The organism is Dyella sp. SYSU CM1112 (genome assembly GCF_058216415.1).
Genome location: NZ_JBZEGI010000004.1, coordinates 57,672 through 173,014, shown reverse-complemented (window position 1 = coordinate 173,014; position 115,343 = coordinate 57,672). Strand labels below are relative to the sequence as shown.

Annotated in this window: 86 protein-coding genes and 4 pseudogenes (2 of these 90 cut by a window edge); 44 read left to right on the top strand and 46 right to left on the bottom strand. The window is 58.2% G+C overall.

Features of this window, described 5'->3' with window-relative positions; all coding sequences use genetic code 11:
• On the top strand, nt 1-1,578 hold the 3' portion of the coding sequence (gene rpoD / locus AC4HNJ_RS08120) for an RNA polymerase sigma factor RpoD (RefSeq protein WP_490479195.1). The gene continues 282 nt to the left of window position 1, outside the view; the window shows 1,578 of its 1,860 coding nt (coding positions 283-1,860); the start codon falls outside the window, past its left edge; it ends in the stop codon at nt 1,576-1,578.
• Nucleotides 1,579-1,839: 261 nt separating this feature from the next.
• Here rpoD and AC4HNJ_RS08115 read toward each other — a convergent pair whose 3' ends face one another.
• Nucleotides 1,840-2,211: a SnoaL-like domain-containing protein gene (locus tag AC4HNJ_RS08115; protein WP_490479050.1), complete on the bottom strand. Its 372-nt coding sequence runs from the start codon at nt 2,209-2,211 to the stop codon at nt 1,840-1,842.
• Nucleotides 2,212-2,841: 630 nt separating this feature from the next.
• Between AC4HNJ_RS08115 and AC4HNJ_RS08110 the strand changes: the two genes are divergently transcribed.
• On the top strand, nt 2,842-4,059 hold the full coding sequence (locus AC4HNJ_RS08110) for a tyrosine-type recombinase/integrase (RefSeq protein ID WP_490479049.1): 1,218 nt from the start codon (nt 2,842-2,844) through the stop codon (nt 4,057-4,059).
• Between the two features lie 17 nt (nt 4,060-4,076).
• Here AC4HNJ_RS08110 and AC4HNJ_RS08105 read toward each other — a convergent pair whose 3' ends face one another.
• Nucleotides 4,077-4,310: a hypothetical protein gene (locus AC4HNJ_RS08105; RefSeq protein ID WP_490479048.1), complete on the bottom strand. Its 234-nt coding sequence runs from the start codon at nt 4,308-4,310 to the stop codon at nt 4,077-4,079.
• Between AC4HNJ_RS08105 and AC4HNJ_RS08100 the strand changes: the two genes are divergently transcribed.
• The 3 genes and pseudogenes from AC4HNJ_RS08100 to AC4HNJ_RS08090 all read left to right on the top strand — a co-directional run bounded on the left by AC4HNJ_RS08100 (nt 4,309) and on the right by AC4HNJ_RS08090 (nt 6,344).
• Nucleotides 4,309-4,677, top strand: a complete 369-nt coding sequence (locus AC4HNJ_RS08100; protein WP_490479047.1) for a hypothetical protein — start codon at nt 4,309-4,311, stop codon at nt 4,675-4,677. The genes AC4HNJ_RS08105 and AC4HNJ_RS08100 overlap by 2 nt on opposite strands.
• 90 nt (nt 4,678-4,767) lie before the next feature.
• Nucleotides 4,768-5,256, top strand: coding sequence for a JAB domain-containing protein (locus AC4HNJ_RS08095; RefSeq protein ID WP_490479046.1), 489 nt, complete (start codon nt 4,768-4,770; stop codon nt 5,254-5,256).
• Between the two features lie 129 nt (nt 5,257-5,385).
• A pseudogene (locus AC4HNJ_RS08090) lies at nt 5,386-6,344 on the top strand (DUF932 domain-containing protein).
• A 159-nt stretch (nt 6,345-6,503) separates the two neighbouring features.
• On the opposite strand, the gene AC4HNJ_RS08085 reads toward AC4HNJ_RS08090, so the two are convergent.
• Nucleotides 6,504-6,833 carry a helix-turn-helix domain-containing protein gene (locus tag AC4HNJ_RS08085; protein ID WP_490479045.1) on the bottom strand — a complete coding sequence of 110 codons (330 nt, stop codon included), beginning with the start codon at nt 6,831-6,833 and terminating at the stop codon, nt 6,504-6,506.
• A gap of 183 nt (nt 6,834-7,016) precedes the next feature.
• Between AC4HNJ_RS08085 and AC4HNJ_RS08080 the strand changes: the two genes are divergently transcribed.
• Nucleotides 7,017-7,799, top strand: coding sequence for a hypothetical protein (locus tag AC4HNJ_RS08080; RefSeq protein ID WP_490479044.1), 783 nt, complete (start codon nt 7,017-7,019; stop codon nt 7,797-7,799).
• Nucleotides 7,800-7,850: 51 nt separating this feature from the next.
• The gene (locus AC4HNJ_RS08075) at nt 7,851-9,017 is read left to right on the top strand and encodes a hypothetical protein (protein WP_490479043.1); all 1,167 of its coding nucleotides are present in this window, start codon (nt 7,851-7,853) and stop codon (nt 9,015-9,017) included.
• Between the two features lie 207 nt (nt 9,018-9,224).
• On the opposite strand, the gene tnpA is transcribed toward AC4HNJ_RS08075, so the two are convergent.
• The 10 genes from tnpA to mads1 form a co-directional block, all read right to left on the bottom strand.
• Nucleotides 9,225-9,575, bottom strand: coding sequence for an IS66 family insertion sequence element accessory protein TnpA (gene tnpA, locus AC4HNJ_RS08070; protein ID WP_490479042.1), 351 nt, complete (start codon nt 9,573-9,575; stop codon nt 9,225-9,227).
• A 304-nt stretch (nt 9,576-9,879) separates the two neighbouring features.
• The gene (locus AC4HNJ_RS08065) at nt 9,880-10,602 is read right to left on the bottom strand and encodes a hypothetical protein (protein WP_490479041.1); all 723 of its coding nucleotides are present in this window, start codon (nt 10,600-10,602) and stop codon (nt 9,880-9,882) included.
• A 7-nt stretch (nt 10,603-10,609) separates the two neighbouring features.
• Nucleotides 10,610-12,646 carry a BREX-3 system phosphatase PglZ gene (gene pglZ / locus AC4HNJ_RS08060; protein ID WP_490479040.1) on the bottom strand — a complete coding sequence of 679 codons (2,037 nt, stop codon included), beginning with the start codon at nt 12,644-12,646 and terminating at the stop codon, nt 10,610-10,612.
• Nucleotides 12,643-15,489, bottom strand: a complete 2,847-nt coding sequence (locus AC4HNJ_RS08055) for a helicase-related protein (protein WP_490479039.1) — start codon at nt 15,487-15,489, stop codon at nt 12,643-12,645. The genes pglZ and AC4HNJ_RS08055 overlap by 4 nt, the downstream gene beginning before the upstream one ends.
• Nucleotides 15,490-15,492: 3 nt before the next feature.
• Nucleotides 15,493-18,261, bottom strand: coding sequence for a DNA methyltransferase (locus tag AC4HNJ_RS08050; protein ID WP_490479194.1), 2,769 nt, complete (start codon nt 18,259-18,261; stop codon nt 15,493-15,495).
• Nucleotides 18,262-18,278: 17 nt separating this feature from the next.
• Nucleotides 18,279-20,168 carry an ATP-binding protein gene (locus AC4HNJ_RS08045; RefSeq protein ID WP_490479038.1) on the bottom strand — a complete coding sequence of 630 codons (1,890 nt, stop codon included), beginning with the start codon at nt 20,166-20,168 and terminating at the stop codon, nt 18,279-18,281.
• Nucleotides 20,158-22,041 carry an RNA/DNA-binding domain-containing protein gene (locus AC4HNJ_RS08040; protein ID WP_490479037.1) on the bottom strand — a complete coding sequence of 628 codons (1,884 nt, stop codon included), beginning with the start codon at nt 22,039-22,041 and terminating at the stop codon, nt 20,158-20,160. The genes AC4HNJ_RS08045 and AC4HNJ_RS08040 overlap by 11 nt, the downstream gene beginning before the upstream one ends.
• Before the next feature lie 35 nt (nt 22,042-22,076).
• Nucleotides 22,077-25,823, bottom strand: a complete 3,747-nt coding sequence (locus AC4HNJ_RS08035) for a DUF6079 family protein (RefSeq protein ID WP_490479036.1) — start codon at nt 25,821-25,823, stop codon at nt 22,077-22,079.
• 11 nt (nt 25,824-25,834) lie between these two features.
• Entirely contained in the window at nt 25,835-26,317 is a 483-nt protein-coding gene (brxF, locus tag AC4HNJ_RS08030; protein WP_490479193.1) for a BREX-3 system P-loop-containing protein BrxF, read from the bottom strand.
• Between the two features lie 14 nt (nt 26,318-26,331).
• Nucleotides 26,332-26,547, bottom strand: a complete 216-nt coding sequence (gene mads1, locus AC4HNJ_RS08025) for a methylation-associated defense system helix-turn-helix domain-containing protein MAD1 (protein WP_490479035.1) — start codon at nt 26,545-26,547, stop codon at nt 26,332-26,334.
• A 393-nt stretch (nt 26,548-26,940) separates the two neighbouring features.
• Here mads1 and AC4HNJ_RS08020 point away from each other — a divergent pair, with 393 nt between their 5' ends.
• Together AC4HNJ_RS08020 and AC4HNJ_RS08015 are read left to right on the top strand one after the other, a co-directional pair.
• Nucleotides 26,941-28,116 (top strand): phospholipase D-like domain-containing protein, encoded by a 1,176-nt coding sequence (locus tag AC4HNJ_RS08020; RefSeq protein WP_490479034.1) that lies wholly within the window; start codon nt 26,941-26,943, stop codon nt 28,114-28,116.
• Nucleotides 28,117-28,631: 515 nt separating this feature from the next.
• Nucleotides 28,632-29,393: a MobA/MobL family protein gene (locus AC4HNJ_RS08015; RefSeq protein ID WP_490479033.1), complete on the top strand. Its 762-nt coding sequence runs from the start codon at nt 28,632-28,634 to the stop codon at nt 29,391-29,393.
• 300 nt (nt 29,394-29,693) lie between these two features.
• Here AC4HNJ_RS08015 and AC4HNJ_RS08010 read toward each other — a convergent pair whose 3' ends face one another.
• The 3 genes from AC4HNJ_RS08010 to AC4HNJ_RS08000 form a co-directional block, all read right to left on the bottom strand.
• A complete protein-coding gene (locus AC4HNJ_RS08010) occupies nt 29,694-31,250 on the bottom strand; it encodes a DUF3987 domain-containing protein (protein ID WP_490479032.1) in 1,557 nt (518 codons plus the stop codon).
• A complete protein-coding gene (locus tag AC4HNJ_RS08005) occupies nt 31,247-31,621 on the bottom strand; it encodes a hypothetical protein (RefSeq protein ID WP_490479031.1) in 375 nt (124 codons plus the stop codon). The genes AC4HNJ_RS08010 and AC4HNJ_RS08005 overlap by 4 nt, the downstream gene beginning before the upstream one ends.
• A gap of 194 nt (nt 31,622-31,815) precedes the next feature.
• Nucleotides 31,816-32,034 carry a hypothetical protein gene (locus tag AC4HNJ_RS08000; protein ID WP_490479030.1) on the bottom strand — a complete coding sequence of 73 codons (219 nt, stop codon included), beginning with the start codon at nt 32,032-32,034 and terminating at the stop codon, nt 31,816-31,818.
• Nucleotides 32,035-32,429: 395 nt separating this feature from the next.
• Here AC4HNJ_RS08000 and AC4HNJ_RS07995 point away from each other — a divergent pair, with 395 nt between their 5' ends.
• The 6 genes and pseudogenes from AC4HNJ_RS07995 (at nt 32,430) to AC4HNJ_RS07970 (ending at nt 37,360) form a co-directional block, all read left to right on the top strand.
• Nucleotides 32,430-33,161: a hypothetical protein gene (locus AC4HNJ_RS07995; protein ID WP_490479029.1), complete on the top strand. Its 732-nt coding sequence runs from the start codon at nt 32,430-32,432 to the stop codon at nt 33,159-33,161.
• A 520-nt stretch (nt 33,162-33,681) separates the two neighbouring features.
• A complete protein-coding gene (locus AC4HNJ_RS07990; RefSeq protein WP_490479028.1) occupies nt 33,682-34,281 on the top strand; it encodes a hypothetical protein in 600 nt (199 codons plus the stop codon).
• Between the two features lie 227 nt (nt 34,282-34,508).
• Nucleotides 34,509-34,871: pseudogene (locus AC4HNJ_RS07985) on the top strand (IS3 family transposase); the annotation flags it as partial.
• 85 nt (nt 34,872-34,956) lie between these two features.
• The gene (locus tag AC4HNJ_RS07980; protein WP_490479027.1) at nt 34,957-35,352 is read left to right on the top strand and encodes a hypothetical protein; all 396 of its coding nucleotides are present in this window, start codon (nt 34,957-34,959) and stop codon (nt 35,350-35,352) included.
• A gap of 68 nt (nt 35,353-35,420) precedes the next feature.
• Nucleotides 35,421-36,110, top strand: a complete 690-nt coding sequence (locus AC4HNJ_RS07975) for a hypothetical protein (protein ID WP_490479026.1) — start codon at nt 35,421-35,423, stop codon at nt 36,108-36,110.
• 404 nt (nt 36,111-36,514) lie between these two features.
• Nucleotides 36,515-37,360, top strand: a complete 846-nt coding sequence (locus AC4HNJ_RS07970) for a hypothetical protein (RefSeq protein WP_490479025.1) — start codon at nt 36,515-36,517, stop codon at nt 37,358-37,360.
• A 396-nt stretch (nt 37,361-37,756) separates the two neighbouring features.
• Here the strand turns inward: AC4HNJ_RS07970 and rtcA are convergent, their stop codons facing one another.
• The 3 genes from rtcA to AC4HNJ_RS07955 all read right to left on the bottom strand — a co-directional run bounded on the left by rtcA (nt 37,757) and on the right by AC4HNJ_RS07955 (nt 42,281).
• Nucleotides 37,757-38,767 carry an RNA 3'-terminal phosphate cyclase gene (gene rtcA / locus AC4HNJ_RS07965; RefSeq protein WP_490479024.1) on the bottom strand — a complete coding sequence of 337 codons (1,011 nt, stop codon included), beginning with the start codon at nt 38,765-38,767 and terminating at the stop codon, nt 37,757-37,759.
• A 62-nt stretch (nt 38,768-38,829) separates the two neighbouring features.
• Entirely contained in the window at nt 38,830-40,086 is a 1,257-nt protein-coding gene (locus tag AC4HNJ_RS07960) for an RtcB family protein (protein ID WP_490479023.1), read from the bottom strand.
• A gap of 641 nt (nt 40,087-40,727) precedes the next feature.
• A complete protein-coding gene (locus AC4HNJ_RS07955) occupies nt 40,728-42,281 on the bottom strand; it encodes a vWA domain-containing protein (RefSeq protein ID WP_490479022.1) in 1,554 nt (517 codons plus the stop codon).
• Nucleotides 42,282-42,451: 170 nt separating this feature from the next.
• Here AC4HNJ_RS07955 and rtcR point away from each other — a divergent pair, with 170 nt between their 5' ends.
• A complete protein-coding gene (gene rtcR, locus AC4HNJ_RS07950) occupies nt 42,452-44,047 on the top strand; it encodes an RNA repair transcriptional activator RtcR (RefSeq protein ID WP_490479021.1) in 1,596 nt (531 codons plus the stop codon).
• A gap of 25 nt (nt 44,048-44,072) precedes the next feature.
• Here rtcR and AC4HNJ_RS07945 read toward each other — a convergent pair whose 3' ends face one another.
• The 7 genes from AC4HNJ_RS07945 to AC4HNJ_RS07915 all read right to left on the bottom strand — a co-directional run bounded on the left by AC4HNJ_RS07945 (nt 44,073) and on the right by AC4HNJ_RS07915 (nt 50,041).
• Nucleotides 44,073-44,861: a nucleotidyltransferase domain-containing protein gene (locus AC4HNJ_RS07945; RefSeq protein WP_490479020.1), complete on the bottom strand. Its 789-nt coding sequence runs from the start codon at nt 44,859-44,861 to the stop codon at nt 44,073-44,075.
• Between the two features lie 148 nt (nt 44,862-45,009).
• Complete coding sequence (locus tag AC4HNJ_RS07940) at nt 45,010-45,285, bottom strand: hypothetical protein (protein ID WP_490479019.1); 276 nt, start codon at nt 45,283-45,285, stop codon at nt 45,010-45,012.
• Nucleotides 45,286-45,301: 16 nt separating this feature from the next.
• Nucleotides 45,302-46,186, bottom strand: a complete 885-nt coding sequence (locus tag AC4HNJ_RS07935; protein ID WP_490479018.1) for an alpha/beta hydrolase — start codon at nt 46,184-46,186, stop codon at nt 45,302-45,304.
• A 117-nt stretch (nt 46,187-46,303) separates the two neighbouring features.
• Entirely contained in the window at nt 46,304-47,260 is a 957-nt protein-coding gene (locus AC4HNJ_RS07930) for a hypothetical protein (protein WP_490479017.1), read from the bottom strand.
• A gap of 935 nt (nt 47,261-48,195) precedes the next feature.
• Nucleotides 48,196-48,687, bottom strand: a complete 492-nt coding sequence (locus tag AC4HNJ_RS07925; RefSeq protein ID WP_490479016.1) for a YfbM family protein — start codon at nt 48,685-48,687, stop codon at nt 48,196-48,198.
• A gap of 57 nt (nt 48,688-48,744) precedes the next feature.
• Nucleotides 48,745-49,071 carry a hypothetical protein gene (locus AC4HNJ_RS07920; RefSeq protein ID WP_490479015.1) on the bottom strand — a complete coding sequence of 109 codons (327 nt, stop codon included), beginning with the start codon at nt 49,069-49,071 and terminating at the stop codon, nt 48,745-48,747.
• A 1-nt stretch (nt 49,072) separates the two neighbouring features.
• Entirely contained in the window at nt 49,073-50,041 is a 969-nt protein-coding gene (locus AC4HNJ_RS07915; RefSeq protein WP_490479014.1) for an RHS repeat-associated core domain-containing protein, read from the bottom strand.
• Between the two features lie 286 nt (nt 50,042-50,327).
• Between AC4HNJ_RS07915 and AC4HNJ_RS07910 the strand changes: the two genes are divergently transcribed.
• Both AC4HNJ_RS07910 and AC4HNJ_RS07905 read left to right on the top strand, forming a co-directional pair.
• The gene (locus tag AC4HNJ_RS07910; RefSeq protein ID WP_490479013.1) at nt 50,328-51,254 is read left to right on the top strand and encodes a hypothetical protein; all 927 of its coding nucleotides are present in this window, start codon (nt 50,328-50,330) and stop codon (nt 51,252-51,254) included.
• Between the two features lie 386 nt (nt 51,255-51,640).
• Nucleotides 51,641-52,675 carry a hypothetical protein gene (locus AC4HNJ_RS07905; protein ID WP_490479012.1) on the top strand — a complete coding sequence of 345 codons (1,035 nt, stop codon included), beginning with the start codon at nt 51,641-51,643 and terminating at the stop codon, nt 52,673-52,675.
• A gap of 260 nt (nt 52,676-52,935) precedes the next feature.
• On the opposite strand, the gene AC4HNJ_RS07900 is transcribed toward AC4HNJ_RS07905, so the two are convergent.
• On the bottom strand, nt 52,936-53,211 hold the full coding sequence (locus AC4HNJ_RS07900; RefSeq protein ID WP_490479011.1) for an XAC0095 family protein: 276 nt from the start codon (nt 53,209-53,211) through the stop codon (nt 52,936-52,938).
• 782 nt (nt 53,212-53,993) lie between these two features.
• Nucleotides 53,994-55,943: an alpha/beta hydrolase family protein gene (locus AC4HNJ_RS07895; protein WP_490479010.1), complete on the bottom strand. Its 1,950-nt coding sequence runs from the start codon at nt 55,941-55,943 to the stop codon at nt 53,994-53,996.
• Nucleotides 55,944-56,228: 285 nt separating this feature from the next.
• Here AC4HNJ_RS07895 and AC4HNJ_RS07890 point away from each other — a divergent pair, with 285 nt between their 5' ends.
• From AC4HNJ_RS07890 to AC4HNJ_RS07875, 4 genes are all read left to right on the top strand, one after another.
• Nucleotides 56,229-57,338, top strand: coding sequence for a sensor histidine kinase (locus AC4HNJ_RS07890; RefSeq protein WP_490479009.1), 1,110 nt, complete (start codon nt 56,229-56,231; stop codon nt 57,336-57,338).
• Complete coding sequence (locus tag AC4HNJ_RS07885) at nt 57,335-58,072, top strand: LytR/AlgR family response regulator transcription factor (protein ID WP_490479008.1); 738 nt, start codon at nt 57,335-57,337, stop codon at nt 58,070-58,072. The genes AC4HNJ_RS07890 and AC4HNJ_RS07885 overlap by 4 nt, the downstream gene beginning before the upstream one ends.
• A 274-nt stretch (nt 58,073-58,346) precedes the next feature.
• Nucleotides 58,347-59,645 carry an ABC transporter permease gene (locus AC4HNJ_RS07880; protein ID WP_490479007.1) on the top strand — a complete coding sequence of 433 codons (1,299 nt, stop codon included), beginning with the start codon at nt 58,347-58,349 and terminating at the stop codon, nt 59,643-59,645.
• Between the two features lies 1 nt (nt 59,646).
• Nucleotides 59,647-60,879, top strand: coding sequence for an ABC transporter permease (locus AC4HNJ_RS07875; protein WP_490479006.1), 1,233 nt, complete (start codon nt 59,647-59,649; stop codon nt 60,877-60,879).
• 50 nt (nt 60,880-60,929) lie between these two features.
• Here AC4HNJ_RS07875 and AC4HNJ_RS07870 read toward each other — a convergent pair whose 3' ends face one another.
• The gene (locus AC4HNJ_RS07870) at nt 60,930-61,571 is read right to left on the bottom strand and encodes a DUF6348 family protein (RefSeq protein WP_490479005.1); all 642 of its coding nucleotides are present in this window, start codon (nt 61,569-61,571) and stop codon (nt 60,930-60,932) included.
• 443 nt (nt 61,572-62,014) lie between these two features.
• Here AC4HNJ_RS07870 and AC4HNJ_RS07865 point away from each other — a divergent pair, with 443 nt between their 5' ends.
• Together AC4HNJ_RS07865 and AC4HNJ_RS07860 are read left to right on the top strand one after the other, a co-directional pair.
• Nucleotides 62,015-62,878, top strand: coding sequence for a Tll0287-like domain-containing protein (locus AC4HNJ_RS07865; protein ID WP_490479004.1), 864 nt, complete (start codon nt 62,015-62,017; stop codon nt 62,876-62,878).
• A 3-nt stretch (nt 62,879-62,881) separates the two neighbouring features.
• Nucleotides 62,882-63,565, top strand: coding sequence for a toll/interleukin-1 receptor domain-containing protein (locus tag AC4HNJ_RS07860; RefSeq protein ID WP_490479003.1), 684 nt, complete (start codon nt 62,882-62,884; stop codon nt 63,563-63,565).
• A gap of 16 nt (nt 63,566-63,581) precedes the next feature.
• Here the strand turns inward: AC4HNJ_RS07860 and AC4HNJ_RS07855 are convergent, their stop codons facing one another.
• Nucleotides 63,582-65,261 carry a hypothetical protein gene (locus AC4HNJ_RS07855; protein ID WP_490479002.1) on the bottom strand — a complete coding sequence of 560 codons (1,680 nt, stop codon included), beginning with the start codon at nt 65,259-65,261 and terminating at the stop codon, nt 63,582-63,584.
• 283 nt (nt 65,262-65,544) lie between these two features.
• Here AC4HNJ_RS07855 and AC4HNJ_RS07850 point away from each other — a divergent pair, with 283 nt between their 5' ends.
• Together AC4HNJ_RS07850 and AC4HNJ_RS07845 are read left to right on the top strand one after the other, a co-directional pair.
• Nucleotides 65,545-67,749, top strand: a complete 2,205-nt coding sequence (locus AC4HNJ_RS07850; protein WP_490479001.1) for a toll/interleukin-1 receptor domain-containing protein — start codon at nt 65,545-65,547, stop codon at nt 67,747-67,749.
• Between the two features lie 69 nt (nt 67,750-67,818).
• Nucleotides 67,819-68,262, top strand: a complete 444-nt coding sequence (locus AC4HNJ_RS07845; RefSeq protein ID WP_490479000.1) for a hypothetical protein — start codon at nt 67,819-67,821, stop codon at nt 68,260-68,262.
• A gap of 117 nt (nt 68,263-68,379) precedes the next feature.
• On the opposite strand, the gene AC4HNJ_RS07840 is transcribed toward AC4HNJ_RS07845, so the two are convergent.
• The 8 genes from AC4HNJ_RS07840 to AC4HNJ_RS07805 form a co-directional block, all read right to left on the bottom strand.
• Nucleotides 68,380-70,362, bottom strand: coding sequence for a hypothetical protein (locus tag AC4HNJ_RS07840; RefSeq protein ID WP_490478999.1), 1,983 nt, complete (start codon nt 70,360-70,362; stop codon nt 68,380-68,382).
• 659 nt (nt 70,363-71,021) lie between these two features.
• Nucleotides 71,022-72,581, bottom strand: coding sequence for a sulfotransferase family protein (locus AC4HNJ_RS07835; protein ID WP_490478998.1), 1,560 nt, complete (start codon nt 72,579-72,581; stop codon nt 71,022-71,024).
• Nucleotides 72,582-72,696: 115 nt separating this feature from the next.
• Nucleotides 72,697-75,822: a TonB-dependent receptor gene (locus tag AC4HNJ_RS07830; protein ID WP_490478997.1), complete on the bottom strand. Its 3,126-nt coding sequence runs from the start codon at nt 75,820-75,822 to the stop codon at nt 72,697-72,699.
• Between the two features lie 771 nt (nt 75,823-76,593).
• The gene (locus tag AC4HNJ_RS07825; RefSeq protein ID WP_490478996.1) at nt 76,594-78,519 is read right to left on the bottom strand and encodes a CocE/NonD family hydrolase; all 1,926 of its coding nucleotides are present in this window, start codon (nt 78,517-78,519) and stop codon (nt 76,594-76,596) included.
• Nucleotides 78,520-79,358: 839 nt separating this feature from the next.
• A complete protein-coding gene (locus tag AC4HNJ_RS07820; protein WP_490478995.1) occupies nt 79,359-81,242 on the bottom strand; it encodes an AI-2E family transporter in 1,884 nt (627 codons plus the stop codon).
• A gap of 399 nt (nt 81,243-81,641) precedes the next feature.
• Complete coding sequence (locus AC4HNJ_RS07815) at nt 81,642-83,315, bottom strand: EAL domain-containing protein (protein ID WP_490478994.1); 1,674 nt, start codon at nt 83,313-83,315, stop codon at nt 81,642-81,644.
• Nucleotides 83,312-83,701, bottom strand: coding sequence for a response regulator (locus AC4HNJ_RS07810; RefSeq protein WP_490478993.1), 390 nt, complete (start codon nt 83,699-83,701; stop codon nt 83,312-83,314). The genes AC4HNJ_RS07815 and AC4HNJ_RS07810 overlap by 4 nt, the downstream gene beginning before the upstream one ends.
• Nucleotides 83,698-86,658, bottom strand: a complete 2,961-nt coding sequence (locus tag AC4HNJ_RS07805) for a response regulator (RefSeq protein WP_490478992.1) — start codon at nt 86,656-86,658, stop codon at nt 83,698-83,700. Before AC4HNJ_RS07805 ends, AC4HNJ_RS07810 begins: the two co-directional genes overlap by 4 nt.
• Before the next feature lie 554 nt (nt 86,659-87,212).
• Between AC4HNJ_RS07805 and AC4HNJ_RS07800 the strand changes: the two genes are divergently transcribed.
• Entirely contained in the window at nt 87,213-88,001 is a 789-nt protein-coding gene (locus AC4HNJ_RS07800; RefSeq protein ID WP_490478991.1) for an AIM24 family protein, read from the top strand.
• 161 nt (nt 88,002-88,162) lie between these two features.
• Here AC4HNJ_RS07800 and AC4HNJ_RS07795 read toward each other — a convergent pair whose 3' ends face one another.
• The 3 genes from AC4HNJ_RS07795 to AC4HNJ_RS07785 are packed head-to-tail and all read right to left on the bottom strand — an operon-like array spanning nt 88,163 to nt 92,380.
• Nucleotides 88,163-89,665: an efflux transporter outer membrane subunit gene (locus tag AC4HNJ_RS07795; protein ID WP_490478990.1), complete on the bottom strand. Its 1,503-nt coding sequence runs from the start codon at nt 89,663-89,665 to the stop codon at nt 88,163-88,165.
• Nucleotides 89,666-89,676: 11 nt separating this feature from the next.
• A complete protein-coding gene (locus AC4HNJ_RS07790) occupies nt 89,677-91,257 on the bottom strand; it encodes an MDR family MFS transporter (RefSeq protein WP_490478989.1) in 1,581 nt (526 codons plus the stop codon).
• On the bottom strand, nt 91,250-92,380 hold the full coding sequence (locus AC4HNJ_RS07785; RefSeq protein ID WP_490478988.1) for an HlyD family secretion protein: 1,131 nt from the start codon (nt 92,378-92,380) through the stop codon (nt 91,250-91,252). Before AC4HNJ_RS07785 ends, AC4HNJ_RS07790 begins: the two co-directional genes overlap by 8 nt.
• 95 nt (nt 92,381-92,475) lie before the next feature.
• Here AC4HNJ_RS07785 and AC4HNJ_RS07780 point away from each other — a divergent pair, with 95 nt between their 5' ends.
• The gene (locus AC4HNJ_RS07780) at nt 92,476-93,192 is read left to right on the top strand and encodes a CerR family C-terminal domain-containing protein (protein ID WP_490478987.1); all 717 of its coding nucleotides are present in this window, start codon (nt 92,476-92,478) and stop codon (nt 93,190-93,192) included.
• A gap of 379 nt (nt 93,193-93,571) precedes the next feature.
• Nucleotides 93,572-94,864 carry a DUF5690 family protein gene (locus tag AC4HNJ_RS07775; protein ID WP_490478986.1) on the top strand — a complete coding sequence of 431 codons (1,293 nt, stop codon included), beginning with the start codon at nt 93,572-93,574 and terminating at the stop codon, nt 94,862-94,864.
• A 5-nt stretch (nt 94,865-94,869) separates the two neighbouring features.
• Here the strand turns inward: AC4HNJ_RS07775 and phnN are convergent, their stop codons facing one another.
• From phnN to phnF, 3 genes are read right to left on the bottom strand one after another with little or no spacing between them, the layout of a single operon-like run.
• Nucleotides 94,870-95,430: a phosphonate metabolism protein/1,5-bisphosphokinase (PRPP-forming) PhnN gene (gene phnN, locus AC4HNJ_RS07770; protein WP_490478985.1), complete on the bottom strand. Its 561-nt coding sequence runs from the start codon at nt 95,428-95,430 to the stop codon at nt 94,870-94,872.
• On the bottom strand, nt 95,427-96,086 hold the full coding sequence (locus tag AC4HNJ_RS07765) for a DUF1045 domain-containing protein (RefSeq protein ID WP_490478984.1): 660 nt from the start codon (nt 96,084-96,086) through the stop codon (nt 95,427-95,429). Before AC4HNJ_RS07765 ends, phnN begins: the two co-directional genes overlap by 4 nt.
• Nucleotides 96,086-96,817, bottom strand: a complete 732-nt coding sequence (gene phnF / locus AC4HNJ_RS07760) for a phosphonate metabolism transcriptional regulator PhnF (RefSeq protein WP_490478983.1) — start codon at nt 96,815-96,817, stop codon at nt 96,086-96,088. Before phnF ends, AC4HNJ_RS07765 begins: the two co-directional genes overlap by 1 nt.
• Before the next feature lie 135 nt (nt 96,818-96,952).
• On the opposite strand from phnF, the gene phnG reads away from it, so the two are divergent.
• The 9 genes from phnG to AC4HNJ_RS07715 all read left to right on the top strand — a co-directional run bounded on the left by phnG (nt 96,953) and on the right by AC4HNJ_RS07715 (nt 107,893).
• A complete protein-coding gene (phnG, locus tag AC4HNJ_RS07755) occupies nt 96,953-97,396 on the top strand; it encodes a phosphonate C-P lyase system protein PhnG (protein WP_490478982.1) in 444 nt (147 codons plus the stop codon).
• The gene (gene phnH, locus AC4HNJ_RS07750) at nt 97,396-97,983 is read left to right on the top strand and encodes a phosphonate C-P lyase system protein PhnH (RefSeq protein WP_490478981.1); all 588 of its coding nucleotides are present in this window, start codon (nt 97,396-97,398) and stop codon (nt 97,981-97,983) included. The genes phnG and phnH overlap by 1 nt, the downstream gene beginning before the upstream one ends.
• Complete coding sequence (locus AC4HNJ_RS07745; protein ID WP_490478980.1) at nt 97,984-99,189, top strand: carbon-phosphorus lyase complex subunit; 1,206 nt, start codon at nt 97,984-97,986, stop codon at nt 99,187-99,189.
• On the top strand, nt 99,186-100,019 hold the full coding sequence (locus AC4HNJ_RS07740; protein ID WP_490478979.1) for an alpha-D-ribose 1-methylphosphonate 5-phosphate C-P-lyase PhnJ: 834 nt from the start codon (nt 99,186-99,188) through the stop codon (nt 100,017-100,019). Before AC4HNJ_RS07745 ends, AC4HNJ_RS07740 begins: the two co-directional genes overlap by 4 nt.
• On the top strand, nt 100,016-100,786 hold the full coding sequence (phnK, locus tag AC4HNJ_RS07735) for a phosphonate C-P lyase system protein PhnK (protein WP_490478978.1): 771 nt from the start codon (nt 100,016-100,018) through the stop codon (nt 100,784-100,786). The genes AC4HNJ_RS07740 and phnK overlap by 4 nt, the downstream gene beginning before the upstream one ends.
• A complete protein-coding gene (gene phnL / locus AC4HNJ_RS07730) occupies nt 100,783-101,484 on the top strand; it encodes a phosphonate C-P lyase system protein PhnL (RefSeq protein WP_490478977.1) in 702 nt (233 codons plus the stop codon). Before phnK ends, phnL begins: the two co-directional genes overlap by 4 nt.
• 41 nt (nt 101,485-101,525) lie before the next feature.
• On the top strand, nt 101,526-102,668 hold the full coding sequence (locus AC4HNJ_RS07725; protein ID WP_490478976.1) for an alpha-D-ribose 1-methylphosphonate 5-triphosphate diphosphatase: 1,143 nt from the start codon (nt 101,526-101,528) through the stop codon (nt 102,666-102,668).
• A 420-nt stretch (nt 102,669-103,088) separates the two neighbouring features.
• On the top strand, nt 103,089-105,788 hold the full coding sequence (locus tag AC4HNJ_RS07720) for a TonB-dependent receptor (RefSeq protein ID WP_490478975.1): 2,700 nt from the start codon (nt 103,089-103,091) through the stop codon (nt 105,786-105,788).
• Between the two features lie 77 nt (nt 105,789-105,865).
• Nucleotides 105,866-107,893, top strand: coding sequence for a tetratricopeptide repeat-containing sulfotransferase family protein (locus tag AC4HNJ_RS07715; RefSeq protein ID WP_490478974.1), 2,028 nt, complete (start codon nt 105,866-105,868; stop codon nt 107,891-107,893).
• A 76-nt stretch (nt 107,894-107,969) separates the two neighbouring features.
• On the opposite strand, the pseudogene AC4HNJ_RS07710 reads toward AC4HNJ_RS07715, so the two are convergent.
• Nucleotides 107,970-108,413: pseudogene (locus AC4HNJ_RS07710) on the bottom strand (O-methyltransferase); the annotation flags it as partial.
• A gap of 1 nt (nt 108,414) precedes the next feature.
• Here AC4HNJ_RS07710 and AC4HNJ_RS07705 point away from each other — a divergent pair.
• Nucleotides 108,415-108,666, top strand: a pseudogene (locus AC4HNJ_RS07705) (TetR/AcrR family transcriptional regulator); the annotation flags it as partial.
• A 153-nt stretch (nt 108,667-108,819) separates the two neighbouring features.
• Here AC4HNJ_RS07705 and AC4HNJ_RS07700 read toward each other — a convergent pair.
• Nucleotides 108,820-109,224, bottom strand: coding sequence for a DUF1801 domain-containing protein (locus AC4HNJ_RS07700; protein WP_490478973.1), 405 nt, complete (start codon nt 109,222-109,224; stop codon nt 108,820-108,822).
• Between the two features lie 127 nt (nt 109,225-109,351).
• Here AC4HNJ_RS07700 and AC4HNJ_RS07695 point away from each other — a divergent pair, with 127 nt between their 5' ends.
• The 5 genes from AC4HNJ_RS07695 to AC4HNJ_RS07675 all read left to right on the top strand — a co-directional run.
• Complete coding sequence (locus AC4HNJ_RS07695; RefSeq protein WP_490478972.1) at nt 109,352-110,602, top strand: SGNH/GDSL hydrolase family protein; 1,251 nt, start codon at nt 109,352-109,354, stop codon at nt 110,600-110,602.
• 363 nt (nt 110,603-110,965) lie between these two features.
• Entirely contained in the window at nt 110,966-113,080 is a 2,115-nt protein-coding gene (locus AC4HNJ_RS07690) for a family 43 glycosylhydrolase (RefSeq protein ID WP_490478971.1), read from the top strand.
• A 343-nt stretch (nt 113,081-113,423) separates the two neighbouring features.
• A complete protein-coding gene (locus tag AC4HNJ_RS07685; protein WP_490478970.1) occupies nt 113,424-114,191 on the top strand; it encodes an SAM-dependent methyltransferase in 768 nt (255 codons plus the stop codon).
• 179 nt (nt 114,192-114,370) lie between these two features.
• Nucleotides 114,371-114,655 carry a hypothetical protein gene (locus tag AC4HNJ_RS07680; RefSeq protein WP_490478969.1) on the top strand — a complete coding sequence of 95 codons (285 nt, stop codon included), beginning with the start codon at nt 114,371-114,373 and terminating at the stop codon, nt 114,653-114,655.
• Nucleotides 114,656-114,735: 80 nt separating this feature from the next.
• Nucleotides 114,736-115,343, top strand: partial view of a sensor domain-containing diguanylate cyclase gene (locus AC4HNJ_RS07675; protein ID WP_490478968.1) — the 5' portion only. It continues 1,102 nt past the right edge of the window; the window shows 608 of its 1,710 coding nt (coding positions 1-608); the start codon lies at nt 114,736-114,738; its stop codon lies beyond the right edge, outside the window.

Sequence of the window (115,343 nt, the reverse complement as noted above, 5' to 3'; positions counted from 1 at the left end):
TCGGAAGTGGGCCGCACCACTGACCCGGTTCGCATGTACATGCGTGAAATGGGTACGGTGGAGCTGCTTACCCGCGAGGGCGAAATCGCCATCGCCAAGCGCATCGAAGAAGGCCTCACCCAGGTGCAGACCGCACTGGCCAGCTTCCCGCTGACCATCGAGATGCTGCTGGAAGAATACGACCAGCACCTGGACGGCAAGCGCCGCCTCAGCGAAATCCTCGCCGGCTTCGCCGACCTTGAGCAGGCCGCCGATGCCGCCCTGGCCGAAGCCGAACTGGCCGAAGCCGAAAACGATGGCGACGTCGAAGAAGAAGAGGAAGAAGAAGCCGCCGGCGACGACGAGGAAGCCGGCCCCAGCGGCCCGGATCCGGAGGAAGTAAAGCGCCGCATGGAACTGCTGCGCGACTACTACGGCAAATTCCAGAAAGCCGCGCCCAAGGCCACCGACGTCACCGACAAGAAAGTCACCAAGCTGCGCGACCAGATGGCTGAGGAATTCCTCAAGCTCAAGCTGCCCTCCGCGCTGATCGACAGCTTCGTGCGCAAGCTGCGCGAAGTGGTGGGCGATATCCGTCATCACGAGCGCGTGCTGATGGAGATCTTCGTCAAGCACGTGAAGATGCCCAAGTCCGACTTCCTCAAGTCCTTCCCCAGCAACGAAGGCAACCTCGCCTGGGCGGAAGAACTGGGCCGCAAACGCCAGAAGTGGTCGCCCAACATCAAGAATTTCCGCGAGCAGATCGATGCCGAGCAGGAAAAGCTGCTCTCCATCGAAAAGAAGCTGTTCCTGCCCCTCACCGACATCAAGGAAATCAACCGCAGCATGTCGGTCGGCGAAGCCAAGGCTCGCCGCGCCAAGAAAGAAATGGTGGAGGCCAACCTGCGCCTGGTGATCTCCATCGCCAAGAAGTACACCAACCGCGGCCTGCAGTTCCTCGACCTCATCCAGGAAGGCAACATCGGCCTGATGAAGGCCGTGGACAAATTCGAATACCGCCGCGGCTACAAGTTCTCCACCTACGCCACCTGGTGGATTCGCCAGGCCATCACCCGTTCGATCGCCGACCAGGCACGCACCATCCGTATTCCGGTGCACATGATCGAAACGATCAACAAGCTCAACCGCATCTCCCGCCAGATGCTGCAGCAGTTCGGGCGTGAGCCGACGCCGGAAGAGCTGTCCAAAGAAATGGAAATGCCGGAAGACAAGATCCGCAAGGTGCTCAAGATCGCCAAAGAACCGATCTCGATGGAAACCCCGATCGGCGACGACGAAGATTCGCATCTCGGCGATTTCATCGAAGACACCAACGCCAGCTCGCCGATCGACTCGGCGACGGAAACGGGTCTCGTCGAAACCGTGCGCGACGTGCTCGCCGGTTTGACGCCGCGGGAAGCGAAGGTGCTGCGCATGCGCTTCGGCATCGACATGAATACCGATCACACGCTGGAAGAAGTCGGCAAACAGTTCGACGTGACGCGCGAACGCATCCGCCAGATCGAAGCCAAGGCGCTACGCAAACTGCGCCATCCCAGCCGTTCGGAACAGCTGCGCTCCTTCCTCGACATCGACTAAGCGAACCGCCCGCAGCCACGCACAAGAGCCCCGCAGCATCGCGGGGCTTTTGTTTTGTGCCCTGCCAGACCTCTTCCAGATAGCCATCACGCGGAGCCACCTGCCCACTCCCTACGTAGGTGCAGCAGCACCTTCCCCGGACTTGATCCAGGGGAGCACCGAGGTGGGCGACACCAACCTCGCAAGAAACGTCAATCACACGACAAGCGATGACACCCATCGTCCCAGGCATCAAACCGCACGAGCGCTCACCAGATAGCCTCAGTGCGCGTCATAAAAAAATTGCTCCTGCACAATCTTGTCGTTCTTCACGTGATACACACAGATCTCACGCATATCCGCACGGCCGCGTCCCTTCATCGTGGCATCCAGATGCATCGCCACGCTAAACCAGCCATCCGCCACCACCGGATCACTGATCTCATTCTTGTGGACCTTTTCCACCGCCTCCTGAAAGTGATGTCCCTTTTCGAGAATCGCCTTCAGACCCTTGGCATTGCCCATCGGCCCGCTCGACATCTCCTGCGGCTCGATGCTCACCGCGTCCTTGGCATAAAGCTCCTGCTGCGCCTGCTCGTACTTACCCTCCCGGCATAAAGCAACCAGACGACTGGCAACAGTTTTTGTGCTCATGGCAGCACCTCCACGGTTGAGGGAGCACTCGATGCTAGACCCGCCGACATTAAGTTCTCGAAAGCCGATCTCTAAGATTTCAGGTGATGCAGCCGTTTCGATGCTGTTATCATCCCGCGTGAGATAGGGCCTATAGCTCAACGGTTAGAGCAGGGGACTCATCGAAAGGTGCCGTCGCGCAGTAATGCGCGAACGGGAACGGGATGAATTCAGGGAACCCGCAGCGACGCCAGTGCGGATCGGCGGCAACCCTGAGCCAAGCCGGCGGTACACCGCCGGAAGGTGCAGAGACTACCTGAGGGCTTCAGCGCCCTTGATAACAGGCTCGAGCGTCCCGCACCCCACCCGCACGTTGCAAAACGTCGGAGGGTGAAGAGATAGTCCGCGCCGAGAGGAAACTTTCGGAACACGCGAATCCCTTGGTTCCAGGTTCGAATCCTGGTGGGCCCACCAAATATCGGTTCGATGGAGTTCGATCGAGACCAAAGTTCTTACAGAAACCCCGCTAAGTGCGGGGTTTTTTGTTCAATGCGGTTCGATGGAGTTCGATTGCATCCGACGAAAATGTGTAGCAGCCTGTGAGTCAGATGGCAGGTATGATCTGCCGTGACTCACACTGGTCTGACTCATATGCTCACAGATACCAAGTTACGCGCTCTAAAGCCCCGTCCGGTTGCGTATCGGGTGGCTGATACCAACGGGCTGTGCATGGAGGTCAGGCCTACGGGCACAAAGGTGTGGCGTTATCGATTCCGCCATGCAGGTAAGGCGAGCATCGTCACGCTCGGCGAATATCCACTCATGTCACTTGCCGAAGCGCGTGCCGAACGCGACAAAGCACGTGCAGTGGTGAAGAGCGGAACGAATCCGGCGCATGTTGCCAAGGCTGAACGCGCTGCACGATTAGAGCAGGCAGGTAATACCTTCGCGTCAGTAGCCATGGAGTTCCTAGCTAAGCGAGAAAAAGAAGGCATGGGGACTGGCAGCGTAGAGCGAGCCCGCCGCCTTATCGAAAAAGATCTTGCGAGTATTGGCAATCTCCCGGTGGCCGAAATATCAGCGCCTGCTTTGTTGGCAGCCCTTCGCAAGATGGAAAAACGCGGCATTGTGGAGTCGGCACATCGAGCGCGTGGACTCACTGGTCAAGTGTTCCGTTACGCCATCGCCACGGGTCGTGCCGAACGTAACCCAGCAGCGGACCTGATTGGTGCATTGGAGCGTCCGCAAACTAAGCACCATGCCAGCATTATCTTGCCATCGAAGATCGGGGAGTTGCTACGTGCTATCTACCGCTACAAAGGAATGCCGGTAACGATCGCTGCGCTCAAGTTGGCACCAATGCTGTTCGTACGACCCGGCGAACTTCGACATGCTGGATGGTCCGAAATCGACTTAGAGAAAGCGGTATGGGACATCCCGGCTGAAAAGATGAAGATGAAACAATCGCACCTTGTTCCGTTGTCCGATCAAGCAGTGTCTATCCTACGTGAACTGTATCCGTTAACGGGTGGCGGCAAGTACGTGTTTCCCGGCGTACGCAGTATGCGTCGGCCGATGAGTGAGAACACCATCAATGCCGCACTGCGTTATATGGGCTTTGATAACGACACCATGACCGGTCATGGTTTCCGGGCGATGGCCCGCACGGTGCTGGACGAAGAACTGGGTTTTCCGGTGGACCATATCGAGCACCAGTTGGCTCATGCAGTTAAGGATGCCAACGGGCGCGCTTACAACCGCACGACCCATTTACCCGCACGGCGCAAGATGATGCAAGCCTGGGCTGACTATTTGGATCAGTTGCGTTTGGGTGCGAAGGTCGTACCTTTCGAACGTCACTCGGCATAAATCGATTCCACGGATTTTCAAATCCACACCACCACGCTGAGCAGAATTTCATCTGCTTCTTCTGTATGGCTGCCATACGGAATCTCTTCTTCAAAGGAGCATTGGTGATGTTTGATAGATCCTGGATCGGTTACCCCTGTCCCTCTTTGGTCGAATGCCTTTTCGTGTTCGTGGCCATTTTTCTCGTGGGAAGCCTTTGGGCATCGTGCATTCGGTGTTACATCGAATACCGCATAAAGGAAGCCGTCCATGCATGACCTAATTTCAGAACATGAATGGAACGATGACATGATGGATATCACGCCGCGTTGCCCAAAGTGCCAGTCGCCACAGATTGAACCACGCAACATAGCAAGGCGGCTGGGCGGTGCTATTGGGGCGATCGCAGGAGTATCCAGCGGCGTGGCCTTGGCGTTGACCGGAGCAGAAATAGGTCTACTGGCTGGCCCGATCGGTGCGGTGCTGGGTGGCGTGGCTGGGGTGATCATCGACGGTATTGTCGGCGGCGCGACGGGTTGTGCAGCGGGTTCCAAGCTCGGTGCTGCTATCGACCAAAATGTTCTGCAAAACCACCACTGCCGCGGCTGCGGACACACCTTCAGCACGAAGTCCTCATAGTTACCTTCCCATCTCATTAACCACTGCACATACATAGAGCCCGGCTTTGCCGGGCTCTATGCGTTTATGCCGCTTTAAAAGGAGCCTTTCATGCTAACCCCTGCGCTTTCATCAATCCCACTACCGGTCGATATCTTCAACGAAACCACACAACAAGCCATCTTGGCCGCGGCCGAAGGCATCCTCAAAGGAAAACTCACACGCCAAGGTCGCATCGTTGATCCCGCCGATGCGGCCGACTACCTCCGCGCCCGGCTGGGTGGCTTGCCTCACGAAGAGTTCCACGTGCTGTGGCTGGACTGCCGCCATCACATCCTGGACTGCCAACGGCTATTCATCGGCACTGTCGATGGCGCCAGTATTTATCCCAGGGAAGTAGTGAGAGCAGCGTTGGATGCGAATGCCAGTGCCGCCATCCTGGCCCATAACCATCCGAGTGGTATCGCAGAACCCAGTGCGGCCGATCAGGCAGTGACCAGGGAACTGCGGGATGCGTTGAAGCTCGTCGGCGTGCGAGTGCTTGACCACATCATCGTTGGGGCCGAATGCGTCAGCATGGCTGGTAGGGGACTCTTGTAGCGTTTAGAAGCGATCCATCCGGCGATCTTCTGCCGTTTCAACAACTTTCTTTTCATCTTAATCACATGCGCATAGAGCCCGGCCTTGGCCGGGCTCTATGCGTTTCAGCACCTAACGAAGGAGTCTGTCATGCATTTAGTTCAATCCATGGCCTACGTCGGGGAAGCCCCCTGGCATAGTCTCGGTCGTCGTCTTATTCCCAACCAGTCGTTAGAGGTATGGGCCCAACAGGCTGGCATGGACTGGCGGATTGAAACCGCCGTGTTCATTTCATTGCCGGCCATCCATTCCCCGGTTCACTCCACAGGTATCCTGATCAGAAGGTGCTGTTTTGATCGGATACCAAAACACCGCTGTCAATCGTGTCGAGTCGTTTCAAGGTAGTGCAACCGGCCGAGATTCTTGAGTTCTACCGCGACCTGACTGAGGTGGGTGGCTACGAGCTTGAGACAGCCGGCGTACTCAAGGGCGGCCGGAAGCTCTGGGCTTTGGCCCGTACCAACCAGAGCGTCACGCTAAAAGGTGGCGATACGGTGAATGGCTACCTGCTGCTAGCCACTGCCTGCGATGGCACCCTGGCGACCACAGCACAGTTCACTTCGGTGCGAGTAGTCTGCAATAACACCTTGGCCGTTGCCTTGGGCAATAGTGCCGGTGCGGTGAGAGTCCCGCATCGACGCGAATTCGACGCACAAGCCGTCAAGCAGCAACTCGGCATAGCTATCGCTCCGTGGTCAGCTTTCGAGGGCTACATCAAGGAACTCGCCAATTGCCGTATAGCTGATAAGACTGTTGAGAGCTTCTTGGCAAAAGTGTTTGCACATTCCGTCAACAAGGAGCAAGCGATCCCCGTGATAAACGAGCACGCTGTCCATAAAGTTCAGGCGCTTTATGGCGGGCAGGGTAAGGGTGCTGAGTTGCCTGCAGCTAAGGGAACGGCGTGGGGGCTGCTTAACAGTGTCACGGAATATGTGGACCACTACCGTCGAGCCGACAGTAATGACCACCGCCGGGACGCGGCTTGGTTTGGGCAAGGTGCTCTTCTTAAGCAGCGAGCGTGGAATGAGGCATTAATGCTGGTCGCGTGATCTATCGCAGCGAGGTGCCGGCATATGTGTCGGCACCTCACCACCGGTTGCCATCCCTTTTTTATTTGGGCTCAACTTAGCGAAGGCTAGTCAGGTTGGCCTTGGCAGCCTGAGAGCGAGCGCGGCAAAAACCGTTAGGGCTTGCTTCCCGTGACGGACTTATTTGCTCTTTTTTGAGGCCATTTGCTGGGCCATGCTCAGAAGCGCTGCACGCTCGCCCTTGGAAAGCTTGGCGAACGCCAGCAGTAAGTTGGCTTGGTCGTCTTCCTCAGCGAAGAGGTAGGCGAGAGGAACATCTAGCGCTTGGGCTAGTGCCGAAGCCGTGTCCATATCGGCACGATTGACCATCTGCTCGTACCGATTGATTCGGGCACTCCCGCTGGCCTTGTCACCAGACACTATCCCCCCTAAAGCGCGTTGCGATAGCCCCCGCAATGCACGGGCAGCTTTCAGGCGTTTCGCAAAGGTGGCGGCAACGGAATCGGTCAAGCAGCAGTGGCTGAAGTGGTACCGACCGCAGCATGGCCCATCTACCTCATTCGTAGTAGTCTCTACTGTAGCAGTAGATATCCGCCTTTGGGAGCGTAAGCCAAGTAGAGCTGGTTTACCCAATCCCAAGAGGCACTTATGGCGCTGTTCGAGCAGCTAACTGTCTGACAAAAAGGGGGTTGCATGGATCTGTGGACGAGGAAAGCACAGCGATCGGGTAAAGCTTTGGGCGGGATTTTTGCCGCAGCGTGTGTGGTCAGCTTGTCGGCCTGCGGGAACAGTGACATTTCCAAACTAAAAGCGCAGGCATTGGACGCCAATCCTTCATTCACCATTGGGCAGGCATTTGATCATCGAAAAGCCTGCGATTCAGTCTCTTGGAAAGAAAGTACGGATGATCGCGGACGCAAGGTCATTGAGTACCGCTGTGACTTTAACGTGGATAAGGCTTACTACGATAAGGCATTGCAGGCGCAAATCGATCAGCTCAATCGCGGAATGCACAGCGAGCAGAAGGGACTGCAGCTACAACTGGACCAGATGGGGCACTCTCTACAAGTCCAAGAACAAGTTACCGAGCAGCTCGAAGCAAACCATCCAGCGCCGGAAATCCAACGAAACATCGACGATCAACAGCCTGCTTATGATGCTGCGGTGGCCAAGTACCAGCAAATGAAGACCAACGAATCGCAGTCAATGGCCGACATCCAGAAGAAGTACGAGGACCTGATTGCTAAGGCCAAGTCAGAGGGAACTATTGCTGGGGCTACCGAGACGTTTCAGTGGACCGTCAACGATGACGGATTCACTCCGATTTATGCCGGGCGAGACATTCAGATGAGCACCGGAAACGTCGTTCACCAGAACTACTCCGAGGCGAACGCAGAGCACGCCATTGCCGCCATGATCCGTAACGATGCCACGGACCTGCATACCTACATGTCCGAAGTGACCTGGCCGTACTGACGACTTGGGTGCCGTGTCCTGTTATCAGGGCATGGCCTATTGGGGTGAATCATGAATAGTTTCACGGACAGCTGGGTAATTTTCAGCAGGCTGAGCGGCGCGCAAAAGTTCGTTCTGTTGCGCATCTTCATCGTGATAAATGCTGCGGCTTACGTTTTGGCGACTCAGCACGATTTCAACAGTGATTGGGTTTATATTGGAACCCTTGTAGTGACCTATGCCTTGGAAAGCGCTTTCATGCTTTGGCTGGGTTTCAAGCGGGGCGTAGGCTTTCACAGGACGGTTCTTGGTTCTAACGAGCAACCTCTGATGCAAAAGAGCGCTGGCTCGGCTTGGTACGCTGCGATCATAGGGTTTTCAGTGGTATTGACGGTTGTAACGGGACTGATAGTCACGAGCATCGATGATGGATCAGGCTTGGCACCCTTACGAGCCACCGCGTTTCTTTTCGTTGAAGCCACGGTAATGGCTTTCGCGTTGCTCCAAGGATTACGGCTTGGCTGGAATGCCATCACGGTCGCGTCAAAGCCAGTGCCTATGGAAGCCAAAGTAAGTGACTTGCAGGCTGGTGTCTTGCCACGGCCTCATACCTCTGTGCCGCCACTGGAAAGTCAAGTTTCCATCAACAAGCCCGCCGTGGACGTCAAACGAGGGCAGATCGCATTAGGCTGCATTTCAGTGATATGTGCTGGCCTGGCGATTTATTTTCATTTTGTTGCTCATGAAATGGGCAAGCCCGATCCGGAGAATGACGCCGCCATCCAAGCAGCGGTACAAGGCCTAGGCGATGGCACGTCGCCAGCGATGGGCGTTGATCCAACGACGAAACAAGACGTTTTACCGTCCAATGATCCCGGCGTTGACGACACACTGGCCAAGGCGGCTCAAATCGCTACTGAGAGCGGCGTCGCGCAGGACTCCGGTACTTTCCCATTTCCGGTGGCAGCAGGCACCCGGTCACCCGACGGCTACCCCATTTATTTGCTGGAGTGCAATGTAGAGGCCAATACCTGTTTTGGTGGCGAGGGGCAGGCTTACGGCACTATCGCCAAAACGGCGGATCAGCTCACCCCGATCCGCAATAGCGATGCGATGCGCTACAAGTGTATCCAGCGGGTTTGTGTCGATACCGCGGGTAACTATGTCGGAGCGATCTCGTCAGTGATGCAAGCCTACTGGGATGCGCACCACGCACCGCTTCACGAGTTCGGTAAGTGAGAGCCTTCGACGGATTAGCTAAAGAGAAAGGGGTGAGCCTACTGGCTCACCCCTTTCTCTTGTGCGGGGTTATTTTTTTTGACCGATCACATGTATGACAGAATCGAAAATCTAGCTTAGGCCACCTCCAATCTTTTTTGCGATTAAGGAAGAGGTGGCTCGCAACGATGCTTGGGTTACTGGCCTTCGTTGTTCGTGGGTGAATCTCTAGCGCTTCTGGAAACGAGCGTGGCTTGCGAAGGACAGTTCGATCTGACGTGGGTTGTGTTGAACCTTGTTCCCTCGCTCGCGTTTATTGCGCCGTTTGCGTATGTAGCGCGTGAGCGCTGGCACGTATTTCGGCACAACGTGTTCAACATGGGCGCTCTGCTCGGGTGTGCGTTGCTCGTATCTACGGCAGTGCCTCTCAGGCGCCTTGATCGACGGCTTGGCCACTACGATGGGCACGGCCGCCGTGGGTGGCGTGGGCTCGGCGCGTCGATGCAGCCAGTAGCCAAAACTGGATAGTGATAAATCGTGCTGCTTGCAGTAGCTGGCTTGGCTAGCCCGCTTTGACACCAGGCATCCAGATGCATTTGCCAATGCGTTTGCTTGTTAGCCATTGACTCGCTCCGATTGAAAGTCGATGGCGATATGAAACAAGATGCATGCGATCGTCGCGAGATGCGGTGGGATGACGCTTACCACTCAGTTACGGATAGCCGTGGTCAAGTAGCGGGAACGGTATCTCTTGAAATGCGAAGCTATTTGGCTTCACATCCGTAGTCTCGTTCTCCATGCCACAAGGTGCATGGCCGAATGGCCAGCCTATGTCTCCTCTGACGCGGAACGAACCACGACGTCGCCCAAAATGGGAGCGTTCTTACAGCGCATCACGCAAACTCACTACCTGACTCCCTGATGCGTCGGCTCTCATGATCAAGCGTTCGCTGTTTGAGACCAGATAGGCGAGTGACTTCGTCAGATTGAACGGGAACAGCACGGGCTGCGATTGCAGGCTTGATATCGTCAGCGGTTTGCCTGTGTCGCGTAAGGCAGCTTCGATCAGCCACGTTATGAGGTTATCATTATCCACGACAGTCGGTGCCCGCCGAATCACGCGCCTTCCCTTTTCAACCCGTTCCACCGCACCCCAGTCAGCCTGACTCTGGATGACCATGTTGGTCATCCGATAGGTGCCTTCACGTTCGCCGTAGGCTTCGCTCATCCGTCGATGAATTTCGGCGGATGCGCAATCACCTTGCAGTAAAGACAAGCGCCCTATCAGTTCGGCCACCTTGCCGAAGAACGGATATGTCGCCACGGCCATCCCCCAGTGTAGTGCGGCGGGCAGCACGTTCGGTGCTGCCTTGAAGATCGCCACGCCGCGATCCGCGTAATCCATCAGTTCGACGCGCGGCTCCAGCCACAACCGGTTCAAAACGGTCTGGGTTTTCGTTCGCGCGGCCACACCCAACCCGGCAGCATCGAGCAGTGCCGCCAAATCTTCGAGCCGCGCCGCTCCAGCACGAACCTTTAGCGCGGTCGTCGCCCATTCGAGTGAGATGAATCGGTCAAAGCCGATTCGGGGAGCTGACGCCATCATTCAAAACTCATCCACCTTCATTGACGCTTAATACCTTAACGAAAGGAACGATCAGTTCCTCGACCGACACGCCACCGTGGACGACTACCTGATCGCCATCGGGAACGAACGCGCTGCGTCCGCCCGCGAATAGAGGTACGAAGTTCGCAGGCAATCCAGCGATATCCAGAGAGATCGTACCCGGATACGCCGCCGCCGAATCGGCGCGCAACGATTCGCTTCGATACACCCGCACGCGCTCGCCGCGCGTTTCTGCGATCACGCCCTGATTGGGCCTGCCGACCCCGACGGCATCCACATTGCCGTGATCCGCTGTGACGTAGATATTGAAACCTTCGCCCAGCAGAAATTCGAACAAGCGCTCAACGAAGCCCGTATCGAGCCAGCGCCCGATCCACAGCGCTACATCTTCCTTGTTTCGTTCCTTGTGCAGCCGCTCGTCCACTTCGTCAATCACCAAGCCAAGCACCTTAGGCTTGCGGTCGGTGATCTCCGCTTGTAGCCCGTCAAGTTGCTCGACTTGGCGCAGCGCACGCCGGTACATCACATCGGAAGTAGCGACCCCGCCTTCGTTCTGCCAGAACGCCTTCCACAAGGTTTCTTCCTTGTTGGTATGGTCTATCGAGTCGTCGAACTCGCGTGGCCGTAACCCGGAGAATAGCGCCTGTCGCGACACTGATGTCACCGTAGGTAACCAGGCGAAAACCGTGTTCTCGTCGAAAGCCAACGGCAGCTTGCGAGCGATCAGATGCTCTCTGATCCGCACCCACTGATCGAAGGCTAAGCCATCGAACAATAGCAATGCGACATTGGCTTCGCCCGCGCTGCGGCGCTGGCGTAAGAAGCGTGGAACGTGATGCACCATCACCGGGCCTTTGGTCGCCGGCTGCAAGATCAAGTCGGCATAGTGGCGGGCCGCCACCCATGCCTGTAATCGTCCGTCCGATAGCGCCTGGATTGCCTTGATGCGATCCCGAATCGCAGTCATACGTTCACCGCCATTCTTCCCTGGCAAATCGTGAACCCGACGCAACATCTCGCCGTAGCGTTTGGCGAAGTCGCTCCACAGCTTGTGCGAGGCATCTGCGTCCGGCACCGCCTCGGCCAGCGCCTCGATGCTCTTTTCCGCCAAAGCGAATTGCGACCACTCGTCCTCGACGATGCCCGCCTTGATCCAACCCGGCACCGATGCCGGGACGCCGGACACGGACAGCGGGCGCAGGCTGCCGTCAAGGAACATCGAATCGATGATGGCGCGCACGTCGGTGTGATCAAAGGGAATCTCGATCCCCGCAATGACCTTATTCATGCCGAACGGCGGTGGATCAGACTCAGCGATGCGCCCGCTTTCCAGTTTCAGCGTTTCCAGATAGCGATGCCAAGCATCCTGTACCACGCGCAACAGCGTGCTCTTGGACGATAGCCATTCCGCCACCGGCTGCCCAACAAACAATCCTCGACCGTGCAGAATGCCCGCCACGTGCTCGGCTAACGGCCCCGGCAAGGCACGGCTGGCGAAATGTAGTCGCAGCACTTCCCGCCAGAAATCTACCGGTGATCGGATGGAGCGCGGTGCTACTTGATAGACATGCTCGAGGATAAAATCCTTCGATTCGCCTTCGCCACGCGCTGATTGCAACTCCGTCTGGTGGGCATCGAACAGCACTGCCAACAATTCCGGCTCGACTTGGCGCACTGCGTTGTACGCCAGCTTGGGTAACAGTTCGGCCAGACTCAGCCGCACCGCAGGGCGAGCGTTACGGAGGATGTCCCACGGCAAACTGTTCGCATTGTTGCTGCGAAGATGCACGATCAACGCCGGTGATGGCGCGGGCTCGTTCGCATCCCACGCGGCGCGGTAACGTTCTTCATATTCCGCACGGAAGCCGAAAGGATCATCGTAGCCCATCACCTCGAAGCCACAGGCACGAAGTTCGGACAAAAGCTTTTCGTCTAGCAGCACGCCATCCGGATCGCAGGCCACCCACAACCGAGAAAGATCCGCTGTGAAATGGCTCAGGATGCGTTTATGCCACGGGTTCATACCGCACCTTCGCCGTTCTTGTTGGCTTTGGACTCAATCCGCACCATCGCCACAGCGTTCAATTCGGGCGCGCTGGCCTCCATTTCTTCCAGCGCGGCCGAGCGCGCCTCGTGCTCGGCCTGCAGACGACGGCGGCGGAACTCGCGCACTGCCGGGAGGCCAATGCGTCCGATGGACTGATAGCGCGCATCGAAAGCGTAGGTCGCGCGATCCCGTTGCTCCTTGATGCGAGTTCGGTGTTCTTCCACAAGCGCGGCAAACAAGGGTTCGCCTTGTGTGTTAGCCACGGCGAACGATGCCTCGAACCAGTACCTCGAATCTTCCACATCCGCCACAGACTGCACGGACACGGCTTCGGTCAGCAGTAAATCCCACAACCGCTTGGCGGTGGGAACGAAGGGGCGGCCTTCGTCATTGATGAAAACAGGTAAGAACCGCTTGCGACTTGCACCTTGCGCGGCGAGGCCAATCTCCCACAACGACCAGATACCGTTCACCGATTCCGGTAGGCCCTGCACGCGGACCACCGGCAAGGGTTGCCCCGCCACGAAGCGAGATACGTCGCCTATGATGGCCCGCGCGCGCGGGTCTTCCATTGTCAGCCATTCCGCCGCTGGGTTTTCGTCCGCCGTACGGGCATCGAAGCACGCTTGGGACGTCTCGCTCCCATCGGCCCAGCGAACGCACCACACGCCTGCCGACCCGCTACCATTCTTGGTAGCCGATCCGCCACGCGCGGCCAGACCATTGACGATGGCGCGCTCAAGCCAGAACTGCGCCGGGTGGTCGCGCCACTTGCGTGCTTGGTCGGCGTCCAGTACGTGCGGTATGACCAGCAGGTCGCTGCGCCGGCTCGATTCCGCGAGCGTTTCGCGCAGCTGCGAAACAACGCTTTCGCATTCTCGTTCAATGGTTTCTGGGTGTTGCAGACTCTGTACAAACAACTCGTCGAATACCGGCTCCACTTCCGCCGAATCCATCACGTCCGCTGCCTTGTCCACGCCGAACTCCTCGGCGATAACGGCGAGCTTTTCCTCCAGCACCTGCCGTACGCGATGTTCCACCGTGTCTTCCAGCACGAAGTTGAGCGCGCGCACGACGTGCTTTTGCCCGATGCGATCCACGCGCCCAATGCGCTGCTCGATGCGCATCGGATTCCAGGGCATGTCGAAATTGACGATCACATGACAGAACTGGAGGTTCAAGCCTTCGCCACCCGCATCGGTAGAGATCAGCACGCGCGCGTCCTTAGCAAACTCTTGCAACGTTCGCGTGCGCATTTCCATGTCCATGCCACCGTTGAGCGTGGCCACCGAAAAACCCCTACTTTCCAGATAATCCGCCAGCATCGCCTGTGTAGGAATGAATTCGGTGAACACCAGCACCTTTAGCGCTGGATCGGCTTCTTCCTGTTGTAGCTTGTAGATCAATTCCAGCAGGCTCTCAGCCTTGGCATCGGTACTTGCAGCTTCAGTGGAACGCGCAAGCGCAAGCAATGTTTCCACTTCCGACTTCTCCAGTTCCAGTCCGTTGGCTTGCAGCGCCAAGTCCACCTGCGCTTCACCGTCCAGATCAGCCCATTCGTCTGCGCTGAGGCTCTCAAAAATGCGGGCCTGCGCCTGCGGCGTGTCCAGCACTGCCAGTCTTTTTTCGAGCGTGGTGCGGATCGCCGCCGTACTGGATGTCACCAGACGCTGCATCAAGATCATCAGGAAGCCGACGTGGCGTTGTTTGGCCGCCATAGCCTGGTTGTAGCCATGGCGCACGTAGTCGGTGATGGCTTCGTACAAATGCTGCTGCGCCGCGTGCCGTGCTTGCCACGCCACAGCGTGCAGGCGCGTGAGCCGGGGCCTAAATAAGGGCTGGCCTTCGGCGTTGATAGACGCGCGCTTTTCGGTGCGGATCACGAAGGGCTGCACGCGCTCACGGCTTACGCTGCTTTGATCCGGGAAGGCGTCCCTATCCAGCAATTGCATCAGGCGCATGAACTGGTCGGTCTTGCCCTGATGCGGCGTGGCCGAGAGCAGCAGCAGATAAGGTGAGGCTTCGGCTAACGCCGCGCCCAGCTTATAGCGCGCCACCTGCTCGGTGCTGCCACCCATGCGGTGAGCTTCGTCAATGATGACTAAATCCCACTCTGCCGATACCAAGTCCTCGAAACGTTCGCGGTTGTAGGCTTGAATCTGCTCCAGGTTCCAGCCGCGTCGCGATTCCAGCGGCTTCACCGAATCCAGAGCGCAAATCACCTGGTTGTGCATCCGCCACGGGTTGTCTTCGGCGCTATCACCACGCCACTGCCGCAAAGCGCCCAACGTGGATGGTTCAACGAAGTGAAACGGCTCGCCGAAGTGTTGGCGCATTTCCGCTTGCCACTGCCGCACCAGCCCTTTAGGTGCCACAACCAAGATACGCTTAGCACGGCCGCGCAATTTCAATTCGCGCAGCACCAAGCCCGCCTCGATGGTTTTACCCAGACCCACTTCGTCGGCCAGAAGATAGCGAATACGATCTTGGCCGACGGCTCGGTTCAGCGCATAAAGCTGATGCGGCAATGGAATGACGCTGGATTGGATAGGGGCTAGCAGCAGATTTTCTTCCAGCGCGTCCTGCAACTTTGCAGCGGCCGTGGCGTGCAGAAGCTGCTCCACGCTGGGTCGCACGCTGTCAATCCCCGCAAGTTCCACTGCGCGCGCTCGCAGCACGGCGTTTTTGGATGGCAGCCACACCCGGTAAACGGCTTCTTCCCACAGCACCAGTCGCTCGACGACGCGGCAAGGCGCGGCTTGCCGCGTGTGCCAGCACCAGTCGCCGATGTCGAGGCTGCCGCTACCCGCTTCCACCATGGCTCAAGCCCCGTGTTCGCTGCGCGTCAATGCCAGGTCGTACAGGGTGAGCAGCTTTTCGTCCTCTTGCAGGGTTTCTTCCGGCAGCTTTTGCGCGATGGTAAGGATCGTCGCGTAGTCTTTTGCGGCCCACGCTGCGCGGAACCCGGCGCGCAGCACTTCCAGCCTTGATTCCTTGATCTTGCGGCCAGTGAACGCCTTGTAGTGGTCGAACTCTTTAAGTAACGCCTTTTCGCGCTTCTTCTCCAAGTCCTGCGCCTTGTTCGGATCGGGGACATACCAGCGATCCTGCGCTTTGGCGATCAGGCGCGGATCGCTTTTTTCAAGGCCGCGCAGATCGTGGTAGTTGGTCGAGAGATACCGGTGAATCTGGCTGGGCACCTCGCTCGTCCCGTCATAGCGCAGGAAATTGGCTTCCAGCAACGCCGAGAGTTCCGGGCGGGTTTCGTGCTTCTTCCAGCCCGCGCCCAGTTGCTTGATGAACTCCGGGTGGATGTCCTGATAGGTGGATGGCCGCGCCTTGAGGAAATCCGCAGCCCAGTCGATGGCACTACGCTCGTCGGAGACGAACAGCTCCATCTGAGGCGCTTGTGCGGTTTGCGCTCGCTTCTTGTCGTATTCGGTCACTTGTTCGGGAAGAAAGATCATGCCGTCGCGTTCGGGGAAGCGGCTTCGGATGCTTATTTGGAACTCGTCATTCGAGAGCGGAACGGGCGCATCGTGGCGCACGAACCACGCGACCATGCGGTCATAGATGCGGCGAGGATCGCGCTCAATGATGAACTCCAGTTCGCCGTTCTTGACTTTGGTGACGGAGAGTTGCCGCAGATGCGTCTGCACGAAGTCCCACGCGGATTCGACCGTCGCGCCACTTTTCGTAAAACGTTCTTCCAGCCCGCCGTTGGGTTTGTAAACGGAGATGACCAAGTCTTGTTTGACGGTGTTGGGCGACATCACTTGCTGGAAGCTGCCTTGCTGCTTGTCCAGTGCCGTGACTTCGGCCACGACAAAGCCGGTCTGCTGCAAGGCGACCTGGATGGCATTCCACACTGCTGCCTTGCTGTTGGAGAACACCACTGTCATCCAACGGCCCGGCTTGAGCACACGGAAATACTCCGAGAAGCAGCTATACATCAGGTGCTGGTATTCAGGGATTCCCTTCTGCCGTACGCGGTCGACGATGGCTTCCGGGTTAGGGTCAGTCTTGACGCCGTGCCAAGACTCAACCAGAAAGTTCAAGTCGGAGTAATAGATGTTTTCGCCGAACGGCGGGTCAGTGAAGATGTAGTCGATGGCGTTGTCGGACAGAGGCAAGCGCGCAGCCGTTCCCGTATTGATTGCCGCGTTACCAGCATCGATTGTGAAATTGCGAAAAGCTTTGATGAGTCGATCAATTTTTCCATCGAGGATGTACCAAGGACTGCACTCTGCGTGCTGCGAGGCGACGTAATAGACGCCACTCAAGTATTGATTCACTTGCGAAAAGTGCGTTGGCGTATATCGCGCAAGAATTGACAAACCCCAGATCGCCTGTTCAACCGTGAACAGCAGGATGTTTCGGGCTCTCGGATTTGGAGTGGCTTTGGCCTTCTCCCAAAGCAGCGCCATTGCTTGCGCCGCGCGCGGAAGAAACATGAAGTGAATCGACGCAGAGTTGGTGGTCTTCATTCGACCCACGCGCGTCATCTGCATATCCGGCAAGCGATCTACCGGCATGTTTTTCGGCAGCGGCAACGCAGCGATCTTTGCGATTCGTTCCAAGTCGGCTTTGTCTGGCTTCTTGGTGTAAGCGGTTTTGCCCAGTTTGTACACGATGAGCGACGGCACGCGCTTCGGACGCTTGTCGGTCTGTCCGGTCGCAGGATCAATGAACGTCTCGAATTGCAGATCCATCTGCTCCTTTTTTGCCTGTGCGCCGCAATGCGGGCAGGTCAGCACCTCTGCGACTTCCTTCGTTTCCTCATCAAGCGCCGCATCGGTGAACACGATCTCGCCCGCGCACGACGGGCAGGCCAGCACTTCGCTCCACACCGTGTAGTCAATTCGCGCCGTGGTCTTGCCATCGCTGTGCAGCGTTTCATACATCCAGCCGATGTCCTGCTCCACGGCCTTGAGCAGTTGCTTGCCCGCCTTGGCGAAGGCATCCACATCGAAGGGAATGTTGTAGTTGGCGCCGATGAATGTGGCGGCGGGCGATAGGTCATTGAGCACCGCGCGGCGCGCGCCCCACTTGGGCATGGCGCGGCCTTCCCTCTTCCACGCCTGCTCCAACTCAAACCGATAGCTGGTAGGTGCCGTTCCGCACCACTGTGCAGCCACGCCCGTCATGCCCGAACCGGAAAAACCGTCCAGCACCACGTCGCCCGGCTGGGTGTAGTGCAGGATGGACGGCACGATGGCCAGGTGCGGCACCTTGGTGTGGTAGCTGTGTGCCTTGTAGATGGCGTCGGTCTTTCCCACGCTCACGTCAATCGCCAGCGGCTCGCGGCTGTATTTCACCGCCGGGTCGTAAGGCTTGCCGTAGTGCGCCACGAACTCCGCCAGCCACGGGTTCGGGCAGGCCGTGTAGTAAGGCGGATCGGACATGGCGAGAATGGCTGCGTCCGTGCCCTGCGGGAAACCTTCTTGCTTGCGGAACGCTGGGTCTTGCAGCTTCTCGGCCAACAGCTTCAGGAAGTGCTCGCGCCGCGCGGCGTCACTGGGGAATGTCTGTCCGAGGCATTCGACAGGGCCGGTTGCTTCGCCGCGCTGGTTGTGTAGCAAGTCGTTCATGGTTACGTCGCTATTGGTCATTGACTTTCCGAAGCATCGGCTACGATTTGGTCTTCGGCATATCTCTTCATTCCACTCCTCAAAATTTCGAGGAATGTGTGGTTTCTGCTTTCGGCATCCGCCACGATGGCATCGAAGGACACGACAAACGTCGGAGTCGGAACTACGGTTCCGTCAGGTCGTTCGGTTCTGAATTCCTGGTAGTACAACTTACCCATGGAGAATAGTGGCGCCCAGTTTTGCTGGCGCAACCGTATCCCCATCGTGTCGCTAATCTGGATGACGGCGTAGTACCAGATTCTCTGGATGTTGGGGCAATGCGCCGCGAGTTTCACCGCACGATCAAGCAGTTGATTAATGGCATATTGGTTTTCTTTTTCATCGTCCGTTTTCTTCTTTATCTCGACGATTACCACGTCCACCGCACCCGTGTTGTCCGGGTCTGCGGAGAAGATCATGGCGATATCCGGCCTGCCCGCGTCATCCTCGCTTTCCCCATCCAACCGTATGGCATTGATGACGGTATCCATCCGCCTCTCGCTGAGGATGGTTCTAAACACCATGAACTTGTCATCGAGCAACCAGGCATTATTCTGGTAAATCTCCGAAGACATGGCATCTTGCGAGAACTCCTCGAACCTCGGAACGATCAGGTTGTGTATTTCAGATTCGGCATTGTCAGCCGTCATTTCCTTCATGCGGCCGATGATCTTGTCGCGGTACAAGATGTATTCGGTCAACGTTCGCGATGACATCTCCAGCGACTTCTCATACGCTGCATCCGTCAATTTCTCGCATTGAAGAACCTCTTTCTGAACTCGGAAAAAGCGTTGCTGGGCGATTGTCAGGGCATCATCACGATCAATCAGACCAACGGTATCTTCCTCGAAGTAGCCCAGCAGATGCGGGAATTGTTCCTCGAATTCTTCCTTGACCTTTTCATTCTTTTCGGTGATCTGGGGAATTTTCTCCGCAAGAATCCTGCCGAGTTCCCGGCGCAATACGCGATAAAGACTTGCCTCCGGCATGCCATCCGGCAACACCAGCTTCTGGCGCGAACTATCGGCATTGGAGTGGAACATCTCCGACTCAAACAGGAAGACACCCATGTAGCCCGGAGGAAATGACGAAGGCGGTATCAGATTCACCGGAATAGTCCGGCCATCAATACTGAAGGCGATAAGCAGGCTCCCCCTCCCTGATACCGACTCGACGTGATAGTGCATGTCAATGGTCGAGATGGCGTCCAGGGAATCATCCTGGATGGTGATCTTGGTCATTGCAGGTAAATCGTCGGGCGTTATCGTTGTCTCGTGCGGTAAGAATTCCTTCTGAGCGTTGCTCTCGGATGTCTTGAGGCTGATCGAAATCTTGAATGCCTTGCCGTCACGCTTGCGCGCGTCAAGCGTTGGCAGGAACTGTTCGATCAAAAGCGGTTTGATGGCATCTGGCTTCAGATCGTCATAGGACTTGACGCGCGCGCCCGCAAAGCCGGTGAACGTCAAAGTCGTTTTGGCTTCCTGTGCCTGCCCAAGCTCTTGGAGTGGCGCGTTGCCATCAAAGCCTTCTTTGAAAGTGAACTTCCGCTGCCATCTGTCCCGCGTGCTGACGACTTCAACGCGATCAAAATAGTTGAGGAACACCAGGCGACCAATGCCCTTGTGGAATTTGTCCCTGGGCTTCAACAAGGTTTTGAAGCGATCAAAATTCTCATCCGTGAATCCATCGCCGTTGTCTGTAACGCTGATCTTCAACGTGGCCGGCTTGTCGTATGCCTGCACATCAATATCAATGGACACCTCCGTGGCGCCGGCATCCAGCGCATTGGCCAGCGCCTCGAAATAAACCAGTGTCAATGATGGATTGGGAAAGAACAGCTTGATGGCACCAGAGGTTTCAATGTCCATTGTCTTCGCCTCTCGGTTGAGCATCAGCCTGTTGTTGTTCGCGCAGCAGCTTGAGCTGCACGCCCGCGTCAGTGAGCACATAGCGTTGCTGCGACGAACGCGGTTTGTCGGGGATGGTCAGGCGCAGCACCCCGCCGGTGAGCAGCGGCTCCAGATGCGTGGCCACGAAGTGTGGGCGCTGGCGGTAGCCAGTGCGGGCCATCAGCTCGGCCAGCGAGCGCGGCACGTCGGCGTGGCCGACAATGCTCCACTGCACGTCCGTCAACCGATCAAGTGACCGATCAAGTCCCGGCTGCCCCGGCGCGACTTGTTCGGTCACTTGTTCGGTGGTGCCTGTTGCCGCCGCTTCTGATCCAGATAGTTGATTTTCCTCACCTATTTCCGCTTGACCGGGCGCGACCGGCAGGAAACGGGCACGCAGGTGCTCGGCCAAACCGAACAAATTGCCGGTTTCGCTCTGAGTCACCAGCAGGGCTTGTACGGTGAGCCGCTGTACAAGCTGACGGGCGTCCGCGCCGGAAAAGCCGGTGAGCGCCTTCACGTCGGTCAAGTCGATCTGGCCCTTGCGGGTGACGTAGGCGAAGACATCGGCCTCCTGTTCAGACAAGTGCACGCCCAGGCTGGCTTGTGCCAGAAGCTGGGCTTCGGTGATGAGCTTTTCCTTGCGCAGGCGTAGGCGGAAGCTCTTCTCGGCCTTGTGGTTCTCGATTTCCGGCGGCAGGTAGCCCAGCTTGCGCCAACCGTCGAAGATAGCGCGCACACCGGTGCCGCCTTGGTCGGACAGGCCGATGCGGCGGAAGGCGTTGACGATGCTGGGGTTACGCACTTCCTTGTCGCCGGGGTCGAGCAGTTGCTCGCGCGAAGCAAAAGCATCACCAGGGTTGAAGAACTCGGTCTGGTCGCGGAAGAGGCGGATGACTGGTACGCGGGTGGTGTCGCCGAAGTCCTGATGGATCAGCAGATTGATCGCAGCTTCACGGAAGGAAATGTAGTCCGGCGGTTCGTCGTCGCGGCGCAGGGTCGCGGCGTCAACGGCAAATGGCCGCTCACTGTGGCGGTAGTAGAACTCGATGATGGCCTGCCACGCCTTGATAAGATTGTCTTCGACGGTGATGCGGTCGGCCCAGCGGACAGCGGAATCGTACTCGGCGCTGGCGTTGGAGTAGAACTGCACGTCCGCCGCCATGCGTGGTAGCACCTGCCGGACGTATTCGCCACTGCCCAACACTAGAATCGCGGCGCGGGTGGGACGCAACACGCCACCTTGTTCGACAAGGAAGCCCCAGTTGCGCAGGAACGCGGTGTCATCGGCGGCGGTGTCTCTGCCGGGGTTGCTGGCGGCGAAGCGCGCGCGATACCAGCGCACGGTGGGTTCATCGAAGCAGCGGCTGATGTCAACGTCCAGTGGTTCGGCGTCGTAGCGGACGTTCGATGCATCGCGGATGAAGCGTAGCAGTTCGTCACCCGTGCAAGTGTCATCGCGGCCACCGCGACGGATGTATGCCTTGTGTGGTGAGCGATCAATGAACACGGGTTTTTCGTTGCGCTTGGCCTCCGGCACGTAGAAAGCCAGAACTGCACCCCCGGGGAGTTGGTGCACCGTGCCATTGATAGGTAAGCGAATGCTGACTTTGTTGACATCCCGCACTTGCCCAAGGAAATCGTTTTGCATCCTGTCAGCATCGGTGACGCCAGTGATGGTAAACGTACCGTTGGTCTGCTTTACGCCGAACACCAGATGCCCGCCCGCTGTGTTAGCAAAGGCGCTGACGGTTTCAAGTGCATTCCTGGGTACAGCCCATGTCGCCTCCTTGAACTCGATGTCGTTCCACTCGATGGATTGAAGCCGCGCGATCAGTTCATCCCTATCCATGTTCACTCCGTCGAAAGTTCGTCGCCTTCATTGCATCACTCGATCACGAAGCGCAGCTTGGTGGCGTCCTTGCCTTTGCTACGATCGCTGATGAGCGCGTCGAAACGCTTGCGCAGCTCTTCAGGCGTGGCAGGTGATCCGCCTTGTAGCAGCGCGTGACGCAGTTCATCGATCTTGACCGTGATCTTCTCCAGCCCGGACAAAGCTTCCTGTACGGCACTGGCAAAATCGGATGTCACTGGCTCCGGCAGCTTGCGCGTAGCAAGGAAAGCATCAATCTGCTTCTTCGCTGCGGGCGACAGCAGGCCAAGGCTGTCCTGAGTGAATGGATCTTCCAGATTTTCCAGCAATGTCTGCTGCCAGTTGGCCTGCAATTGATCCAGATCGTCATCCAACTTGTTCAGGCGACTGGCGGCGGGCAGCAGTTCTAGTTGTTCGGCGGACGGGCGGAATTGGCAGTGTGGGCACACTGGTGTCACGAGTAGCGTAGGCTCGTCCAGTGCAGAGCAGCTTTTCAGGCTGTTGAGCGCGTCCTCGAAGGCAGTGAGCTGGCTGGTAGGCATCAGCGACACGCCTGCCAACACACGCAACGAGAGCAGGCGATCGTCGCGGCGTAACGTGTTGCGCGTTTTCTCCTCGGACACACCCAGCCGAGCCTTGCTGTGGCTGGCGATGTAGGCGGTGATGTAGTCCTTCTTGAGCTTGGTCAGCGTTTGGCGGCCATCGCTAAGAATGGCAGCGGCGCGTTCAGCCGCGCGGTCTTCGCCCAGCTTGTCGAACATGGCTTTGCGCGTGGCCTCGGCCTGCTTCACCCAGTCGTGACCTGGCTGCAGGACCATCTCCGCCTGCGACAGGTACGACGCGGTACCACCGAGTTCACCGACAAGATCCAACAGGCGTTCGACTCCGGCCAGTACGGCCAAATTCTTCCCATGGGTGTCGATATCTTCCTGTGTGACGCGCAGATTCTTGAGCTTACCGACGGTGTTGTAGGGCGACAGCGCTTCGGTGAACTTCTTCAGTGCATCCAACCGCCCATACCAGTCTTTGGCTTCCTCTTCGCGCAGCAGGTTTTGGCCCCAGAAGCCTAGTTTGCCTTGCTGGAGATCAGATCCTGCTTTGAGCACGCGCGGCACGAGTGTGCTGACCTTCTCCTGCAAGGTGACGACCGGCTCAGTGTCCCCTTGGCTGACCTTTTGCGCCAGACCGGACGGCAGGCCGAACAACTCGAACAGCGCGCGCAGCACCGCGAGATTGATTTCCTTGGGCGCTTCGATGTGCTTGAACTGCTTAAGTTCGTCAAGCGAGCGCTCGCCCAGTAGAGCGAGCTTGCCGGAGTCAATCTTGTCCCCGGTAATCGAGAGCACGATATCGCCGGAATACACCAGTACCCCTAGCACGACGACGAGCAGATCGGGCTCCAGCCGATACCTGGTCGGAGAAAAATACTCTACGTCGGTAGCACCGGTTATAAGTTCATTGCGATTGAGCACCTGACCATGGCCCTTGGTCTTGAGGCGGTTCAACACTTCCTGGGCGTAGCGCGAATTGGCCGGATCGATGCGTTCGCCATCCATCACTTCCAGCGCATCGAGCACGGCGATGGCGTCCTTCGTGCGCGTGCCGGCCGCCAGCGCACGCAGCGTGCCGGTGATAAGGGATTTGCGGTTGGCCTCAGTGACCAGCACTGAGAACTTGGGATATTCGGGGGCAATGTCAGCAAAATGCTGAGCCAAGACCAAGCCTGAGACGATATTTACGATGTCGCGGAAATTGATCTTCTCCTCCGACCCCAAACGCGCGCGATCGCGTAGCGACACGCCCTTGGCCCAATCCTGCAGAGTCTTGGCCTTGCCCTGATAGGTAACTTCAAACTCGGTCGACTGCTTTTCTTGCAGCCACTTACTCATGGCGCGCAGGGTGTCCTGTGCCTTGGACTGATAGACAGCCTTCGCACCGCCGCTAGCGGTAGATGCCAAATCCAGCGCTGCGGCGTATTGCGACAGGTGACGCTTGTAGTCTTCGCCCGGCGCTTTCAGGCGAAAGAACACTTCGTCAGGTTGCTGTGAATCGGAAAAGCGAGGTTTGTCGAAGGGTTGGATAAAGTAGATATAAAAGTCGCGCTCGGGCTGCGCTGTCGGTCGGTCATTAGGCGCTCCGAAGAAGAGATAGCCCGAACGTTCGACGCGACGTTCCTGCCACTCGATCTGGTACTCCCAGATCTTGAATCCTGATACATAGTTTGGCTTGTTCGGATCTTCGCTGATGAGTTGCCACAGTGCGTCGTAATAGGCACGGTCAAGCGCATCGTAGGAGAGGGCTTCGGCGCGCTTTTCGATCTGGGCGTCGTAATCGATGTCTTTCTTGAGATCGAGGTAATACTGCTCAGTATCGGGCGCCTTGGAAATGAACTGGCCGTTGACGGTCTTCAAGGTTTCCCGCAAAACGGTCTGCACCATTGAGAGTAGATTTTCAGCGGCTTCGCCGGGCATGTCTGCCACACCGGGTTGGAACAGGCATAGCGAATCGCGTAGTTCAGCGGCGGTGGGACCAATCGGAACGTGTATGTCACCGCCAGTGGTCAGGCGATGCACGGCCAGCCCATTGATGACGCGCAAAGCCATTGGCTTGTAAGCCGGCCGCGCGAATGCTTGCTGGATGCGAGATTCCAATACTTCGGCGACGCGCATTACTTCCTTGATGTTCGGATCGGCACGCAGTACCTGGTTGCTCTTGACTGTATTCCAGAAGCTCTCGTAGGTGATCAATTGCGGACGATCGACAGGCACATCCTGGTCGAGGATGGCATGCATTGCGGCCTCAATGGTCTTGAGCGCACCACGCTTTTCGGTGAAGTGAATTTGCTCGAAGGTCTTGAGGTAGTCCGGATGAACGGGAAACAGACGCACGTACTCGTCCATAAGCTCATTCATCGAGCCATAGAACTTGGCGAACGGTTTGAGGTAATTGCGGATTTTGTCCTGCTGGTCGGCAGACTTCTTGAGCAGGCGCGCTGAGACAACGAAGCTCACGTCCTGACGATCGATCAGGATTTGCGTAAATCGCTCGTTGACACGGCGAATGCTGTCAGCCACATGCTGGAAGCGACCACTGTCGAAGATCGCCTCCTGCACACCTGCGACGAAACGAAATTTCAAATGCTTAGCGACTTCGCCGATCTGACGCAGTATGGCTAGATCGAGCACCAGTTCGTGATCACGGCGTGATTGCAGGTATTCGAGGAATTCATCCACTACGAGCAGCAAGCCCTGGTTCGGGAATTTCTCACCGAACGCAGCCATCATCTCCTCGAATGAGTCCTTGTTGTTCAGTTCCTGGTCGGCGCTCGGAAAAGTGAAATCGACGCCTAGCTTCTTGAGGAGGCGTTCGAGCTGCTGGGTGATGATCTGGCGCAGTGGCACTTCCAGGCCGCCGACTTCGATGCGCAGCACCTTGAAGCACCCAGCAATGGAAGCCACCGCTTCCACGACCTTGGGATGTCGGATCATCGGTGCATACGCCGCGTTCTCGGCCACCAGCGACAGTACCGACATCAAATGCGATTTACCGGTGCCATAGTTGCCAACGATGAGCACGCCTTTGTGATCAACTCCTTCGTCAAAGCCGAGCTGAGGCACCATGAGCTTGGCGATGCGTTCGGCCATGTCGTCGGAGATGACGAATGTCGAGACGAGCTTCTTGGCTTCATCCGGGCGGTCGGCGTCGAGTAGTTGAACAACAGACTCGATCGGCTCGAACTGGATGAGATCCTTGTATTTCATGTATTGATTCCTTATTGGCTCTGTGCCAATTCGAAGACGACAACGCCATCGCGGGTGCAGTCACGGTGTTCGGGATGCCCCATGCCGGCGTACATCAAACGGTCATTACGCATCTCGCCCGGCCATACGGCGACGACACGACGCGAATGCGCTAGCCGCTTGATGATGTCGAGCGGATTGATCTTCAGGCTCGGCTCGAACAGGACTTCGAGGTTGTCGAGCAGCAGTAGCACATCGCCGCACGCGCTATCGGTAATTTCTCGCAGCAGTTCGTTCGTCGAGAAGCTGCGCTCGGAAAGGGGTATGGCCGCCAGACCACGCCCCAGCTTTACTCCGATGTTGAACAGCGGTGTGTTCAACCGTTGCGCCAGCATATGCAAAAGCTTGGTCTTGCCACTGCGGCCAACCAGCAGGATCAGCTTGCTCTGCAGATCGCCAATCTCATCAGCCAACTGCGCGAGCCGCTCGATCGAGGACGAACTGGGACTATCCATCGGGGTGGTGTGAATCAAGACACGTCCCCCTCGGGCTTGGACTGCACTTGGGTATCGATGCGTCTGGTAATCCAGAGATCTAACTCGGTGCGCCGGAAACGCCAGGTGCCACCAAGTTTGAAGGCTGGGAGCTTGCCTTCAGCAGCAAGACGATAGACCGTACGCTTGCCTGCCTTCAGGTAGGCTGCCACCTCGTCTAAAGTCAGGATCTCATCTTCTGGGTTCGCCATCGCCAACACTTGCCGATACTGCACTGAGATTGCCAATACTTGCCGATTTGACCGTAAAAGACCAGTCTTGGCGAGGGCCGGAAGCCCCCTTGGTCGTATCAAATGTGCCGATGGGGGTGGAGCAAGTCGATTACCTTGGCGGGCGCGACCTGGAGGGGAATATCTACTCAACTTATCCGAGCTCACGCATCAACTGGACCCCAGGAATGCCGATGCGATTGTGTTCGAAGCCGACGTCTATTTCTTGGAACTGGGCCACCGCTGTCTGGTTCGTCATCTCACACCAGAGACGTTGCTACCTCCACAGCGGGCAGATTTCGCTGCGCAATGACGTACTGATGCCATGGACTGACACACGCGATCACAAACTAGATCAACTACTAGGGGGCGAACATGAATGTCAGTTTGTTGGTTAATGCAGATGATCAGGAACACGCTGATGTCGTGATTGATTTGCTTGAAAAGGCTGATCACATGGAATGCATGGTTGCCTTTGCAAAAACATCTGCACGCGGCATGCTGAAGACGTTACAGGAAAAGCTTCGCAAGGGGCTAACAGCCCGAATAGCTGTCGGCCTCGACTTTTATCTGACCGAGCCGAAGCTGCTCCGTGAGCTTTTGGTGTTGAGCAACCGTTACCAACTAGATTTCTTCCTCAGCGACTCCGACTGCACCTTCCATCCAAAAATATACGCGTTTGAAGGTAAGAAATGGAAGAATGTCCTTATCGGCTCAGCTAATCTCACCGACGGCGGATTGTCTTCGAACTATGAAGCCTCCGCCTTGATCAACGATGCAGATGGATCAGTAACGGATTCGATAAAGAATCACTTCAATAAGCTTATTGACAACGAAATCATCGTCAAAGGCGAGGAGAGCCGAATTGATGAGTATGCTCGCGAATACGATATCCATGAACTTTTGAGGAAAACACAGAAAAGCCGCGCGGATAAGATAAAAAGACATCATGGCAACGGCGGTTATGTGCTATTGCGCGAAATGCTTAGAATGATGAAGGAAGACGCCACCAAAGACGGGTTCACTGCAAATAAAAAGCGCAGAAGTGCCGATCTGCGTCAAGCCAACGAGGCTCTGAATGACCTGGTTGAAGACAGAAAGATAGTGAAAAACTTGCTACCTCACTATGAGGCATTGATTCGCCACTTTCACTCCAGCGGACTAGATCGTGGAAAGTCCACCATTGCTAAGCGCCCACAGTTATTTTTGAATGCCGTCGCAGACATCACGGCAAAGAAAGGCCTATCACCGCGCCAGGCGTTTGATGTCCTTCATGCTCATTTTAAGGAAATACCAGGTGCCGGAATCAATCTGATAACCGAAATTCTTCACGCCATAGACAATACAAGCTTTTCCATCATGAACCAGAATGCGGTATCAGGCATGGAGCGTGCGGGGATAGTCGGCTACCCCATTCATCCGACCAAAGCAAACGTCAATGGTGAAAGTTATGCTCGGTACTGTCAGCAAGCCAATGTCGTGCGCAAGGCGTTAGGTTTGGCCAATTTCACTGAGCTAGATGCGCTCTTCAACTACGCCTATTGGAGATAGATGGCGGAAGACTGCGTCCACTTCTGGTCAAGAGCCGGTCAACAATCTTGCGTTCAAAACGTGCATTCCAACGTCATTGATTCATTCAAGGTGGCCTTCACCTGCAGTAATTCTTTCAGCCTCCGGCAGTCTGTCAATACGCAAGAAAACACTGCGCATCATAAAAGCAAGCTCGATCGAGCTAAGGCTATCGTGCCCTAAGCGGCATAAGTTCGCATCATTTGTCCACGTTTCCGTAGATACGTCATGCTCACTAATTTTCTACGGATATGTTCCTAACTGTATGGTCAGGATTGACTTGGTGCGTTGGAAAGTCGTAGTTGAGTGTTGATCTCTGAAAGCTAGGCTTGCTTACAGGGACAAAAGCAGACGTCAACTATACGTTTCTCATCCGTCACGTCGAAATCGACTCGTGTTGATCATACAGGCAGCCATCAAGGGGAAACCTTTGGTGGCTTTTTTATGCACGATAAAGGACTTTCACCATGGATCAGATGCATTTTGGCATCGCGTCGTTGAAGCGCGGAACGACGACTGAGCACATTCGTTACATCATGCGCCGGGGTACCTTCGCAGAGCGGGATGATTTTGTTGGGTGGGGATGCGACAACATGCCGGGTTGGGCATGGAACGATCCCGATGGGTTCTTCCTCGCCTCGGACAAATACGAGCGCGCGAACAGCCCAGCATGTATCACCGTGGTCATTGGCTTGCCGAACTGCTTGAACCGCGAACAGAACATGACACTGGCGAAGCGAATCATGGGTGCGATAGCCAAAGGAAGGCCCTACATGTTCGCCGTCCACGAGAACATTTCATCGGTATCAGGGGTGCCATACCCCCACATCCACGGGATGCTTTCCGGGCGGGTCGATGATGGTATCGACCGTTCACCGGAACAGACGTTCAAACGGTTCAATGCGGCTCATCCCGAACTGGGTGGCAACAAGAAGATAGGGTCAGGACTGCGGCCTTCCGAGATATCGAACTCGACCATCGAGATGCGCCGCATCGTTGCGCAAACGATCAACAGCGAGCTTCAGTATCTGGGACTCCGCAAGCGTGTCGACCATCGAACGCTTCGTGAGCAGCGGGTGTATAGGGAGCCAGTGCCATACATGGGGCCTGGTCAGTTGCGCAAACTCAGGCAGCAAGGTATCGAGTATTCCCGCCAGAGGGAAATCACGCCGGATGCTGGTGTGGCATGGGAGCCGGCTGGTCAGTCGCCGAGTCTAATCGCAGGTCGGGGGCCTTCTGAGGCCGTGAGCGTGACTTGATTTCCGGCACACCAATGTGCGGTTTCGGCTTGCTGGCCGCCACTACGGTTACTACGTAGTAGCCGTAGTGGCCTTGGTGCAACGAAAAGGTACAGTTTTGGCGGATGGATGTACCGCACTTAACTTACGCGTGCTGGTCATGGCGTGAAATGTGCCAGATGCCCGAAGGGGCGCGATGAGGTGGACATGGGGAACGTCTTTGGGCGCGGCCTGTTGGCCGTTACTGCTATTTCGGCCAGAATTGCCTGGAAGTGCTAGCCATGAACAACCTTGCAGGTTGTTCATGGCCTGGCCAGGAGGCTACAGGGTGTCGAAGAGTTCCGGGTTGAGCCAGATGCACTGCTTGCCCAGACGTGAGCGGTAGAATTCGATAGAGCCCGCCTGCACCAGAAGGTCAAGGAGCGGGTCAAGCTCCGTGCGTTCTATATTGTGGAATTGCATGACCCAGCGAAGCGGAATCAAATTCTCTTCGCCTTGATCGGTATAGGCTACATGCTTGCGATGGATGTAGCACTTGTCGTGCAGAAAGCTGACAAACTTCTTGAGTTTGTGCTGCATGGGCTCAGTGACCAGGGCCTCTTTGGCCTTTTCAACATACCAGTCTGCAATCTGAATCGCGTTCATGAGTGTTTCCTTGGAAATGAGGGTACCGGGCTGTTCGGAGAAGTGGTGGAAGATAGCCGCGATGCGGGCGACGTTGGACGGGTGCTTGCGGCCAAAATCTTTGAGGAGTCCCCAGTCATCGGGCGATGTCATGCGCTGCTTGTTCGTGCGGAGCATCTCCATGAATATCGTCGTGGCGGCTTCGTCGAATTCGAGCGTGATGGGTTCGAAACTGCCGTCAGTGGGCAGTTGTTCGAGAGCTTCCAGCAAGGCCATCGACCGAGCATTGAAGACGTCCGTCTTGGGAAACGACGGATGCAGAATCGCAGAGAGTGGATCACCGTGATACGGCGGCGCCTTAGAGAACAAGGAACGAGCGAGCCAGCCCGAAGCGCGCGCTTCCTTACCTAGTCGTTTAAGAAAGCGAGCGAGCGCGTCGAGATGGGTCATCACGCAATAGGTAACCAGCGGCTCGTCGGCGATGACCGTGTGGTAACGGCGCTCGTAGGGCACGGTAGCACCCTCGTGCAACTGGTTGTGCATTTCCAGATCATCGTCAGTCATCCTGCCGAAGAACTTGCGACCTTCGTCGGCGGCCACCAGCACAGAGACATGAGTGCCATCCAGTTCGTCCATGAGCTTCGATGGCGAGATGTCACCTTTGACCATGTACACGGGCTTCGCGTCGGAAGAATCGATCTCCATCAGTTCCTTGACTGCCTGTTCGGCAAGGGCCAGTTCTTCCGGAGCGGCTTTCACGCCACGGGCATAGAGCTTGCTGACCTGTGCCAGCAAGGCGCGACGCTTGGTGCGGAACAGTAGATCCTCGGCGCCACGTTCTTTTGCGGCCTTTTTTTGCTTCTTGGTACGTACGCGGCTGATTTGATGCATTGGCGCGAACACCTTGTCCATGACCGGCGACTTGCCCGAACTGTTGTCAGCGCCGGTATAGATAGCAAGACCGATGACGTGCGCTTTGTCGCGATGCGGAGGCTTGACGCGGATCCAACTTTGGCAGGCGGCAGACATAGCGGCCAGAATGGCCGCCATGATGATTTCGTCGGGAGCGTGGATGATCCAGCGCAGTTCCAGGAAGGCCTGATATGCGATCTCCGGAAGTGTGTAGTCGGGACAGGTAAGGTTGTTGGGGGTGCCCCCCAGTAGGTGACATCCAGGTTGGGGATACTGACTCGTCGCGGAGCCAAATGTGGTCGCCGTGAAAGCCGAACGGTAGTTGGGAACGATGAGGCTCATGCGGCTGCCTCCTCACTAGTGTCGATGGCATCCGGTTTGGAGATGGATGCCTCCGCACGGGCCGTCTCCTTCGGCTTCATCGGTTGCCCACACATCACGCAGCAAACGCGTTCGCTACGCTCATTGCGGGCCTCAGATTCCGCCCTGTACAGTTTGCTCAGCGTAGCATGGTGCATGTCCAGATCATTCTGCTTCAGAAGCTCAAGGACTTGCCGCATGGTGTTGCCACGCGCTAAAGCCGCAGCCACCGCTGAATGGATGCGCGCGTAATTGCAGCGGAGAAGAGTTTCCTCATCGGGCTGAAGTGCCTCCAGCTCATGCGTGAGGGCGTCGAGGATGTCATCGGTGGCATAGGAAAAGGTGATTGCCATCGTGGTTACTCCAAATTGGGATGTAAAAGAGGAGAGTCGCTTGCGTGCGACTCGGGCATCAGCATTGAAACGACTAGTCAACAAATTTCAGGCATGACTTCTCCTTGCCCCTGGCAGGTGCAATGCGGGGATCGATGGGTTTCGGATGGGAGTAAAGGTTCCGAGCGAGATGGAACCAGAGGCCGCGTCAGCGGTTAGGCGGTATGGCTCGTATGCGCAAGAATGTAGGCATCGACATCGCGCTCCAATACGTACGGCGTGCGTCCGATGTAATACTTCGGGGGAAAGTCAGGCCGAAAGTATTTCGACCCGAACTTCCAGCCTTCGTGCATCGTGGTGTTCCCGATCTTGAGCCGCGCCCGAAACTCCTTCAGACGCAGAACGCGCGTATCAGGGGGCGGGGATAGATTCATCAAATACCTCCAGGTTGATGGCTGAACATGGAGGTCACGTTATCGATAATTGCGTCGACGAAATATCCCTACTTGCGGGAAACGGTAAAAAGACGCTCGGCATTGCATGGAAATCCACAAAGTCTCAGTGAGATACATGGCCGGCGAAGAGAAATTTCTCGGATAGCTAGCAACGGACCAAGTCGAGCTCGGTCCATAGGCCGAGGACATGGATATGCCTTGAGTCAAGGCATACTTGCAGAGGGACACACCGTTAGGTGTGTCCCTCTGCAGTGAGGCTGCCCGGGATGACTGGAAGGGCGGGGATGTACAATGTCTCGTCTATGGGTTGAATTGCCCATGACCTTGCATGTCAAGTTGACATAATGAACAGCTTCTTGGGGTGATTTGAATCGATGGGTCCCGGCGACTTCAAACCTATTAGGCTCAGAACGAATATCGACAGTAGTTCTGGCGCGATGGCACTTCCATTGAAGTTTTGCTTAGGCAAAGCACGTTCAACGCTAATGCTTCTGCATGAACGGCTGAAGCTCAAAGATTCGTTCAATGATGTCAGGCGCATGGCGGAAGAGTTGGTGGTCAAGCATGAGCGGTCCGCGGCTGACATGGAGGATGTGTACGCATCCACTTCAAGCAAGGTGCATGCTTGGGTGCCGCTTGTGTTAGCAATGGCGTACTTGCGTGAAGCCGAACTTGCTTCCTCGTCTGATGAAGATAAGAGCTGGAACGCTTTGATGGCGGTCTATTTCTTTATCGGTATCAATACGGGGTCGGCGTACGAGTTCGCGCGCAAAGGGATTGCAAAAAAGAAAGATCGTGTCAATGAATTCGTTGAGAAATGCATTCGTCTGCTAGACAAAATTTGTCCAGATGCATTGTGGGCCAGTCTGACGGATGCCTACGATGCATTAGCGGACGAACTATTGATGATGGAAGGAGTGATGCCTGGCACGGATAAGGTCAGCAAGGATCGCCACACGGTACGTAAGAGTAAGCTTGTCAAGAAATTTCAAAGACTGGCTTCGGGTGAGCACAAGTCGGAGCCGTTCCGAGCCAAGCTTGAGCAATGTTGCCGGGAGACATCTAAGCGAGGCAGGAAGCCTTCCTCAACGAAGAAGTCCGGTTGAAGCAATGACATCGGCAGCCGGATACACCTTTGGTGTGCACTAGAATTCTCTACCGTAAGGTGTCATGCGGTTGCACCTCTGGCAGCTATTCGCATGAAGCGCGCAGGCACTCATGTCTGAAAAAGTGAGTCAGAAAGTGAGTTGCGTAACAAATATTCGGAATAAAAATCAAAATATATCAAGTAGTTGATGTGGTTATTTGGATGATGGTGGGACCACATATCTGTCCATCGACATCCATCCTAGCCACGAACCCATAAGTTGTCCGAATGGACAGCTTATGGTTCATTTGCTGTGGACAGCTTATGGTATCCACCAAGCGGCGCCAGTACCTTCCTTCATGACCGGCCGTTTGGCCGAGTACCCCTGTCAGCCGCAGGCAGCCGTTCTGCGCTAAATTGCCCTTATCGGGTTAATCGTGAAAAACGCACGATCGAGCGAAACCCCTAACTCGCTTATTCGACTCGGGCGTTAACTACTTTCGACCCCGAAAAAGCGCTCGTCAAATTTGGGGGAAATCATGGACCTACCTGCTGGTCAATTTGTGTTTCTCAAGGGGGCCGAAGACGCAGTGTCTCCAAAGGAAGGAGGAGCGTTCAACTGGGACGCAGCTGCCTCGCGCGTTCGGGAGCAATTGCACGACGCCCTAAACGCCAAGAATCTTGCCTTTTTGTTTGGTTCGGGATGCTCGTCTCTTGTGCGCGAGGATCGGCAACTCGGCATCGACACCATGTCACCTCTCGCAAAGGATTTTTTGGTCTCGCCCACCGACTTGTCCAACCAACTACCAGGACAATCCACAACACAGACTAACGAGTCAGGCGCGGCGCAAACTATCACCATAGGAAGTGACCCTAAACTTGATGCAGGCCGCGCATCCAATCCTTCTGATGCATTAGCTGCGCACGATGCCCAAGAAGAGAAAAACTTTTTTCCCAGCGCACATGAACGCCAAGTCATGCGAGATGTCTTGGGGATCGACATCGGTGGCTCAGAATTCTCGAATAATTTAGAGCGCTTAATGGAGGCCCTCTACAGTTTACAATTTGTCCTCCGCCGAAGTACCAATGACTCACTCGCACCTGCGAAAGATGTCGTAGCCTCTCTGATAAAAAAGTGACTCGCTTCGTCACCAGTCGTTGTTCTAATGGACCTTTCGCTGAAGGCGACGAAACGGTTACGCATCTCTATCAAGCTTTCTACAGAAAGCTCAGCTATCGAGATCGAGGTCTTCCGCGTCCATGGATTTTCACGACAAATTATGACCTCTTCAGTGAAACCGCAATGGATAGATTGGGGATGCCTTACTGCAATGGCTTTTCAGGTGCGGTTGAGCGCAGATTCAATCCCACTACCTATCGGCGCCACGCCGCCTGCCAGCGTGATCCGTCACGACGCAGCGTGCGTGCCCAGCGCGATGAACAACTGATCCCGCATATCGAGCGGGTGTGGCGAGCCAACCTTTCGGTGTACGGGGCCGACAAGGTCTGGCGACAACTGCATTGTGAAGGCATGCCGGTGGCACGCTGCACCGTCGAGCGCCTGATGCGCCGGCATGGGCTACACGGCGTCATGCGTGGCAAGGTGGTGCGCACGACGGTCAGCAACAGCAAGGCGCCATGTCCGTTGGACAAGGTCAATCGACAATTCAAGGCCGAGCGACCGAACCAGCTCTGGGTCTCGGATTTCACGTATGTCTCCACGTGGCAGAGCGTCACTCCATCCAAGGCGCTCTGTTAGCCTTCTAAATAGAACTTCGCAGGACCACGTTGTTTTACAAACAGGAGGGCAGTTTATGAAAACTTTCAAAGAGTTTTTGATGGAGCAGCGTGACCTAGACCAGCCAGAAGTCGTTATCGTCCAGCTTCCATCAACACTGCTCGAATATAAGGAATACAAAAATATTCCAGGAACCAATCGATCTTATCGAGAGGATCCAGCAAATACCAATACAAAGACACAGCAACATGTCCACGTATATGCCAAGCCTAAAGGCAAAGGAAAGGAAATCTACTCGGCAAATAAGGACGGGAGCGGTCACGATGGAAGCAGCGGGAAGGAAATCCCCAAGCGTCATGCCGACTATTTTAGAGAAAAGGGGTACGACATCAAACCGAGCAACATATTGGAGTTCGTGGAAATAGATAATGCTTCGAACTTCACTTTTTTTATTTTGATCGAAACGCTGTGATCATACGTAATCGACTTATTGCACTAAACAGAGTTTTATACCGCCCTCCACCAAGCAAGGAAGCACTTATGGCTGATCATCTATGGGATGCGATCACTGCTGTAGGTACTGTTGCAGCTGCGGTCTTCACAGCCGTCATGGCTGGACTGACCTACAAGGCGATCAAAGAAGGTCAAGGTCAGCGACAAGAGACCAATGACCACTTCGCGACGACTCGCGAGTTCGATACCCAGCATCATGAGGAGACGTATCGGCCTCTTCTGGTGCTTACGCCGTTCGACATTATGGACCCATTAAACCGGTCTACATTCCTTTCTACGGATCCAACCAAAAAGCTCATGTTCCTTAGGTGTGCTATCAGGAACATCGGTCCGGGACCGGCTCTCAATGTCCGCCTGAGCGTATGGGTTTTTGGTAAAAAGGGTTACGGGCCGAGCCGCGAACTTTCACCCATGTCAGCCGGGGAAACACGTTCCAATCCGAAGGGCAACATACCGTTACCAGTCGGACTCGGCCCCAAGTTCAACGATACCGACTTGGCCTTTGCGGCATCAGCACACTGGTTACTTGTCCTCGAATACGAAGATGTCTTCGGCACCCCGTTCTACACCCTGCATTCGAAAAATCCAGCCGATCCGTGGACTCGGTTTAGGCCCGGTATTCCAACGGATACATCAAAAGACGAGATTGAACGATGGTTGACGGAATTGCAATCACAATATCAAAGCCATCCAACATTGAATCCCTTTCGGGCCTGAAGGGCAATGGCAACTCTACTAACGGTGGCCTTTTGTTACTCGCTGTCAGCTTGCAGCTTGGCTGCTCTAGGTGACAATAACCGCACGACCACATCTGTCTACGAATGCATCGAGGTTGAACACTGTCGTACTTTTGCGATAGACGACTGAAGCGTAGCGTATACCATACCCTCCATTCGAAAAATCCAGCTAATCCGTGGACTCGGTTTACCGGCGGATACATCAAAGGGCGAGATCGAACGATGGTTGACGGAGTTGCGATCACACTATCAAAGCCCCTTCTTTGAATCCCTTTGTGGCATGAAGGGCAGCGGTAGCTTGGTAACAACGACAATTCTCGAGATTCGCTGTCCGGCATATGAGGCGTTTGATCTAGGCGGAAAATATGCGCGACAGCACTCTACATGGAAACATCCAAGCATGGCCAACAAAAAAACTTGCTAAACAACTTGTCGAGCCTACAAAGCCTCGAAACAGCCGTTTGGGCTTCGTTTGTTGAAGCAGAGGAGAAAGCCCGCATTGAAGTGTGGCAGCTTCGGAAGCTATTTCGTATTCGATCCACGATCGCAACCGAATCAAAATATTTTATTCGCAATTGCCCTTACTTTCTTCTGCTGGCGGTGGCGTTCGCCGTCGCATCCGTTTTTTCGCACATCTTTTTCCCAAACCACGACAGAATTGCTTATTGGAGTCTTCTCCTCATCTACGGCGTCTTTCTCGTTTTAGCAATGTTCAATTACGAAAGCTTCCTAAAAGCATTCGTTCAGCACGAACAACCGCACGCAAAACAAACATACAAAGCGTTTGAGCTGAAAAATGCATCGCTTTTGGTTCACTATCTTTTTGAGGGAATTTGGGAAAGAAAGCCGGAGGCCCGTCTGAACAAGACCAACCTCGACAACCTCATTAAGCTGGTCAAATCTTCGCAAGACTATTCAAATATTCAATATGGCTACTATGACTATGCAAAGAAGGGCTTTGTTGCGGTCATTATGACTGCACCATTCACCGCGTGGTCCGCTATTTCGAACGTGATCAACGACACAAAGCCCTATTTGCCCAAAGCCAGGGACTTCTTATCGGGTGAAGATCACTTAGCCAAGGGAATTCAGGTTCTCTGGCTTGTTGCTGCAGTTTGCTACGGCGCATACGTTTTGTACTGGATTTCGTTCGCCGGACCGAGAGCAGAAATGCGAAGGAAGCGCTACGTCTTGGCACTTACAGCTCTGCAGTGTTGCTGGAATGAGTGACCAGTCCAATAGTGCGTACGCTGTTCTAGGTCTTTGAAGAGAAACACAACGCTATATCTCGTCGTTAGGCAAGGGTTCCGACAGTTGGTTGGATTAAATGTTCTGCTTCCGACATAAGATTCAGCAGGGCGATCCTCATCTCGCTCTCCTGGGTCTGAAGAAATTGCCATAGCAGTCATCGAACTACGCGATTTGCACCTTGTGAAAAAGGCGCTCGCAATAGCCGCATCGGTGATGGAGCAACAGACCGGTCCTCTTCAGTCCTCAAACGACAAATTCGATATGAAACTACTTCTCGAGCGCTTGACGACTGAAGCTGAACTTGAGCATTACACACGAGCTGCGTAGATTGCCGTCACACGTGTGCCACCGGAAGACGGCTAAGTTCATTTTGAGTTAGCTGACGTCGACTGTCCATGCTCCGGGCCGCCATTCGACGAAGTCGATGTTAACAGGCAAGAATTTCTCGATAAGCAAGGCGTTCGTGCGCGAATGAGCGGTTGGCGCTGCGGCTGTAAATGAGCCACTTCCTGCCAAGGCGATCGGAAGTAAAAGCTGATCGGCCATGTAAGGTCCTACTGCGACATCCGCTTTGATGTAATGCTGAACCTCTTCGCACACGTGCTCGGCAACCTGTTCCGCGCTCACGCCTCGCTCGCCGAACGCCGTGAAGCATTCGATGATGTGCTCGGATTCGACTCGAATGATTAATGCATTGCCAGGGCCTAATGCGGGTTTGATCTCGTGTATTTTCATCGCGTCATCTGGCAGCGCTAACCGACGCGCGACGACTTTCAGCTCGCGCTCGGCCACGCTTGCGTTGATATTCGATATCAAAGCTTTGGCCGAAATGGAACGCAGGTCGCCGCGCATTATTAGTTGAAGTGGCTTAAGCGTCTGCGTTGGCTGGATGCTTACATCGATCACGCCGCCGCCGGCAGGATAAAAGCCGTGGCGATCGAGGCGAATGTCTGTTTGCACCCCCATTTTCGCGAGAACCGGTACAAATGCATCAATAAGAAAATCCGCGGGTGGCGCAAGCGGATTGTGCGTGCCGCCTTCGAGGCGAATCGACGATGCTTTATTGGCGAGAATCAATGCAGGCAATACAGTCTGCAGCACCAGTGTCGTTGAGCCCGCGGTACCGATAGGAAAATGATAGTCGCCCGCGCGTATTGCCTGCGGTACGAAGGTCAACGTTTGCGAGCCAGGCTCTGCGCCGGTTACCGCAGCGTCGCTGATTTGTCGTGCGGCATCCACCGCCGTCAAATGCTGACGCATAAGACCCGGGCGGCTCCGTTTGGCACGGATGCCCGTCATGGTGAACGGCGTTGCCGTGATCATGCTTAAGCTCAGCGCTGTGCGCAGTAGCTGGCCGCCGCCAGCTGATCCGTCGATCTCGATCATTTCCCTATTTCCCTGAATCCTGCTTCTTTATAAACGGGTGTGCGGGGTAAACCCCGCACACCTTATCCCTTGACGCAAACCACCTGGCGAAGCGTATGCACGATTTCTACCAGATCCTTTTGCGCTTCCATCACGGCTTCGATGGACTTGTACGCTGCCGGTGATTCATCGATCACGTCGCTGTCCTTACGGCACTCGACGTGTGCGGTCGCGTGCTTGTGTTCGTCCAGCGTGATGCGCTTACGCGCCTCAGTACGACTCATCACACGGCCTGCGCCGTGGCTGCAGCTGTGAAAGCTCTCATCGTTGCCGAGGCCACGCACGATAAAGCTCTTCGCACCCATGCTGCCGGGAATAATCCCCAGCTCACCCGCCTTGGCACTTACTGCGCCCTTACGCGTCACCAGTACGTTCTTGCCGTAGTGATATTCGCGGTTGACGTAGTTGTGATGGCAATTCACCGCCTCGGCCCAGGCATCGAACGGCTTGGGAATGATCTTGGCGACCGCGTCAATGACGTGACTCATCATGATGGCGCGGTTGGTGCGCGCAAAACGTTGCGCCCATTCCACGGCAAACACGTAGTCATCGAAGTGTTCACTGCCTTCCGGCAGATACGCGAGATCCTGATCCGGCAGGTTGATCATCCAGCGACGCATGTCTTCCTTGGCGAGCTCGATGTAGCGCGTGCCGATGGCATTACCCACGCCACGCGAGCCGGAGTGGAGCATGAACCACACGCGATCCCCCTCATCCAGACACACCTCGACGAAGTGATTGCCCGTACCCAAGGTCCCCAAGTGGTTAAGGTTATTGGTACGCGCCAGCTTCGGCTGCTTGTCGACGATGCGACGAAAATCCTGATCGAGCTGCGACCAACCTTCGATCGATGCTTCTGGCGGCGTTTCCCACGCACCCTTATCGCGCTTTCCTATCGTGCGGCCGTGCGGGACGGCACGCTCGATGGCGGAACGCATACCTACCAGGTTGTCCGGCAGATCGGTTGCAGTTAGCGTCGTACGGGTGGCGATCATGCCGCAACCGATGTCCACGCCTACCGCCGCCGGCACGATCGCGCCGACGGTAGGCACGACAGAACCCACCGTTGCACCCTTACCCAGGTGCACGTCCGGCATTACCGCTACCCAGCGATGGATAAATGGCAGCCTGGCGATATTGATCAGCTGCTGGTGTGCCGCATCCTCGATCGGCACGCCGTGCGTCCATGCCTTGATCGGCACAGCGCCCGGCTCGTTGATGACTTGGTACTGCGTGCTCACAATCCTTCTCCTGGCTCGAATGGCATTTGATTCGTTCATGCCACTCGTTGTCTATCTAAAAGTGCGGCGACAAGTTTGAGTGAAACTCCTGCTCTACCACTGAGCTACAACGCGGCTTGCGCCATGCTGGCGGGATTCGAACCCGCGACAAGGGACGTGACAGGTCTTGTAGTTCCACTGGCATTCGCCGCAACGCGAAATCGTTCGTATTTAAATGTTCTTACCTAAGCTGCAGCGACAAGTCGTGATGAACGAAGACCCTTGCTCTAACCGCTGAGCTACCACGTCGCCATCGCGACTTGGGCGGGACTTGAACCCGCGACCTAGGATTTCCAGTACGTCCACCTGCATTCGCAACAACTTTCAAACCCAATACGTATAGCTAATACATGAAAAGAGGCGCAGCGACAAAGGTGATGAAACATCTTGCAAGGAGACGTGCCTTGACACGTTATCTATGCAACGGGATTCGAACCCTATCGCCCGAAGGCTTACCATTGATGTAGTTCCATCTGCATTCGCTGCAAAACAAACCTTTATAAACCTGCCCACGGACGAAGCGACAATCCTTGCGGGAGATGGCTGGATTCGAACCAGCTGATCCCAAGTAATCTCTCGCGCATTCCCTTCGTCACGTCCAGGCCCATCCCCGGCGGGCTCTCCCACCGGGGATAAACGTTTCAGAGCGCAATCGCTTCGACACGCTCCACCCAACGACGGGCACCCGTTCCTTCGGATGCCACACTCGCCAGTAGATCGAACACCGCATCCGTAAAGCCACCCACGTGGAGCACATCCATGGACTCCACCGATTGGCTGGTGACGTTCGGCTGAAGGTCGATGCAGACCATGCGCGCCTTCGGGCAACGCTGCTTCAGCTCTGCCCACTGCCGCATGGTTTCCGTACCGCCACTCGCACGCGTATCGACCCAACTTTGGTTGTCCGACACGAGCACCAGCAGATCCACCTCACTACGTTCCTTGTTCAATTCAATCAGCGGTGCGCTGACCTTCGTACCGCCACCCAGCAACGCCACCAATTGCTGCGCCTGCGTCATGACGCTGTCGCGCGGGTTCAACCGGCACTCGCGTATGGCTTCCGCGAACGGAATTACACGCGCATCGGGATTCACCCGCTTCAGGCAAGCGGCAATCAACGCTGCTACCTCGATACAACGCACCGTTGATGTCGCACCCTTGCGAAATCCGGTTACCGGCGATTGCATCGATCCCGACACATCCACCGCTACCACCACCTTTCCAATCACCTTAGGCACATTGCGGGTTGCCATTTCCATGGCGTCCTGCAACGCATCCACGATCGCTGACGGTATAGCGTTCGATGAAGCCCGAAACGCGGTCATCAACTGGTACGGAAATACCTTGGCGCGTTGTATCGCTTCCGCATTACGCAAACGAGCTGCCGTACGTGCGATCAACGCGTCATCCTCGAATACACCGTGACGTGCAAACGCGTTCAAGTTCATACGCGTTGCCTGCCACGAGGCACGGCTGGCGATGTCCTTCCAATGCTGCGCCTTCAACGGCAACGCAGTCAGGTACTGGAACGGAAGATCCGGAACGACATCGCCCTGCTCCTTCTTGAACGCCTCCAGCTCACGCACCTTCAACGGCAGTACGTCCTCCTTGTACGGTTTACCGATCAGCCACGCATACAGCGCTTCACGCTCTGAATCCTTAGGCTTGGGATGCACCATACGGATCACATCCGCCAGCGAAGGCTTCTCACCGATCGCCGCGCTCATTACCGCATCGATCGAAGCGTTCTCCAGCCAACGCTGCACCAATCGCTTCGGCAACGTACCCAGCGACTTGCGTCCCACCACACCGCTGCGCACGATCTGTACGAAGTTGCGCAGCATGCGTCCGTTATCGATCACGCGGTCGAACACCTTGCTGAGCAGCTCGCCGTCTCGGACAGCCAGGTGCGCAAGCAGCAACGCCGGCATGTCCTTCATATAGGCAGTCTTGCGGGCGTACAGCGCGGTTTGCGCGACGTACTGCGGCGATACCGCTTCACACAGACCAAGCACTTCAGCTAGCTGCGTCGCGGCATCGCTGTAGAACGTGCCGTTAAGGCAACCGGTCGCGGCATAAAGCGCGAGGGCTGCTTCCGGTGAACGCTGGTAAGCGGCGCCGCCTGCCTCGTTGAAGGCGTCAGCCTTCGGAACCATGCGGCCGCGCTGACTGGCGAAGAGTTGAGTGTTGGCCATGGGGAATCTCCTTTGTCTTCCCCACTACTGCAGTTGCCGTGCCAACATCGAGTGAAACTCATCAAGATGATGATTTATATGAATTTCTATATTTACCAGCGCGTTTTCAATGCTCGCCAACTTGCGTAATATGGATAGCTATGGATAGCTTTTTATCCTAATATATCGTCATGAAACCCAAAGTCGTCATCGGATTTCTCGGTACACAGCTCGATTCCGGCCGAGGCGCCGGTCGCTGGGAGAAATGGCGTCCTTCGGTGTCGCTGGGCATGCATGAGGACTTCCTCGTCAGCCGCATCGAACTGCTAGCGGATGAACGCCGCTACAAGGATGTCTCGGACCTGGTGTGCGCGGACATTGCGCAGGTCTCACCGGAAACGAAGGTAACGGTGCGCGATACCTATATCGCCGACCCGTGGGATTTCGAGTCGGTCTATTCGGTGCTGCATGAATTCAGTCGCAGCTACCCGTTCGATACGGAGGCCGAGGACTACTACATACACATCACCACGGGCACGCACGTTGCGCAGATCTGTCTGTTCCTGTTGACGGAGAGCCGGCACTTTCCCGCCCATTTGCTGCAGACCTCTCCGCCACGCAAGCAAACAGCGGGCGTGAGCGGAACCTACAGTGTTATCGATCTGGATCTGTCGAAATACGACCGCATTGCCGAGCGCTTCGTTAAGGAGCAACAGGCCGATCAGGCGTATTTGAAGAGCGGCATTGCCACGCGCAACATCGCCTTCAATCGCATGATTGAACAGATTGAAACCGTCGCGATCCGCTCCGCCGCGCCGATCTTGCTTATGGGCCCAACCGGTGCAGGCAAAAGCCAGCTCGCAAAGCGCATTTTTGAACTGAAGAAATTGCGCCACCAGCTCCCCGGCAACTTTGTCGAGGTCAACTGCGCGACCCTTCGTGGCGATGGCGCCATGAGCGCGCTGTTTGGACATGTCAAAGGCGCCTACACGGGTGCCATCAACGAACGCGCTGGCCTGCTTCGATCGGCAAACAAAGGCCTGCTATTCCTCGATGAAATCGGCGAACTCGGCGCGGATGAACAAGCCATGCTGCTGCGCGCGTTGGAGGAGAAGCGATTCCTCCCGGTTGGCAGCGATAAGGAAGTAGAGAGCGACTTCCAGTTGATTGCCGGCACTAATCGAGACCTCGGCCTGCGTGTTGACGAAGGCGGCTTCCGCGACGATCTGTACGCGCGACTCAATCTATGGACATTCCAGCTTCCAGGTCTCGCCGATCGCCCCGAAGACATCGAACCCAACCTTGATTTCGAGCTTGAGCGATTCACGCAGAACAACCAGCGTCGCGTGACGTTCAATCGCGAAGCACGCGACCGCTACCTGGCATTCGCTGCATCCGCCCAGGCGATCTGGAAGGGTAACTTCCGCGATCTCGGTGCCTCGGTAACACGCATGGCGACGCTTTCGGCTTCCGGGCGCATACGCATCGAGACTGTCGATGAAGAGATCGGTCGGCTCAAGCGACTGTGGGGACCGATGGGCGGTCAAGAAGATCATGCGCTAGCGCGATTACTCGGCGATCGATTGCACGACATAGATCGCTTCGATCACGCTCAGCTGCGCGAAGTGATCAGCACGTGCCGCAACGCCAAATCACTCTCCGAGGCCGGACGCATGCTCTTTGCGGCGTCACGCAAACGGCGTTCGACCACGAATGACGCCGACCGGCTACGCAAATACCTAGCTCGGTTCGATTTGACCTGGGAAGAAGTTGCCGAACGCGCTTAGCTGCGCACCACCCTTAGACGATTCGCTAAGCCCACGCCGCTTCAAGGCTGGAGCGAAATACGTCGTTGAGCATAGGGACGGCTAGTGCAGCCTCGGATTTGCTCGGAGACACTCGCTCCAGTCGATCCAATTCCGCTTCGATGAATGCATGTATCGACGGGACCGGCGCGGCCAATCCCATCTCTGGCGCCCCTCGCTTCAATGTAAGCAAACTATCTATGTCCGCAAGCAGCGAGGCTTTATCACCCAACAGATGCAGCAGCTTTTCGAATTCGATGGGAGCTGCAGATTGGTATCGTTCCAACCAACGGAATGCCAACAGTGGACGCAAAACGTAGAAGTATTTTTTCAGCGGCACAAGGTCACCTTTCAGATAGCCGCGAAAATTCTTCTTGGCCATGCTTCGATAGTGATACATGCCACTTTCGCAGGAATAGACCGTGGTCAGAAGCTCACGGACTAAGTGAGCGAAGTTACCTTCCTGCTTGTAGATAATTGGCGATTGAATCCACTCAACGAATGCTGGATTGGATTTCCAAAAGAGTCTCAAGGCCTTTCGCAAATCCCAACCGTTTAGGTCAATATCATCGACGATCGGATATTCAATGACGTCTCTTTGCTCTTCCAGTCCTACCGAAAGGTACCAATCTCTGGGGTGGACATAGATGAATCGAGCGTCGTAGTCGCTGTTGGGAGACTCAAAGCCCCACGCACGACTCCCAGACTCCACAGCTAGCAGGACCCTAACGCCATGCTCCGATTCGGCACGACTTATACGATTCTCAATTTCAGCACGTACAGAAGGTTGAATCATGGGCCTCACACCTGAGTAGAGCAGTCGGCGTTCGCTTAGACGTTTGGTTAGAGCCTGCCATGACGCCTTAATCGAAGCCAGACCGCGGAAATCGCAAACACAAAAGAAGCGAGTTAAACGCCATGAGTATCGCTTTTCAAAGCCGATGCTAGTTATGCTCCGTCGACGCGAATCGCCACAGCATCACAGCTCCCAGAACACCGAGCCCTAAGCAAATGCCGAACATGTAGCCTGCCGGATTCGTAAGGCCTATCGCATCGGCAAGGAAGATAAACGCCACAGCTAGACATGCCAGCGCCAACCAGATCGGCCAAGCCTTGCATATTGTCGCCCCTTCTGAAAGTCGTCTTACGAATTTCAGTACGATCCATGAAGGCGACCACAACGTGCCGAGCAATATGGTGACCAAAATCGCGACGAACATTGGGCTCCTCCCTGATTCAATTCGGGCTCCTGCGTAACCAGATATCGAAAAAGTCGAGCACACGGATCTGATAATCAGTGCCAACATATCCGTAAAGATCAACGTGCCTTGCTCCATGCACCACCCATAACTCCTTAGGTCCTGTCGCCGCACGAAACATCGCGTAGGATTCAGGCAGGGTCGTGTCCCGGTCACGGTCACCTACTATTAATAGCTTAGGTATCGCCAGATGCCCGATGTGATCGATCGGACGCAGCTGGTCGGGATAAATGCCGAGATGCCAATGTAAGGTGGCTAGCAGAAAGGGGGCTAGCCACGGCCCCATAGGCCCAAGGTGTATAGCGAGCCGATCCTCAGTGGCCTGGCGAATCGTTGGATAGACCTGTTCGAGCACAGCAGCATCTGCATCCACATTCGGCTCGGCAAGAATCGTGGCGGCGCCGCCCATCGACGTACCGATGATCCCTACACGCTCGCCGGGTAGTTGTTGATGGAGATACCGCAGCGATGCTTTCACGTCATCTGCTTCGCGATAGCCGAAGGTGATCGCCTTACCAGGACTTTCGCCGGATGCCTGGAAGTCAATCAGTAGCACTGCATAACCTGCCGCATGGAGAAACCGAGCGCGATTGACCATGGCTCGCCGATCCGCACGCACACCGTGCAACAAGAGCACTGCACCTTGACCTTTCGCACCCGCAATAAACCAACCGTGGATAGGCTTACCTGACGCATCGGGAAACACCACTGCTTGAGCAGGAATGTCAGATGGCGGTGCTCCGATGGACGCTTGTGTGGGGCTGACGAGCGTTGAGCCAGCTATCCACGTACCCACAAGTCCAAGAAGCCCCATCAGCACTAGAACGAACAACCACTTCACGAGTCGGGCGTTATGAGCCATTAGATATGTGAACCTACGATCCATGTTTCCGAGATTTACATCGATTATCCGATTCGATATGAGACATTCGGCTGGCGATTTTGTGTCCGCCGCGGGTTGACGGCAGTCATTCCCAGATCAATCATGAAAATGGACGCGTTGTGCATACCACCAGCGCCCCCAGATGATCAGGATCACGGCTGCGAAGACGCAAAAGACGATTGCCGGGACGCGCGCATTGCCAAGGTCATTGCTGGTCAACAGGCCGAACGTCTGGAGAATACCTCCGCCAACGAGCACAACGAAGCCCATTCGCCAGGCAAACATACGCCGCCGGTAGATGCCTAGAGATAATGCCAACATTAAAGCGCCATAGACTGCGACCACATACCGCAATCGCATATCTGCGTAGTGCCTAACGAAGGCCCCTCCCGAGTGGCCCTGATAGGACTGGATGCCGGTGACCGCAGAAACAAAGCTCATGAACCCGCCCAAAAGAAGCACCGCCGAAACAACCAAAATGACGGTCGGAGGCCAGCCCTTTTGAGGCTGGCGTGACATGTCCGTTACTTGGCCTGTTGAAGCCCTCTCTGCCTGCGTGCTCAGCGCATTGCGGATTACAGTGGATAGCCACGTTGGGTCGTTACGGGAGAACCAGCCGCCGAGTCGCACTATCCCAAGCCCGGCGACCAACATGCCGAGTCCCGCAAAGGGCATCGGCGTCGCTTGCGGCGAACGCAAGGCAGCAAATATGCCCAGCACTGCAAAAAGCCCGCAGAACCCGAGCCAGACGGCCATGAAGAGTTTCACAAACCAGTGAAGGGTGAAGCGCCCCCTTAGTACCACCTTGTCACCGCTCAGCTCGAAGCGGCCGACAAAGAATAGCTTGAACGAATTACCCACCATGGGGATGACCCGCTGAAGTGAGACACGATCCTCAGACACTATTCCACTCGCCACTTCTTGCGACACGGTGAAAAGTCCCCAGCGACGCGTAGCTGCCTTCAGGCGTTCAACGGATTCTATTAATCCGAATGAGCTTTCGAACTCGACAGGATCTGATCCTGTCCAAATTTCCTTGATCCATCGGAACATTCGCGCCCCCTATGCGACATGCTAATGCGTGGCAGAACTCTATAGGGGATCTCATTGCTTTGCCACGCGAAAAGCAACCTTGGCGCACAGATTAGGGGAATGTCCGCTCCAGCTTGGCCACGTGTTCGCAATCTCACGCAAGGCATTTCCGCCCAGTATCGTCGCAAATTCAGATCTCACTTTCGGGCAATGGAAGTGTCCGCTCCTGGTTGCGATCTCAGCCGGTCGATACAAAACGCTACGCAAAGCGTTCGGCGAACAAATTTAATTCTTTCTACAGCTGTAGAGGCTGATCCGGCGCTATGGCACCCGTTTCGTAAAGCCGGATGGCAATCGGTGTTCCAGGCTTAAGTAGTAGGCCTCTATCACTGCGCACACTTACTGTTCGCCCATCCGGCAGAACAACTAGTTCTTTCGCGACACTCCCCCAATGAACTCGACCGGACCAGACAACCGCACTGGATTGAACGGTCCCCATCACAACGCGATATGGACCTTCCTCTCTTGGCATCGTAAACATCATATAAATTGATGTAGCGAGAAAAAGAAAAATTAGCACCGATCCGATTGCCGTTCTTATTGGGTGGCTCGCAATGTGGTTAGACACCCGATTGAACCGCGCCGCCGTTGCGCGATCGACTCCCTCTGTACGCACTGTACTCGTCCGCCGCTGCTCAGCCTGACACTCAAGTCCAGCTCACGTTGATTGGCACTTCTGAGTGCGATTACCGCACCTTGGATACCCGCGTAACCTTCGGCAACCAAAAAAGCTCCGTAGGCTGTCGCCATCGAACGATCAAGTCCTTCGAGGTCCGACCACCCGACCAGGGTGTTACCGCTATAGAACTCAAAGCGCTTCATCTTCAGGGTCTCCCCTTGTCGACCAGAGCTAAGGTCAACTACGGGTTGGAAGCGGTCATTCCCATTCGTCGCCATTAGTTGATGAACAACAGCATCGCATCTCCCCTGTCTGCCGCTTCGCGGTAAAATTTCACCAGGTTGACGAAATGACCTAGGACGTAGGATCGACCAAAGTCGCCATCCCGCACCCAAATCTGTGGATAGATCTCTCGTTCGTCTAAGGCCTGAGGATTGAAGCGTTCGATGAACTCTTCCTTCGAAACGTTCGATAGAATGTCGGCGATCTCCTTCACTTGGCCCTGCGCCAAATAACGGGCGGGACCATAACCCGCGTCCCCACCAATCTCAGTACCACCCAGCACCGCCATACCCAAGACCCCGTGCCCGTCCCACTGAGATCCGTTCAGCGTGAAGTGAATCGCATGCCACGCCTTCTCCACGTCCAGCAGATTTGGAGGAACGTCACCGCTCTCTGGATAAAGAAATCCGAGGACATCGTCCGGGTTGCCTATGAGCCGATTCAACGTGGCGCCATCAATGGCAACGAAGTTACCTATCATTGACATACTGCCCCCTGTGCTTAGCTCGAAGCGCATTGCGCCTGTACCGCCAACTATACGTTGTCACTTGCCACGCATGTTGGTGACATTCACCAGCTTGGTGACTGTCAAGATCCTTTTGCACACGCCTAAGTTGCCGTAGCTTCCCCGATGTCCCAAGGTGCCTTGAACAGTCACATGCGACGTTCCTTCAGCGCCTTTTGTTGGAAGTTCGGCCTGTGACATATCTCCCTTTAGACACCATTGCTCATTTAAACCATCAGGAGTGAGGTACGCATATTCAAAATTGTAGAAATACTCTCCGCTGTAGGTATCTACTTTTGTGCCTACGGATGCACAACCAGTCATCGAAAACAAAAGCGCGACTGTCAAAAGTTTTGCGTGTTGCATCTCAGCAACCTCCATTGCCTGCATGCGTACCAGGCGAGCAAGTATTGGTATTTGTGGGTGCTCGAAGGATTTCTTGCATGGTCTGCTGATTTGCCTGTCCACCATTCAGAGAATTCATGATGCCAGATTGGCTAGAATCAGCTTGCTTGATGACGTTGCCATTGACGTCTACACCACCTTTGTATTGGTCACCGGCGCCGCTTACATGACCAAATTCATGCGCTACCGTGGAGGGCGTCGCTGCATATTTTCCGGTAGCTGCAATCGTCACTCGGTCGCCTCCAATTGCATTTGTCTGCGCTCGCCCAGATGCGGTTACGCCCTGTGTATCGGGTACAACCGAAAGAAAGTTTGTGTGTCCGGTTGTGTTCGTTCCGTTCGCCTCAATGGCTTGAGCCGTGACGGTAATAGTCTGCCCATTGAGGACGACTTTTCCGGAGAAATCTTGCTTGAACGATGCGTTTATGCTGGCTGTCGTCATGGGCAAGTGTGATCCGTCGTTCACGCCCACGATGTAGGGGACTGTTAGCGTCACATGCGTTGGATCTGACCAAAATAATTGGGCATCCCTTCCATCAGGGTCAAGGAAATTGATGGGATTGTCTTTCGCATAACCGTAGCGGTTGAACCTGTACGCATCGCCGGGTGATACGCCAACTGGATCGACACTTAGGAAGTGTCCGGTTACAGGGTCGTAATAGCGATGTTGCATATAGACCAAGCCCGTCTCGGGATCATTGACGTGTCCCGTATATCCGGGACCACTTGGTGGCGTACCCATCGCAACATTGCCATAGGGTGTGTAATCAAACGTCTTGGTAATGTTTCCATTCGCATCCGCTTCCGCCAAAGGCGTTCCCTGCGGATCGGTGTACACGTAAGTGACTGTTCCGTTCTGCTGAGCGTGCAAAGTGCCTGCGATCAAGACCAACAAACAAACAGCGATCCTGCGGTTTCCGTGACCAGCCATATCCTTTTCCCTGTTGTCCTTCCCCTATCGGTCTCAGGAGGTTACCCGAAAGCCTGTCATAGGTAACCATCTGCCGGTCCTACGCTCATTTTTCGACGCTCAGGACACCCAAAGGCAAGGGGCCCAGAATCAAACTCTCACGGTCGTTTTGAAATATAAGCTGAAACATTCTAAGTGGCAGTTCGATCTCGCAAACGAAGAGATAAGGTTCAATTAACCGCACGGTCTTGGCGCAGTGAATTTGACTTTGGCTTTCTACAACTTCTTTGTCGCAGGAGGGATAACCATGGAACAAACCAGCGAATCTTCGAGCAGCACCGAACAGGTAACGGTACAAATTATCGACGTGAAATCGAGCGCCCCAGCCACATCTTCGATTAGCGGTCATGAAAAGTCCATTTCAAAGACGGTCCATAAAAGTGACGAAAAACCCAAAAACCGCTGGTGGATGTCACTTCCGTTGTTGACCTTACTTGCCACAGTGTTTTATGCACAGGGTCGTATGTTCACTGAGGCGTACTTGGATTACTTCGGCTTGAATGCTTCACAATTTCCAGTATCTCCAGATGACGCTTACTGGTACGCACTCCTCGGCTGGTCGATGGTGGCAGGAAAAGGGCCTATCGCACTCTGGCACATTTACCCTCGCTACTTGCTTGCAGAGTGGCCGCAACTGGCGCTAGCGGTGCTGACTCCTCTAGCCGGCTTTTTGGGCGTCAAATTTGGCTGGTGGAAAAAGTTAAAGGCCATCACTCAGCGTCTAGGTAATAATCCGAAGATCGCTAGATATTTCAAGAAACCAAGCAATGATGTAGTTAAGCGTGTTGCTTATGGCGGGTTACCCACACTCTTTCTAATGTCAGTGCCAATGATTTTTATGGTTCTGACATTCTGCGTGGCTTTATTGATTTATCTAGTTGTCTTGCCGTTCTGGGCGCTCGGTCGAAAAGACGCAATGAGTGATTGCAGTACAGCAGCCGTCAATCATCCTATTGTTCATTACATCGGTGAGCCCACGGCGGACGCTCCGGCAAGATTGCTCCAATGCGGGCCAAACTTCTGCGCAGTTATCCGGGACGGCGAAGCGACAGCCATTCCTCGCACCTCCATTCAATCGGTAAGTGGCGTCCCCATCGGTCGAAAAATTTCGACTGCGCCAGTTCAAAAAAGCCAACAACTATGTGCGATACCCGCACAAAAGAAGAATCCCTAGCAAGTGATCTTCGGAGCATCGCCGCCACGTCTCAACAGCATATCTGCGTGAAATCATGGAGACGTGGCGGTTACTTTTTATCCGCAGGAAATGCGGGATGCGGCTCGGGATACCTTGATCGAGCTCACTAGATATATTGGTTTATTATTATCATATTGTTATGGAAACAAAATGATCGCTGGTGAACCCGTCACCTATCTGTCCGGCGACCTCCATTATTGTGCTGCCTCCAACCCGGCCTGAGCAGAGCCCGCCACAAGGAAAACGCAGCCCTTCCCCGTGGCGCCCATGATCGCCAAGCGACCAGCCCCTTCCCCTTCTTGTATCCCGTAAACAAACACGGTAAAGACAGCTGTCCAATATGGACGGGAGCAGGGGGATAGGAAATGATTCGCACGTTGATGGCTGTCGTCGGGCTGACGGCGATATGGCTTATGACGGGGTGCGCTACGTCGCGTAGCGAGATCAAGCTGCAAAGTCCTGTGGTTGTCGCGCCTGCAGCGTCGGGTTCATCCGCAAAGCGGGTGATCGTGATTGGCACGATTACCGACGAGCGCACGTTTGAGGACGCGCCGAGCGATCCAAGTACGCCGTCTCTGGGTTTCGGTGGGGCGGACAAGGCGAGCGATGACATAAAGGCTCGCGCCGTTGGCCGTAAGCGCAATACCTACGGCATGGCGCTGGGCGATGTGCTGTTGCAACCCGGGCAAACGGTGAAAGGTGTCATTCGGGAAAACCTCGTGGCGGCATTCGAGCAGGCGGGTTATCAGGTAAAGGACAAAGGCGATGCCGGTCCTGCTGCGCTCGTCGTGGATGTGCACATCAAGAAGTTCTGGGCGTGGTTTGATCCCGGCTTCTGGGCCATCACACTCAATAACGATATTGCGACCAATCTGGTCATCAGTGGCATCGACATGCCGGTGACGGTGAGCACCCACGTTGAAGAGAAACACGCGGCGGCGACGGAAGATTCCTGGATACAGATTGTCGACAAGGGGCTGAGCGCCTATCGTGATGACGTATCGCATCGGATACCGGGCATGGTGGGTTCCGACGACTCAGCGCAAACGATAGCGACGCCTGCACCCACGACTGTTGCCGAGCCCGTGCCGACATCGGTTGCCGCGACAACGGCGCCTGCGCCCGATCCTGTTACCGAAACCGGGCCGGCGACGGCGATGCCTTCGCCTCAACCCGCCGCACCATCGGCCCCTGCTCTGCCACCGGCGCCCATCACCCCGGATGTCGCCGCCAGTGTAGCGATGGCTCAGGCGGCGGCGAGCCAAGTGGGTTGCGGTGCTGTCCAGTCCAACGGCGGTTCGACGTTCATCGCACCGTGCAATGGCTATAGCGTGTTGATCGATTGCTATGACGGACAGTGCCGTCCCATGCATACCGTCGACGTCAAGAAAGAAGACTGAGGGCATCGCCGGGGAGTGGCTGAGAAACGTCCGATAGCGCTGCTGGACGAAAACATCCCCGACGTGAATGTCTGACGTGAATGTGTAGAGGCGTCCGCTTTCGATTATCGAAAGCGGGCGTATAAGCCTCGGTGGAACGAAGTAATCGACCATTGCCCATTCCAAGGTCGCCCCGTAAAAAAGACACACCTCAAAAGCAGCCCGATCCAGCGCCTTACCGGCGACGGCGCTGCTGAATGGTTTTCGCAACAACCCGCCCGCTACTGCAGGCTGTCATGCTGTCGGATGATCGACACGTGTGGTCGCGTCACGGCGTGATGCAGCACCTCGTTAATCTGGCCTGCAAAGCGTTCGAAGCTTTCGCCGAGTGCTGACCGCGTGACCTCCAGCAACACGCCATCTTCCGGCTCGGTTTGCGGATAGGCGAGCGCGGCGAGAAAGAAAAGCTGATCGCGGATTTCCTGCAACTTGATATGGCCGTCTTCACTCAGCTGGTAAGGATGCGAATCCAGCAAGGGATGATGTTTGTTTTGCATAGCATGATTCCATGTCTTTAAATCACGCCGCGCATTGCACGCGGCGTGACGGGACACAGGGCAAACGCCCCGCTGCATCATCTAAAAAGGTGGTAAGCCCTCTTGGACTACGTGCCCCTCATCGCCTGACACCACGCAAGCAGCGTGGCCGTGAGAGGGATGAACACCGGCAGGGGGTGAACACAGAGCCCTGTGCGTGCCGTATCATCTGGCTCAGCCATGATAACTTCCTCTTTAAGTTGTTATGGTCAGCGGGCCGGATGAGCTGTCACTCGTTCGGTCCGCGCTCTCACTTCCAAGGTCGGGCGTGCTGTGCCATCCGTTGTGTGATGAGCACGCCCGACCTGCAAACCATCGCGGAAAGCACCGTGGTTTGTCCAGCGCGTTTCGCCGATGCGATGCAAGTTTGAGACTTTGCCTCATTACCTTGCGTGCGCTTGCTTCTTGCAGCGCCCACTGCACGCGTGCTTTGTTCCTTCTATCTGCGTTGCACTCTCCACTCCCTCCCCTGTAAGCAGGGGAGGGTCGGGGTGGGGTGGCTTGCGCTGGCGGTGCTGATTCGATTCAACGCGAGATTGGCTTCACCCCACCCCAACCCTCCCCTACTGCACGTAGGGGAGGGGGCTGTATGCGCGAGATTGAAGTTCAACGCTCGAATGGTTTACGTGCGCATGCAAGCGTCGTTGGCATCGAGACTTGATCTCCCGCTTTCGCCTGCTTCTCGTCCCCTCCCCTGCGAGCAAGGCATGCGCTGCCGAAAACGGCAGCACATCGTTTCGGCATCAGTTCACTTGCACGCCAGGTCCAATATTTTTTTCGAGAAAGCTCTGTATATGGTTGTACATATCCACGAGATTTTCTTCCTTGTAGAAACCGTGCCCTTCGTTTGGCTTGACCAACCATTCGTACGGCTTGTGCGCGGCATCCAGTGCGGCACGCATCGCCTTGGCCTGCGCAAAGGGCGCACGCTCATCGGCTTCGCCGTGGATCAATAGCACGGGCACGTCGATCTTGTCGGCAAGCTTGTCTGGCGAATTGGCCGCCAGCTCGGAAGCATCCTTGCCAATGGCCTGCTCCAGGTAATTTCTCCCAGACTCCCGATCCTTGATGTCGCCCTTCTTGTACATCATGGAAAGATCGTAGATGCCGGCCTCGCCGATCGCGCACTTGAACAAGCCGGGCGCGCGGATCACCGTCATCATTGCCGAATAGCCGCCAAAGCTGCCGCCGTAAACGCAGACGCGCTTGGGATCGCCGTAATGCTGCGCTTCTGCCCACTTCACACCGTCGATCAAATCCTGCTGAATGCGCGTTCCCCATTTGCCGTAGCCCGCATCGACGAACCCAGGGCCGCGACCGCCCGATCCGCGATAGTTAACTTGCAGAACCAGATAGCCGCGGCTTGCGAGAAACTGCGCATCGTTGTCGAAAAACCACGTGTCGTGGACGTCGAACGGGCCACCGTGCGGCAGCAGCACCATCGGCAAGTTGCTCAGGGTAGCGCCGTGCGGCACGGTAAGAATCGCTTCCAGCGGCATGCCGTCACTGGCGGTGAAACGCATGGGCACACGCGACCCCATCTTGTCGGGATCGATGTCAGCGTTCTCCGAGAACAATTTCGCCACCGTCCTGGCTTTCATATCAAACAGGTAATACGTGCCGGGATCGCGATCGCTGCTGACTTCAAAAACCAGAACGGTTCCATCTTCGCTGAAGCTGGAGAAAGTGACGAACTCATTGGGAAACTTGGTGAGCAGCACTTGGTAAATCTGCGACAGTGGCTGATCGCCGTTGATAACAATCGACTTTGGAATGCCGGTGGCCGGCGCAGCGGCGATGGGTTCGTCTTGCGGCGTCCATTGCACATAGCCAATGTTGCCGAAGTCGTCTTTGGCCAGTACCTGTGCCTGGGTGCCGTCCGCATTCGTTTGCACCAGCGACAACGGGCCGCCTTTGACGCTAACGCGCGCATACAGATGCTGCGTGTCTTGCGAGAAGACGATAGGTTCGAAACGCTCACGGTTCGAAAGCGGCGCCCATTGGCCGTTCTGCATGCGATAGACGACGTAGTTATTGTCTATGTCCAGGCCTTCGGCGTAGCGCACCTTGCCGTCCGGATCCAAGGTGAAATCCATGTCACCCACATTGATCTGGCCGATCAGGTGGCGCACCCCGTTGTCGGCGTTTACATCGTAAAGCCAGGTGTTTTTCTCGTCGTCCCACATGTACGTCTGCATGTAGAAGTGACCGTTGGTTTTCGGCGGCAGGCCGGCGATGGTGGCGTAGCCATCGTCGGCGGTACGCTCCAGGCCACCGCGCCCGGCTACGCCCCATTCGCGATTGAACATGGGCTGGACCCGTTTGCCGTCCGCGTCGGTGGCTACGATTTCGCCCAATCGTTCCGGGCGATCGAGGGTACCCACGAATTTGGCCAGCTCGACCACCAGACGCTCGCGCGCGGTCCACTGGATGTCATACGGAAGCTGGTGAAAGGGCAGCCGCAGACTTTTGGGATGGTGCATATCATCGAGAGGGTAGATCAGCACGGCATGGTCTTCACCCTGCTCAATGGCTACCGCCAGGTACTTTCCGTCGGGCGAAAGCCTGGGTAACGAGAAACTGCTTCGCCGCGCAAAGACCTCCACCGGCACGCGGTCGCCGGCTGCGGCAGCAACCATAGGCATCAGCAAACACAGCGCTGCCGCCAGGGCGCGCGCACGTCCATTCTTCATGTTTGATTTCCCCTGAGTACACACGACATGTCATACGGTTCGGCCAACCTGCTCCCCCGAGGCCGCCCGCATGATTCAGTATAGCCAAAGAGTCGAAACCTGATCATGTCTGACATGGCCATGCACAGCAGGTTACAAAGCCGCCCTTGATCCTCGTCGGTTCAGCCCTGCTGAAGTAACGACTTTCAATGCCAGGACCATCGCCGGCTTGCCCCTCATAAGTCCCGCTTGCCACATAGAAGGCGCCTGTCGCGGCGGGCGAAGCTACACTCGCGCATGATGAACATGCGCTCCCATCTAGCTGCGACGGACGTCCATACCGATTACGGCGCGACGTTTCCTTCGAAGACCTTGGCCACGTTTTGGACGTTGTGGGCGGCGTTCTGGCTGCTCATGATCGGCGTTGCGATCGAGGATCAACTCCGTGATCCGCTCACCCGCTGGTGGGAGCCGGTTCTGACGGAGGGAAGTTCGGCACTGGTCTCCACCGGATGGATGTGGCTTGCCGTGCAGGTGCGGGAGCGCTACGCACGGCATCTGGACAAACCCTTGATCTGGTTCGGCAGCTATCTGCGGTGGTTGCCGTTGGTTGTCATCACGTGGATCACGGTAGTTTACGCGATACGGCATGGTGTCTACGCCGCCGTGGGCCGCACCTACGAGCACTCCGGATGGGGCTTTGTTGTTGTCTATGAGAGCCTCAAGCTGACGTATTTCACGGGGCTGTGGCTCGGGATACTGTTCGGTATCGATTCTTATGGACAGTGGCAACTCCAATGGCGCCGTCTGTTGCAAACGCAGAAAGCATTGGCCGAAGCGCAGCTTGCACAGTTACAAGGGCAGCTACGACCGCATTTCCTTTTCAATGCGCTCAACACCGTGTCCGCCCTGATGCATACCGACGTGACGCGCGCGGATCGTTTGGTTGCGGCGCTCGGCGATCTGCTGCGCGTCAGTCTTCGATCCATCGAGAACGAGATGACGCCGCTCGCTGAAGAACTTCGCACGCTTGCGTTGTACGCAGACATCATGCGCGAGCGGTTCCCGGATCGCGTGACATTGAGCTGGCAGACTGATCCGACCCTCCTCGATATTCCTGTTCCCGTGCTCATGCTGCAGCCCTTGCTTGAGAATGCGTTCAAGCACGGCGTCGAATCTACCGCGGTGCCTGTACGCATCCATATCCATGTCCGGCGCGAAAACGATTGGCTGGAAATCGCGGTCAGCAACTCGGGTTCCACGCTGGCGCCCACACATCGTGACGGGGTGGGATTCCGCAACTGCCGGGAGCGCCTGAACATCATCTACGGCAAAGCCGCGTCCTTGTTGGTGCGCAATGAAGGCGATGGCGTGGCCGCGCGTGTTTTGATACCGCTGACGGATGCCATTCCATGATCCGCGTCGTGATCGCCGACGACGAATCGCCGGCCCGCGAGAAACTCGAGCGTTGGCTGTCGGAGCAACCCGACATGACAGTGGTCGGATCGGCCGAAGACGGACTGTCCGCGTCGCAGTGCATCGAACGATTTCGCCCAGAGGTGGCCTTTCTGGATGTGCAGATGCCGACGCTGTCGGGACTCCAAGTGGCAGCGCAGCTCGAACCATCGAGCGCACCGCTGATCGTGTTCGTCACCGCCTTTGACGAGCATGCGGTGAAGGCGTTCGATCTCAATGCGATCGACTACCTGCTCAAGCCTTACGACCGGGATCGTTTCGCACGCACGGTGCAGCGTGTGAGGGAGCGGCTGCGCGCTCATGAGTCCGGCGCCACGGCAGTCACCGTTGGACGAATACAGACTCCCGCGTGCGAGCGCTTGCTCGTACCGGATGGCGAACGACTGCAACTGATCGATGCGGCATCCGTCGAATGGCTCCAGGCCGACGACAACTACGTGCATGTGCATACGACGACCCGCACCTACCTGCTGCGCAGGACCCTGCAGGACCTGCTGTCCCAGCTGGGAGAGCAGCGCTTTGTGCGTGTCCACAAGTCGGCAGCGGTGAACCTCGCTTCGATCGGATCGCTCACTCCGCTGTTCAAGGGCGACTACGAAATCCACCTGCACAACGGCCGCACGCTTCGGCTTAGCCGACGGTATCGCGATGCGTTATTCGCGCGCATGGGCTAAGAGCCCGTCGAACGTGGATGGTCAAGGCAAAGATTCGGCGAGGCGAGAATCGACTCCCGACGCTTCGCCCGCCCAGCGTGGCGCTACGGGCAGGTGAAGCGATGGGCATCGCCGGGTTGGCCGATTTGCAGCCGGCCATCCAACGTCCCACAGGCTCCGAATAAGGTCCACGTTGCCACGCCCACGTCTCCTTTCACCCCGCATCTGCTGCGGGCTTGTTGCCGGTGGATCAAGCTGCTGTTTGTGGAAGCGGCAGTAAATGGAGGGGGAGGGAATGTTCGGCTACTACTTCGACCTTGCCTTGCGGAGTCTCCGGCGCAACAAAGCGCTTACCGCGCTGATGGTGCTGGCGGTTGCACTGGGCATCGGCGCCAGCATGACCACGCTGACCGTGCTGCACGTGCTATCGGGCGATCCGTTGCCGGGACGTAGCCGCACGCTGTATGCGCCGCAGCTTGATCCGCGCGACATGGATGACTATCAACCGCATGGCGAACCGCCGGATCAAGTCACCTGGATCGACGGCATGAATCTATTGCGGGCGAAGCGGGCGGATCGTCAGGCGCTGATGACAGGCGGCTCGGTGGCCATCCAGCCGGCGCAGTCCGCGCTCGATCCGTTTTACGAAACCGCGCGCTATACCACGGCCGATTTCTTTCCGATGTTCGGCGTGCCGTTCCAGTATGGCCATGCCTGGGGTGCGTCCGAGGATGCGGCCAGCGCTGCCGTGGTGGTGATCAGCAGCAAGCTCAATGACAAGCTGTTCGGTGGCCGCGACAGCCGTGGACGCATGCTGCGCGTGGAGGGTCACGCCCTGCGCATCATCGGCGTGCTGGGGGATTGGCGGCCGAATCCGCATTTCTATGATCTCAACGTGAAGAACTACGGTGAGGATGAAGGCGTCTACGTGCCGTTATCCACCTCGCAGGCGTTGCATCTGGCGCATCTCGGCGGCGCCGATTGTTGGGGCAATGGCGGCGCCGACGCCACTCCCACGGCACCTTGCGTGTGGCTGCAGTTCTGGGTGCAGTTGGATACGCCGACCCAGGCCGCCGCGTACCGGCAATTTCTGATTCATTACTCGCAGGAGCAAAAGTCGCTGGGCCGCTTTGTACGTCCGCCCAATGTGCGTCTGCGCGATCTGATGCAATGGCTGGATTACGAGCAGGTGGTGCCCGGCGATGTGCAGCTGCAAACCTGGCTGGCGCTGGGTTTCCTGCTGGTGTGTCTGGTCAATACGGTGGGCCTGATGCTGGCCAAGTTCCTGCGCCGCTCCGCCGAACTGGGGGTGCGCCGTGCGCTGGGCGCATCGCAGCGTGCGTTATTCATGCAATTGCTGACGGAGTCTGGCGTGATCGGGCTTGCCGGTGGCCTGGGCGGCCTGCTGCTGGCGTATCTAGGCTTGTGGTGGGTGCGCCGACAGCCGGCGGACTACGCATCGCTGGCACATCTGGATGGCGCGATGCTGCTGATGACTTTTGTGCTGGCGGTGAGTGCGAGTCTGCTGGCCGGCGCGCTGCCGGCGTGGCGCGCCAGCCAGATCACGCCTGCCCTGCAACTGAAGAGCCCTTGATATGGATATACGACCGGTTCTCTCCACCCTGCGCCGACACAAGATCACCGCATGGCTGTTGATCCTGGAGATTTCACTGAGCTGCGCCATCGTGTGCAACGCGGTGTTTTTGATTCATCAACGCCTGCAGCGGATGGATATTCCCAGCGGCATTGCCGAACACGATCTGCTGCAGATCAAGTTTGCGTACATCGGCGATCGACCGGATGCCTACGCGCAGGCGCAAACCGATCTCGCGACCTTGCGGCAGATCGCCGGCGTGCAGGCGGTGGCCCTGGTAAACCAGCTGCCACTCAGTGGCTACGCCATGTCCAACAGCGGCCTCAAACTGCATGCCCACCAGCGGCAGAACTCGCTGGAGGTGGCGAGCTACTACGGACAGAACCTGCTAGCGACGCTGGGCGTACGACTGATGTCGGGGCGCGATTTTCAGCCCGATGAGCTGCTCGATCTGAAAACCGTCATGCCTGCGCTGCATGGCGACGATATGAAACACCTGCCGCATACCGTGATCGTCGACCAGGCCGTCGCCGCGCGACTGTGGCCAGGCCAGAATGCGCTGGGCAAGACGATCTACGTTGGCAACGACATCCCGTTGCAGGTGATCGGTGTGAGCGCCCCACTGGCGCGGCCCGATGCGCTGCAGATGGGTGCCCAGTACAGCATCGCCTATCCGATACGCCTGACTGCGACGGAAGGCGGAAGCTATGTGATCCGCACCGCCGCGAAGGATCGCGAGCAGGTGCTGAAATCCGCGCTGGCTGCACTCAAGCGCCTCGACCCCCGTCGCATCGTGCTGGAGCAGCGGACCTATGATGCAATACGCCGCGGGTTCTTCGAGAACGACCGCGCCATGGCAGGCATGCTGGTGGGCGTGATCGTGGCGTTGCTCCTCATTACCGCGCTGGGTATCGCGGGACTGGCCAGTTTCTGGGTGGGACAGCGCCGTCGCACCATCGGCGTGCGCCGTGCACTGGGCGCCACGCGTGCCGACATCCTGCGCTACTTCCAGACCGAGAACTTCGTGCTGGCGACGATCGGCATTGTGCTGGGCATGCTGCTGGCCTACGGCATCAACCTGTTCCTGATGCTGCATTACGAATTGCCGCGGCTGCCGGTGATTTATTTTCCGATCGGCGCGATGGCCCTGTGGTTGATCGGCCAGCTCGCGGTGCTGGCACCGGCGCTGCGCGCGGCGGCGGTGCCGCCGGTGGTGGCGACGCGAAGCGCATGAAGGGTTCTCTTGCTTTTTCAGCATGCACGGCGCCATGCCGATGAGCGATGTCAGTAATCCCGAATATCCAGCGCTACGAAGCAACGCGCGCTGTAGCCTTGCTCGGTTGACGGCCACGTCAATTGGTTCAGCAGGCGATCGCCACCGGGCCATGGCTGGTTGTCCAACAATGCTTCGGCCATCACTGAACCATCGTCGGCGCGACGATAGAACAAACGCACCCAGTGCAATTCACCACTCAAGGATTCATGGCGCAGGGCATCGTGCAGGCCGGACAGCCAGCCTTCGGGTGCAGCGACATCGTCACGGCTGAAGGCAAGCGGGCTGACAAATACATCCCAACTGCGTATGCCCAGATCCCAGCTTTGCAGTTGAATGCGGCGATCATCGGTGACGTACCAGCACGCGGCCAATAGCACATGCAGGACATGGCGTTCGAACGCCTTCAGGGCGTCGCGCACGCCGGCATCACCGTCTCCATGGCCGGCAAAGCTTTCTTCGATGCAGCGCTCTTCGCTGATGACGACATCCACATCCAACCGACCCGGCGCACCTTCCGCACCCTCATGCCAACTGCCGCGCACGGCGGGAAAATCGCCATCCGTCATCAGCCACTCTTCATCCAATTCCAGCTCCACATCGTGGCGCTGGAACAGGCGAAGCAGATGGGTTTGCACGGTGTTGTCGTTCATCGGGTCACTCCTGGTTTTAAGCGGCAACAGCGTCGCATAAATACATGGCCGCCTGCTGACATCGCGTGCCGTTTCATATTGCGTTTTTCATGGCCATGGCTGTCGCCAGAGCGAAGGAGGAAAGCACCTGCACCCATGCCGCGAATGCCGAGCCGCTGACGACCCGCCTCGACACGCGCCAGCCGGGCTTTACGCGGGATCCCTATCCATCCCGCAACCAAGGACCCCGACACACCGAGCACCCCACCCTCCCTCGCGACAGCCTTTGGCTTTGGCGGGAAAAGCCGTGCGAAAACCAGGCGGATTCCCGGTCTGGCGCTTTGTGTCATGATTTCCCGAGGTGACATGAATGGTGCGGTTCCAGGAAAGCCACCAACGTTCCAACAGGCAAGAACACCGCCGGGATCGGGTCGTGAACCTGTGCGCCGGCATGGGAGCCGAGCGTGCTGCTTCGGATCAACCTGATACTGCTTGTCGCCTTCGCGCTCGGCATGCTCGCGATCTCCCTGGTTGTGACATCGGCACTGCAGGAAAACGCAACGCGTGAGGTGCTTGCCCAGGCTGGTTTGATGATGGATAGCGCGGCAGCGATCCGCGCCTACACAGAGACCGAAATCGGGCCGCTGCTCGACGACAAGATGGTCAGCGCATTCCGCCCGCAGAGCGTGCCGTTCTATGCCGCGACGCAGAATTTCCTGACGCTGCACAAAGAACATCCTGACTATTCCTACAAGGAAGCTACGCTCAACCCGACCAATCCACGCGACCGCGCGACGGACTGGGAGGCCGACATCGTGCAACGCTTCCGCAACGACAGCAGCACCAGGGAAGTAAGTGGAATACGCGACACGCCGATGGGCAGAAGCCTTTACCTGGCGCGTCCGATCCGCGTCGATGCGGGCTGCCTGGGTTGTCACAGCGTGCCTTCGGCAGCACCTGCAACGATGCTCGCACGCTATGGCAGCGACAACGGATTTGGCTGGCAACCCAACGAGATTGTCGGCGCGCAAATCGTCTCGGTGCCATTCGCCAGTGCCGAATCGAGCGCCGCGCGCGTTCGTCGCCACTTGCTGACGGCCATCGCGGCATTGCTGCTCAGCGTCATGCTGATTATCAACGTGTCGCTCTATGTGCTGGTCATCCGTCCGGTGCGCCGGATCGCGCGAATCGCTGATCAGGTGAGCCTCGGCAATACGGCCGCCGCGGAATTTCCGCGCGGCGGCGGAACGGAACTGGCGGCCTTGGCAGCGGCCTTTAACCGCATGCGCAAGAGCTTGGACAAGGCGCTGCGGATGCTGGGTGGCTGATCCATGGCACACGACTTCTTCGTCAGTTATTCGCAGCCGGATCGGGATGCGGCGTTCGCGCTCGTGCAGCGACTGGAAGCGCGCGGCATGCGTCCATGGATCGCGCCGCGGGATGTCTCTCCAGCGTCCGACTGGGCCGCCGCAATCATCGATGCCATTTCCAGCGCACGGCTGATGGTTCTGGTTTTTTCCGGCAACAGCAACGACTCCAGCCAGGTGCGGCGCGAGGTGGAACGGGCCGTGCACAAACAGTTGCCGATCCTTCCGTTTCGGATCGAGGATGTGCTGCCATCGAAAAGCCTGGAGTATTTCCTCAGCGCACAACACTGGATGGACGCGTTCCCACCGCCGCTCGAACCGCACATCGACCGTCTGTGCGATTACCTTGAGACAGTCCTCGGCACGCACGCTGCTCACGATCACCTCGCCGAACATCCACCATCGCGTAGTACCGAGCCAGCCGAGACAAGCCATCCGGCCGGAACCATCGATGCGGCGCACTTGCGCCTGCTGGAGGTAGAACTCGCAAGGCATATCGGACCCGTGGCCGGCCATCTGGTACGTCGCGCCGCGCAGGGCGGCGGCGACCTGGACGCCCTTGCACGACGCCTCGCATCGGAAATTGACGGCGAGCAGGACCGACGGAGCTTCCTTCAAGCCTGCTGGCGGATCGGCAAGCACACTTAGTACGCAAGCGAAGCGATTAGAACTTGCTGTGCTCGACCTGGCGCTCCCGGCGCATGAGCGTCCATTCCGCATGTTCGGTCAGCGCCGCATCGCCCAGCGCACGGAGAATGCTGCGCTTTTCCGCCGGATCGTTCGTGCGGTCGAGTGCCGCTCGCGCGCCGCTGAAGATGCGCTGCATGAAGCGGTATTGCCGGATCAGTTCCTTATCGGCTTTGCGATAGGCATAGGCTTCGCGTACCGCAGCGACGATGGAAAAGACGGCCATGATCATCACCAGGGTCGTCTTGGTGGATTCGGGAAGCTTGAGCGCGAAGATCGCCAGGAACACGCTGATGCCAATGCCTACCCAGAGACTGATTGCCCCTATGATTTCCGTAAGGTGATGCAGGCCTGCACTCTCGGCGGTCTTGCACTCGAAGTAATGGAGTTGACCTGATCGACCCGATTCGCCGACCCATTCGCCAATGACGCGAGCAAGGGCATCGGGTTCCAGCTTCTTGTGCGGCTGCAGGCCCACCGCTCGCATCACATTGCGAATCCAACCCAGCTCGATGTTTTGCTTTTGCAGAAAGTTATCGTGGGCGAATTCGTGATCGGTGTCTTTCAAGATGCCCGCGCGTCGCCAGTAAAGCTGGATGCGCAAGCCTTCGGCCAGTGCGCGATAGTCGAGGTATTTGCGATGCCATTCGCGGCGGCGGGCCAGCGCCGCGACAAGGCCGCCGCCGGCAAACAACAGCAGGAAAAAATAGATGATGTTGTCCTCCTGCGCGAGATGGGCGTAGAACGTAAAGGCAATGCCCATGAGCGCAGCCAGCGTGAAGGTGATGCGCAGTGCGAGCAGCACTCGCTTCTGGAAGTGAAGGGCCAGCCAGTCGGCAGATCGAAACAGATGGTCGACGGTGTTGGCCGCCTCCCTGCCTGAAGTCGCTGACGTATTCGCCGCATCGATCTCGGCGGCGTACTTGGCGCAATCGTCATTGAATTCGACCATGTGGTGGATCATCAGCGCGAACTCTTGCGGCATGTCGCCATCCGCCGATACGGCGTCGCCCGTGCGCCAGAACGTTTGCAAGGGAGCCAGCCCCTCGGCTACCACCCCGTTCTCTCCCTCGCGCGAGCAAACGATGTGATAGAGCAGATGTTCGTCGCCACCACTAAGAACATGCCGCGCCTGGCGGGAATGTTCGCTGATGCCGGGCAAGGAACCGTGCAGGTAGTACTTGACGATCTGCCCGGTGCCACCAAGTCGGCCGGAATCTTTCCCGTCCCAGATCGCGACGAGGATATGGGCATGGCTGGCGATGAAAACGCCTGCCTTCGCATATTGGCGGTTTCGCGCTTCGCCATGCATGTGAAGCTCCTCGCGCGATTGACTCCTCAACATCGGCAGCCGGATCACTTCGGCCTGCTGTAGCAACGCTTCGAACTGCGTGCGAACCGAAGGGTCGGCGAAGTCTTCGACGTACATGTCCCGTGGCAGAGGAAGAGGCACGATGAGGCGGGCGCCAGCCGCTAATGCTTCGGATGCGAACAGTTGATCCCCGCCCTCCGCCAACGACGAGAGCGCCACGAGCGGCAAGGAAGGAAACTCGCTTTTGAGCCGCGCCAAAAGCGCGCGAACACATGCGCGGATCGGCTCGACTTCCGATGCGTCGATATTGCGATGACTCGTAACGCCGATCACCAAAGGTGTCATGGCAACCTCTGCGCAAGGCAGGATCGAAAACGCCTTGGAAACGCCGTGTCGCCCCCTGCCCGCCTTGTGCTCGGCATTCCGTGTGAGCCGGCCCGCTCCCTTTCCCCGCGGCGGCTTCCGGGCGGGATTCGGGGGCCAGCCTAGCACCAAAATGTGATGTATATCACATTTTGGTGCTAGGCTCAGGCGGTCGCGGAGCTTCGGTTGCCACCACGGCCGCCCCCGATCTCCCGAGATGTTCACGGCCAGGAAGGCTCAGCCTTTTCTTGGAGTGCGAGGCATCATGAGGCAGCCGCTGGCAGCGCCGGATTATCGGTATCGCGCCTTCATCAGCTATAGCCACCGGGATGCGCCCTGGGCTGCGTGGCTGCATCGGACGCTCGAGACCTATCGCGTGCCGTCGCGCCTGGTCGGTAAACCGACGAAAGCCGGCATCACGCCGCGCCGGCTCACTCCCATCTTTCGCGATCGCGATGAACTGGCCAGCGCTACCAATTTGGGCGCCAAGGTACGCGAAGCGCTCGCCCAATCGGCCAATCTGATTGTCATCTGCTCGCCGTTTTCGGCCGCATCCAAATGGGTGCAGGAAGAAGTGCTTGCGTACAAGCGGCTTGGGCGTGGCGATCATATTTTCTGTCTGATCGTCGACGGCGAACCGGCGACGGATGTGCCGCAGCAAGCGTGTTTTGCTCCTGCGTTGCGTTCCGAACTCGATGCGCAAGGAAGATTGACGGATGTATCGGCGGAACCTATCGCCGCGGACGCCAGGGCCGGCAAAGATGGCCGGCGCAACGCCAAGCTGAAATTGATTGCCGGCATGCTCGACATCAGTTTCGATAGCTTGAAGCAGCGAGAACTTCAGCGGCGCAATCGACGACTGACTGTGATCACAGCGATGGCCTTGCTGATCGCCTTCGTTACCGCCTCCCTTGCGCTCGTGGCCATGCACGCACGCCGTGCCGCGGAGGTAGCGCGTGCCGATGCCGAGCGCCGCCAACGGCAGTCGGAGGATTTGGTCGACTTCATGCTTGGCGACCTCAATGACAAACTGCACCAGGCCGAGCGGCTGGACATCCTGGAAGACGTCGACAACAAAGCCATGACGTACTTTGCGTCGATGCCAACGTCCGACGTCACGGACCAAGTGCTCGCACAACGCGCGAAGGTATTGGAAAAGATCGGATCGGTACGCCAGGAGCAAGGACATCTTGCCGAGGCGGTCGCCTCGTTCGAAGCAGCATCAACGCTTGCTTCGTCCTTGGCAATCAAAGCGCCGCACGATGTGGCGCGGCAGTTGCAGTGGGCACGCATACTGGCGTTCGTCGGCCTCGCCCACTGGTACGAAGGCCAGCTCGATCCGGCGCAGGAAGCTTTTGAAAAAGCGCGAGGCGTTTTGCTGAGCGCCGAATCGTTTGCGCACCAGAATCTCGAATGGGAGTTCGAGCTTGAAATGGTCGACAACGATATCGGCCACGTATTGGAAGCACGCGGCCAACTCGATGCAGCGCGTGGTCCTTATACAAGTGCTTTGGTTTTGTCAGCAAAGCTGGTCGCGGCGCAGCCGGAGCGCACTGACTGGGCCTCTGAATTGGGAGGCGCGCACAACAACCTGGGCAAGCTGGCCCTGCTTCGCGGCAATCTGCTGAACGCGCTGGCCGAGTACAGATCCGACGATGCGATCGAATCGGCACTGGCGGCCCAGCATCCCGAAGACATCAGCCAGCGCGAGGCGATGCTCACCGTTGAAGCCATTCTCGGGCGAACGCTTGCCCTGGCTGGTGCAGATGAGGCTGGCATCCGCCGCATGCAGCAGGCTGTGGACACGGCGAAAGAACTCGTCAGCAACAACCCCGGCAACCATGATTTCCAACAAGACCTCGCCCGCTATGCCGCCCAGCTGGCACGACTCCGGCGCATCCATGGCGACCTTGATGCAGCAAAAACGCTTACGGCGCAGTCGCTCGCCATCGTTCATACGCTGGTGCGGCAAAGCCCCATGGATGCGGAAATTCAGCGGCTCGATGGCGAAATACTGACGGAGCAGTCGGCGGAGTCGCTAGCGTCAGGACGCATGCAAGACGCGCGCGCGCAGGCACTGAGCGCAACGGACGCCCTCAGGCCATTGCTGGCCAAGCAGCCGCATGAGCGATCTGTCGTCCTGGCAAACATGGCGGCTCGACTCTTGCTGGCTGCTACGAGCACCGATGCGGATGCGGCCAGGCAATGGCGTTTGAGCGTGGTGTCGATCGCGCAGCAACAGCCCAGCGGCCAGGGCGATCCCCGGTTGCTGTCCATGGAGGCGCAGGCGCTTTTGGCACTGGGTGACACCGCAAAGGCGCAACCCGTGATGAAGCAGCTCTGGAACAGCGGCTATCGCGACGCGGAGTGGCTGGCCGTCATGCGTCACGGGCACTGGATGTATCCCGTCAACGCGGATATCCAGAAGCGCATGCTGGCGCAGAACCAAGCAGATCACGCTTCAGACTGACGGGAACGGTCGGAAGCGTGGAAGCACACCTGGATAGGAACCCCTATCTGTCAGACACGGGAGCTCTCCATGAAACACACCAAACCCCAACACATCGACATGCACGTAGAGCTTTACCGCGACCCAGGTGACGGATGGGAAAGCAATCTACTGGTCATCAACGGTGGACATCACCACAGCTTGTTCGAAAAGATTTCCACCGACAGCGAACCCCACACCATCAGTTGGACGCTCTCGGGAAACGCAAGCGGCGGTGAATTCTGTGCACTGGATGATCCGCAAAACCCAGGCTTCGCGTGGCTGGTCCGGCACCCTGCCGAAAAAGTCTTCCGCCACCTTCACCATCTCGGCAAAACCATCCGCATGCAAAACCATCACCGCGATAAAGGCAGCGAAGGCATCTGGCACTACCAGCTATTCGCGCGCTTTGGCGACAAGGTCTATGGCGTCCCCCTGACATTTAGCTGCGGCGCGGCAATGGCCAGCCCCAACCCGACCATCAAGAACACCTGACATGGATCACGATGGCCTGGGGCCTGCTGTAGCAACAGGAGACCGAACTTACCGTCATTTCATCGAAAGCATCATGCACGGGAAGCCACCCAGTGGCTTCCCGCACACGACGTCAAACTACTGCAACAGCGTCATGGCCATGATCTGCACATTGGCATTGTTCGGCAGCTGGATACTCTGAACGGTCTTGGTGTTGTTCAAGTTGAATTTGTAGTTGTAGAGATAGAACGTGCGGCTATCGCGCCCGCCGCTGTAGGTATCCCTGTAAGGCAAGGTGGCGGCCTGCAATTCACCCGCATAGCTCTGCGGGCTGAACCAGTCGCTGATGCTTTGGGTAAAGGTCGACGTGCTGCCATCGGTGTAGGTGACGGTGAAGGTCTGCGCGGTCTGGCTGCCATTCATCGCGGCACCCAGGAATTGCAGGCCGGAGAACTGGCCCGATGGCAAGGTGATCGTCTGGCCTGCCGCACTGATGTCATTGGCGGCGTTGGCGCTGCCGAAGCGGTACAGCACGTCGTTGAATTCCAGCGACGAGCCCAGCAACTGCGCGGAGTACGCATCGCCCACATCGTCCACGCCACCGGTCGACGAGAACGTGGCGCCGTCGTTGTAGATGCCGGTGCGATTGAACGCCGATGCGAGACTGACGGGCACGGCGGTTACCGTCGGGTTGCTCAACGCATACGACAAGACCGCCACGTTGCGATTGTTCGGCAACACCACGTTCTTGACGGTCTTGGTGCTGTCGATCGGGAACGCGTAGCCGTACAAATAGAACGTACGGTTATCCGTACCGCCGGTGCTGGTATCGCGATAAGCCATGGTGACGGCTTCCGACTCGCCCGGATAATTTTGCGGACTGAACCAGTCGCTCATGCTTTGGTTGATGACGGTGCTGGTGCCGTCGGTGTAGTTGACCATGAACGTCTGCGCCGCCTGGCTGCCATTGAGGCCGGTCGCCAGCATGCTGAGTTCGCTGTACTGACCTTGGCTCAGGGTGATCGTGCCGCCGCTCAGGGCATTGGCGGTATTGGCAGCGCCGAAACTGAAGGTATCGCCATTCCAGCTCTTCGAGTTGCCCAGCAAATTGGCCGAGTAGGCGTAGCCGTTGCCGTCCAGGCCGCCGGTGGTGAACGCGGTTCCATCGCTGTAGATGCCATATACGCCGGTAGTCGTCGCGCTTCCTCCGACGCCGTTGTTGATGGCACTGGCATAGGCGGCCGTTTCGTTCTGGCCGTTGTACGTCTTGCCGACGATGTCGTCGTACAACCACAGGAAACCGCCAGTGATGCCGCATTGAGAATGCCAACTGCTCATCGCGCTCTGGGCTTGCGGAGGCGTGTCGTCGCTATCCCACACGCCGGGATAAACCGGCACGCTGCCGAAATTCCATCCTGAGCAAGGGCTGTTGCCCGAGCCGCCGGCGTAGGTCTGCAGATGCACGCCGTCGACCGTGCCGGGGCTTTGGCTATTGATCTGCGAGACCACGGACGTCCAATAGGAAGCGTTGGTATACGGATCCACTTCCACGTGGTAACCAAGGCTGCCGAGCATCACGGCGAAGGCCACGGTCGATGCAGAGTCGTAGCTGTTCTCGTCGTCGAAATCGATGGCGTCGACCGATGGGAGCGCCGCCTTGAGGGCCTGGAAATCCTTGTAGAGAATGCTGCTTGGACCGGTTCCTTGCGCGTTGACGAGTGCCTTGATGTCTTGCCAATCACCTACGTTCGACGAACCGATGCTGAAGGTAATGCGCTTGGGCGTGCCTTGTTTCATGGTGACAAGGTCCGCTGCAAACGAAGGCCATGTGTTATTGCCCACGTAGGTGCCGCCTGAGGTGAGCGGAAATTCGCCATTGAAATTCAGATCGCCGGCCGAATTGACTTCAACACTCCACACCACCACTTCGGTAAAGCCGGAGTTTTCGATTTCCGAGATATTGCTCGCCACATGCTTGTATAACGGCCCACCGCCGAAAATACCGGTATAGCCCGTGGTCTGGGCGTAGGCACTTCCACCTGCGCATGCGAGCGCTGATACGAGAAACATTAGCGTCGAGGTGCGACGCAACCGCGAGTACCGATCCTTCCTATGCTTCATGGGTACGCTCTCCAAAGTAAATGGAATGGATACGCGCTGGCTGCCATGGACGCTCACAAAATCAAACTGCGTAGCCACCGGCATTCGGCGCTGCTGAAAGACAAGGCTACGAAGGGTGCTGCGGCTAAGAGGCTCGTCGCCGCACGCTTCGATTCAAAACTGGAAATGCAAACCACTCATCATCGATGCCGCGGCCATTGCCGCGGACAGCACGCTCTTGCTGTACACCTGCCCCGCTCCCCTTCAGCTGTTTTGAAGGGCACAAACTCGCCCTGAGCCATGGCTGTGCCATGCCCCTCGATCCTGCTTTTCAGAAATGCGCAAACTGACCCAATCGCTGGCGCGTACTGCAGGTGGATAACCCCCTCACGGCGCCACGTTCGAAGCCTTCGGACACTGCTGCTTTAATCGATCCAAATTCCCGTGACAACGTTAGACAAAAATCACGAGTGCGCGTAATCAATAGGGCAGTAAAAAGGTAATGTCAATAAAAATTTGCATCGATCTAATTTAGAAATTCTAAATGCATCTTGTTGATGTAGATGAAATTTTTGTCAACGCATTGCGGCACGACAGCAAAGCCGTTAAATCAGTCCAGCGCCATCATGTGTTTATAGAATGCTGCGCTCGCAAAAATCGCCCCTTCATCCGTTTAAAAACTAGAACGGAAGTCCGAGTGCCTCGCGCAACGGATTCAGCAAAGCACCATAGCGTGGTGCGCGCGCCGTATCGGTCCGCAATGGCTGTCGCACTTGCATGGCGCTCGGTGTGCCGACCACGCGCCGTGTTTCATGGAAACGCAAGCATGCTTCTTCGAAGGGCAAGCCGCAAAATTCAAGCAACATGCGAATGTGATGTTCGGGGTCGTGGAGCAGCGCTTCGTACACGTGCGGGTAAACGTGTGCCGGTTCTTTCTGCGCCCAATGACGCGCCGTCGCATCGAAGCTATGCCAATACGCAGCCAAGTCGGGAAAGGCGCGCGTATAGTCGTTACCGGGAAAGTACTGCCGGTAGCACGAGAAACAGGTTTCGAGTGCGTCGCGGCGACTGATAACGATGCGCGCACCTGGCAACATCGCGCGAATCATGCCGATGTGCATCCAGTTGTTCGGCAATTTGTCAGTAAATATCGGACGCTGCTTGCGCCAGCGCGCTGTTCGCTGCAGATAGCGCTGCCCCAATCGACGCCAATCCTCCGCACTCATATCCGCCAACCATCCGGGATACGCTTTTTTGCGCCGGTTCGATTCTTCGGCAATCACCAAGGGTAGATCGCTAAGTTCGGCGGCGCCTTCGACGCGAGAGTGCGTGGCGAGAATTTGTTCGACCAGCGTCGATCCCGAACGCGGCATGCCTACGATGAAAATCACATCCGAGCCAAGGTCGTGCCCGGCATGGGTCGTGCAAACGGCAGCATTGATCGCCTTGATCGTCGCCGCAAAAGCTGGCGCATTCCATGTGCGATGCTTTCGCGCGATGTCGTTAGCCGTCATCAAGGCCTGCATCGATTCGGCATAACGGCCTTGATCGTCCCATGCTTTGGCCAGGGCGAAACCCATCGCCACGCGATCGCCCTCGGCAGCCTGCGGATGCGTGAGCGCGCGCTGGATGGCGTCGCTGTCGGCCGGGCCCAGGCGCAGTGTCTTGATTTCCGCCAAGCCCCACCATGCCATGCCGGCCCATGGCTGTTCGGCCAGCAACGTTCGATATTCGGCGATCGCTTCATCGCGAAAATTATCCATGCGCAATAAATCGGCGAGTTGCGCGCGTGCGGCGGCGTAGTCGGGCGCCAAGGTGACTGCATGCCGCAACGCAGTCCGCGCTTCGTCGAAGCGCGCGCTGCGCGTCAGGAACAGGCCGAGGTTGTACCAGGCCATGACAAAACCTGGTTGAAGCTCGCAGGCGCGGCGTAAAAAGTCGATCGCCTGATCAAGTTCACCCGCCTCCGCCAGGAAGATGGCAAACGCATTGTGATACAGCGCCTCTTGCGGCCGTTGCTCCAGCGCGCGATGCATGTCGCGCAAGGCCGCCCGGTGTTCGCCGCGCAGGCTCAGCAAGCTCGCATGCAGGCGCAAAACTTCCGGATGATCGGGATAACTGGCCAGCACCGGCGCCAACTGGGGCGCCGCCTGATCGGGGCGATTCATTTCCAATGCCTGCCCTGTGGCGATCACGCGGTTCACCGCAACCGGATCCAGGCCTTGCAATAAGGGATTCACATGCCTCTCCGAACACACTGCACTTGATCGCCATAGTCATCGGGCCAAACAAAGATGCCCCCATGTTCCTGGAACATGGAGGCATCGATGTCAGCCTGTCTACAACCTCAAGCGATTAGTTGTACTGCCAGCGGAACACCAACTGCCCGGCACGTCCCAGCTGGAATGTATCCGGTTGCATGAAATTGACGTTGAACTGTCCGTTGCCATTGGTCATCTGGTCGATGTACGACGTCACGGTCTGGCTGTTGAAGATGTTCAACACCTTCAGGTCCACCGAGAAGGCATTTTTACCGATAGCCCAGTCGTAACCAATATCCAGGTCCACTTGCTTGGTGGACGGCAGACGAGCGTAGCTACCTCGCGTGTAGATGATGCTGGACGACACCGGATTGCCAGCCAACGCGTTCTGCAACGTATTGCAGTAGTAGGCACCGTTGTTGCTCGTCTGGTTGCTGCCGATCGCCAGGCTTCCATTTGCGGGATAGGTAGAAAGGCAATTGACGGGACCGCCTGCGTAGTAGGTAAAGGCACCGCCCACACGCAGGCCCTTCAGCAGGTTGTTCGCGTGGATGAACTTGTAATAGCCGAATACCTTCAAGGTGGACGGGATATCGTCGGCCAGATTGCCGCTGGCTCCCTGCAAGAAGCCCGGCGCCGACAACTGGCTGTCGTAAGCGGTTGCGCCGGTATTGGCGACGCCCTGCGGCCCCTGGGTGGCGGCATAGCTGGTCGTGCCGTCGGTGTTGCCGAATTCATGACGCCATGTGTAAGACGCGCTGAGGTAATAGGGCTCGTCTTCGGTGTAGGCATGGTCCATCGTCAAGCTCAGCTGATAGATCCTGCGCTTCAGCGAGGCGTAGCCGATATAGCTATTCGGGAACGTAAACGGCGTGAGCGGGCTGTTCGCACCATTCAATTGCACGGGAATGGTGATGTCCTTGCCCGGTGTGATCAGGTATTGGCCCAGCAACACGGCATTGGGATAACCCTTGCTCTTGAGATAAGCCTTCATCTGTTCCGTATTGCTGTCAATATTCGGCAACCCCGTCAGCTCGCTGGTAAACAGCGAGGCACCGGCGACCCAGTTGTTCCCGAGTTTTTGCTGCGCGTAGACCTCGAATTGTTTCAGCTTTGCATTTTGCGCCGAGCTCGAAATGAATTGACTAGGCGTAAGATAGTGCAGACCCTGACCAGCAGCACCCTGGACAGCACCCACCTGCGTCAAGCCGGTCGGAACGGAACCGGCGCCCGTCCCGGAATACAGATACGTGGTTTTGGTACTGATGTAGCCCTGGCCCGGCGTACCACCGTAGGCATTGAAGTAAAGCGGTATGCCCTCGGTGTACTCGCCCGCCGTCGCACCGATTTTCAGGCTTGAATCGCCGTGGACGTCCCACGCTATGCCAAGCCGTGGCGTGGCGTTGCCCTTGCTGTACATCTTGACGTTGATGTTGTCGGTCATGGCGTAATTGTCGTAACGCCCGCCGATATACGCCGTCCAGTTGTCGGCAAAGTGCCAGCTGTCGGCCAGATAGAAGCCGTAGGTCGGTGAACTGTTGTAGAAAATACGCGGAGCGTAAGACTGCACGACGTACGACGTTCCCGGCGCAAATGGCTTACCGGTCAGCGGATTGATGGTCTGGCCGTTGATGGGGCAAGGTTGGTTCGGTCCGAGTGCCGTACTGCAACGGTCATAAGTCCACGTGTTCGGGTTAGGGATATTGGACTGCGCCATGGTGGGGCTGTATTCCTCGCCACCAAAGGTGATTTCGTGGTTGTCGGTGACATCCCAGGTGAAGTCGAGACGCGCGCCCATCATGCGGTAGCGCAAGGAATACAGACTGCTCGCGCCGTTCGACACGGTCTTGGTGTTGTTCTGGTTGTCCGGATCCGCTACCTGCACGTAGGGCACGTTTATTCCGTACTGCGGATACTGGGAGAAATCCTGCTGCGAGGTGCCGGCCATCGCGGATACCGAGAAATTGTCGGTAATCTGGCCGTGGTAGTTGGCGACCAACATGCGGTCGCGCCATGCATTGCCATTCCAATTTTGCAGTGCGGATGCCGCGCTGGACGGATCGTACGGCGTCGACAAGGGATATTGGGAGTACGTCTGGTTATTGAGCTGGCGATCAAAGAAAACGTTGAGCGTGTGGCCCGGCGCGATATTCCAGGTGAAATTGCCGAGCAGCTGCTTGTTCCGGTTTTCGTTGAGGGTCTGGTACTGGCCGTCATAGGTCGTGGTCGGATTGCTTCCTTGCACGCCTTGGCCATAGTTGTTCGGCTGGACTTCACCGAGCAGGTAGAAGAACACCTTGTCCTTGATGATGGGGCCGGACACCCAATAGTCCTGCAAAACGCTCGGTGACCAGTGACTCAACTGGTTGGCAGTGACCAGGTTGCCGTTGACGTCGTAGGTGTTCTTGCCGTTTTCATTGAGAAAACCCGTGGGCGGATTGAACTGCAGGTCCACGCCGCCCCTGAAGTTATTCGAGCCCTGCTTGATCGTGCCGGACACGACACCACCCAGGGCGCTGCCGTATTTGGCGTCCATGCCACCGTCGACGGTGGAAATGCTGGCGAAGGCTTCGTTCGGGATCTTGTCCGGCGCAGCGCCCTGCTGCATGTCGGTCACGTTGAATTCGTTGATGAAGTACCGGTTCTCGGTACCCGAGGCGCCATTGAACTGCGGCGACGCGCCGTGCGAACTCGTGATACTGGTGACGTTCGCCTGCATGGAAGCGACATTGAGCAGGTCCGCATTGACCAGCGGCAGCCGATTGATGTCGGTCGCATTCCAGGTCTGGATTTGCTGACTTGTCGTCACGTCGATCGCATTGACCGGCGGCTGCGAAGCCGTGACGTTGATGGACTTCAGATCCTGCACTTTCTCGCTGGCCGACGCCGCAAAGATCGCAGCACTGTTGGAACCTGCGACAACAGCAACGGTGCGTTGATCGACAACGTTGCCGCCCTGCAAAAGTTTTACGACGTAATTACCAGGCATCAGGCCCGTGACCGCGTAATGGCCATTGGCATCGGCGCGCACCGTGCTGTCGTAGCCGGTCGCCGGGTTGATGACTTCCGCGGCAACGTCTTTGCCTGCAGGCAAATTGCCGTACACACCACCGGTAATGCCCTGCGCAAACACCGAAGTGCTGGTCATGGCAGCGGCCCACAGGCCAATGCGTATGCTGGCGCGCAGGCTGCTGCTCAAACGAAACGGATACTTGCTCACTTGCCTCCCCTCCCTCTTAACTTATTTGCTGTGGTGCCCGCATTCATGATTTTTTGAGGGCACAAACTCACCCTGAGCCATGGCCGTTGCCATGGACTCTCCTTCACTGCTCTTCGGCGATACGCAACTAACTACTAGCTATGTGCTGCAGGCGAGATACGCGCCTTGCCACACTGTCCCCTGGAGTTCCTCCGGATACCGATCTTTCAGTCCACCCAAGTGCTCATGACAACGCTGTCCTTCCTGTCGCGAGCGAGCCAATCAATAGGACAGTAAAAAGGCGATGTCAACAGAAATTTGTATCGATTCAAATTTATATTTCTAAATATATCCCATTGATGCACAAGCATTTGACGGACGAATCGATATTGCATGGCAGCACGAAGATTAGATCGATCCAAGCTTTTCCGAGGATTACCTCGTGCTGCACCTGCGACGGCGGGTATGGGCGCTGCTGCCTGGCAGTGAGGTTTCTACTCGAATCATCTCGGCGCTCCTATTCAGGGGGATCGGAGGCCTCCCATCTGTCCTTTCCAACCAGGGTGGCTGGGCTACCGCTCACCCTTCTTGGCATGCATAAAAAAGTGCGCCCTGGATGGGCATCCGGGCGCATGAGCTCGACCTTTCCAAGGCAACCTCGATGGTGTCTTTCGGGCTTTTCACGAGTGCCAGGTCAGGTAGTTCGTGAAATCAAAAGGCCCCGTCCATACGGATATGTGGACGAGGCCTTGTCGTTTTTATCGGCGACCTCGGGTCAACTGGAGGGGCTGCTTAGTTGCTCGCCACCACCGGTAACAACACCGCGCTATGTCCATCAGAGCCGTGCTCGATGGTTACCGTAGCCTTCTGATAGTCGGACGGCTTGGCGAACAAGATATTGGGCACATAGGTCTGCGGGTTGCGATCGTAGAGCGGGAACAGCGTGGACTGGACCTGCACCATGATGCGGTGGCCAGGCTTGAACTCGTAGTTCGCGGTCGGCAGGCGGAACTTGTATTCCTGCACCACGTTTGCCGGGATCGGCGATGGGTTGGCAAAGCTCTTGCGATAACGCCCCCGGAAGATATCGAGCGACACCGGCAGCTCGTAGCCGCCCATGCTGGGGTCGGTGGGATCGGTGCCGGGATAAACGTCGATCAGTTTGACCACGAAGTCGCCGTCGGTGCCGGTGGTCTTGGCGAAGATGTCGGCGATCGGCGCACCTTGCACCCACACGGTCTTGGTCAGCACCGGCGTGGTGTAGGACAACACATCGGACCGATCCACCACGAAGCGCTGATCCTGGACCAGCCAGGTGCGCCAGCGGGCCTCATTGTCGACCGGGATCGGACGCGGCAGATACGGCACGGGCTTGGCGGGGTCGGAGACGTAGCTGTCTCCACCGGCACCGGGTTGCTCGAAGCCCAGGCCCATGTTTGCTTGCAGATAGAGCGGCGTGAGCGGCTGCTCGCTGGCCGGCTTCCAGTTCGCGAAGCTGTCCCAATGCTGCTCGACCGGGTTATAGATCATCGCCTCGGGCAGCGGCTTGGCCAACGGCGTGCCACGCAGGTAGTGATTGAACCAGGGAATCATCACGTGCTGGCGGAATTGAGCGGTGGTGTCGCCGGGCCACTTGAGCGGCCCCAGGTTCCAGCCTGCGCGGTTGATCTGGCTATGCCACCAGGGGCCGATCACGAGATGGTTGTTGTCGCCATGGCCCGCCTTGTCGAGGGCTTCCCAGGCATGCACGGCGCCGTAGATATCTTCCTGGTCCCACATGCCCTGCAGCCACATCGTAGGCACATCGGAAGGATGCTGGACGAGTAATTTGTCCAGCGCCTGCAGCTGCCAGAAAGCGTCGTAGGACGGATGCGCGGAGAAGCGGTTCCACCAGGGCAGTTGCTTGAAGCCGTTGGCGTCAGCATAGGCCCCGGCCGAACCGGCTTGGAGAAAGTTGGTGTAGTCGTCGTAGTTCTCGCGCGGAACGGGCTCGCCCGAACCCTTCGCGGTCATCTGCTCGGTGAAGTAATCGAGGTTGATCTCGCGCAATGCGCCGTAGTGGTACCAGTCGTCGCCCATCCAGCCGTCGATCATCGGGCTTTCGGGTGCCGCCGCCTTGAGCGCGGGGTGCGGGTGGAGCAGGGCCATGGCAACTGTCCAGCCGTCGTACGAGGAGCCGATCATGCCAACGTTGCCATTCGACGCCTTGATGTTCTTCACCAGCCAGTCGATGGTGTCCCAGGCGTCGGTGGTGTCGTCCGTCTTGGTCGGATTGAGCGGCCCCACCGGTGGGCGCGTCATGATGTACTTGCCTTCCGAACCGTATTTGCCGCGTATGTCCTGCCAGACCAGGATGTAGCTGCCATCAGCCCAATCCTTGTCGCCCGACCACACAGCATCGGCCATATGCGGGCTATTGCCCCTGACGAAGCCGCTGGCGTTGTAAGGCGTGCGTTCCAGCAGCATCGGCAGATCGTGTGCACCCTTCGGAATCAGGATCACCGTGTGCAGCTTCACGCCATCGCGCATCGGGATCATCACGTCGCGCCGGACGTAGTCGAAGTTGCCTTGCGGCTGCGTCCAGTGCGCCGGAATGTCCGATGCGGTCTGGATCATGTCGGGCGTGATCTTCGCCGAGTCCTGGGCCGTCGCAAACGCGGCGGCTGACAGCAAGCATGCAAGCGAAACGAACGCCGAGCTTAAAGCAGCAGTCTTCATATACAGGGTGCCTCATGATGGTGGTCGCATCCGCAACCTGTGACAGCTGTGTCCCGCAGCCATGCAAATCGCCGCTGGGATTTTGCAATGACCCGGGTTCTTATTCGATATGCCAACAGTCGTGTCCGTCACGCACGTCGACGGAGCAGAGCGCAGGAAACCCCGTTTCCCACGGCAACGCTATTGCCGATGCGCCAGCCCCCCTCATGTAGGCGCCGGATATCCCGCGTTGAACCATGGCATGCGGCGCACACGGAAAATGATCCACGAGATCTTGCGCTTCGGGTGACCCACGCCGGATTCGCCTCGACAGCACCGCTGCCTTCCATGAAAGGCGGCCGTGCTGTCTCTGCCCGTCACTCACACGTGGAGAGCGTTACATTCACAGATAACGCCGTCGCACCCATTCCGATGTTCAGATGTACTGCAGCGCACACATCGCGCCGGGGTTAGCGTGCGCTTCGTCTGCGTTGTGCCCATACTTCTTCCCTCATTGCAGAGAGGAAAGATCGAAACCTGATCCTCCACATCGCACGCTTCTCGCTCTCTCCCGCGCTCGCATGAGAGGGTGGGGTTGCTTGCGCTTGCAACACCACGCCGATTCAACGCGAGATTGACTTCACACCACCCCGGTCCTTCGTCACCGCACATCGTGGCGGTGCGATAGGCGCAGGATTGCGATTCAACGCGAGCTCTACTTCAGCACTGAAGGATGAACCAGCCACAGCGATACAGATATCGTCATCCAGCGTGCGTGGAACGAGGTCATCGGGTTTCGTTGAAGCGATGACACGCATGATTTCGCCGCACCGGCAATGGCCCCGGGCGATGCACATCGATCACTTCATGAATTTTTCGATCGTATATTGCGCCGCCTGCTCGAAGGACTGCGCGATTCGATCGATGTGCGGGCCAAACTTCGGCAGCTCCTGCACTTCCAGGAGATTAGGAAGAAGCACGGCGACGAAGGTGGCATCCGCAAGCCGTTTTCGCTTTCGCATTTCCCTTGCTGTGGCATCGCCGGATTCCCAGCCGTCGGCGCCGGAAGCGTTGACGATATGTATCATCGCGATGGCATCGGGCGTCGCTTCCGGATGGCTCTCCCCCTCAAAGTCTTCAATGTCCTTGATGGAGACGTGTCGCGCGTCGATATGAAGGTCGCGAAGAATGCGTACGAGTATCTCCGTCGCGATGTCGTCATAACGACTGCCGCCAGCCATGCATAGCACGACCGATCCAGGCGCCACGGCGAGCGATCCCTGCCAACGTCCCGCGACATGCTCACGCTGCTGCCGGAGGTAATGCACCAGGTCGTCATCGAGAACGGAAGCACGACGGCGCCACCGTGGTTGCGGCGGCGCTTCCCTTCCAAGCGACTCGATCACTTTGACAACGGTCGTTCTCGCTTTATGCAGCTGTTCCGGACCAATCGCTTTCTGGGCCAGATCCATCTGGGCAAGCTGTAGCGCCGGCAGCAATACGACATCGCAGTACTTGGCCAACGAACGCTGCCTTAAATAGCTGCGCGCGGCGGCGATGATTTCATCGGCATCACCGGAAAGCGCCCGTTGATAAAATCGCTGCGGCAACGTCAAGGCCGGCGTGTCGCCCAGCAGAATACCCAGCAGGGTGAACGCTCTGACGTGCCGCCCTATCACCACCAGGCAAAGGGTCAGAGGCGTAGACAGCACCAATCCCATGGGGCCCCAAAGCCAGCTCCAGAAGATGGCCGAGACAACGACCGCGAGCGGCGACAGCCCCGTCGCGTGGCCATACAACTGCGGCTCCAGCAACTGACTCACCAACACTTCGACGAGCACGAACAATCCGACGGTCATCAGCAGCAGTGACCACCCCGGCGCAACTGCCATGGCGAGCAAGGCAGCAAGCAGGGCGGCCAACCACACACCGATGTAAGGCACAAAGCGCAGCACGGCGGTAAGCGCACCCCAAAGCAGGGCATTGGGAAGTCCGATGAGGGCCAGTCCCAGCCATATCGCAAGGCCCACGCTGACGTTCACCGAAAACTGCGAGATAAAAAAACGAGAAAGCCGTTCGCCGGCGTCATTGATCGCGACGGTGGTCGCGCGTAAATCCGTACCGCCCACGGCACGGATAAAGCGGTCTCGCAGCGACTCATATTCAAGCAACACAAACACGAGTACGACCAGTACGATCCCCGCCGTTTCCAACGGACTCCAGAGAGAAGACAGGACTCTCCGCACCGCATTCCAGGGACTGCCCAAGGCGGGAACCTCTATCGCATGGGCGTATGAAGGCACGGCGGACGCTGTCTGTGCCAACTCGGTCGTGCCGTTGCCACCCAATACACCGATGACCCTGCCTGCTTCGCCCCGCATCATCTCCAAACGGGCGAGGGTCAGGTCATGCAGCAATTGAAGTTTGGCGTGAACGGTGCGCTCATATTGAGGAAGACTTTCTGCCAGGTGCACGATCTGGGAGCCGATAACCGTCATAAGCCCGGTTGCCACCAAGGCCAGCAGCAAGACCGCGATGAACACCGCGTACGCGTGCCCCAGTCGCATCTTCTGCAGCAGACGCACGAAAGGCGCCATCAGCAAGGCCAGAATCAAGGCCAGGATGACGGGAACCAGCACATCCTTGCCGAAATAAAGCAGTGCAAGCACCACGCCTGTGGCGATAACGGTCAATGAGCGTTGACTGGCCGAAGCGACGGGTTGCGGATCTGACGCGAGAGGCATGATGGAATGTCGACCGGAGTAGCTGTTCCGCCTGGGCTTATCACGCAAGGCGGCGCCTGAACTGCACACACCTCGGTCCCGGAGCATGGCTCAAGAGACCCAGGACCTTTTCAATCATCCTCTGCCTATTCTTTTCTTCAGTCGGGTCACCCTCGACATGGCCGGTACATACGGGCTCCGTCCCTTTGCCAAGCATCCCGCAACTCTGGCGCCCGTGTCGATGACACAGCTCATGCAGCCTCTCGACGGACACCGCTAAGCGGTGCCAGCGCGGCACGATCGCCCCGCTGGCCACGTCTGGCTAGCGCGCGCCGCGCGCCTATGGCGTGGACCTGTTGCATGCAGAAGTCGCCGGCACAAGGCCTAGCCGTATACGAAAAGCAACGGCGCATCACCGGTTCAGTGCAAATAGCTCAGAAACTCCGACTCACACCGCGGCTTACCCAGCAAATAACCTTGCACCAGCGGGCAACCGGCCTCGCGCAACACCGAGAGTTCGCCGTTCTGCTCGACCCCCTCCACGATCACCGTCAAGCCTAGTGACCTGGCCATGCTGATCAGCGATTCGAGCAGGCAGCGCATATTGGCGTCGTGGTCGACGCCGCTGACAAAGCTTCGATCGATTTTCATGGTGTCGCAAGGCAACAGACTTACGTGACTCAGCGACGAGAACCCGGTGCCGAAATCGTCCAGGGCCACATGAATACCCAGCTCACGCAAACAGCGCAACGCCGCGGCACAGGCGGGCATGTCCGGCACATGCACGCGCTCGGTGAGTTCTACCGCCAAGTGCTTGCGCAACGAGGCAGGCAAGGCATGGATGAGAATTTCTGTCAGCCGGCCTGATGCAAGGCTTCGCGCGGTGACGTTCACATGCAAGCAAAATGTCGGCGCCAGATTCCCATCCCAGGCGATCAAGCTGGCGATAGCGTGTTTCATCACCCATGCATCGATGCGGCTCATCAGCGGCGTGTGCTCGACCGCATCAAGAAACGCATCGGGACCGAGCAAGCCGCGCTCGGGGTGGTTCCAGCGCAGCAGCGCCTCGCCGCCCACCGCGATTACATTCCCCTCGACCGCGAAAATCGGCTGGAAATACAGTTCCAATTCGCCACGATCAAGTCCTCGCTCCAGTTGCTGGTGCACGGCCAGCGAGGCACGCGTACGAGTGCGCAGTGACGGGTCGGCCAGAATCACCCGTTCGTCACCGAGCGGGTCGATACGCGCGGCCTCGCTCATGGCCAGCCGCAGCAGTTCACCTGCTTCGATCGGCGTGCCATCGCTGGCGGGCCACATCGCTATCGCGGCGGTAAGTGCGCGCACCGAGCCAAAGATGCGCGACGATTCGCGCGCCGTCCTATCGAGGGTTGCCTGCACGTCCAACACGAGCTGCTGACTGGATCGTGTTTCCGGTATCAGCCAGCCCAGCATATCGTCGGCGATACGCGCCACGGTATCGACTTTGCTCCAGCGCGATGGCACATGCCCTGCGAGTTTGCGTAACGCAGAGGCCGCCTCTCCTTCGTCGGTGCCGAGCGCGATACCGGCGTAGTTGCTACAAGCGGCCGTGACCAGCACCAGCGGGCGCCCCGATGCCATCAAGCGATCGATTCGCTCGAGCAGTGCGGCGCGATTGGGCAACTCGGTTTCCGCGTCGAAGCGGGACAGAAAAGCACGCTCGATGGCGCGCAGGCGACGGCGTTCCAGCACCGACGCCATCCGCGCGCGCAGCATCGAGATAAGCACGGGTTTGGCCAGGTAGTCCTCGGCGCCAAGCTCGATGGAACGGGCCGCCAGTTCCATCTTATCGTTCGCTGAAATCATGATCACCGCGACGTCGCGCAGATAATCGTCCTGACGCAGGGCATGCAAGATCGCCAGACCGTCGGTGCCCGGCATCATCACGTCCAGCAACATGACATCCGGAACCTGCCGGCGCGCTTCAAACAGCGCCGCCTCGCCGTCGCGTGCCTCCACCACATTATGGAAACCCAGTTGCATCAGCCGCCTTCGCATCATGAAACGGCTGCTTTCGTCATCGTCGACGACGAGGATCCGCGCGTCCTGGGTCACGATGCATAGCTCCCTTTGCTGTCGCTCCTGATAACGCGTTGCAACGCATCGAGCAAGCGCTGAAACTCGATCGGCTTGGGGACGAAGGCATTCGCGCCCGCTTCCATCGCATTCAAAATGTCGGCCTCCATGACGTGCGCAGAAAGAACGATGACGGGTACGTCGAGCGTATGCGGATTGCTGCGTAATCTTTGCAGTACATCCAGGCCACTGATGCCCGGCAGGTTGATATCCAGCAGGATGGCATCCGGACGTTTCCAGACGGCCGCGATGAGTGCCTTTTCGCCATCTTCGACGTGGCGCACCTGAATGCCGTGCCGCTGCAACCTGCGAGTAAGCATGAAGGCATTGTCGGCATCGTCCTCAACGTACAGTACCCAGCTCATATCGCCTCCCTCGCCTCTCCCGCAGGCGCCTGCAATCGATCCAGCAAGCGGCGTATCTGCGGCACGACGTTCGCAAAGTCGACCTCGCCTTTGCGTATCAGCAGAACAGCGCGTTCATACAGGCTCTTGGTCACGTCCGGCGAGATATCCGCCGCGGTGACCAGCATGATCGGCACCGCCGCAAGCGCCCGGTCGGCTCGCATCGACTCGACCACCGCCAGCCCGTCCATGCCGGGCATGATCATGTCCAGCAGCAAGAGATCGGGAGCATGCTCGCGCATGATGCTCAGCGCGCGCTCGCCGTTCGATGCCGTGTCTACGTCGTAACCTTCTTCGCGCAGCACGGCCGCCATCTTGTCGCGATAAAGATCGTCATCGTCCACCACCAACAGGCGGCGGCTCTTCGCACTTCCGATGAAACGCTGGACGAGCCGGGTAAGGTGCTCCCGATCGAAAGGCTTGGTGAGATGTTCCACGACGCCGAGGATGCCGGTGCGCTGGTCCGGATCGGTCACCGTGCAAACGATCACAGGCAGTTCGGTGTGCTCGGGATCCGCCCTCAGTGCTGCAAGCACATCCCAGCCGCTCATGTCGCCCAATTGAATGTCCAGGATCATCACCGCCGGCCGGAGCGCGCGGGTGAGTGACAAGGCCTCTCTTCCGGAAGCGGCGCTGGCCACTTCGATACCGCTGCGCTCCAGTGCATTGCGAACGAGCTTGCACGCGTCCGGATCGTCATCCACGACCAGCACCAGTGGACGCCGCTGACGCGCAAATGAACTCTCATCGGCCACCGGCGAGAGCGGCTGCTCCGGGTGGTCGATCTTGCCGACCGGCAACGACACCATGAATACGCTGCCGCTGTGAATATCACTGGTCGCCTCAATCTGCCCTCCCATCAACCCGAGCAGTTGTCGCGAGATGGTGAGGCCCAGCCCGGAGCCGCCAAAACGGCGCGCAATCGAACGGTCGGCTTGCTCGAACGGTTCAAAGACGCGCTGCAGCTGCTCCATGGTCATGCCGATACCGGTATCCGCCACCGTGATGTGGAGCTGATCGCCACTGCGGGACAGCACCACTTTCACCTCGCCATTACGGGTGAACTTGATGGCGTTGCCGATAAGATTGAGCATGACCTGTCGCAATCGCGTGACGTCGACACACACCAGGCCCACATCGGGAGACGCCTCCAGCAACAGCTTGTTGGCGTGGGCGTTTGCCAGCGGTTGCATGGTATTGATCACGCTCTCGACAAGCGATTCCACGCTGACGACTTCATTATGCAGTTCGATGCGCCCGGATTCGATGCGAGCAATATCCAGCACATCGTTGATCAGCGACAACAGATGCCGTCCGGCATGGACCACGCGCCGCATGATTTCGCCCGTTTCGTTGTCTTCGCGATCATCGGCCTGTTCAAGCATAAGCTCGCTCAGCCCAATGATGCTGTTGAGCGGGGTGCGTAGCTCATGGCTCATGTTGGCGAGAAAGAGCGATTTCGCCTGATTGGCGGCCTCCGCCTCCATCTTGGCAGTTCGCAGTTCCTGCTCCATATGATTGCGCTGCGTGATGTCCATCGAGATCACCCCGACGCCAGCCACCTCGCCACGGGCGTCAGTGACGGGAAAACGCCGCGTGAGCAGCGTGTAGGAGCCCCCCAGGTAATTGACTTGTTCGTCGTAGGCGGTGATGCCATGTCCTTCGATCACCTCACGATCATGCTCGCGCACCAGTGCGGCAGTCTCTGCGGTGGCGACGCTATCGACGCTCTTGCCGATCAATTCTTCAACCGGTTTCCCCAGCAGCTTGGCGGCGGCATTGTTGACGCGCAGGAGGCGGCCATCGATATCCTTCACCTTTATTGCCACGCTGGAATGCCGAAAAATGTCATCCAGCAGATGTGCATTCATCCGCATCTTTTCGCGTATGACATAAAAGCCGATACGCATGCGGCTCAGCCACGCCGCCAGTGCCAGCATCAGCGGAAGCAACAGCACAAGGTAAAGCACGTAACGTCGACTCAGCAGGATATCCATCAGCTCGGGGGTCTTCGTCACCGAAACAATGCGCAATTGCGGCGCAGCATTTCCTCCCCCGCGATTCAAGTCGATTGTGTCAAACACCATATTGCCGAAGCTGCCGTGCTGCCGGCCGTGAGGCCCTGACTGCATGGCTTTCCAGATCGCAGGCGCATCGGTCGCGACCGTAGCCTGCGTAGCGTCCGGCATCATGAAGCGCCAGTCGCGATCGGGATCAGGGCCTACCAGCCAATGGCCATCCCGATCGACCAGCCACATGGACCCTTGTGCAAGCCCGGCGCTCTCCTTGAACTGGGTCAGCAATTGGTTGCCGTCGAGGTTGATGATGATCATCCCTACGCGACTGCCATCCGTGGAGAACAGCGGCCTGCCTATGCGTAACGTGGGCTCGTAGGGGGAAACGATACGGCCATGCTCGATGTTGAGATCAAGCGGCGAGACATACAACGCGCCGTCCGGCAGTTTCGCCGTTGCCGTGACATACGGCCGCGACGACTTGTCCTGCAATTCTGCTACAGGAATGCTGCGCACGCCCTGCGCGGTCCGATCGATCCGCAATACCTCCCTGCCCGCGTCATCGATCAGCCGGACTTGCAAATAGTCGCCACGCATGGCCGACAGCGTCGCGAAAAGATGTGCCAACACCTCGCGTGATGCCGGCGTCGGCGCTGCCATGAACTGCCGAACGATGGGAACCGCAGCAAGAAGGTTTATATCCCCTTTCGCGACATCGACGTCGGCGCGCAGCGTATGCACGGCCAAGCTGACTGCACCGACATTCAACTGATCGACATGACGTTCCGCGAATCGCCGTTCGACGACAGCGACAATAATCTGTACCAACACGCCCAGCGCGAAAAGAAGCGAAAACGTGAGCAGGAATCTGGCCAGCTCCCCGGCCAGAACAGGTCGCTTCATACATTTCCCCCATGTCCCTATTGCCCGCTTAGTTCGCTTTCTATAGGCGCGGTTGGCAGAGTATTACACTGGCTGATCAACGATGTCAGCTGACAGCCCTGCGCGCGTGTCGCGCCTTTTGCGCTTGGCGGAAAGTGTCGCGTTTGTGCAGTGATTTTGACGTAACGTTGACGCGCCCTTTACATTTTCACGCAGGCATCGAACAGGCCAGCCGCCCTGCCGGTCGAAAGCAAATCATCCCGCGTGATGCCCGATACAGCGTGGAAGCGTGTGATCACGCTTTTGGTGGTGGCCCCGATCAGTACATGACACATGTTTGTCGCTCTGAGCCACAGGATTTATGGCGCGCTCCGTTCCGTTCGGGACGCTGAAACAGGCTCGCGATGGAGTGGTGGCGCATTTTGCACGGCGCGCACTAGCCTGCCGTTGCCTGTGGCACTGCTGGATGGCCTTTAAATGATCTACCCTCTTCGGGTTGGCTTGTTCTATGCGAATGCCTGCGCAGCGCGTCATGCGGATGGGCTCGCAGATACACATACTTAGGGGGCAAAGCAATGAAGACTCGGACAGTAGGAACGACCCTGCCGGTGCTGGAAGTGGGCCTGGAACAAGGCGACAGGCTTATCTCGGAGCCGGGGCGGTTTTCCTGGATGACACGCAACATCGTGCTGCAGACGTCGGCACGAACGGCAGGCGCGAAAGGGTTTCTTGGTGCAGTGGGACGCGCGCTTTCGGGCGGCGGCCTGTTCATGAACGAATACGAGACATCCGGCGCGCCGGGCATGGTCGCCTTTGCGGCCCACGTGCCAGGCTCGATCGTCGAGGTCCAGGTCAACGCCGGCCAAACCTATTTCATCCATCGCCATGGCTTTCTGTGTGCCACGGAGGGGGTGGAGCTCTCGATCGGCTTCCAGCGTTCGCTTGGCGCGGGCATCTTTGGCGGCGATGGCTTTGTCTTGCAAAAACTGAGCGGCAACGCCCGGGCCTGGGTAGAACTAGGCGGCGAAATTGTCACCTATACGCTGGCCCCCGGTGAAATGCTGCAGGTGCATCCCGGCCACGTCGGCATGTTCGAGGGTTCGGTCAACTTCGACATCGGCCTGATTCCCGGATTGAAGAACAAGCTCTTCGGCGGCGATGGCTTGTTCGTCGCTCATCTCACCGGCCCCGGCCAGGTTTGGCTGCAGACCCTCACCATGCCGAACCTGGCGCACGCGCTGGAACCGTATCTCGCCAGGGATAACGGGAATGCTGTCGGCGGTTCCAATGCAGGCATCGGTGGCGCCGTCGCCGGAGGCGTGATCGGCTCGGTGCTCGGCGGCCTTTTCAATAACAACGACTAAGGCCTGTTCACGCTATTCGCATGGCCCGCATCGCTCGCCCGGATGACGGACGAGCGTGCGCGCTTTGGAAAACGAAGTGTACGCGTAAAGTCGCTGAGACCCTGTATTCGCCGGACGACGCTTTATCCAGGACATCGCCCTTGCTTACATGACGCAACGGTTTATTTCGCAGACACCCAGCCAAGTCCAAGACTCTTTTGCAGTGACACAAAATCTTTGAGCAGTTCGGCTCTGCCCTGTACCAGGTTCTGCTGCGCGCTGAATTGCACCCGCTGCGTATCCAGCAGATCAATGAGCGACGACGCACCCGCGGCGTAGCGCTGATGCATCAAAGTCAGTGAGCGATCAGCGGAGGCCTCGATCTGTTGCAGCCGCACCACGCTTTCGCGTTGATGGCCGTAGCGCGACAAAGCGTTGTTGGCATCCTGCAGTGCGGCGAGCACGGTTTGCGTGTAACGTGCGGCAGCTTCGTCGCGGCCCGCTTCTGCCTGACGGATGCTGCTGCGCGTGCGACCGAAATCCCACACATCCCATTGCAGATAAGGCACGCCTAACCAGGTGAATGCACTCTTGCGTCTCAAATGACCCGGGTCGGCCGCGCTGGAACCGATAAAGCCGAGCATCGTCACCTTCGGAAAAAGATCCGCTTCATGCTCGCCGATCTGGGCATTGCTCGCGGCAAGGCGACGCTCGGCGGCGCGAATGTCCGGCCGCTGCTTCAGTACGGTGGCCGGATCGTCGACAGGTACCGATGCCGGCAATGCGGGCAATGGCGTTGGCGCGGAAAGTTCGCGGTCCAGCGCGCCGGGTGCCTGGCCGGTGAGTACGGCAAGCTGGTCCAGCGATTCCGTAATCTGCTCGTCCAGTGGAATGAGCGTGGCCTTGGTCGTTTCCACTTGCGTGGTCTGACGTTCGACATCCGCATCGGGCACCACGCCGCGTTCGCGCTGCTGCCGGATCAGGTCCAATGTTTTCTGTTCCAGCTGCGCCGATTGATCGGCCAGCAACAAACGTTGCTGCTGGCTGCGCAATTCGATATAGGCCTGTGCCACCTCGGCGGCCAGTGACACCTGCGTATCGGCCAGATCCGCATCCACCGCCTGGGCTTGCGCCGATGCCGCCTCGATGGCGCGTCGCGTGCCGCCGAACAGGTCGATTTCCCAGGAAGCATCGAAGCCGGCGCTGTAGAGCTGCCATGGACCGCGTCCTTGCGATGTGCTTGAAGCCTGTCCGCCTGACGGCGTGTTGCCGGCATTTTGCGACGATGTCTGCAAGCCGGAGAGATCCGGCTGGCGCATGCGCAACGCGGCGGCATCGGCCGAGACAGTGGGCATATCCGACGCACGTTGCTGCTGCAGCTGGGCGCGCGACTCACGCAGGCGGGCCTGGGCGATCTGCAGGTTCGGATTGTTTTTCAATGCCTCGGCGATCAGCGCGTTCAATGGCGGATCGTCCAACGATTCCCACCAGCGACTGGGCGCATGGGCGACCTGCGTGACGCCAGCGGCCGGCGTACGCACAAAGGCGTTCGCATGCATGGCACCGGGCGCCACGTTCGGCGCACCGTGATAATCGGGGCCCACCGTGCATCCGGCGAGTCCAGCCATCATGGTCAGTAGCGCGAAACCTGAAACACGTACATCGCGCAAGGAAGAACTCGACATGACAAACATCCTCAATGACCTTCGCTGACCGGCGCGTGATAGCGCGGCGTCTTGAGCAATAGCGCAAGCGGCACGCAACACAGCAGGGCGATGCCCAACAGGTAAAACACTTCCGAAAAGGTCATCACCATGGCCTGCTGCTGGATCTGGCCGGCGAGCTGGCCCAGCGCGCGCATATGCGAGTACGCCATGTCGCCGGTGCGTGTAAACCAACTCGCCGCGTTGGCGGCGATGCGCTCCTGACCGAGTACCGAGTTGGCCGTGAGCGACTGACGGATCGTGGCGACGTGAAAGGTGTTGCGCCGGTCGATGACGGTGCCGATGATCGCCAGGCCGATCGAACCGCCGAGATTGCGCGCCATGTTGTAGATGCCCGCCGCGTCGCCTGACTCCTCACGTGACACTGCTGCCATCGACGCCTGGTTCAACGGCATCATGGCAAGCATCTGCCCCGCGCCACGAACGAGTTGCGACCAAAAGAAATCGTGTCCGACGCTTTGCGCGGTCAAGTGGATATCCAGCATGCAACTGCCCACGAAACACAACAGCCCGGTGATGACGAGGATGCGGAAATCCACCCTGCCAAGCAGGCGCGGCAGAATCGGCATCATCATGAAAGCAGGCACGCCCGACACCAGCATGACCCAGCCGGATTGCTCCGCGTTGTACCCGGCAATCAATCCGAGGAACTGCGGAATCAGATAGATCACGCCATATAGCGCCGCGCCGACTACCAGCACGATGAAAATCACGCTCGCGTAGCGCGGGTTGCTGAGCAGGCTCAGGCGCATCACCGGGCGTTTGGCCGTGAATTGCGAGATGGCGATCAGCACCATGCCAATGAACGAGACCACGCTGAGCCAGACAATCATGTTGGATTCGAACCAGCGCTCACGCTGCCCGTCTTCCAGTACCACGGTCAACGAACTGAGCCCCGCCGCCAAGCCGACGATGCCCAGCCAATCCGCTTGCCTGAGCGCTTCCAGATGTAGCGGCGCGGACGGCAGACCGGCCAACAACAACGTGATCAAGCCAATGCACACCGGCAGATTGATGAAGAAGCACCAGCTCCAGCTGATGTTTTCCGTCAACCAGCCGCCCAGCACGGGACCGAGCAACGGCCCCAGCAGCACGATCAATCCGAATGCAGTCATGCCGACCGGCAACTGCGAAAGCGGCAATCGCGTACGGATGATGGTCTGCGCGGTCGGAATCATCGCGCCGCCGGTAAGGCCCTGCCCAATGCGGCCGATCACCATCACGATCAGCGTATGCGAGAGACCGCACATCATCGAGAACAGGATGAACAATATGGCGCAGCCAAGCAGGAAGTTGCGCAGGCCAAACACGCGGGAAAGCCACGCCGCGAGCGGGATGATCACGATCTCCGACATCAGGTAGCCGGTGGAGATCCAAGTGCCCTCGGTGCCGGTGGCGCCGATTTCACCCTGGATCTGCGGCAGCGCCGAGTTGGTGATCGAGATATCCAGCGTCGCCATCAGGGCGCCAAGCGAACCGGCCGCTACGGCGATCCAATCTGCAACGCTGGCGCGCTCCGGATGAGGTACCGGACTGGCAACCGCTTCAGCCATGGCGGGCGTCCGGCGTCCGCGCGCTGCGACCTTTCGAACGCGTGTCCACATCGACGGTGACCGACAAACCGGGCACCAGCCGTTTGCGCGTCTGCGCATCCGTATCGATGCGGATACGCACCGGCACGCGTTGCACGATCTTGGTGAAGTTGCCGGTGGCATTTTCCGGCGGCAACAACGCGAACTCCGAACCGGTGCCCGGCGCAAAACTGTCGACCACGCCATGCAGGTCTGCATCGGGCAAGGCGTCCACGTGCAACTCGGCCGGCTGGCCTGCACGCATGCGGCCGATCTGTGTTTCCTTGAAATTGGCGGTGAGATAGACACTCTGCACCGGCACTACCGTCATCAAACGTGTACCCGGCTGGGCGAATTGCCCTACGCGTACCGTGCGATCGCCAACGCGACCGTCCAGCGAACTGCGTATCAACGTGTCTTGCAGATCCAGCTGCGCCTGCTTGGCCGATGCTTGCGCGGCTTCGAGCTGCGCCTGCGCCTGGGCGATCTGCGCGTTGAGGTCGGCCATGCGCGCCTGCGCCTGATCGAGCGCGGCAGCGTCCGCCGCCAGCGAGGCCCGTGCCCGATCCCGGTTGCTGACCAGCACCGACAGCTGGTCGCCGCTTTCCGCACCGGTTTTTGCCAGCGGACCGTAGCGACGCACTTCATCCTCGGCGTGCTTGGCGCTGATTTGCGCAACCTGGAGCTGCGCCCTGGCCTGCTCGATGGCCGCCTGCTGTTCCTGGATGCCGGCCTGTGCACGCTCGATATCCGCCTTGCGTGCATCGACCGTCGCCTTGGCCTGATCCAATGCTGCCTGGTATTGACGGCCGTCCAGCCGCACCAGCGGATCGCCCGCCTTCACCGTTGCGTTGTCGCCCACGTACACATCCGTAACGTAGCCGCTGACTTTGGGAGCCACGGTGACGCTGTCGGCCTGCAGGTAGGCATCGTCGGTACTTTGCATGAAGCGCCCGACTGTCCACCAATAAACCAGCGCGACCAGTCCTACTGCCGCCAGCGCAATGCCGACCGGCAACAGAAATCGCGGCGGCCTGCGGCGCACCGGCGCAGCAGCAGAAGCGTTCGGCGCATCACCCGATGCGCTGGTATTGGAAGCAGGCATGCCCATGGATCCCGAAATTATTCCAGCTGGAAAATTTATTCCGTATGGAATAATTTTGTCAAATGGTATCTTGGTAGCAGAGATGGAGAGCCCGCATGATCCAAGCCAAGCGCCCCCGCCGCCCGTCCGCAGGCGGATACGCCCGGGGCGACGAAACCCGCCAACGCATCATCGATGCAGCCATCCGCCTGTTCGGCGAGCATGGCTTCGACGGCGCCTCGACGCGCGACATCGCCACCGCTGCCGGCGTGAACGCACCGGCATTGCAGTACTACTTCGAAAACAAGGAAGGGCTTTACAAAGCCTGCGCCCAGTACATCACCGACGACTTGAGGGCACGCTATGCGCCGGGCATGAAACGCGCCAATGAGGCGCTGAAGAACGACGCTGACGTCGATACGTTGATCGACGCTTATCTGGATCTCCAGGCGACCACCCTGGATAGCGTGCTGGTACAGCCTCATCTTTCCACGCGGCACCTGATCGGTCGCGAGCTCGCCGGTGAATCGCCCAACGTCGCCTCGGAGATGCTGCAGCGGAAGATGAAGCGGCCGATGAATAAGCTACTGCTTTCGCTACTCGCCCGGATCATGCATACGCGCCCCGACGACGCCATCACGCGCATCCGGCTGCTCACCCTGAAAGGCCTCACGCTGGCCTTCTACTATCCGCCCGGCGCCTGCCTCGACCTGCTGGGATGGAAAGACATCGATGCCGGCAAGAGCGCCATGATCAAGGCCGCGGTGCACGAGCAGACGCTCACCCTGCTGATGAGCTGGCATGAGGCCGGGAAACGCAAAGGCACGGATTAACGGCGACTATCGGCATGCGGATCGGGCTTGCCCCGAACGTTTGACAGCGCCATCCCCACTGCCCGAGCTGCGCATGACTCCGGTAAACAGGGTGCCCACACCTTCACTGCGCGGGTGAGCGAACCACGAGAGGCCGTCATGCTGCCTTGGCTGGCTATTCTCTCTCGACTGCAGCGTGATTGCTCTTTGAACGCCGCAGGTTCGCGATACGCGCATTGCATGCCTGCCAGATGCAAGGCTGCCCGAGTGCCCTGGACGACCTCGCAAGAAATCAAGGCTTAGACCGAGCTGCTGGAGCGGCCACCTTTCGCCACGCCACTGTCATCTGCGCCCGCCACCCTTCCGGCGTAGCCGCATCGGCTGATTTCGGGTGGTTTTCGTGGCGTTCTTCTCGGGTCTGCGCCGTCATCCCATGGCGATCAACTTGCTGGCCGGCAGCGCGGCATTCCTGGCTTATGCGTCGATGTATGCGTTTCGCAAGCCGTACACAGCCGCCGCGTTCCAAGGGATGCATGTGGCCGGTATCGATTACAAGGTCTGGCTGGTGATCGTGCAAGTGATGGGCTACATGCTCAGCAAGGTGCGCGGCATTACCTGGATCGCGGAAATCCAACGTCACCATCGCGCGCGTACGTTAGCCGGCCTGATCGGTTTTTCATGGATCGCTCTGCTGGGCTTTGCGCTGATTCCAGCACCATGGAATATCCCCTGCCTGTTTCTCAACGGTTTGCCGTTGGGCATGGTGTGGGGCGTGATCTTCGGCTACCTGGAGGGACGCCGTGGCACGGAATTGATGGGCGCACTCATGTGCGCCAGCTTTATCGTTGGATCAGGAGTGGTGAAATCCGTCGGCACATGGCTAATGGTCAGTATCCACGTGAGCGAGTTCTGGATGCCGTTCGCTACCGGACTGTTGTTCCTGGCGCCGCTTTATCTGGCCACCTGGATACTTGAACACCTGCCCGCACCCGATGCCGCCGACATCGCGGCGCGCAGCATGCGCATTCCCATGGATGCCGCCACGCGCCGTGCCTTTTTTACTCGTTTCTTGCCCGGCATCGCGATGATCGTGATGGCTTATGTGGCGCTGACGGTGACACGCGATTTCCGGGACAATTTCGCAGCAGAAATCTGGAGCGACCTTGGCCGCGGCGGAGACGCGTCTGTGTTTACCGAGACCGAGGTGCCGATCGCCATCGCCGTGCTCATCATCACCGCTTTCACGATGGCCGTGCGCGACAACCTCAAGGCGTTGATGCTCAACCACGTGTTGATTTTCGGCGGCTTCATGATCGCGGTCCTCGCCACCTGGCTGCACCATCGCGGCCTGATCGACCCCTTGCTCTGGATCGGATTGAGTGGCTTTGGGCTCTACCTCGCCTATGTGCCTTACAACGCCACCTTCTTCGAACGCATGCTGGCAACGTTTCAAGTCACCGGCAATGTCGGGTTCATCATGTATATCGCCGATAGCAGCGGCTATATGGGAAGCGTGCTGGTGATACTGGTCAAGGAGTTCGGCGGCATGCATCTGTCGTGGGCATCGTTTTATGCCGACACGGTGATGACATTGTCGAGTATCGGCATGCTGATCACCCTGGTATCTGCACTCTACTTTTATGCGAAGGCGCGGCACTCGAAGGAGCCCGCTGCCGTGGTCGCCGTAGCCTGATTCTTCTAATCGCTGCGGCACGAATGCTCGGCGCATATGGTTTGCAGCAAGCATGCGCCGGCATCTGCAAGGCAACCATCATTACGGATCACGACGCTACCCGGCGGTACCGGATAATCATTGAGCCGCGCCATGCGCGCGACGATCTCGTCCTCCGATTCGCGTCCACGCGCGGCGAGGCGGCTGGCTATCACCCGCGGATTGGCGGTGATGAGCACAGGACGAAGCGCCGGAAATCGCTCGCACGCTCGCGCGAATGCGCCACGCGATCCGTTTACCAGGACATCGGCACCGCGCGATAGCCAATGCGCGACTTCATTACCGATGCCGTAGCACAAGCCATGCGCCTCCCAGGTCAGCGCAAACAAGCCGTGCCGTTCGCGCGAACGAAACTCCGGCACGCTCAGTGCGACGTGGTTTTCGCCTCCTGCATCGGCTGGCCGGGTGATATAGCGATGTGCGTACAGCACACCGTGGGTCGCGCCATGTTCACGCACCCAACCCAACACGCTGTCCTTGCCCGCGCCAGACGGCCCCATGACGTAATACAGGCAACCCGGACTCATGGCATGCGCCCTGTCATGCCGAGGGGAATCCGTTCGATCTGTTCGAATGCCTGACCGGGCTGCTTCTCGCAGCAAAGGGTGAGCGCGTCGATGCGTGCGACGATGGGATGGGCCAATCGGGCAGCGAACCATGTCTGCACGGCGTGCTCTTCGGCATCGCCAGCCGGCGCAGACACTGTCAGGTGGAAGCGATAGCGATCCAGCACGTAGGGATAACCAAACTGGCGGAACAAGGCGAGTTCGATGTCATCGAGATGCGGTGCCCGGCGTTGCCACGCGACGTCAGTGGCGGGCGCGCGCAAGGCGTTCAGATGCCGCACGCAATGTTCGGACAAGAGTTTGACGCGCTCCTCGCTGCTCGACGGGCGCAACGCCAGAAAACTCGCGAGATGGTCCAGGCGCAAGGGAAGTTCGATGACACTCGCCTGGCGTGCGATGCCGGCAACCTCTCGCCGCAGATCATCGTAGTTGGCCGATTCGATAAGCGCGAAGGGCGCACAGAGCGTGGCATGCCAGCCATAGCGGCGCACATGGACGGTCAACGCGCGCCATCGCTCGGCCGACACACCCGGCAAGGCTTCCACGGACAGCCATGCCCGCCCAAGCACGTCCAGTGCACTGCCTGCAGCCGGACAGAAGTACACGGCATAACGCATCACTGATCCGCCATCAGCACGAGTTGCACCCAATCGCCGGAGAAACGCGTGATGCCATATTGCACCGGCACGCCGCGCGTGTCGGCATTGATCGACTGCACGTAAAGTAACGGGCGACTCGCCGGCTGTTTCATGAGGCGCGCGGTGGCGGCATCCGGCAGGCGTGCGGAAACGCGTGTGTGTTTGCGTTCGTAGTCGGCCACGCCGAATTCGGCGAGCGTGCGGGTGACCGACCGCAGCTTGCGATACACCGCAGGCAGGCCGGGAAAACGCGTGGCGGGAAAATAGGCCGTGCTGTGGTCGACGATGTGGCCGTCGGCGCGATCCAGCGTTTCGATGCGATAGACGTATTCGTGCCGGTCCAGGCCGAGTGCCTGCGCTATCTGTATCGGCGGGAGCTCGCGCGCGTCCTCCAGAAACTCCATGTCGGCTTCGACATTGAGGTTGCGCATATTCTGCGTGAAGCGGGTGCGGCGACTGATGATGTAATCCATCGTCTGGACTTGCACGAAGGTGCCGCGCCCCTGTTCGGTACGCACCAGGTTGCGCTCTTCCAAAGCGGCGATGGCGCGACGCACCGTGTGGCGGTTGACATGGAAACGCGCGGCAAGCTCCTGTGCCGACGGCAACTGCTCGCCCTGGCGCGGCTGACCTTTGAGGATCTCCGCTGCCAGGATGCCGCTGATCTGGCTCCACAACGCTACGCCTCTTCCCCGCTCGATTTCGCCCATACCACGTCCTCAACCTGTCTATTTGCCGTCATGGCAACGGCACGCTGGCCTGCTGCAATGGTCTGCGAGGGCCTCCTCCGAAGCGTCCTCGCCTGTCTAGATAACTAGACATTTGTGACAAACCTAGGAACACCCATGGACACCTCACCCTATCTGGCGCGCGCGCAATGGATGTCGCTGCTGGCGCAGGCCGATCCGGCCGAGTTGGCGTCGGCGATGGATGCCTTTGCGCCGACTGACGCCTCCTGGTTGCGTCCGGCACAGACTGGCCTGTATATGCTGCGCGGCCGGGTTGGCGGCACCGGCCCACAATTCAACTTTGGCGAAATCACCGTGACCCGTTGCAGTGTGCAGGCGGGTGGGCATATCGGCCATGCCTGGGTCCGCGGCAGCAATGCGCGACACGCGGAACTGGCGGCGCTGGCCGATGCGATGCTGCAGGATGGCGATCGCTACGCACAGTTATGCGTACACGTGATCGAACCGCTGCGCCGCTCGCTGGATCGGCGCCGCGACGACGCAAGCCGCAAGGCAGCGGCAAGCAAGGTGGAATTTTTCACTGTGGTACGAGGCGAATGATGCTGGCCGCCTTTGCCGATCCTGTTTTCGACAGCCAACGCACGTTCCGCGAATTGCTGCAGGCGATGGCACGTCCCGCCCTCCCGCGCCGCTTGCCGGCGCTGCCACCGTCGCCCGCGCCGATCGCGCCGGCCGCGATGGCGATCGTATTGACGCTGTGCGACGCAACGACATCGGTATGGCTGCAACAAGCGGATGACGAGGCAGTTCGTCACATGCGCTTTCACGCCGGCCTGAAACCGGCGGAACAGCCGCAGGATGCAGACTTCGCGCTGATTACCGACGCCGCGTCAATGCCACCGCTGCACGCGTTTGCATGTGGCGAACTGCGCTATCCGGACCGTTCCGCCAGCCTGATTATCCAGGCCGCCGCCATACACCTTTCGCCGGCAAGCCGGGAAGGACGAACATTTGCCGGCCCGGGTGTCCGCGACACCGAATACGTCGCCATCGAGGGATTGCCCGCCGACTTCTGGCAACAACGTCATGCACTCGCCGCGCGGCTTCCGCTTGGCATCGATCTGTTCTTCGTCGCCGGGCAGCAGGTGCTGGCCTTGCCGCGTACGACGCGCTTGCTGGAGGATTGAATGTACGTTGCGGTAAAAGGCGGTGAACAAGCGATCGCTCGCTCCCTGGAATGGCTGGCCGAAGCGCGCCGTGGCGATACCGCTGTGCCGGAACTGGAACTCAAGCAAATCCGCGAACAGCTGCGTCTGGGCGTAGCGCGGGTGATGCAGGAAGGTTCACTCTACGACGAGGACCTCGCCGCCCTGGCGATCCGCCAGGCCGCGGGCGACATGCTCGAAGCGATCTTTCTGCTACGCGCGTATCGCACCACCTTGCCGCGCTTCGGCTACACCCTGCCGCTCGACACCAGCGCAATGCGCGTGCACCGTCGCATCTCGGGCACGTTCAAGGATATTCCCGGTGGGCAGGTGCTGGGCCCCACTTACGATTACACGCAACGCCTGCTGGAGTTCGACACGGTTTCCGCGGCGGCCATCGCGCGCGCTGACGCACCGCTTCCTCCGAACATGCCGCGGGTGCTCGATCTGCTGGATGCGGAAGCGTTGATCGAACGTATCGAACCCGGCAACGATCCGGATCCAGTCGACCTCACCCGCGAACCGCTTACCTTCCCGGCCGACCGCGCCACCCGGCTGCAGAATCTTGCGCGCGGCGATGAGGGCTTTCTGCTGAGCATGGCGTATTCCACGCAGCGCGGCTATGCCGAGAGCCATCCATTCGCCGGCGAAATCCGCATGGGCGAAGTAGATGTGCTGGTGTACCCGGAAGAACTGGGGTTTGCCATCGAGATTGGCGCGATCGTGCTGACGGAATGCCAGATGATCAATCAGTTTCAAGGCGGTAACGGGATCCCGCCGCAATTCACCCGCGGCTACGGGTTGAGCATGGGCGAAGGCGAGCGCAAAGCGATGTCGATGGCACTGGTCGATCGTGCCCTGCGTTGCGACGAACTCGCCGAAACGAACCATGCGCCTGCGCAGAACCAGGAATTTGTGTTGTCCCATTCGGACAACGTGGAAGCATCGGGTTTCGTGCAGCACCTGAAACTACCGCATTACGTGGATTTCCAGGCAGAACTGTCGCTGTTGCGCACACTGGCCGCGCAATACCTTGGCGAGGCGCAGAACGCTGCTGTTCCCCCAGTGCAGCAGGAAGTGGTCGAGAGGAAGAGCGCTGACGCTGCCCCCTCGCAAGACGGCGCGCGCCCTCTCCCATCCGCCGCTGTTTCATTAGGGCAGGAGCCGTTCGAGGTGTTTAAAAAATGACCTACAACTTTGCCTTCCTCGACGAAGACACCAAGCGCATGGTGCGCCGTGCGTTGTTGAAGGCCGTGGCGATTCCCGGCTATCAGGTGCCCTTCGGCAGCCGCGAGATGCCATTGCCGTATGGCTGGGGCACGGGCGGCATCCAGGTAACGGCGGCCTTGCTGGGACCTGACGACATATTGAAAGTGATCGACCAAGGGGCGGATGACACCACCAATGCGGTGAACATCCGCCGTTTTTTCAGCCGCGTCGCAGGCGTGGCCACGACGGAACACACCGGCGAGGCCACGCTCATTCAAACCCGTCACCGCATTCCTGAAACATCGCTGCGCGAAGATCAGATCCTTGTGTTCCAGGTACCCGAACCCGAACCACTGCGCACGCTGGAACCTCGCGAAGTCGAGACACGTACCCTGCACGCCCTGGCGGACTATGGACTGATGCACGTGAAGTTGTATGAGGACATCGCCCAGTACGGGCACATTGCCACCAGCTATGACTATCCCGTGCTGGTGGATGGACGCTTTCTCACTTCGCCCTCGCCAATTCCGAAATTCGACAACCCCAAGCTCGACCGCTCGCCAGCCCTGATGCTGTTTGGCGCCGGGCGCGAAAAGCGTCTTTACGCCATCCCGCCTTACACGCGGGTTGAGAGCCTCGCCTTCGACGATCATCCGTTCGAGATTCAGCGCTGGGAACACCCATGCGAGTTGTGCGGCTCCGGTGACAGCTACCTGGACGAGGTCATCGTGGACGATCGCGGCACACGCATGTTCGTATGTTCGGATACCGATTATTGCAGCGGCCGACGCGCGGGAGCGCCGGCATGAGCGCGCTGCTGCAGGTACGCGAGCTGAGCCACCATTACGGGTCGCGCGTGGGCTGCGAGGAGGTAAGTTTCGATCTGCATCCCGGTGAGCTGTTATGCATCGTGGGGGAGTCCGGCTCGGGTAAATCCACCCTGCTCAACACGGTGGCCGCGCAGTTGCCGCCTTCCTCAGGCTCGGTGCGCTATCACCAGCGCGAAGGCGGCTGGCTCGAACTCGGCGCCCTGAGCGAAGCCGATCGCCGGCGCCTGACGCGGGAGGAATGGGGCTTCGTCACGCAGAATCCGCGCGACGGCTTGCGTCTCAACGTAAGCGCCGGTGCGAATGTCGCCGAGCGCCTGATGGCCCTGGGCATGCGCAATTACAGTCAGCTGCGCCATGTTGCGCGCGGTTGGCTGGAGCGGGTGGAGATCGATCCCTCGCGTATCGACGATGCACCCACGACTTTTTCCGGCGGCATGCAGCAACGATTGCAAATCGCCCGCACGCTGGTGACCCAGCCACGCCTGGTCTTTATGGATGAGCCAACAGCCGGCCTGGATGTTTCCGTGCAGGCGCGCATTCTCGATCTCTTGCGCAGGCTGGTGAACGAACTGGGCCTGGCGGCGGTGATGGTGACGCACGACCTGGCCGTGGCACGGCTGCTTGCCGCCCGCACGATCGTGATGCAGGACGGACGCGTGGTCGAAACGGGGCTTACCGATCAGATCCTCGACGACCCGCAACACCCGTATACGCAACTGCTGGTTTCCTCGGTACTGACGACATGACCACCGCCTTGATGCTCGAACTGCGCGACCTGAGCAAGTCGTTCGAACTTCACCATCAGCATGGTACGCGGCTGAATGTGCTGCGCAGCCTTGATTTGCGGCTGCATGCCGGCGAATGCGTGGTGTTGTCCGGTCCATCCGGCGCAGGCAAGAGCACGCTGCTACGCGTTATCTACGGCAACTACCGCACTACCTGCGGCACGGTGCATGTGCGGCACACCGACCGCTGGCTCGACCTGGCCAAGGCGACGCCGCATGAGGTGCTGGAAGTACGGCGCCACACCCTGGCCTACGTCAGCCAGTTCCTGCGCGTGATTCCACGTGTGCCAGCGCTGGACATTGTCGCCGAGCCGCTCTGGCAGGCAGGACTGAGCGAACAGGAGGCGCGGCGACGCGCGGGCGACATGCTGCGCCGGTTGAATGTACCGGAGCATCTGTGGCCCTTGCCGCCGGGCACTTTTTCCGGCGGCGAGCAGCAACGCGTGAACATTGCGCGCGGGCTGATTGTCCGACGCCCGATCCTGCTGCTGGACGAGCCTACTGCGTCGCTGGACGCGGAAAACCGGAACGTAGTGGCGCAGTTGCTGAGCGAAGCACGCGCCGACGGTGCGGCAGTACTCGGCATCTTTCACGACGAAGACATGCGCGACCGGGTCGCCACGCGCTTGTTTCCGATGCACGCGCTCGAAGCTGCCTGACCTGTCATTCCCTCACCCGCGAACTTTTCGTCGAGACCACCATGAATGATTTAGCTTTGACCAATGCGCGCATCGTGCTCGATGATGGTGTCATTCATGGCACCCTGATCGCACGCAACGGCCTGATCCGGCTGGTCGATGAAGGACCGACCCAGGCGCCAGGCGCCATCGACTGCGAAGGCGACTATGTCATTCCGGGGCTGATCGAGCTGCATACCGACAATCTCGAAAAACACCTCATGCCGCGCGCCGGCGTATTGTGGCCGTCGATTCCGGCGGTGCTGACGCACGATGCGCAGGTGGTGGCCGCGGGTATCACTACCGTGTTCGATGCACTGTCGGTAGGCGACGTGGAAGAAGAAAGCGTACGCATCGACACCTTGCGCAGCACTTATGACGCCATTCTCGAGGGCCAGGCCACCGGCGCGCTGCGCGCCGATCACTGGATCCATCTGCGTTGCGAACTGGCCTATCCGCGTCTCATAGAGACGCTGGAACCTTTGATGGATCACGGTAGCGTGCGGCTTGTTTCGCTAATGGACCACACGCCCGGCCAGCGCCAATACCGCGACCTGGCGCAATACCGGAAGTACTACAGCAAAAATCATATGACGTGGACGGAGGCGGAATTCGCCGAGGTCGTGAAGCATCGTACCGAGCAGCAGCTTCAGTACAGCGCCGCGCATGAAAACGCCGTATTGACGATGATCCGGGGCCGCCATGTCATTCTGGCCAGTCACGACGATACCGACGCGCAACACGTGGAGCATGCGCAGCGCATCGGCGTAACGATTTCGGAGTTTCCCACCACGCAGGAAGCTGCGGACGCCGCACATGCGCAGGGCCTCACCACCATCATGGGTGCTCCCAACGTGGTGCGTGGCGGTTCGCATTCGGGCAATGTCGCCGCACTGGAGCTGGCGCGTACCGGTCGCCTCGACATGCTGTCGTCCGACTATGTTCCCGCAAGCCTGCTGCATGGCGCTTTCTTGCTGCATACGCAGGCGGGCTGGTCCATGCATAGGGCGATGGCGACGGTCAGCCGCAATCCTGCCGAAGCACTGGGCTTCAACGATCGCGGTTCATTGCGGGCAGGCATGCGCGCAGACATAGTGCGCATGCGCACCATGGGCTCCCTGCCTATCGTGCGCAACGTCTGGATGAACGGACAACGCGCCTTTTGACATGAGCTCACGCCGAGTGACGCGGGAGCCTTGGTTTGCGTGATCGTTCGGCTTTCCTGCCTGCGTCGCAAGCAAGATAAGTAGAAGCGCGGCACGCTTTGCGCCCGCTGCCGCCTCTCTTCGACGCAGTGAGTTATACGCGTTTGAATCGTTTCATCGGAATGGTTGGTGCCTTCCGAGGCGCGTCGAAGACCCCCGCGCACACCGTACTCGACCTGTCGCGCCATGTCGTACGCGATGCGGGGCGCACAACGCATGTCATCGTTTCTACGCCCTATGGATATCCCGCTGTCATATGCGATTCGGCCATGCGCTGTCCCTGTGTAAAGACATAGACAGCTGACGAACTTGGCTAGGCCACGTCATAAGCGTTTCATCGCCGCTCCCTAGCCTTTTTGAGGATTGCAGCATCAGCCATCAGTGCCGGCGCAGCCCGGCTATAACACACCCTTGGGGGATACCACCTTGAAGATCAATCCGATCACCTGCGCGGTGCTGGCCGCGCTCGCGATTAGTCGCGTGTCCTATGCTGACGGCACGACGCCGGCCGCACAGGTTCCTCAATCCGGTCAAACGGCCCAAACCGCAGCATCGTCTCCGTCGGCGCCGAACAAAGCCGATCCGTCCAATACAGCCACGTTGGGCGTAGTGACCGTGACGGCGCAGCACACGGTGCAGGACATCGAGGACGTGCCGATTACGATCCAGGCATTCACCGGCAACACGTTGCAGCAATTGAACGTGACATCGTTCAACGATCTCATCAAGTATCTGCCGAACGTCACGTTTGCCGAGAACGGCCCCGGCCAAGGCAACATTTACATGCGCGGCCTGAGCACGGGCTTCCTCGGCAATCAGTCGAGCGCATCCATCGCTCCGTTCCCCAATGTCGCCGTCTATCTCGACGAACAGTCGATGCAATTCCCCGCGCGCAACCTTGACGTATACATGGTCGACATGGAGCGCGTGGAAGTACTGGAAGGCCCGCAAGGTACGCTGTTCGGCGGCGGCGCCGAGGCGGGTGCGGTGCGCTACATCACCAACAAACCGAATCTCGACAGGGTCAGCGGCAGCGCGGAAGCCAGCGTCGGCGTAACCGACGGCGGTGCTCCGAACAATTCGGCCAATGCAGTGTTGAACCTGCCGCTGATCCCCGGCACCCTCGCCTTGCGCGGCGTGATCTATAACGAACACCAGGGTGGTTATATCGATAATGTGCCGAGCACGTTCACCCGTCGCCCGACCGATGCCGGGGGAGCCATCGCCCCTTACATTGCCGCGGGCGGCACGCCGGTCGCCAATAATTATTCCGTGGCGCAGAACGATTGGAACCCAGTGGATTATCAGGGTGCCCGCTTGTCCGCGCTGTGGAAGATCAACGACGACTGGAATTTCCTGATCGCGGAGAGCTACCAGGACCTGGACGCGAAAGGCCAGGGTTCCACCTATCCGATCGGTGCGGACGGCCAGACCCTTGGCACCGATCAAATCACCGCCTTCGTGCCCGGCTGGAACGATGACCACTACACCAATAGCGCGTGGACGCTGAATGGCCAAATCGGCGATCTCTCGCTGGTGTACACCGGCGGCTACACCAATCGGCGCATCAGCGAGCAGCAGGATTACACCAACTACTCGCGCAGCGCGGGCGGCCTGTATTACAGCTGCACGGGTACCTCGGCAGGCCTGTCCAGCGCCGGCAAGCCGACCTGTTACTCGCCGATCGGTTACTGGAACGACAAGGTGGCCAGCACGCACCAGAGCCACGAATTGCGCCTGAGTACGCCGGATGACTATCGCCTGCGCGCCATCGGCGGCCTGTATTATGAAGATTTCAACATCAACGATCACATGGACTTCAACTACAGGACCATCCCGTCCTGTACGCCGAGCAACCTCGCCAGTGCGCTGCTCGGCGGCGCGCCCTGCGTGGCGAACGCCATGTCCTCGCCGGGCGTCGAGCTGCCCAGCAATACCGCGTTCGGCGAAGTCGAACAGCGTGGCTACAAGCAGGAAGCAGCATTCGGCTCGATAACCTACGACATCATCCCGGATGTCCTGTCCGTGACCGGCGGCACGCGTTATTACCATTACTCCGAATGGCAGACCGGCACGGAGTTCTACACCACCGCTGCCCAGGTGAACGTTCCCAACGGCACGTACGTGGGCAACGACACCGTGATGAATTACCGCAAGGCCTATCACGGCTTTAAGAGCCGTGCGAACGTGGAATGGCACATCACGCCGGATACGATGGTGTATTACACCTTCTCGCAGGGCTTCCGTCCGGGCGGCTTCAACCGTACGACCTCGGACGTGGCCAAGCTCGATGGTGTGGCGCAGTACAAGAAACCGATCAGCTACGCGCCCGATACGCTGACGAATAACGAAATCGGCATCAAGACCACCTTCCTCGACGACCGCCTGCTGCTCAACGGCTCGCTGTACGACATGCGGTGGGATAACGTGCAGATGCAGTTCTTCAACCCATTGGTGCTGGGTAATACCACCTTTGCCGTCAACGGACCGAACTTCAAGGTGGACGGGCTGGAATTGCAATTCCAGGCGCGCATTACCGACGGGCTTTCGATCATCGGCGCAGGTTCGCTCAATCACGCCAAGCAGACGAACTCGCCGTGCTTGATCGATAACGTTCCGGGATCGCCGGCCTACAACGAGTGCATCGTCGAAACCGGTGCGGTAGGTGCGGTGTCATCGTTCGCCAACCCGTTCGGCAATGTCGGCAGCGTGCCGGCATTCTCACCGCGCTCGCAGTTCAATCTGCGCCTGCGCTATGACTGGGGATTCGGCGACGGCTTCAAGGCGTTCTGGCAGATAGGTGCAAGCCATACCGGCTCGATGTACAACCAGCCGGCTACTTATCCCAGTGGCGCCGGTGTCACCGAAGTCACCACGGTGGAGCTGCGTTACTTGCAGGCGGCCTACACGACCTACGACGCGTCGATCGGCGTCAGCAAAAACAACTGGGCCGTCTCGCTCTATGGCACCAACTTGAGCGATAGCCACGCCAGCATGTTCACCTCGGCGGCTCAGTTCATCGAGTCGGAAGTGCCGCTTCGCCCTCGCGTCCTGGGTGTGAAGGTGGACTACAAGTTCTGACCTGCTTACTCCGCGAGCAGGAAAGTAGAATAGGGTGGGCGCAAGCCCACCCTCTTTTTTAAGGTGTGTGATCACCCATGAATGCGACGGCAGTCCATCCGGACCCGACATCGGCAGGGCAGGACATCGAGCATGTACGCCAACTGCAACGCGAGGGACAGCATGCGCAGGCCCTGCAGGCAGCCAAGGCGCTGGCCATCGCGCTGCCGCAACACCGCGATGTGCTTTATCTGATCGCCAGGAGCCAGCGCTACCTGGGCGAGATCGATGCCGCGCTGCAGACACTGGCCCAGCTTGAACGGGACCATGCGGGCTTCAGCCGGTTGCACGAGGAACGCGGCCACTGTTACGTGGTGCTGCGCGATGCGCCGCGTGCGATTGACGCACTGCTGCGCGCCGTCAATATCAATCCCGCACTTCCTTCAAGCTGGAATTTACTGGAAGGGCTTTACCGGATGACCGGCGACGCGTCCAATGCGGCCACCGCCGCCTCGCACGTTGCCACACTCAAACGCCTGGCACCCGATGTCATCGCCGCGACAAGCCTGTTTTCGGACGGCGACCTGGACCCCGCGGAGGCCATGATCCGCGCATACCTTCTCAAGGCCGGCCATGATGTCGAGGCCATGCGCCTGCTCGCCCGCATTGGCCTGGCGCGCGACGTGCTTGACGACGCCGAGATCCTGCTTGACGCCGTGCTGAAGATTGCTCCGGATTATCGTGCGGCGCGCTATGACTATGCCTGCGTGCTATTCGAACGGCATCTGTATAAGCGCGCCTGCGAAGAGATCCAAAAGTTGCTTGCGCTCGATCCCCATCATCTCGACTACCGCACGCTCTACGCCAGCGCGAGCGTAGGACTGGGCGACCATGAGCGCGCCATTGCGCTGTATCGCGAACTTCTGCGCGAAGCCCCGCTTGCCGCGGACCTGCATCTTTCGCTGGCGCATTCGCTTAAAACCCAGGGGCGGCAGGCAGAGGCCATCGACGCTTATCGTGCGGCTATAGCGGCGCGCCCCCACTTCGGCGATGCTTATTGGAGCCTGGCCAATCTCAAGACTTACCGTTTCCTGGACGATGAAATTGCCAGCATGCGCAGCGAGGAGGCATCGCCGGCCACGCCGCTTATCGATCGCTACCATTTGTGTTTCGCCCTGGGCAAGGCGCTCGAGGATCGTGGCGACTTTGCCGAATCGTGGCATTACTATGCGCGTGGCAATGCGCTCAAGCGATCCGAAAGCCGCTATCGCCCTGAGATCATCGAGACCAATACACGCAAGCAGATCGACATCTGCACGCGCGAGTTCCTTGCAAGCCGCGCAGGGGGCGGCGATCCGAGCCCCGAGCCCATTTTCATCGTAGGGCTGCCGCGCGCAGGCTCTACCTTGATCGAACAGATCCTTGCATCGCATTCGCTGGTCGACGGTACGCAGGAGTTGGCCGATATTCCCCGCATCGTGCTTGAATTGCAGGGACGAGAGCCCGACCTCGACGACCCACGCTATCCGGGAGTACTGGCCACGATGCGTCCCGAGGATTTTCGCACCCTGGGTGAAAAGTACCTGCGCGATACCCGCATCTATCGCAGCGGGAAACCTTTTTTCATCGACAAGATGCCCAACAACTTCCGTCATCTCGGGCTGATCCACTTGATGCTGCCGAACGCCAAGATCATTGACGCGCGCCGCGAACCCATGGCCTGCTGTTTCAGCAATCTCAAGCAGCTATTCGCTACCGGCCAGGAGTTCGCCTATAGCATCGAAGACATCGCACGTTACTACCGCACTTACCTGGAGCTGATGGAGCACTGGGACAAGGTGTTGCCGGACCGTGTGCTGCGTGTCCATCACGAAGATGTCGTCGACGATCTCGAAGGCAGCGTCCATCGCATGCTCAATTTCTGCGGCCTGCCATTCGAGCCGGGCTGCCTGGCATTTCACAAGACTGCGCGCAGCGTACGCACCGCCAGCTCCGAGCAGGTGCGCCGCCCTATTTTCCGCGACGGTATCGACCAATGGACACATTACGCCGAGCATCTCGCGCCGCTCGAAGAGATGCTTGGCGATGCACGGGTGCGTTATCGCATGGACCGCGACCAGGCGTGACGCAATGCCCATACAACACCGGTGCGACCGTGACTTTTGCGACCATCGCGGTGGAACGACTCCTGGACGGCCGATATCAACCGGTGCGCAGGGATAACTCGACGTCTTCGGCAAACGGGATCGAGAGATAGCCCTTGGTGAGTGAGCGCACACGTGCCAGGTACCCGGGACAGTAATCCACGTTATCAGCGACGATAAGCGATCCCGGCCGCAAGCGGGTTTCCAGCAGACTCAGTATTTCCGGATAAAGCGCCTTCGCACCATCGAGCAAGACCAGGTCGATCGTTTCGGGAAGATCGACGCTCAAGGTCTTCAGGGCGTCGCCTTCCCGGATGTCCACCAGGTCGATGAGGCCGCCGGCTTTCAGATTGTCGCGAGCCCTCGCCACTTTGGATGATTCAAATTCACTGGTGATCAGGCGGCCTCCGCCGTTGTCTCGCAATGCAGCGGCGAGATGCAGGGTGGAAATGCCGAACGAGGTTCCGAATTCAACGATCGTTTCCGCCTTGCAGCTTCGCGCTTATCACGATGCGCCTGAGGCGCATGCAGCAAAAGCGTCGGGAGATCGCGCTATGCGGCGCTTCATGCGCGACGTTTTACCCAAAGCTTCAAGCACGACGCGCGCATTGGCTGGCGGCCTGATCACCACGACACTCAGCGCGGTGGGAAAGCAGTTTTCAGAGAGTCCTCGAACTGCTGCAGAAATCGCCGCCTACGCCAATGCCATGGCGGGCATGTTCTGCGCCTACCTGGAACGTCTTCAGTCCGGCTGAAGCTGGTGTCCAAATGGATCAACCCTTTTCCGGCTCCCGGATAGGGACGGCCAAACGCTTTCGTGCTTTCGCACCTGTCCGCACGACCTTGGATTCCAGCTCGTCACGACAAGAAGAAAGCCAGCCAAGCGACGACACGCCGCCTGGCGCAGCTCAGCCCTTGGCTTTCGCTTTGGACTTATTGAATGTCACCGCAGCGCGAATCAGCGTCTTCAAGGCCTTCTCGTTTATTTTCTCGCCTTCGTGGAAGTCGATGGCACGCCGTGTATGGCCATCCAGGCTGGCGTTGAAAAGCTTCGACGGGTCGTGCAGGGACGCGCCCTGGGCGAACGTCATCTTTACTGCGCTTTTGTAGGTCTCACCGGTACAGATGATGCCGTCGTGATACCACACCGGCACTCCTCGCCACTTCCATTCTTCGACGGCATCGGGATCAGCCTCCTTGATCAGGGCACGTAGCCGTCCGAGCATCTCACCTCGCCAGTCGTCCAGTTCCTTGATCTTTGCGTCGATGCGTTGCGAAGGCGACTCGCCACTCTGCCGTTCATTCTTGGTCATAGGTATTTTCTCCGTTGATTCCGCTCGATCCCCTTTCATGACTGATGGGCCATGGATCTGGACTAAAAAAACAAAGTCAGGTCATTATCCGGTTATCGACAAATATCAGGTCCGGCTGATGAAACCCATGCGGAAAGATTTTCAGAACCTTTTTCTCATCGCCGCATTGGCTTTCGCAACAACGTACGCTTCAGCACATCAGCCCGATCCTCCGCAGACCTGGATCGCGACCTGGGGTGCCGCGCAGCAGATTCCCGAGCCTCGCAACAGCTTGCCGCCGGATGACCTGCACGATGCTACGGTAAGGCAGATTTTTCATTTGTCTGTGGCTGGCAAGAAGTTGCGCGTAAGAGTATCGAATGCCTTCGGCACCACGCCACTGCATTTCACGTCAGTACACATCGCGCGTCCGCTGGCTGCAGATTCACCGGCGATCGATCCATCGAGCGACCGTGCGCTGACCTTTGCGGGTGCGCCGGATGTCATCGTACCGCCAGGCGCTGAGTTCTTGTCCGATCCTGTCGACTATCCGGTGGGCGCCTTGTCGAACCTGGCGGTCACGTTCCATCTGGATGAAGCTCCAACGGTGGAGACAGGGCATCCGGGTTCGCGAGCCACTACTTACTTCGTGCACGGCAATGCGGTCGGCGCAGCGAACTTTACTGCGCCGGGCAAGGTGGATCATTGGTATCAGATCGCAGAAATCGACGTGCAGGCGTCATCGCCTGAAGCAGGCACCGTCGTAGCACTGGGCGATTCGATCACCGACGGACACGCATCGACGACCAACGGCAACGACCGATGGACCGATGTGCTGGCGCAGCGGCTGCAGCAGTCGGCCGCGACTCGCGAGATCGGCGTGGTCAACAAAGGCATCGGCGGCAACCATCTTCTGAAGGATGGACTGGGGCCGAATGCGTTGGCGCGTTTCGATCGCGATGTGCTGGCACCGTCCGACGTCCGCTGGTTGATCGTGCTTGAGGGAGTCAATGATCTCGGGGATCTGACGCGGACTGGCGACGTCCCAGCGGCCGAGCACGCCGACCTGGTACACAGGATCATTGCGTCCTATCAGCAGATTATCGAACGCGCTCATGCACATGGCATCCGCGTGATCGGCGCCACGATTACTCCGTTTGCAGGGTCGGATTATTACCATCCTGGCCCCCTGACCTTGGCAGACAGGCGGACCATCAACCGGTGGATCCGGGCACCCGGACATTTCGATGCCGTGGTCGATTTCGATGCCGTGGTGCGGGATCCGCACCAGCCCGACCGACTACTGCCTGCTTACGATTGCGGGGATCATCTGCATCCCTCGCCCGTCGGATATCGAGCCATGGGCGAGGCCATTCCGCTTGCGTTGTTTGCGCGTTAGCGCAATGCCGAACTCGTTCTGCTGACGCCAGCCATCTGATGCGGCCTCTCCTTCAATCGGGGAGAGTCATGCTTGGCACTCGATTCACGGCTTCCAAACGCGTGCGCGATGACGCAGAGATGCCCGACTGGCATTTTCGCTGAATAATCATACAATATGATTGAATGGCCATATTGGTGGTACGGGGAAGAAAACCCGCAAGCATGCAGCGCATGGATTCGGCACCCTTGGCGGCCGCTCTCTGCCTACCTTGGTCAACGGTACGACGAAGGCGCGGCGTGAAAATTTTCATTCATTTCAACCGCGACATGTAACGACACCGTCGTGACGGCCGACGGCATACAGCAGAGGGGACATCGAGTCATGATCCGCATCAGTGTCCAGAGGGCTTTGCTCGCGGCAACCATTTTTGCTGCATTCAATGTTGTGCATGCGGCTGATGCGCCGAAGCCGCCGATCAATCAGGCATTGCACAAACAGACAGTACGCGAGTTCGTACGTCTGGAAGGCGGCGGCCATTCCCTGCGCATCCATCTGGACAATCGCTATGGCAGCATGCAGGTTACTTTGGGTGATGTGACCATCGCACGCGTGGCGCAACAGGATAGCGATGCGGTCGATCCCGCTTCGACGGTGGCCGTAACGTTTCACGGGGCGAAGCAGATCGTGCTGCCTGCGCACGGCGTGATCGATAGCGATGTCATTCCGTTTCCGGCAAGCGCAGGCGAACGGCTGGCCATCAGCCTGTTTGTGCCCGGAAATGCACAAGCCGCTTCCTGGCATGTGGGCTCGCGTTATCAGCAGGAGCTTTCATCACCCGGCGACCATGCGCGCGACGCACGCTTCCAACCTGCGCAGCGTGTCGCCGGCTACGACTGGCTGAGCCGTGTCGATGTGCTCACCGATTCGACCATGCAGGCTGCGGTGGCGTTGGGCGATTCCATCACGAACGGTTTTCGCTCCAGCCCAGGTCATAGTTATCCGGAACAACTGGCCGGGCGCCTTCGTCAGGCAGGCTGCATCGTTCCCGTACTCAATGCCGGCATCGATGGCAATCAGGTCGCGGACGGCCTGGGAAATTTCGGCCAGGGCAACAGCATGCTCAAGCGCTTGCAGCACGACGTGCTGGATGTCCCCGGCGCACACTATTTACTGGTACTAGGTGGCATCAACGACGTGGGTGAGCCGACCATTGCCGCCCACCATGCCGGCAAACCGCTGCCCACCGCGCAAGCGCTTGCGCAGCCAGTAATCGCGGCACTTCAACGCATCGCCGAGCGGGCACACGAGCACGGTTTGTATGTCTATGGCGCCACGCTGCCGCCGTTCGGCGGAACGGCTGGCGCCTATTCCCCGCAAAGCGAACAGGCGCGCCAAACCATCAACGCTTGGATACGGCAGCACGCTCCCTACGATGCGGTGATCGATTTCGACCTGGTGCTGCGGGATCCCGCGCATCCACAGCAGTTGTTGCCGCGCCTGGACAGTGGCGACCATATTCATCCGAACGACGCCGGCTACCGTGCCATGGCAGACGCCATTCCACTCGCCCTGTTCCAATGCACCGCCAAAGCCGTGCGCGGCGAAGCGCCATTGCTGCCTTCGGGGCCGGACCCATGGGTCACCCAGCGAGATGGTGTTTATTACTACACCAGCACGGAAGGCGACCGCATTTCATTGCGCAAGACCACGGATATGACACGCCTGGCCGAGGCCCGCCCCATCGTGGTCTGGCGGGCTCCGCAGCAAGGGCCCCATTCCACTTCGATCTGGGCACCTGAACTCCATTACCTGGATGGCAAGTGGTACCTGTATTACTCAGGCGCGGACAAAGCTCACGACGACGATGCCCATCGCCATGTCTTTGTGCTGGAAAACGCCTCGCCTGATCCCACCCAGGGTCCGTGGCTCGACAAAGGCATGCTCAAAACGCATTTCAATGGTATCGACGGCACCGTATTCGACCATGCAGGCAAACGCTATTTCGTTTATTCCGCCTACGTCGGCGATCACAGCGACTTGATCATCGCGCCCATGCCGACACCATGGACCCTGGGCGAGCCGCAGGTGGATATTGCACATCCCACTTACCGCTGGGAGATGCAAGGTGGCCGCAAAATCATGGAAGCACCCGAATTTCTCCAAGGACCGCGCGGCACCTTATTCCTTACTTATTCCGCCAGCGCGTGCTGGTCGGACGGCTATTCGCTTGGCTTGCTGGCGGCCAGCCCGACAGCTGACCCGCTCGATCCTTCCTCGTGGCACAAATCGCCAACGCCAGTGCTGACCAGCTCACCGACACTGGGTTTCTATGCCCCCGGGCACAACGGCTTCTTCAAAACACCCGATGGGCGGGACTGGATCATCTTCCACGCCAACGGCGGTCCAGGCTGGAAATGCACGCCACGTCGCGCGCCGTACATCAAGCCGTTCCATTGGGATGCGCAGGGACGGCCTGACTTCATGGGTAAAACATAACAGCTGACCTGCCACCTCATGCAGGCCAGCAGGTAAAGTCGCGAGACATCGCATGCCCAACACACGCAGGGCTGTTGACGCGCAATCCGTCACCGAAGTGGACTCAATGCGTCACTTGCATACGAGTAGCTGTCGATCAGGGTTTCGCTGATCGATCCAGGTTGTCCACAGGCTTGATTCAAGCGAGGCACGAAAGCGAGGGCACGGTCTTTGCTTTCAAATGGGTCGGCGCAGCGCGCCAACCTTCACAAAAAATTTGCCCTACTATCTCGCTATGAATACATCTCCCCTGTCGCTTTCGAATGATATGCCCCGCGGGCGCCTCGCCTGTGTCGGCATGGGCATGACGCTGGGTTCCCATCTCACACCACTGGCGCGCAGCCATATTGAACAGGCAGATGTGATATTCGCGGCACTGTCCGATGGCATCGTGCAGCTGTGGCTGCAACGCATGCACCCGGACGTACGCAGCCTCCAGCCCTATTACCAGGAAGGCAAGTCGCGAATGAAGACCTATCGGCAATGGGTCGACGTGATAATGACCGAGGTGCGCGCTGGTAAGCATGTCTGCGGAGTGTTCTACGGTCATCCCGGCATCTTTGCCTGGTCCCCGCACAAAGTCATCGAAGTCGCTCGCGCGGAAGGCTTCGAGGCGCATATGGAACCCGGCATTTCTGCCGAAGACTGCCTTTATGCCGACCTGGGCATCGATCCCGGCCGTTTCGGTTGTCAGCATTTTGAGGCCAGCCAGTTGCTTTTTTACGAGCGGCGTATCGACCCTGCGGGATATCTGGTGCTGTGGCAGGTTGGCCTGGTCGGCGATCGATCACTGGCGCGCTTCCAGACCGGACCAGCCTATCGGCAGGTATTGGTAGATCTGCTGAGCCAGGATTATCCGCTGGACCATGAAGTGCTCATCTATCGTGCAGCAACACTGCCTATCGAGAAGCCACGCGTGCGTCGAGCGGCCCTGCGAGACTTACCCCATCTCCCGCTTACCGCCGAGGAAACAGTGATATTGCCGCCGGCTCAGACCCTAAAGCTCAATGCGGCGATACAGGAACGATTGGAGGAACTGGACAAACTGAACAGAGTGGACGCCGTAGCCTAAGGCGCGGAAAGCTGTCGGAACCCCCGCTTCAAGGAAGGCAGCCTCAGTGCTCACTGCCATATTCAAGAAGTACCGGCACCGGCCGTCATCATGCTTGGTCACGCTCATGCCAGTGCGTCACCGAGTTATCAAACTCATCAAACGACTCTCTGCACTAATACATGAAACAGGCGAAATACATGACAGATACGATTGAGTTGCTGGAAGCCATCGGACGTGACGCCTCGCTGCGTCACGCCTCGACTGCGGAGCTCACTGCCATGCTTGAGCAGGCGCAAGCCTCCGACACCCTCAAGGTTACGGTGGCATCGGGTGACATCACGCGACTATCGGGAGAATTGGGACAACCGCCATGTCAGCCGCCCCAGATCATTCAAACACCCGGTCACGAGGAAGACGAACCGGAAGAAGACGAGCCGCTTGATACACCGGCTTCCGACGACGGCGAGTCGCCGTCCCATTAATAAGTAAAACCCATATGCCTCGACTGCCGAGCGGCACTAAGTTATGGCTTGCCATGGCGGCCTTAACTTGGTGCTCGCTCGTGCCACCCGGCAAAGCCACCACGCCTATTGGCAACCCGACCCAATTGCTTGATCAGATCGAGAGCTTCCGCACGGAGAACCATCCGCGGTTTGTCCAGATGCTGGAACAGATCCATCGCGAACGACCTCTCCTGACGCCACATGAGCAGTGGCATTTACGTTACCTCGATGCATGGGAGACCATGTTCGAAGGTGACTACTCCAAGTCTCAGGTGCAGCTGCGTAACGTTATCGATCACTCCAATGATCTGACCTTGATCGCCAAGGCATCGGGACTGCTCCTGACCAATCTGGCTGCCAATCGACGTTATGAAGAAGCTTTCGCGTTAGCCAATCGCCTGACGGCCAGCCTACCTGATATCAAGGATTCTTCGGCCCGCCTTACGCTGCTGATAAATCTTTCGCAAATGCTCGATCTGGCCGGCCAGACCGACTTGGCCGTCCAATACGCGCGCATGGCGGAGGACGCCACTCCCGCAGGTGAAGCCTTGTGCCGCCCGCTCTCCGTAGAAGCGGCGGCGCTTTACAACGGAAAGCGGCTGACGCCTGCCAGCCCGGAGTTGTCGCGAGCTATCAATAGCTGTGTAGTCGAGCGGGAACCCGTCAT

What these genes read in the sequence shown, in the direction of transcription:
- AC4HNJ_RS07980 (WP_490479027.1), top strand. Translation starts at nt 34,957, where the DNA reads ATGAAAACTTTCAAAGAGTTTTTGATGGAGCAGCGTGACCTAGACCAG.
- phnL (WP_490478977.1), top strand. Translation starts at nt 100,783, where the DNA reads ATGACCACCGCCTTGATGCTCGAACTGCGCGACCTGAGCAAGTCGTTC.
- AC4HNJ_RS07955 (WP_490479022.1), bottom strand. Translation starts at nt 42,281, where the DNA reads ATGGCCAACACTCAACTCTTCGCCAGTCAGCGCGGCCGCATGGTTCCG.
- AC4HNJ_RS07940 (WP_490479019.1), bottom strand. Translation starts at nt 45,285, where the DNA reads ATGTTCGTCGCGATTTTGGTCACCATATTGCTCGGCACGTTGTGGTCG.
- AC4HNJ_RS07935 (WP_490479018.1), bottom strand. Translation starts at nt 46,186, where the DNA reads ATGGCTCATAACGCCCGACTCGTGAAGTGGTTGTTCGTTCTAGTGCTG.
- AC4HNJ_RS08050 (WP_490479194.1), bottom strand. Translation starts at nt 18,261, where the DNA reads ATGAACGACTTGCTACACAACCAGCGCGGCGAAGCAACCGGCCCTGTC.
- AC4HNJ_RS07970 (WP_490479025.1), top strand. Translation starts at nt 36,515, where the DNA reads ATGGAAACATCCAAGCATGGCCAACAAAAAAACTTGCTAAACAACTTG.
- pglZ (WP_490479040.1), bottom strand. Translation starts at nt 12,646, where the DNA reads ATGAACCCGTGGCATAAACGCATCCTGAGCCATTTCACAGCGGATCTT.
- AC4HNJ_RS08065 (WP_490479041.1), bottom strand. Translation starts at nt 10,602, where the DNA reads ATGATGGCGTCAGCTCCCCGAATCGGCTTTGACCGATTCATCTCACTC.
- AC4HNJ_RS08000 (WP_490479030.1), bottom strand. Translation starts at nt 32,034, where the DNA reads ATGAATCTATCCCCGCCCCCTGATACGCGCGTTCTGCGTCTGAAGGAG.
- AC4HNJ_RS08035 (WP_490479036.1), bottom strand. Translation starts at nt 25,823, where the DNA reads ATGAAATACAAGGATCTCATCCAGTTCGAGCCGATCGAGTCTGTTGTT.
- AC4HNJ_RS07765 (WP_490478984.1), bottom strand. Translation starts at nt 96,086, where the DNA reads ATGCGTTATGCCGTGTACTTCTGTCCGGCTGCAGGCAGTGCACTGGAC.
- AC4HNJ_RS07890 (WP_490479009.1), top strand. Translation starts at nt 56,229, where the DNA reads ATGCGCTCCCATCTAGCTGCGACGGACGTCCATACCGATTACGGCGCG.
- mads1 (WP_490479035.1), bottom strand. Translation starts at nt 26,547, where the DNA reads ATGGCGAACCCAGAAGATGAGATCCTGACTTTAGACGAGGTGGCAGCC.
- AC4HNJ_RS07990 (WP_490479028.1), top strand. Translation starts at nt 33,682, where the DNA reads ATGGACCTACCTGCTGGTCAATTTGTGTTTCTCAAGGGGGCCGAAGAC.
- AC4HNJ_RS08040 (WP_490479037.1), bottom strand. Translation starts at nt 22,041, where the DNA reads ATGGATAGGGATGAACTGATCGCGCGGCTTCAATCCATCGAGTGGAAC.
- AC4HNJ_RS07740 (WP_490478979.1), top strand. Translation starts at nt 99,186, where the DNA reads ATGACCTACAACTTTGCCTTCCTCGACGAAGACACCAAGCGCATGGTG.
- AC4HNJ_RS07680 (WP_490478969.1), top strand. Translation starts at nt 114,371, where the DNA reads ATGACAGATACGATTGAGTTGCTGGAAGCCATCGGACGTGACGCCTCG.
- AC4HNJ_RS08055 (WP_490479039.1), bottom strand. Translation starts at nt 15,489, where the DNA reads ATGGTGGAAGCGGGTAGCGGCAGCCTCGACATCGGCGACTGGTGCTGG.
- AC4HNJ_RS07915 (WP_490479014.1), bottom strand. Translation starts at nt 50,041, where the DNA reads ATGGCTGGTCACGGAAACCGCAGGATCGCTGTTTGTTTGTTGGTCTTG.
- AC4HNJ_RS07715 (WP_490478974.1), top strand. Translation starts at nt 105,866, where the DNA reads ATGAATGCGACGGCAGTCCATCCGGACCCGACATCGGCAGGGCAGGAC.
- phnG (WP_490478982.1), top strand. Translation starts at nt 96,953, where the DNA reads ATGGACACCTCACCCTATCTGGCGCGCGCGCAATGGATGTCGCTGCTG.
- AC4HNJ_RS07875 (WP_490479006.1), top strand. Translation starts at nt 59,647, where the DNA reads ATGGATATACGACCGGTTCTCTCCACCCTGCGCCGACACAAGATCACC.
- AC4HNJ_RS08020 (WP_490479034.1), top strand. Translation starts at nt 26,941, where the DNA reads ATGAATGTCAGTTTGTTGGTTAATGCAGATGATCAGGAACACGCTGAT.
- AC4HNJ_RS07860 (WP_490479003.1), top strand. Translation starts at nt 62,882, where the DNA reads ATGGCACACGACTTCTTCGTCAGTTATTCGCAGCCGGATCGGGATGCG.
- AC4HNJ_RS07700 (WP_490478973.1), bottom strand. Translation starts at nt 109,224, where the DNA reads ATGACCAAGAATGAACGGCAGAGTGGCGAGTCGCCTTCGCAACGCATC.
- AC4HNJ_RS07995 (WP_490479029.1), top strand. Translation starts at nt 32,430, where the DNA reads ATGGGTCCCGGCGACTTCAAACCTATTAGGCTCAGAACGAATATCGAC.
- AC4HNJ_RS07690 (WP_490478971.1), top strand. Translation starts at nt 110,966, where the DNA reads ATGATCCGCATCAGTGTCCAGAGGGCTTTGCTCGCGGCAACCATTTTT.
- AC4HNJ_RS07685 (WP_490478970.1), top strand. Translation starts at nt 113,424, where the DNA reads ATGACGCTGGGTTCCCATCTCACACCACTGGCGCGCAGCCATATTGAA.
- AC4HNJ_RS08080 (WP_490479044.1), top strand. Translation starts at nt 7,017, where the DNA reads ATGGATCTGTGGACGAGGAAAGCACAGCGATCGGGTAAAGCTTTGGGC.
- AC4HNJ_RS07825 (WP_490478996.1), bottom strand. Translation starts at nt 78,519, where the DNA reads ATGAAGACTGCTGCTTTAAGCTCGGCGTTCGTTTCGCTTGCATGCTTG.
- AC4HNJ_RS07695 (WP_490478972.1), top strand. Translation starts at nt 109,352, where the DNA reads ATGCGGAAAGATTTTCAGAACCTTTTTCTCATCGCCGCATTGGCTTTC.
- AC4HNJ_RS07745 (WP_490478980.1), top strand. Translation starts at nt 97,984, where the DNA reads ATGTACGTTGCGGTAAAAGGCGGTGAACAAGCGATCGCTCGCTCCCTG.
- AC4HNJ_RS07945 (WP_490479020.1), bottom strand. Translation starts at nt 44,861, where the DNA reads ATGATTCAACCTTCTGTACGTGCTGAAATTGAGAATCGTATAAGTCGT.
- rtcA (WP_490479024.1), bottom strand. Translation starts at nt 38,767, where the DNA reads ATGATCGAGATCGACGGATCAGCTGGCGGCGGCCAGCTACTGCGCACA.
- AC4HNJ_RS08075 (WP_490479043.1), top strand. Translation starts at nt 7,851, where the DNA reads ATGAATAGTTTCACGGACAGCTGGGTAATTTTCAGCAGGCTGAGCGGC.
- AC4HNJ_RS07925 (WP_490479016.1), bottom strand. Translation starts at nt 48,687, where the DNA reads ATGTCAATGATAGGTAACTTCGTTGCCATTGATGGCGCCACGTTGAAT.
- AC4HNJ_RS08105 (WP_490479048.1), bottom strand. Translation starts at nt 4,310, where the DNA reads ATGGACGGCTTCCTTTATGCGGTATTCGATGTAACACCGAATGCACGA.
- AC4HNJ_RS07810 (WP_490478993.1), bottom strand. Translation starts at nt 83,701, where the DNA reads ATGAGCTGGGTACTGTACGTTGAGGACGATGCCGACAATGCCTTCATG.
- AC4HNJ_RS08005 (WP_490479031.1), bottom strand. Translation starts at nt 31,621, where the DNA reads ATGGCAATCACCTTTTCCTATGCCACCGATGACATCCTCGACGCCCTC.
- AC4HNJ_RS07805 (WP_490478992.1), bottom strand. Translation starts at nt 86,658, where the DNA reads ATGAAGCGACCTGTTCTGGCCGGGGAGCTGGCCAGATTCCTGCTCACG.
- AC4HNJ_RS07975 (WP_490479026.1), top strand. Translation starts at nt 35,421, where the DNA reads ATGGCTGATCATCTATGGGATGCGATCACTGCTGTAGGTACTGTTGCA.
- AC4HNJ_RS07895 (WP_490479010.1), bottom strand. Translation starts at nt 55,943, where the DNA reads ATGAAGAATGGACGTGCGCGCGCCCTGGCGGCAGCGCTGTGTTTGCTG.
- phnN (WP_490478985.1), bottom strand. Translation starts at nt 95,430, where the DNA reads ATGAGTCCGGGTTGCCTGTATTACGTCATGGGGCCGTCTGGCGCGGGC.
- phnH (WP_490478981.1), top strand. Translation starts at nt 97,396, where the DNA reads ATGCTGGCCGCCTTTGCCGATCCTGTTTTCGACAGCCAACGCACGTTC.
- phnK (WP_490478978.1), top strand. Translation starts at nt 100,016, where the DNA reads ATGAGCGCGCTGCTGCAGGTACGCGAGCTGAGCCACCATTACGGGTCG.
- AC4HNJ_RS07870 (WP_490479005.1), bottom strand. Translation starts at nt 61,571, where the DNA reads ATGAACGACAACACCGTGCAAACCCATCTGCTTCGCCTGTTCCAGCGC.
- AC4HNJ_RS08095 (WP_490479046.1), top strand. Translation starts at nt 4,768, where the DNA reads ATGCTAACCCCTGCGCTTTCATCAATCCCACTACCGGTCGATATCTTC.
- AC4HNJ_RS07905 (WP_490479012.1), top strand. Translation starts at nt 51,641, where the DNA reads ATGATTCGCACGTTGATGGCTGTCGTCGGGCTGACGGCGATATGGCTT.
- AC4HNJ_RS07900 (WP_490479011.1), bottom strand. Translation starts at nt 53,211, where the DNA reads ATGCAAAACAAACATCATCCCTTGCTGGATTCGCATCCTTACCAGCTG.
- AC4HNJ_RS07855 (WP_490479002.1), bottom strand. Translation starts at nt 65,261, where the DNA reads ATGACACCTTTGGTGATCGGCGTTACGAGTCATCGCAATATCGACGCA.
- AC4HNJ_RS07790 (WP_490478989.1), bottom strand. Translation starts at nt 91,257, where the DNA reads ATGGCTGAAGCGGTTGCCAGTCCGGTACCTCATCCGGAGCGCGCCAGC.
- AC4HNJ_RS07960 (WP_490479023.1), bottom strand. Translation starts at nt 40,086, where the DNA reads ATGAACGAATCAAATGCCATTCGAGCCAGGAGAAGGATTGTGAGCACG.
- AC4HNJ_RS07795 (WP_490478990.1), bottom strand. Translation starts at nt 89,665, where the DNA reads ATGTCGAGTTCTTCCTTGCGCGATGTACGTGTTTCAGGTTTCGCGCTA.
- AC4HNJ_RS07930 (WP_490479017.1), bottom strand. Translation starts at nt 47,260, where the DNA reads ATGTTCCGATGGATCAAGGAAATTTGGACAGGATCAGATCCTGTCGAG.
- AC4HNJ_RS07820 (WP_490478995.1), bottom strand. Translation starts at nt 81,242, where the DNA reads ATGCCTCTCGCGTCAGATCCGCAACCCGTCGCTTCGGCCAGTCAACGC.
- rtcR (WP_490479021.1), top strand. Translation starts at nt 42,452, where the DNA reads ATGAAACCCAAAGTCGTCATCGGATTTCTCGGTACACAGCTCGATTCC.
- AC4HNJ_RS08045 (WP_490479038.1), bottom strand. Translation starts at nt 20,168, where the DNA reads ATGGACATTGAAACCTCTGGTGCCATCAAGCTGTTCTTTCCCAATCCA.
- AC4HNJ_RS07845 (WP_490479000.1), top strand. Translation starts at nt 67,819, where the DNA reads ATGAAACACACCAAACCCCAACACATCGACATGCACGTAGAGCTTTAC.
- AC4HNJ_RS07920 (WP_490479015.1), bottom strand. Translation starts at nt 49,071, where the DNA reads ATGCAACACGCAAAACTTTTGACAGTCGCGCTTTTGTTTTCGATGACT.
- AC4HNJ_RS07840 (WP_490478999.1), bottom strand. Translation starts at nt 70,362, where the DNA reads ATGAAGCATAGGAAGGATCGGTACTCGCGGTTGCGTCGCACCTCGACG.
- AC4HNJ_RS07780 (WP_490478987.1), top strand. Translation starts at nt 92,476, where the DNA reads ATGATCCAAGCCAAGCGCCCCCGCCGCCCGTCCGCAGGCGGATACGCC.
- brxF (WP_490479193.1), bottom strand. Translation starts at nt 26,317, where the DNA reads ATGGATAGTCCCAGTTCGTCCTCGATCGAGCGGCTCGCGCAGTTGGCT.
- AC4HNJ_RS08010 (WP_490479032.1), bottom strand. Translation starts at nt 31,250, where the DNA reads ATGAGCCTCATCGTTCCCAACTACCGTTCGGCTTTCACGGCGACCACA.
- phnF (WP_490478983.1), bottom strand. Translation starts at nt 96,817, where the DNA reads ATGGGCGAAATCGAGCGGGGAAGAGGCGTAGCGTTGTGGAGCCAGATC.
- AC4HNJ_RS08110 (WP_490479049.1), top strand. Translation starts at nt 2,842, where the DNA reads ATGCTCACAGATACCAAGTTACGCGCTCTAAAGCCCCGTCCGGTTGCG.
- AC4HNJ_RS07725 (WP_490478976.1), top strand. Translation starts at nt 101,526, where the DNA reads ATGAATGATTTAGCTTTGACCAATGCGCGCATCGTGCTCGATGATGGT.
- AC4HNJ_RS08115 (WP_490479050.1), bottom strand. Translation starts at nt 2,211, where the DNA reads ATGAGCACAAAAACTGTTGCCAGTCGTCTGGTTGCTTTATGCCGGGAG.
- AC4HNJ_RS07880 (WP_490479007.1), top strand. Translation starts at nt 58,347, where the DNA reads ATGTTCGGCTACTACTTCGACCTTGCCTTGCGGAGTCTCCGGCGCAAC.
- AC4HNJ_RS07785 (WP_490478988.1), bottom strand. Translation starts at nt 92,380, where the DNA reads ATGCCTGCTTCCAATACCAGCGCATCGGGTGATGCGCCGAACGCTTCT.
- AC4HNJ_RS07850 (WP_490479001.1), top strand. Translation starts at nt 65,545, where the DNA reads ATGAGGCAGCCGCTGGCAGCGCCGGATTATCGGTATCGCGCCTTCATC.
- AC4HNJ_RS07800 (WP_490478991.1), top strand. Translation starts at nt 87,213, where the DNA reads ATGAAGACTCGGACAGTAGGAACGACCCTGCCGGTGCTGGAAGTGGGC.
- AC4HNJ_RS07885 (WP_490479008.1), top strand. Translation starts at nt 57,335, where the DNA reads ATGATCCGCGTCGTGATCGCCGACGACGAATCGCCGGCCCGCGAGAAA.
- AC4HNJ_RS07910 (WP_490479013.1), top strand. Translation starts at nt 50,328, where the DNA reads ATGGAACAAACCAGCGAATCTTCGAGCAGCACCGAACAGGTAACGGTA.
- AC4HNJ_RS08100 (WP_490479047.1), top strand. Translation starts at nt 4,309, where the DNA reads ATGCATGACCTAATTTCAGAACATGAATGGAACGATGACATGATGGAT.